The organism is Moorena sp. SIO3I8, assembly GCF_010692325.1.
GTDB lineage: Bacteria > Cyanobacteriota > Cyanobacteriia > Cyanobacteriales > Coleofasciculaceae > Moorena.
Window position 1 is genome coordinate 57672 of the sequence record NZ_JAAHHW010000003.1, and the last position, 115343, is coordinate 173014.

The 115343-nt window shown below is 43.7% G+C and carries 103 protein-coding genes and 3 pseudogenes (1 of these 106 only partly in view); 30 read left to right on the forward strand and 76 right to left on the reverse strand.

Translation table 11 applies throughout. The features are described 5' to 3' along the window. From F6K51_RS02105 to F6K51_RS02135, 7 genes are all read right to left on the reverse strand, one after another. A protein-coding gene (locus F6K51_RS02105) for an ABC-F family ATP-binding cassette domain-containing protein (RefSeq protein ID WP_293017657.1) crosses the window boundary here: on the reverse strand, nt 1-442 show its beginning. Its footprint begins 1277 nt before the window's first position; 442 of the gene's 1719 nt are visible here — the first part of the coding sequence; the start codon lies at nt 440-442; its stop codon lies off the left edge, out of view. Between the two features lie 432 nt (nt 443-874). Continuing rightward, on the reverse strand, nt 875-2806 hold the full coding sequence (locus tag F6K51_RS02110) for an ABC-F family ATP-binding cassette domain-containing protein (RefSeq protein ID WP_293017658.1): 1932 nt from the start codon (nt 2804-2806) through the stop codon (nt 875-877). Between the two features lie 399 nt (nt 2807-3205). Then, nucleotides 3206-4048: a prohibitin family protein gene (locus F6K51_RS02115; RefSeq protein ID WP_293017660.1), complete on the reverse strand. Its 843-nt coding sequence runs from the start codon at nt 4046-4048 to the stop codon at nt 3206-3208. Between the two features lie 135 nt (nt 4049-4183). Continuing rightward, entirely contained in the window at nt 4184-4330 is a 147-nt protein-coding gene (locus F6K51_RS02120; protein WP_293017662.1) for a hypothetical protein, read from the reverse strand. A 161-nt stretch (nt 4331-4491) separates the two neighbouring features. After that, complete coding sequence (locus tag F6K51_RS02125) at nt 4492-6201, reverse strand: ATP-binding protein (RefSeq protein WP_293017664.1); 1710 nt, start codon at nt 6199-6201, stop codon at nt 4492-4494. A 17-nt stretch (nt 6202-6218) separates the two neighbouring features. Beyond that, nucleotides 6219-6368 carry a hypothetical protein gene (locus F6K51_RS02130; RefSeq protein ID WP_293017666.1) on the reverse strand — a complete coding sequence of 50 codons (150 nt, stop codon included), beginning with the start codon at nt 6366-6368 and terminating at the stop codon, nt 6219-6221. A gap of 171 nt (nt 6369-6539) precedes the next feature. Further along, entirely contained in the window at nt 6540-7331 is a 792-nt protein-coding gene (locus F6K51_RS02135; RefSeq protein WP_075901234.1) for a glutathione S-transferase family protein, read from the reverse strand. A 1-nt stretch (nt 7332) separates the two neighbouring features. Between F6K51_RS02135 and F6K51_RS02140 the strand changes: the two genes are divergently transcribed. After that, nucleotides 7333-7482, forward strand: coding sequence for a hypothetical protein (locus tag F6K51_RS02140; protein WP_293017671.1), 150 nt, complete (start codon nt 7333-7335; stop codon nt 7480-7482). Here the strand turns inward: F6K51_RS02140 and F6K51_RS02145 are convergent. The 3 genes from F6K51_RS02145 to F6K51_RS02155 all read right to left on the reverse strand — a co-directional run bounded on the left by F6K51_RS02145 (nt 7477) and on the right by F6K51_RS02155 (nt 9679). Beyond that, a complete protein-coding gene (locus F6K51_RS02145) occupies nt 7477-8232 on the reverse strand; it encodes an MBL fold metallo-hydrolase (protein WP_075906796.1) in 756 nt (251 codons plus the stop codon). The two genes, F6K51_RS02140 and F6K51_RS02145, sit on opposite strands and share 6 nt — an antisense overlap. 174 nt (nt 8233-8406) lie before the next feature. Next, entirely contained in the window at nt 8407-9006 is a 600-nt protein-coding gene (locus tag F6K51_RS02150; protein WP_075906794.1) for a Uma2 family endonuclease, read from the reverse strand. Between the two features lie 481 nt (nt 9007-9487). Next, nucleotides 9488-9679 carry a hypothetical protein gene (locus tag F6K51_RS02155; RefSeq protein ID WP_293017675.1) on the reverse strand — a complete coding sequence of 64 codons (192 nt, stop codon included), beginning with the start codon at nt 9677-9679 and terminating at the stop codon, nt 9488-9490. A gap of 237 nt (nt 9680-9916) precedes the next feature. Here F6K51_RS02155 and F6K51_RS02160 point away from each other — a divergent pair, with 237 nt between their 5' ends. The 3 genes from F6K51_RS02160 to F6K51_RS02170 are packed head-to-tail and all read left to right on the forward strand — an operon-like array spanning nt 9917 to nt 10566. After that, complete coding sequence (locus F6K51_RS02160; protein ID WP_293017677.1) at nt 9917-10051, forward strand: hypothetical protein; 135 nt, start codon at nt 9917-9919, stop codon at nt 10049-10051. A gap of 34 nt (nt 10052-10085) precedes the next feature. Next, nucleotides 10086-10409: a DUF433 domain-containing protein gene (locus tag F6K51_RS02165; RefSeq protein WP_293017678.1), complete on the forward strand. Its 324-nt coding sequence runs from the start codon at nt 10086-10088 to the stop codon at nt 10407-10409. Next, nucleotides 10399-10566, forward strand: coding sequence for a hypothetical protein (locus F6K51_RS02170; protein ID WP_293017680.1), 168 nt, complete (start codon nt 10399-10401; stop codon nt 10564-10566). Before F6K51_RS02165 ends, F6K51_RS02170 begins: the two co-directional genes overlap by 11 nt. Here the strand turns inward: F6K51_RS02170 and F6K51_RS02175 are convergent. The 3 genes from F6K51_RS02175 to F6K51_RS02185 form a co-directional block, all read right to left on the reverse strand. Then, a complete protein-coding gene (locus tag F6K51_RS02175) occupies nt 10555-12768 on the reverse strand; it encodes an O-linked N-acetylglucosamine transferase, SPINDLY family protein (protein WP_293017682.1) in 2214 nt (737 codons plus the stop codon). The two genes, F6K51_RS02170 and F6K51_RS02175, sit on opposite strands and share 12 nt — an antisense overlap. 209 nt (nt 12769-12977) lie before the next feature. Then, nucleotides 12978-13571, reverse strand: coding sequence for a type IV pilin-like G/H family protein (locus F6K51_RS02180; protein ID WP_293017684.1), 594 nt, complete (start codon nt 13569-13571; stop codon nt 12978-12980). Between the two features lie 249 nt (nt 13572-13820). Beyond that, nucleotides 13821-13961, reverse strand: a complete 141-nt coding sequence (locus F6K51_RS02185; protein ID WP_293017686.1) for a hypothetical protein — start codon at nt 13959-13961, stop codon at nt 13821-13823. A gap of 1015 nt (nt 13962-14976) precedes the next feature. Between F6K51_RS02185 and F6K51_RS02190 the strand changes: the two genes are divergently transcribed. Next, nucleotides 14977-15783, forward strand: coding sequence for a Uma2 family endonuclease (locus tag F6K51_RS02190; RefSeq protein ID WP_293017688.1), 807 nt, complete (start codon nt 14977-14979; stop codon nt 15781-15783). On the opposite strand, the gene F6K51_RS02195 is transcribed toward F6K51_RS02190, so the two are convergent. Continuing rightward, entirely contained in the window at nt 15754-15942 is a 189-nt protein-coding gene (locus F6K51_RS02195) for a hypothetical protein (protein WP_293017689.1), read from the reverse strand. The genes F6K51_RS02190 and F6K51_RS02195 overlap by 30 nt on opposite strands. Nucleotides 15943-16028: 86 nt before the next feature. After that, complete coding sequence (locus F6K51_RS02200; protein ID WP_293017690.1) at nt 16029-17351, reverse strand: class I SAM-dependent methyltransferase; 1323 nt, start codon at nt 17349-17351, stop codon at nt 16029-16031. Nucleotides 17352-17620: 269 nt separating this feature from the next. Between F6K51_RS02200 and F6K51_RS02205 the strand changes: the two genes are divergently transcribed. Next, nucleotides 17621-18184 carry a PEP-CTERM sorting domain-containing protein gene (locus F6K51_RS02205; protein WP_293017692.1) on the forward strand — a complete coding sequence of 188 codons (564 nt, stop codon included), beginning with the start codon at nt 17621-17623 and terminating at the stop codon, nt 18182-18184. An 86-nt stretch (nt 18185-18270) separates the two neighbouring features. Beyond that, entirely contained in the window at nt 18271-18429 is a 159-nt protein-coding gene (locus F6K51_RS02210; RefSeq protein ID WP_293017694.1) for a hypothetical protein, read from the forward strand. Between the two features lie 2 nt (nt 18430-18431). Here F6K51_RS02210 and F6K51_RS02215 read toward each other — a convergent pair whose 3' ends face one another. The 12 genes and pseudogenes from F6K51_RS02215 to F6K51_RS02270 form a co-directional block, all read right to left on the reverse strand. Beyond that, complete coding sequence (locus tag F6K51_RS02215) at nt 18432-23804, reverse strand: CHAT domain-containing protein (protein ID WP_293017696.1); 5373 nt, start codon at nt 23802-23804, stop codon at nt 18432-18434. 1109 nt (nt 23805-24913) lie between these two features. Further along, a complete protein-coding gene (locus tag F6K51_RS02220; RefSeq protein WP_293017698.1) occupies nt 24914-26152 on the reverse strand; it encodes a glycosyltransferase family 4 protein in 1239 nt (412 codons plus the stop codon). Between the two features lie 122 nt (nt 26153-26274). After that, nucleotides 26275-26403 (reverse strand): annotated as a pseudogene (locus F6K51_RS02225) (DapH/DapD/GlmU-related protein); the annotation flags it as partial. A 344-nt stretch (nt 26404-26747) separates the two neighbouring features. Further along, on the reverse strand, nt 26748-27899 hold the full coding sequence (locus F6K51_RS02230; protein WP_293017700.1) for a glycosyltransferase: 1152 nt from the start codon (nt 27897-27899) through the stop codon (nt 26748-26750). Nucleotides 27900-27979: 80 nt separating this feature from the next. After that, nucleotides 27980-28714: a class I SAM-dependent methyltransferase gene (locus tag F6K51_RS02235; protein ID WP_293017702.1), complete on the reverse strand. Its 735-nt coding sequence runs from the start codon at nt 28712-28714 to the stop codon at nt 27980-27982. A gap of 217 nt (nt 28715-28931) precedes the next feature. Then, the gene (locus F6K51_RS02240) at nt 28932-29387 is read right to left on the reverse strand and encodes a hypothetical protein (protein WP_293017704.1); all 456 of its coding nucleotides are present in this window, start codon (nt 29385-29387) and stop codon (nt 28932-28934) included. Nucleotides 29388-29474: 87 nt separating this feature from the next. Beyond that, complete coding sequence (locus tag F6K51_RS02245) at nt 29475-29669, reverse strand: hypothetical protein (protein ID WP_293017705.1); 195 nt, start codon at nt 29667-29669, stop codon at nt 29475-29477. Nucleotides 29670-29713: 44 nt separating this feature from the next. Further along, nucleotides 29714-30634: a hypothetical protein gene (locus F6K51_RS02250; protein WP_293017706.1), complete on the reverse strand. Its 921-nt coding sequence runs from the start codon at nt 30632-30634 to the stop codon at nt 29714-29716. A 153-nt stretch (nt 30635-30787) separates the two neighbouring features. Beyond that, nucleotides 30788-31807 (reverse strand): glycosyltransferase, encoded by a 1020-nt coding sequence (locus F6K51_RS02255; protein ID WP_293017707.1) that lies wholly within the window; start codon nt 31805-31807, stop codon nt 30788-30790. After that, on the reverse strand, nt 31807-32949 hold the full coding sequence (locus tag F6K51_RS02260) for a hypothetical protein (protein WP_293017709.1): 1143 nt from the start codon (nt 32947-32949) through the stop codon (nt 31807-31809). The genes F6K51_RS02255 and F6K51_RS02260 overlap by 1 nt, the downstream gene beginning before the upstream one ends. Continuing rightward, a complete protein-coding gene (locus F6K51_RS02265; RefSeq protein ID WP_293017711.1) occupies nt 32946-33965 on the reverse strand; it encodes a glycosyltransferase family 2 protein in 1020 nt (339 codons plus the stop codon). The genes F6K51_RS02260 and F6K51_RS02265 overlap by 4 nt, the downstream gene beginning before the upstream one ends. A 25-nt stretch (nt 33966-33990) precedes the next feature. Then, a complete protein-coding gene (locus F6K51_RS02270; RefSeq protein ID WP_293017713.1) occupies nt 33991-35139 on the reverse strand; it encodes a glycosyltransferase in 1149 nt (382 codons plus the stop codon). Between the two features lie 6 nt (nt 35140-35145). Between F6K51_RS02270 and F6K51_RS02275 the strand changes: the two genes are divergently transcribed. Next, a complete protein-coding gene (locus tag F6K51_RS02275; RefSeq protein WP_293017715.1) occupies nt 35146-35379 on the forward strand; it encodes a DUF29 family protein in 234 nt (77 codons plus the stop codon). A gap of 2 nt (nt 35380-35381) precedes the next feature. On the opposite strand, the gene F6K51_RS02280 is transcribed toward F6K51_RS02275, so the two are convergent. The 7 genes and pseudogenes from F6K51_RS02280 to F6K51_RS02310 all read right to left on the reverse strand — a co-directional run bounded on the left by F6K51_RS02280 (nt 35382) and on the right by F6K51_RS02310 (nt 40764). After that, complete coding sequence (locus tag F6K51_RS02280) at nt 35382-36635, reverse strand: glycosyltransferase family 4 protein (RefSeq protein WP_293017717.1); 1254 nt, start codon at nt 36633-36635, stop codon at nt 35382-35384. 13 nt (nt 36636-36648) lie between these two features. Further along, a complete protein-coding gene (locus tag F6K51_RS02285; protein ID WP_293017719.1) occupies nt 36649-37182 on the reverse strand; it encodes a sulfotransferase domain-containing protein in 534 nt (177 codons plus the stop codon). Between the two features lie 210 nt (nt 37183-37392). Next, nucleotides 37393-37575, reverse strand: coding sequence for a hypothetical protein (locus F6K51_RS02290; RefSeq protein WP_293017721.1), 183 nt, complete (start codon nt 37573-37575; stop codon nt 37393-37395). A 36-nt stretch (nt 37576-37611) separates the two neighbouring features. Further along, nucleotides 37612-38817, reverse strand: a complete 1206-nt coding sequence (locus tag F6K51_RS02295) for a hypothetical protein (RefSeq protein ID WP_293017723.1) — start codon at nt 38815-38817, stop codon at nt 37612-37614. Between the two features lie 99 nt (nt 38818-38916). Next, nucleotides 38917-39369: pseudogene (locus F6K51_RS02300) on the reverse strand (polysaccharide pyruvyl transferase family protein); the annotation flags it as partial. A 448-nt stretch (nt 39370-39817) separates the two neighbouring features. After that, nucleotides 39818-40024 carry a hypothetical protein gene (locus F6K51_RS02305; RefSeq protein ID WP_293017725.1) on the reverse strand — a complete coding sequence of 69 codons (207 nt, stop codon included), beginning with the start codon at nt 40022-40024 and terminating at the stop codon, nt 39818-39820. Then, on the reverse strand, nt 40021-40764 hold the full coding sequence (locus F6K51_RS02310; RefSeq protein WP_293017727.1) for a phytanoyl-CoA dioxygenase family protein: 744 nt from the start codon (nt 40762-40764) through the stop codon (nt 40021-40023). The genes F6K51_RS02305 and F6K51_RS02310 overlap by 4 nt, the downstream gene beginning before the upstream one ends. Nucleotides 40765-41344: 580 nt before the next feature. On the opposite strand from F6K51_RS02310, the gene F6K51_RS02315 reads away from it, so the two are divergent. Next, nucleotides 41345-41491 (forward strand): hypothetical protein, encoded by a 147-nt coding sequence (locus F6K51_RS02315; RefSeq protein ID WP_293017729.1) that lies wholly within the window; start codon nt 41345-41347, stop codon nt 41489-41491. Between the two features lie 70 nt (nt 41492-41561). Here the strand turns inward: F6K51_RS02315 and F6K51_RS02320 are convergent, their stop codons facing one another. From F6K51_RS02320 to F6K51_RS02355, 8 genes are all read right to left on the reverse strand, one after another. Beyond that, on the reverse strand, nt 41562-43397 hold the full coding sequence (locus tag F6K51_RS02320; protein WP_293017731.1) for an ABC transporter ATP-binding protein: 1836 nt from the start codon (nt 43395-43397) through the stop codon (nt 41562-41564). A gap of 12 nt (nt 43398-43409) precedes the next feature. Further along, entirely contained in the window at nt 43410-43787 is a 378-nt protein-coding gene (locus F6K51_RS02325) for a hypothetical protein (protein ID WP_293017733.1), read from the reverse strand. A gap of 202 nt (nt 43788-43989) precedes the next feature. After that, complete coding sequence (locus F6K51_RS02330) at nt 43990-45060, reverse strand: NAD-dependent epimerase/dehydratase family protein (protein ID WP_293017735.1); 1071 nt, start codon at nt 45058-45060, stop codon at nt 43990-43992. A gap of 516 nt (nt 45061-45576) precedes the next feature. Then, the gene (locus F6K51_RS02335; RefSeq protein ID WP_293017737.1) at nt 45577-46020 is read right to left on the reverse strand and encodes a hypothetical protein; all 444 of its coding nucleotides are present in this window, start codon (nt 46018-46020) and stop codon (nt 45577-45579) included. Continuing rightward, complete coding sequence (locus F6K51_RS02340; protein ID WP_293017739.1) at nt 46017-46580, reverse strand: hypothetical protein; 564 nt, start codon at nt 46578-46580, stop codon at nt 46017-46019. Before F6K51_RS02340 ends, F6K51_RS02335 begins: the two co-directional genes overlap by 4 nt. A gap of 163 nt (nt 46581-46743) precedes the next feature. After that, complete coding sequence (locus F6K51_RS02345) at nt 46744-47430, reverse strand: Uma2 family endonuclease (RefSeq protein ID WP_293017741.1); 687 nt, start codon at nt 47428-47430, stop codon at nt 46744-46746. A 282-nt stretch (nt 47431-47712) separates the two neighbouring features. Then, complete coding sequence (locus F6K51_RS02350; RefSeq protein WP_293017742.1) at nt 47713-48447, reverse strand: Uma2 family endonuclease; 735 nt, start codon at nt 48445-48447, stop codon at nt 47713-47715. A 47-nt stretch (nt 48448-48494) separates the two neighbouring features. Beyond that, a complete protein-coding gene (locus F6K51_RS02355; protein ID WP_293017888.1) occupies nt 48495-49181 on the reverse strand; it encodes a Uma2 family endonuclease in 687 nt (228 codons plus the stop codon). A 204-nt stretch (nt 49182-49385) separates the two neighbouring features. Between F6K51_RS02355 and F6K51_RS02360 the strand changes: the two genes are divergently transcribed. Continuing rightward, nucleotides 49386-49517, forward strand: a complete 132-nt coding sequence (locus tag F6K51_RS02360; RefSeq protein ID WP_293017744.1) for a hypothetical protein — start codon at nt 49386-49388, stop codon at nt 49515-49517. 890 nt (nt 49518-50407) lie between these two features. Here the strand turns inward: F6K51_RS02360 and F6K51_RS02365 are convergent. Together F6K51_RS02365 and F6K51_RS02370 are read right to left on the reverse strand one after the other, a co-directional pair. Beyond that, nucleotides 50408-50581, reverse strand: a complete 174-nt coding sequence (locus F6K51_RS02365) for a hypothetical protein (protein ID WP_293017746.1) — start codon at nt 50579-50581, stop codon at nt 50408-50410. A 122-nt stretch (nt 50582-50703) separates the two neighbouring features. Further along, nucleotides 50704-52002: a glycosyltransferase family 4 protein gene (locus F6K51_RS02370; protein WP_293017748.1), complete on the reverse strand. Its 1299-nt coding sequence runs from the start codon at nt 52000-52002 to the stop codon at nt 50704-50706. A 407-nt stretch (nt 52003-52409) separates the two neighbouring features. Here F6K51_RS02370 and F6K51_RS02375 point away from each other — a divergent pair, with 407 nt between their 5' ends. Continuing rightward, on the forward strand, nt 52410-52658 hold the full coding sequence (locus F6K51_RS02375) for a hypothetical protein (RefSeq protein WP_293017750.1): 249 nt from the start codon (nt 52410-52412) through the stop codon (nt 52656-52658). On the opposite strand, the gene F6K51_RS02380 is transcribed toward F6K51_RS02375, so the two are convergent. Continuing rightward, entirely contained in the window at nt 52616-53692 is a 1077-nt protein-coding gene (locus tag F6K51_RS02380; protein WP_293017752.1) for an MraY family glycosyltransferase, read from the reverse strand. The two genes, F6K51_RS02375 and F6K51_RS02380, sit on opposite strands and share 43 nt — an antisense overlap. A gap of 1756 nt (nt 53693-55448) precedes the next feature. Here F6K51_RS02380 and F6K51_RS02385 point away from each other — a divergent pair. The 6 genes from F6K51_RS02385 (at nt 55449) to F6K51_RS02410 (ending at nt 63583) form a co-directional block, all read left to right on the forward strand. Continuing rightward, entirely contained in the window at nt 55449-58367 is a 2919-nt protein-coding gene (locus F6K51_RS02385) for an SLBB domain-containing protein (protein ID WP_293017753.1), read from the forward strand. Nucleotides 58368-58573: 206 nt separating this feature from the next. Further along, a complete protein-coding gene (locus tag F6K51_RS02390; RefSeq protein WP_293017755.1) occupies nt 58574-60826 on the forward strand; it encodes a polysaccharide biosynthesis tyrosine autokinase in 2253 nt (750 codons plus the stop codon). A gap of 33 nt (nt 60827-60859) precedes the next feature. Continuing rightward, entirely contained in the window at nt 60860-62233 is a 1374-nt protein-coding gene (locus tag F6K51_RS02395) for a metallophosphoesterase (RefSeq protein ID WP_293017756.1), read from the forward strand. 62 nt (nt 62234-62295) lie between these two features. Continuing rightward, nucleotides 62296-62808, forward strand: coding sequence for a hypothetical protein (locus F6K51_RS02400; protein ID WP_293017758.1), 513 nt, complete (start codon nt 62296-62298; stop codon nt 62806-62808). Between the two features lie 45 nt (nt 62809-62853). Then, nucleotides 62854-63036 (forward strand): hypothetical protein, encoded by a 183-nt coding sequence (locus tag F6K51_RS02405; protein ID WP_293017760.1) that lies wholly within the window; start codon nt 62854-62856, stop codon nt 63034-63036. Nucleotides 63037-63064: 28 nt separating this feature from the next. After that, nucleotides 63065-63583, forward strand: coding sequence for a DUF4365 domain-containing protein (locus F6K51_RS02410; RefSeq protein WP_293017762.1), 519 nt, complete (start codon nt 63065-63067; stop codon nt 63581-63583). A 216-nt stretch (nt 63584-63799) separates the two neighbouring features. On the opposite strand, the gene gcvP is transcribed toward F6K51_RS02410, so the two are convergent. The 14 genes from gcvP to F6K51_RS02480 all read right to left on the reverse strand — a co-directional run bounded on the left by gcvP (nt 63800) and on the right by F6K51_RS02480 (nt 84463). Next, nucleotides 63800-66769: an aminomethyl-transferring glycine dehydrogenase gene (gene gcvP / locus F6K51_RS02415; RefSeq protein WP_293017764.1), complete on the reverse strand. Its 2970-nt coding sequence runs from the start codon at nt 66767-66769 to the stop codon at nt 63800-63802. A gap of 321 nt (nt 66770-67090) precedes the next feature. After that, nucleotides 67091-67498: a glycine cleavage system protein GcvH gene (gcvH, locus tag F6K51_RS02420; protein WP_293017766.1), complete on the reverse strand. Its 408-nt coding sequence runs from the start codon at nt 67496-67498 to the stop codon at nt 67091-67093. 107 nt (nt 67499-67605) lie between these two features. Continuing rightward, nucleotides 67606-67809 carry a hypothetical protein gene (locus F6K51_RS02425; RefSeq protein ID WP_293017890.1) on the reverse strand — a complete coding sequence of 68 codons (204 nt, stop codon included), beginning with the start codon at nt 67807-67809 and terminating at the stop codon, nt 67606-67608. A 308-nt stretch (nt 67810-68117) separates the two neighbouring features. Beyond that, on the reverse strand, nt 68118-71432 hold the full coding sequence (infB, locus tag F6K51_RS02430) for a translation initiation factor IF-2 (protein WP_293017768.1): 3315 nt from the start codon (nt 71430-71432) through the stop codon (nt 68118-68120). Nucleotides 71433-71852: 420 nt separating this feature from the next. Next, nucleotides 71853-72128, reverse strand: coding sequence for a YlxR family protein (locus F6K51_RS02435; protein ID WP_293017770.1), 276 nt, complete (start codon nt 72126-72128; stop codon nt 71853-71855). A 482-nt stretch (nt 72129-72610) separates the two neighbouring features. Next, a complete protein-coding gene (nusA, locus tag F6K51_RS02440; protein ID WP_293017772.1) occupies nt 72611-73900 on the reverse strand; it encodes a transcription termination factor NusA in 1290 nt (429 codons plus the stop codon). 172 nt (nt 73901-74072) lie between these two features. Further along, nucleotides 74073-74534 (reverse strand): ribosome maturation factor RimP, encoded by a 462-nt coding sequence (gene rimP / locus F6K51_RS02445; protein WP_070395891.1) that lies wholly within the window; start codon nt 74532-74534, stop codon nt 74073-74075. Nucleotides 74535-75025: 491 nt separating this feature from the next. After that, nucleotides 75026-75220 (reverse strand): hypothetical protein, encoded by a 195-nt coding sequence (locus F6K51_RS02450; protein ID WP_293017777.1) that lies wholly within the window; start codon nt 75218-75220, stop codon nt 75026-75028. 364 nt (nt 75221-75584) lie between these two features. After that, the gene (locus tag F6K51_RS02455) at nt 75585-77102 is read right to left on the reverse strand and encodes a hypothetical protein (RefSeq protein WP_293017779.1); all 1518 of its coding nucleotides are present in this window, start codon (nt 77100-77102) and stop codon (nt 75585-75587) included. Nucleotides 77103-77408: 306 nt separating this feature from the next. Beyond that, the gene (gene gor, locus F6K51_RS02460) at nt 77409-78755 is read right to left on the reverse strand and encodes a glutathione-disulfide reductase (protein ID WP_293017781.1); all 1347 of its coding nucleotides are present in this window, start codon (nt 78753-78755) and stop codon (nt 77409-77411) included. Between the two features lie 229 nt (nt 78756-78984). Next, nucleotides 78985-79518, reverse strand: a complete 534-nt coding sequence (locus tag F6K51_RS02465; protein WP_293017783.1) for a peroxiredoxin — start codon at nt 79516-79518, stop codon at nt 78985-78987. Between the two features lie 129 nt (nt 79519-79647). Beyond that, the gene (locus F6K51_RS02470; RefSeq protein ID WP_293017785.1) at nt 79648-79977 is read right to left on the reverse strand and encodes a YbjQ family protein; all 330 of its coding nucleotides are present in this window, start codon (nt 79975-79977) and stop codon (nt 79648-79650) included. A gap of 88 nt (nt 79978-80065) precedes the next feature. Continuing rightward, nucleotides 80066-81457, reverse strand: coding sequence for an NAD-dependent malic enzyme (locus tag F6K51_RS02475; RefSeq protein WP_293017787.1), 1392 nt, complete (start codon nt 81455-81457; stop codon nt 80066-80068). Nucleotides 81458-81601: 144 nt separating this feature from the next. Next, nucleotides 81602-84463 carry a tetratricopeptide repeat protein gene (locus F6K51_RS02480; RefSeq protein WP_293017789.1) on the reverse strand — a complete coding sequence of 954 codons (2862 nt, stop codon included), beginning with the start codon at nt 84461-84463 and terminating at the stop codon, nt 81602-81604. 220 nt (nt 84464-84683) lie between these two features. On the opposite strand from F6K51_RS02480, the gene F6K51_RS02485 reads away from it, so the two are divergent. Further along, on the forward strand, nt 84684-84809 hold the full coding sequence (locus F6K51_RS02485) for a hypothetical protein (RefSeq protein ID WP_293017791.1): 126 nt from the start codon (nt 84684-84686) through the stop codon (nt 84807-84809). Nucleotides 84810-84927: 118 nt separating this feature from the next. Here the strand turns inward: F6K51_RS02485 and F6K51_RS02490 are convergent, their stop codons facing one another. The 3 genes from F6K51_RS02490 to ppsA form a co-directional block, all read right to left on the reverse strand. Next, on the reverse strand, nt 84928-85197 hold the full coding sequence (locus tag F6K51_RS02490) for a hypothetical protein (RefSeq protein WP_075904793.1): 270 nt from the start codon (nt 85195-85197) through the stop codon (nt 84928-84930). A gap of 81 nt (nt 85198-85278) precedes the next feature. Beyond that, nucleotides 85279-85536 carry a hypothetical protein gene (locus tag F6K51_RS02495; protein WP_293017794.1) on the reverse strand — a complete coding sequence of 86 codons (258 nt, stop codon included), beginning with the start codon at nt 85534-85536 and terminating at the stop codon, nt 85279-85281. A gap of 816 nt (nt 85537-86352) precedes the next feature. Beyond that, nucleotides 86353-88869: a phosphoenolpyruvate synthase gene (ppsA, locus tag F6K51_RS02500; protein WP_293017796.1), complete on the reverse strand. Its 2517-nt coding sequence runs from the start codon at nt 88867-88869 to the stop codon at nt 86353-86355. A gap of 40 nt (nt 88870-88909) precedes the next feature. Between ppsA and F6K51_RS02505 the strand changes: the two genes are divergently transcribed. Beyond that, nucleotides 88910-89041: a hypothetical protein gene (locus F6K51_RS02505; protein ID WP_293017798.1), complete on the forward strand. Its 132-nt coding sequence runs from the start codon at nt 88910-88912 to the stop codon at nt 89039-89041. A 480-nt stretch (nt 89042-89521) separates the two neighbouring features. Here F6K51_RS02505 and F6K51_RS02510 read toward each other — a convergent pair. After that, nucleotides 89522-89830, reverse strand: a pseudogene (locus F6K51_RS02510) (adenosine-specific kinase). Between the two features lie 183 nt (nt 89831-90013). Then, nucleotides 90014-90259: a hypothetical protein gene (locus F6K51_RS02515; protein WP_293017800.1), complete on the reverse strand. Its 246-nt coding sequence runs from the start codon at nt 90257-90259 to the stop codon at nt 90014-90016. 150 nt (nt 90260-90409) lie between these two features. On the opposite strand from F6K51_RS02515, the gene F6K51_RS02520 reads away from it, so the two are divergent. Next, complete coding sequence (locus F6K51_RS02520; protein ID WP_293017802.1) at nt 90410-90532, forward strand: hypothetical protein; 123 nt, start codon at nt 90410-90412, stop codon at nt 90530-90532. A gap of 191 nt (nt 90533-90723) precedes the next feature. Here the strand turns inward: F6K51_RS02520 and F6K51_RS02525 are convergent, their stop codons facing one another. After that, nucleotides 90724-91263: a universal stress protein gene (locus F6K51_RS02525; protein ID WP_293017804.1), complete on the reverse strand. Its 540-nt coding sequence runs from the start codon at nt 91261-91263 to the stop codon at nt 90724-90726. Between the two features lie 407 nt (nt 91264-91670). Further along, nucleotides 91671-92507: an S-layer family protein gene (locus F6K51_RS02530; RefSeq protein WP_293017806.1), complete on the reverse strand. Its 837-nt coding sequence runs from the start codon at nt 92505-92507 to the stop codon at nt 91671-91673. 698 nt (nt 92508-93205) lie between these two features. Between F6K51_RS02530 and F6K51_RS02535 the strand changes: the two genes are divergently transcribed. Further along, nucleotides 93206-93514, forward strand: coding sequence for a DUF3288 family protein (locus F6K51_RS02535; RefSeq protein WP_293017808.1), 309 nt, complete (start codon nt 93206-93208; stop codon nt 93512-93514). On the opposite strand, the gene F6K51_RS02540 is transcribed toward F6K51_RS02535, so the two are convergent. The 4 genes from F6K51_RS02540 to F6K51_RS02555 all read right to left on the reverse strand — a co-directional run bounded on the left by F6K51_RS02540 (nt 93454) and on the right by F6K51_RS02555 (nt 97868). Continuing rightward, nucleotides 93454-93606 (reverse strand): hypothetical protein, encoded by a 153-nt coding sequence (locus tag F6K51_RS02540; RefSeq protein WP_293017810.1) that lies wholly within the window; start codon nt 93604-93606, stop codon nt 93454-93456. The genes F6K51_RS02535 and F6K51_RS02540 overlap by 61 nt on opposite strands. A 247-nt stretch (nt 93607-93853) precedes the next feature. Next, nucleotides 93854-95251, reverse strand: a complete 1398-nt coding sequence (locus tag F6K51_RS02545; RefSeq protein ID WP_293017812.1) for an MlaD family protein — start codon at nt 95249-95251, stop codon at nt 93854-93856. 45 nt (nt 95252-95296) lie between these two features. Further along, complete coding sequence (bioD, locus tag F6K51_RS02550) at nt 95297-95968, reverse strand: dethiobiotin synthase (protein WP_293017814.1); 672 nt, start codon at nt 95966-95968, stop codon at nt 95297-95299. A 13-nt stretch (nt 95969-95981) separates the two neighbouring features. Further along, entirely contained in the window at nt 95982-97868 is a 1887-nt protein-coding gene (locus F6K51_RS02555) for a serine/threonine-protein kinase (protein ID WP_293017815.1), read from the reverse strand. A gap of 686 nt (nt 97869-98554) precedes the next feature. On the opposite strand from F6K51_RS02555, the gene F6K51_RS02560 reads away from it, so the two are divergent. Beyond that, nucleotides 98555-99547, forward strand: coding sequence for a ribose-phosphate pyrophosphokinase (locus F6K51_RS02560; RefSeq protein ID WP_293017817.1), 993 nt, complete (start codon nt 98555-98557; stop codon nt 99545-99547). 139 nt (nt 99548-99686) lie between these two features. Here the strand turns inward: F6K51_RS02560 and F6K51_RS02565 are convergent, their stop codons facing one another. Beyond that, on the reverse strand, nt 99687-101147 hold the full coding sequence (locus F6K51_RS02565) for a DUF4335 domain-containing protein (protein WP_293017819.1): 1461 nt from the start codon (nt 101145-101147) through the stop codon (nt 99687-99689). A gap of 443 nt (nt 101148-101590) precedes the next feature. Further along, nucleotides 101591-102196 (reverse strand): DUF3038 domain-containing protein, encoded by a 606-nt coding sequence (locus F6K51_RS02570; protein WP_293017821.1) that lies wholly within the window; start codon nt 102194-102196, stop codon nt 101591-101593. Between the two features lie 175 nt (nt 102197-102371). On the opposite strand from F6K51_RS02570, the gene F6K51_RS02575 reads away from it, so the two are divergent. The 4 genes from F6K51_RS02575 (at nt 102372) to fusA (ending at nt 107050) form a co-directional block, all read left to right on the forward strand. Next, complete coding sequence (locus tag F6K51_RS02575) at nt 102372-102890, forward strand: adenine phosphoribosyltransferase (RefSeq protein WP_293017823.1); 519 nt, start codon at nt 102372-102374, stop codon at nt 102888-102890. 173 nt (nt 102891-103063) lie between these two features. Next, a complete protein-coding gene (locus F6K51_RS02580) occupies nt 103064-104128 on the forward strand; it encodes an ABC transporter permease (protein ID WP_293017825.1) in 1065 nt (354 codons plus the stop codon). A gap of 222 nt (nt 104129-104350) precedes the next feature. Further along, on the forward strand, nt 104351-104644 hold the full coding sequence (locus F6K51_RS02585; protein WP_293017827.1) for a hypothetical protein: 294 nt from the start codon (nt 104351-104353) through the stop codon (nt 104642-104644). 318 nt (nt 104645-104962) lie between these two features. After that, nucleotides 104963-107050, forward strand: a complete 2088-nt coding sequence (gene fusA / locus F6K51_RS02590) for an elongation factor G (protein WP_293017829.1) — start codon at nt 104963-104965, stop codon at nt 107048-107050. A 65-nt stretch (nt 107051-107115) separates the two neighbouring features. Here fusA and F6K51_RS02595 read toward each other — a convergent pair whose 3' ends face one another. After that, nucleotides 107116-108852, reverse strand: a complete 1737-nt coding sequence (locus tag F6K51_RS02595) for a glycoside hydrolase family 9 protein (protein WP_293017831.1) — start codon at nt 108850-108852, stop codon at nt 107116-107118. A gap of 30 nt (nt 108853-108882) precedes the next feature. Further along, the gene (gene panB, locus F6K51_RS02600) at nt 108883-109665 is read right to left on the reverse strand and encodes a 3-methyl-2-oxobutanoate hydroxymethyltransferase (RefSeq protein ID WP_293017833.1); all 783 of its coding nucleotides are present in this window, start codon (nt 109663-109665) and stop codon (nt 108883-108885) included. A gap of 241 nt (nt 109666-109906) precedes the next feature. Here panB and F6K51_RS02605 point away from each other — a divergent pair, with 241 nt between their 5' ends. The 3 genes from F6K51_RS02605 (at nt 109907) to hpsU (ending at nt 113088) form a co-directional block, all read left to right on the forward strand. Continuing rightward, a complete protein-coding gene (locus F6K51_RS02605; RefSeq protein ID WP_293017835.1) occupies nt 109907-110860 on the forward strand; it encodes a glycosyltransferase family 2 protein in 954 nt (317 codons plus the stop codon). Between the two features lie 268 nt (nt 110861-111128). Next, nucleotides 111129-112082 (forward strand): glycosyltransferase family 2 protein, encoded by a 954-nt coding sequence (locus F6K51_RS02610; RefSeq protein WP_293017837.1) that lies wholly within the window; start codon nt 111129-111131, stop codon nt 112080-112082. 397 nt (nt 112083-112479) lie between these two features. Further along, complete coding sequence (gene hpsU / locus F6K51_RS02615) at nt 112480-113088, forward strand: hormogonium polysaccharide biosynthesis acetyltransferase HpsU (protein ID WP_293017839.1); 609 nt, start codon at nt 112480-112482, stop codon at nt 113086-113088. Here the strand turns inward: hpsU and F6K51_RS02620 are convergent. Beyond that, the gene (locus F6K51_RS02620) at nt 113049-113210 is read right to left on the reverse strand and encodes a hypothetical protein (protein ID WP_293017841.1); all 162 of its coding nucleotides are present in this window, start codon (nt 113208-113210) and stop codon (nt 113049-113051) included. The genes hpsU and F6K51_RS02620 overlap by 40 nt on opposite strands. 200 nt (nt 113211-113410) lie before the next feature. On the opposite strand from F6K51_RS02620, the gene F6K51_RS02625 reads away from it, so the two are divergent. Next, entirely contained in the window at nt 113411-114148 is a 738-nt protein-coding gene (locus F6K51_RS02625) for a hypothetical protein (RefSeq protein ID WP_293017843.1), read from the forward strand. 248 nt (nt 114149-114396) lie between these two features. Here the strand turns inward: F6K51_RS02625 and F6K51_RS02630 are convergent, their stop codons facing one another. Further along, nucleotides 114397-115338, reverse strand: coding sequence for a glutathione S-transferase family protein (locus F6K51_RS02630; RefSeq protein WP_293017844.1), 942 nt, complete (start codon nt 115336-115338; stop codon nt 114397-114399). Nucleotides 115339-115343: the final 5 nt, after the last annotated feature.

Here is a 115343-nt window from a genome sequence, read left to right on the forward strand (position 1 = left end):
CCATCTCTGGCAAGATCTTGTCAATTTTTGCTTGTAAGCCATAACCATCAAGGGCTTCAAATTGGCGCTGCCACCTATCTAGCTTTCTAATCAGTCCTTCTAATTCTGCTTCATCAGCCATTTCCATGGCGTTTTGCACTTGTAGCATTTCCTCGTGTACGTGGTTAGCTTCCTTAAATACCGTCCAGAATTCTGCTGAGACCGTGCGGGTTGGGTCTACTTCAAATTCTTGGGTGAGGTAAGCGATATGAAGACTGGCAGGACGGATAACAACGCCGCTGGTGGGTTCCATCTCTCCAGCAATAATTTTCAGTTGGGTAGATTTCCCGGCACCATTGACGCCAACTAAGCCAATGCGATCGCCTGGTTTAACTTCCCAGTTGACATCCTTTAGAACTTCGCCAGTGGGGTATACTTTACTAATGTGTTCGAGTCGCAGCATTAAGATGTCTCCAAGGAAAATTTTAGCTGGGGACTTTTAGTCCTGATCCCAAGTTGCTGTCGGGTTGACTACAGAAGTTTGGTTGACAGGTATTCCCCTGTTCCTTTGACCATTAGTCCTTCTCAGTTTTCCCGTCTACAGCAGATTATCCCTGGAAACCGCCACCTACAGTAGACCTCTTGCATCAATGGTGCCAAGCCCCGATTATCCCCTGCCCAGACTTGGGGAGCTAGGGGGGCAAAAGGATGATTGATGCAATAAGTCTAGTGATAGAGTTTACGATCCAGGATGTTTTCGGTTATCGTAACAAAAATTAATCATGTCTGGTAGTACCCGAAAGTCAAGGGAATAGGGAACTTCAGCTCGGGTAACCGGGAACATTAATCTACTCTGTCAGCAGAATCCCCGCGTCTAATGACCGGGGAGTATCAACTAAGATTCCCGTTCCGCCAACTCCATCCAACGCTCAGTTGCTGTATCAATTTCCTGAGTCAATGCCTCTAAGGTCTGATAAAGTTTCTGGACTTCACTGGTGTTTTTGGGAGGGGATTGATAAAGGGTTTTCTCCAACTCAGCTTTCTGAGCTTCCAGTTGGGGAATCTGACTTTCGAGTTGATCAAATTCCCGCCTTTCCCAATTAGACAGCCGACGGGGTTTGCTATTACTCGATGATTTTTTATTGGACGCCTCGACCTTAGAGGATTCAGGCTTTTTACTTTGAGTCTGAGCCATCTGTTGGGCTAGTTTTGCCTCTTCTTCTCGCTTTTTATCGATATAAAGGGAATAATTACCAGGATACTGACGTATGTTACCCTCAGATTCAAAGGCAAAGATTTTATCGACGGTGCGGTCTAGGAAATAGCGGTCGTGGGAGACTATAATCACACAACCATTAAACCCCTCTAGATACTCTTCCAGTACAGCTAGAGTTTGTACATCTAAATCATTAGTGGGCTCGTCAAGAATAAGTACATTGGGAGAACTCATCAGTACTTGCAACAGAAACAAGCGACGTTTCTCACCACCGGAAAGCTTATGAATTGGTGCATACTGTTGGGTGGGAGGAAATAAGAAACGCTCCAGCATCTGTGAGGCAGTAATCAATGTGCCATCAGCGGTTGTGACATACTCTGCTACGTCTTTTAGGTAATCAATTACTCGCTGATTTTGATTAAGAGCTTCGAGCAAATCCTCTGAATGCTGGTCAAAGTAACCGATATAAATGGTAGACCCAATTTCAACGTTACCAGAATCGGGCTGAATGCGTCCAGTAATAATATCCATTAGGGTAGATTTCCCTACCCCATTGCCACCAATGATGCCAACTCGGTCATCGGGACTAAATTCGTAGGTAAAATCTTTGACCATAATTCTACCGTCATAGCCTTTAGAAACATTGTCTAACTCAATGACTTTCTTGCCAATTCGACGACCAGGGGTAGAAATTTCCACTTTACCCTGAGCTTGTTTAAACTCCTTGGCTTGCATGTCGTGAATACGGTCAATTCGAGCTTTTTGCTTGGTACTGCGAGCCTTTGGCCCCCGTTTGAGCCATTCTAACTCTCGGCGCAATACCCCTTGATGTTTCCGTTGAGTACTGATGGCTGATTCTTCAGCTAAGGCTTTTTTCTCTAAATAGTAGGAATAGTTGCCAGAGTATGTATACAGGTCTCCCCGGTCAATTTCGATAATCCGGTTGGTGACCTGGTCTAGAAAATAGCGGTCGTGAGTAATCAGTAATATTGCTCCACGATAACTATTTAGGTAACTCTGTAACCACTCTACGGACATGGCATCGAGATGGTTTGTTGGCTCATCCATTAACAATACTTCTGGTTCCGCTAGCAAGGCGGCTGCTAATGCAATCCGTTTACGATAGCCACCAGACAACTGACCAATGGGAGCATCAAAATCAACTATTCCTAATTTACTTAGAATAATTTTTGCTTTTGTTTCCAGTTCCCAAGCTCCTGTGGCATCCATCTGCTGGGTTACACTTGAGAGCTGTGCTAGCAGTTGGTTATCCTCGGGATTGTGAGCCAATTTCTGGGAAAGTTCTTCATACTCACGAATCAGAGTCATCTGCTGACCACTATCAGCAAATACTTGCTCTAAAACGGTGTTATTGTCATCTAAGTCTGGTTGTTGGGGTAAGTAAACAATTTTAGTTTTGGGATTAATGGAGAGTTGACCAGCATCAATGGGCTCAAGACCAGCAATTATTTTTAATAGGGTGGATTTACCTGAACCATTAGTGCCAATTAGACCAACTTTATCCATAGGATCTAGACTAAAGCTAGCTTCTTTCAGGATTTCTTTAATCCCAAAGTCTTTGCGAACGGATTGTAGGGTGAAAATACTCATGGAAACTTTATAGGAAAGGGAATAGGGAGTAGAGAGTAGGAAGTAGGGAGTAGGGAATAGGGAGTAGGGAGTAGGGAACAGAAATATGTCTTATATCAAGTCTGGTTGAATACCATAATTAAGGGGCGGGGGCGCGGGGAGATGGGGAGATGGGGAGATGGGGAGATGGGGAGATGGGGAGATGGGCGAGGTTTTTATTAAGGGTAATTATCCTGACATGATATTAAGCTTTACTTCGATTGCTATCAATTGATTTTTAAAAAACCCGTTTTCTATCTAGAAAACGGGTTTTTGTAGTTGTAATTTAACTACTAATACTCAACTGCAAACTATCAAAGGTCTCACTAGTAACTAGCATTAAATTAAAGAGTTTTTGATAATTTTATTGACATTTTGATGCTATTGAGGTACGTTGTTTAGGTCAAAGATAAAGGGAACACTGCTATTCCTATCACCACCAATAACGAGAACTTTAGGCATCTGAGCCCCACCTTCTCGCCAAGCTGCGATCGCTTCTTTCTGGAGCACTAGTTCACCCCCTTGAGCTTTGAGGGTTTCGGCCAAAAGTCGTTGGGCTTCTGCTTTACCCTGAGCGCGATTAATTTCTGCTTGAGCTTCTTGCTCAGCCTGCTGTGCTATATAGACAGCTCGTTGGGCTTGTTGTTCAGCTACCTGTTTTTCTTCAACTGCCTTGGCAAATTCCCTAGAAAAATTCAGGTCAATCACACTAGTATCCAATACTTGGACATCATACTTGGCTAACCGTTCGCCCAAAGCCTTATCAAAATCTTCCTTTAACTGACTCCGTTGGGTAATCGATTCTTCAGCAGTACGAAGGGCGGCAGCAATTTTAAATGACTCTTGAGTCTGAGGGGCAATAATTGTCGCCACTAGATTCTGTAGAGTTCCTTGTTTTCGCCTGATGCTAACCACTTGACTGGGATCGAGGCGGAAGTTGATGGCAAATCGAGCGGTCAAATCCTGAAGATCCTTTGTGGAACTCTGGGCTGGGACTTCAAACTTCTGTACGGTGACATCATACACATCGACTATAGAGACGAAGGGCAGTTTGAAGTGGATACCTTCAAGCAGAGCGCCATCTCTAGCTTTACCCAAAATACTAAGGACTCCAGCCTGACCAGGATTGATGATTACAAAACAATTAAAGGTGAGGAGAATAACTAATGCTGCGATAATCCCCCCCACTAAAGATTGCCAATTTTGTGGATTTTGGTTCCTCAAGTTTTAATCTCCTTTTAAATTATCCCCCGGATGAATCACAGGGGAATTAAGCCCTGATGTTACCAGATAGGGCATTTGCTAGATATCGTAAGCCTTATGGCATCATATCTTCAGCATACTAGAAAAGTTCGTCTATCAGCTATCAGCTATAGCAAAGGGAACAGGGAACAGCGGATCTGGGAACAGGGAGTAGGGAGTAGGGAGTAGGGAGTAGGGAACAAAATTCTCAGCAATTCCTACACGGATTGCTATATTAGCTATCAGCTTATGGGCTACGCCCACGCTACACCGAACAGCTTATGGGTCACACAGGCTAGAAGCCTGTGCCACGCTAGTTGAGGTGCCACGCTAGTTGAGGTGCCAAAGGCCAACGGCTGACCACTGACCACTGACCACTGACCACTGATAGCTGACCGCTGACCGCTGACCACTGACGGCTGATCTCAAAACCCTATATCTTCCCTAGCTAATTGGGCGGCTAAAAATACCTCTTGATCGGACTTTTGTTGCCAATCTAGCTCCCCAATTTCCTGATAAAATTGTTGATCGTAAGCACGAGTCTTGACTACGACTGGCATTGGTACGGCATGTCCTAAAATCAAGGCTTGTTGCTTAGAATCGAGCTTGGCTAATACCGAACGCAAACTTTGGCCACCAGACACCCCAGTAAAAATTGCTTCAATATCTTTATCATCATTTAGCAAACAGGTAATCCGAGTTCCAATTTGAGACATGACTTCGTTATCAATTCCAGAAGGACGCTGGTCTACGACTAACAAGGTTACAAAATACTTGCGCATTTCACGGGCAATAATCCCAAAAATTGTTTGCCTTACTGTGGCTGGATCTAGGAAACGGTGGGCTTCTTCAATGGTAATCACTAGGGGACGGGGGCGATCGCTGGCATTTTTTGACTGCAAAAATATCTCGGCTTTTCTGACATAACTGCTATGAATACGACGGGTAATTAAATTAGTAGCTAACATATAGGAAAGCATGTTGGATTGGGAACCGAATTCTACGACAACATGCTTCCCAGCATCGAGAGATTCTAAAATTCGCTTGACATAATTATGGGGACAAGCACTACGGATATATTTTAATTCATCCAATCGGCTTAATTTGCGCTGTAATGCCATAATTGAGGACTTGTTGCCTCGTTTGACTTCGCAAAATTCCTGGATTTCTTCATTGGTCATGGATAGCAGTTGCACAATCCAGGATTTGCCAAATTCATTGCGTAAAATAATGGCATTTTCTAGACTAGCTTCAGAAAGATTTAACTCTCCTCGGACTAGGTTGATATCTTCTACTTCAATCTGGTCATAACTCAGATAAAGCTCTTGGGCATCCCGAATCCCTCGTCGTCTGGTGGATTCTGGGTCGAGGGTATAAACTTGTACCTGGGATGGAAAAAGCTGGCGCAATCCTTTGACTGTACTAAATTGTTTCCCTTCCGATACGGCTTCCCAGCCATATTCCGAGTGCATATCAAAAATTAAATTTACTGCTGCTTGCCTACGGATAATCCCAGATAGCAGTAGCCGAGTTAGAAAGGATTTACCGGTGCCAGATTTACCAAAAACCCCGTTACTGCGTTCTACAAACCGATCTAAGTCAATGCATATGGGGACTTCCATGTCAAGGGGTTGACCAATGGAAAAATTCCGGCGATGGGGGTCATCTTCTGAGCCAAAGACTGCCCGAAAATCCCGTTCACTGGCATCGTATACTTGAGAAAAATGGCTGGGAATTGTTTTTACTGGTAACAATTCCATCTCTTCGCTACTTTGAGCTTGAAAGGAGCCTAAGGGACTTTTTCCATTTAGTTCCACTGGCGGTTGTGACTGGGATTTTTGTGGCGTAAACATTAGCATCGGGGTTAAATTAATCGTACCGTAGGTGCCACTACCTGCGAGTACATCCCGTAGAAAGTCATCATTGGGATTAGGAGGATTAACCAGAATCCGCTGACTGGAGGTTCCCAAAGAGACATCGGTGAGCATACAGAAGAAACGCGATCGCATTCCCTGAACCACCAGAAATTTCCCCACTCGCATATCTTCTACGGAGACATCGGGGTGTAATCGCACTTCCAATCCAGCAGACAGAGAGCCTTGAATAACTGAACCTAAAGGTTGACTTAAATCCATTACCACAATTGCCAGGACTATTGCAATGCTAAATCATTTGGGTTATAGGGAGTAGGGAGTAGGGAGTAGGGAGTAGGGAGTAGGGAGTAGGGAGTAGGGAGTAGGGAGTAGGGAGTAGGGAGTAGGGAGTAGGGAGTAGGGTGCGTTAGGGGTGGGATTGCCATCATATTCAAGGTCCAGCGCCAGTAGCCCCGTAACGCACCACTTTTCTAGGCAATAGGCAAGCTAGCAAGCTAGTCCGCCCCGTAACGCACCATCGGGTCAAACTGACCACTGACCACTGACGGCTGACCGCTGACTGCTAACCGCTGACGGCTGACCGCTGACGGTAAATCTGATTAATCAATCTCAATTGATGTGGGTTGAGAATCACTGGGACTATCGGAAACTAAAGGTTTGCGATAATCAGCATAAATGCGATCGCGCCAAGCAAAAAAGGTTTCATAGAGGTTACTATCGGCAAAGCCAGGAATCCCTTGACCTTTATATTGCTGGGGGATATCGAGATAATTCCCATCGGGGAATTTCAGGAGCAGACTTAAACCGGCTACGGCAAAATCTGCTAAGCAAGGGGAGTTGCTGACTAGATAAGGACTATCCAGGAGCAATAGACTCAAGGCTTCTAGGTCTTGCTTGAGACCATCTTTGGCTTCCTTGACGGCATCAGTGCCACAACCGACACCAAACCCTAGAATATCTAAAAATTCCGAGGGTACGGAACCAACTACTGTTTTGAGCACATCCGGGGTTTGGTTCGGTAAGACCGATTTGCGGAAGTCGGGATTTTGACTCAATGCGCCATAGACCACTTTCCGGCTCTTGGTACCAATGGATTCATCTGCCCATTCTTCGATCAGTAAGCAGAGTCCTCGTTCTTTGGGATCGCTGGGGATGATGGGTTTGTCGGGATATTTGCGATCCAAATACATTGCGATCGCAGTGGAATCGCTAATCACGGTATCCCCATCTTTTAGCACTGGTACCTTACTTTGACCAGACAGTTGGAATAGTTCTAACTGTCCTACTCCTGGGGTTACCTCAATTTTCCGATAGTCCAGCTCTTTGTAATCCAGAATCAGTCGTACTTTCTCTGAGTATTGGGACAATTCAAATTGATACAACTCCAGCATTTTGGATCTCCTAGCTGTTGATGTGGGACACTATGATACTGTAGCGTTTTCACATTCCTCTTCCCACACTTCCCACACTTCCCACACTTCCCACACTCCCCCTTCTCTTCTCCCGATTCCCGATTCCCGATTCCCGATTCCCTTCCTATAACTCCAACGAAACCCCTACTTTGGGAGTGATGACTTTGGTAGGCAGGTTCTGCTGGAGGAGTTGCGATCGCAATTCTTCGAGACTCCCCACTTCCCGCAGCACAGAAGCCAAAACCCCTTGATACTCTACAATTTCATCGGCTGCTGTGGGCAGAAAGACTTGGGGTTGTAACCATTGCGCCAACTGCAGTGCTGTTTTATGGCCTTGAATGACTGGCCCTAGTAACGGTAATTCTAAGGTCACGGCTGGGCTAATCACGATATCAACTGGGGCATAATCCTTGACTTCAGCAGGGGGATAGCCATGAGGTTCGTAGTAAAGACTTTTACCACTATCCAACTGCTTGATCAGATAGGCATTTTCCTGCTGGAATGGACCAATGGGTGCTCCTGGCAAGGCTCGGATTTCTATGTGATCTCCTAACGGAACACTTTCACCAGCAGTAAGGGTGGTTACCTGGGTATAACCTAGCTGTTTGACTACCTTTGTTGCACTAGTAGAGGCAACCACTGGAATAGTTTTGTCTAATTTTTCCAAGGTTGGCGTATGGGCGTGGTCCTCTAAGCCTTGGGAGAGCAAAATTAGGTCAATTTTATCGGGAATGCTGTTAAGTGCTTCCGGTTTGTCCCCTTTAAAGAACCAAGGTTGGTTGCCAAAGACCAATGAACCCACTAACCAGGGGTCAATCAGAATTCGTTGCTCTGGGAGTTCCAGTAGCCAGCTGTTTGCGCCGAAATGGGTGAGATACATACCAGTCAGAGAAGCTTCTTTTGCCTTAACCAAAACTACGATAACGCTTTTTAGGGAATCGGGAATCGGGAATCGGGAATCGGGAATCGGGAACAGGGAACAGGGAACAGGGAATAGGGAACAGAAAAAGTTAAACCCTTAAACCTTCAACTTTCAACTTTCAACTTTTTAACCTTAAACTTGACAAGTTTCATCATCCTCTTCAAAATTAACCCCTTCGTAAATATCACTAAAGTTAAGTTTAAAGTCGATAGTACTTAATTCCAGAATTGCTGCTTCTGAAGTTTGCTCAGTAAGTAACCATTGTCCTTCACTGGTTTTGGTATGTTGAATCACATGATATCTGGCCTGATCTATCAATATATATTCCTTAAATTGGGGAATTGAGCGATAGTAGAGAAACTTCTCTCCTTGGTCATAGTTTCTAGTAGATTTGGATAATACTTCAACAATTAGCAAGGGATTCATGACAGTCGTCTTACCTTTGCCGGTATAGATGGGTTTCCCCTGAATTACCATAGTATCAGGATAGGTATACTGGCTATAATCAGGTATCCACAATCGTACATCACCGATATAGATATCGTATGCTTGTCCTTTTAAGGCAAACTTCAAGTGAGCTGCAAAATTCAGAGCAATTTTATTATGATTTGTAGTGCCTCCAGCCATCGGTAAAATTTCTCCATCCCGATATTCACTTTTATAATCAGCAGCTTCTTCTAGTTCTAAATACTCGTCTGCTGTGTAGTAGCGTTTTTTATCTTTTAATAGCATAGTGCTTTCCTTTGAGAATTTAGAATTTAGAATGAAGAATTTAGAATGGAGAATGAAGAATGAAGAATGTAGGGTGCGTTAGGGGCGGGCTTGCCCTCATTTTTAACTTCGAGGGCCAGTATTGGAATAGCCCGCCCCGTAACGCACCACCAAGTAGAATGGAGAATGAAGAATGAAGAATGAATGGTGAATTGGAAATTCTGCCTTCTGCCTTCTCCCTTCTGCCTTCTGCGTTCTTAGAGGAGATCTGAAAAGTTTTTTGATACTGAATTTTGCCCCCCTAGCCCCCCAATTCTGGGGGGAAAAAGAATCAATTTGCTGGTAAAAGCCCCCAAAATTGGGGGACCAACGGGGGCTTAGATGTAGCAAATGAGACTTCTCAGACAACCTCTTAATTCTCAATTCTTAATTCTACATTCTTAATTCTCAATTCTTAATTCTACATTCTTAATTCTTAATTCTCCATTCTTAATTCTACATTCTACATTTCCTCCCTAGGAAGATCGCCTAGATCAAAAACAATGATGAATTCAGCATCAGGCATTAATCGTTTCAGAGCCTTTAAATGCCCTTCCGCATCAGAACGATTGCGAAAGCGACCAACAACAACTCGCTGCATCTTTGGTAACAGGCGAACGATGGCCCACGGGTGTAGGCGGTGATAGTAAGTCATAATTGGGTTGTCTCCTTTTATGGGGCGATCTAGAGCCAGCCTAGAGATTTTGGACTGTCAGTAGGCTGGCTCTTCCCATGGACGTTTTTCATCCACTTTTATAGTATAACATAAAAAACGCTATATTAGAACATATTTTGAAAATTTTTGTAACAAATTCTTTAGGGAGTAGGGTGTGGGGTATGGGGTGTGGGGAGATGGGGAGATGGGGAGATGGGGAGGTGGGGAGGTGGGGAGATGGGGAGATGGGGAGATGGGGAGATGGGGAGATGGGGAGATGGGGAGATGGGAGTCAGATCAGTTTTGCTAGCATGCCTATTGCTAGCATGCCTATTGCCTTTTGCTAGCATGCCTATTGCCTTTTGCTTATAATTAATACGGTTATCTTTTAATCAAAATCAGACAAATGTCTATCCAACAAATAACTACCGAATATATTGCCATAGATCCTGACTATTGTTATGGTAAACCCCGCATCGCTGGGACAAGAATGCCTGTTGCTGCTATTGCTGAAATGTATTTGGAGATGAAAGAATCTTTAGAAGAAATTGCTCACAAGTATGATCTGTCCTTAGCCCAGGTTCATGGGGCAATGGCATACTATTTTGAGTATCAGGAAGAAATTGACCGTCACACCATTGAAACGGATCGACTTGTTGAACAAATAAAGGAAAATAATCCTACTTCAAAGTTTCAGGAACAATGGAGACAGATCACGGGTGAAAGGTAAACAGAAGACTCGTTCTCTTGGTGAGATGATCAAGGGCTTGATTTTGATACAGCAGATTTATACCCCAAAGGGTCTATCTCCCCGATTCCCGATTCCCGATTCCCTACTCCCTACTCCCTACTCCCTACTCCCTACTCCCTACTCCCTATCTCCCTAACATTTCCAAATAAGCCTTTTCCATTTCCCGAGTAAATTCCTTACCATTCCACAAGGGGGCAGTTTGTCGAGATTGTCGCAGTTTCCAGGAAATTTGTTGTCTCAGAGCAGGGTCTTTACCTAAGCGAATCCCCCACTCGATATACTCATCATCTGTCCAAGCAATGCCTTCCGTTATTCCCGCATTCATCATCATGGTGTAACTGTTGCGAGCAACAAACTGTTCTCCCACTCGGGTGACTAGGGGAATACCCATCCAGAGGGTTTCCAGGGTAGTGGTGGCTCCATTGTAGGGATAGGTATCTAGTACCACATCCGCAATGCCTAAGTTGGCACGATGAACCGCTTCCGTAGGCACTAATGGTAGAAACCTGAGGCGATCGCACTCTACCCCTTCTTCTTCCGCAATCTGGTTAAAGAACCGTTTGATCGAGTCTTGGTCAGATTTACCTTTAATCAAAAAGTAGCTATTGGGGACCGCTTTGATAATTTTCATTTGCAGCCTTGTGGTATCGGGATTGCGCTTGTATCCCTTCTGACTACTGAGATAAATGGTGGCATCGTTGGGAATATCCAGGTGGTCCCGACGTAAGCTAGGTACACCCACTTCAAACCCATCCACAGCAATATAGGTTTGGGGTAAGCGCCAGATTTTCTCGGAATAGTACTCCTGAGCGGAATCCGGTAATACGTAGGGGTCAGCAATCACGTAATCAATGGCAGGTAATCCTGAAGCATCCCACCCTAGCCAAGTGACTTGTACTGGTGCCAGTTTCAGAGCCATCACTGCACAGCTGATATCCAGGGTGATGCTATCCAGGTCGATTAAAATATCCAGTTGATCCTGATAAACCTGCTCAGCCACCTCTAGAACATGAATCCCTAATTTGCGAGGATGGTCTACTTGATTGACATACCACTCTTGGAGGTGATCGTTTACTAGCTTATAGTCTACGAAATAGCCATAAAGTTGAAAGCGATCGCGGTCATGATGCTCAAACAGCCAACGAGCTAGCCACCCCACGGAATGCCGTCTTAAACAATGACACAGGTATCCAACTTTTAAGGGTCTAGTAGTTTTTCCTCCCTGCTGAATTCCCCCCTTATTAAGGGGGGTTAGGGGGGATCCATACCACTCCGCTCTTTCCTGGGCATAACCCCGAATATTCCTCTGAAACACCTCAGCGATTTGATTCAAAATTGGTCTGAAATGGCTAGGCTCGTCCTGAAAATGAGCCAGAGAAAAGAATGGGGTAAGCAGACGCAGAGTCTCAACATCAGACAAGTTGGCTGGTTGTTGCTTAATTAAGGAAACCAGCAGTGATTCTAGGGTCTGGCAAGCCGCAGAAACCTCCTGCCAATAGCCCCCCGCATTCATTATCCCCCGCAGTACCAAGTTAATTCCGGAGATTTTGTCTGGTAAGGATTCCGATAAGGAATAGCACAACTTAGCGGTTTCTATGCCCTGGTCATAATTACGAGCATCTTGATAAAAGGTAGCGAGATGTCTTAATATTTCTATATTATGAGGATTCTGAAGATTTAAGGAGCGATAACGTTCCAGAAAACTAGCAGCAATGGTCGGTTGCTTTAAAGTATGACCAATTTTCATACAGGCTGACAGCAACGGCCAAAACCAAAACTCAGGATTAGGCAGGTAAGCTAAGCAAGCTTCGGTGAATGCTAGGGAGGCTGGATGCAATGGTTCGGCTTCTAGTATCTGCTCTAAAACCTCTTTTAATAACTGGTGATTGCATTCTACCGTTGGCTGGGTTTGTAGCAGTTCAATCACCCCCAACTCCGTCAAGTCATCACCGCTAAAGGTTTCTAGCTTGATGCTGAGGGCAATAATTTCCAAGAGATTAGTCAGATCCGTGGGGCTAATTTCCCGCATATGCTGGCGGATTGCCCAGGCTACCGCATAATCCCCTAACCCCTGCCTGCGCTCAGCTTCGGTTTGCAACACCTGGAGCAGTTCCTCAGTCCAAGTCTCCACTTGCTCTGACTCCGCCTCCGCCATCACCAGCAGCCAAGTGGTTTGGGCTTCTGTTTCTTGACCCTGCAAGAGGAACAGTAAGCCTAAATGCCAGTAGTAGCTGATGACATCGGGTTCCGCTTCAATAGCCTGTTCGTATAAACTTGCGGCTTTACTGTAGTTTCCCTGAATTAGATAGTGCTCCGCTTGTTGCTGCCAGTTAGTCATACTTTTGTGGTATTTAAATTAAAGATATCACCCCATTTTCTAATACCATTCAAAACGTGATGAGCGTAATTGTCCACTTACTTAAAGTATTTCCATAAACTTAAAGTATTTCCATAAAAAAAGTGGGTAGACGGTTCTACCCACTATCACTAAATATCTTATTTTAGGTGATTCAAACTTTAGTCAGCAAGGCTTTACCCTAAGTATTATCAGTTACCACCTGATAAATTCCTCCAGTTATCTTTGTCCTTGCATTGGGGCTGATCATTGGTAATCGTAACCCCTACACCCTTAGCACTTATACCCGTAATTGCCACAGCTTTTTTAGTTTCACACAATACAGCCAACGTGGTTGCCTCACTGGTCTCTTCTATCTGACCTAAGGCTGTAACGCCCTGATATGCCTTAAGGGAAGATTCAGTATCAACGTTCCCGTCATCTGTAGCTGGGTCTCCATAGTTAGAGACGCTTGCTTTGGTGGTACCTCCGTCTTGTACTCCGTAAATATAGTTCTTAGTCTGTGTGGCAACGCCAAGACCTAACTCACCAAAATCAGTCTCCACAGTTACAAATTTATCATTTTCCAAGTAGTAGGCTTGCTGAGCGCGATTCATGGAACCGACATAAGTTTTAGCTTCTGACTGCTTGGCTTTATTAGCTTGGTTCAAGAAAGAAGGCAGAGCAATGGCGGATAGAATTCCAATAATGATGATTACAACCAGTAGTTCAATTAGGGTAAAACCTTCGTCTTGCTTTTTCTGGGTCAGGTGCTGAAGTAGTTTAACTTTTAGATCAGTTTTCATAAGTCTTTCTGGAGGTGCGGGATGCTGATTTATTGTAAGTATTCAGCGGTCAGTGGTCAGTGGTCAGTGGTCAGCTTATTTTATTCAAAAGTCAAGTAATGTGGCACAGGCTTCCAGCCTGTGATCACCCATAAGCTGAAAGCTGTTCGCGTAGCGTGCGCGTAGCGCTAATCGCTGACCGCTGATAGCTGAATGCTTATGAATTGTTTTCTTCTAGACTTAACTTACCCACTTGTTTCAATTTTCATATCATCTAGGGGAAAAAATTTTTTGAGGTGTGGGGAGTCGGGAGTCGGGAGTCGGGAATCGGGAGTCGGGTGTGGGGTGTGGGGTGTGGGGTGTGGGGAATCGGGAGTAGATGTAGGAGTAGATGTAGGGTGGGCAGTGCATCAGCAATATAATATCAGCAAGCCATAGTTAAAGTAAGCACTGCCCACCACTGCTGCCCACGAAAAGATGAATGGGATTGACCTTGGCCAAAAGGCCACGCTTTGGCCTACGGCCTCCGCTGCGCGAACGCGAACGCATATCTGACATCAAACGGTAATGGTGGGCAAAATTTCGATGATCTAGATTTCTCCAGAGCACCAAAGTGTTTTTGCCCACCCTACAAGCTAGATTAATCCGATTGACCGATACTTTTTAGCTACCAAAGTCTACCAATATAAACTTTAGCCCGCCAATGCAAGCTGATTCCTCAGCCAGGGGGTATCTCCCAAAGCACAAAGAAATATTCCTCGTGCGCCATTAAATTTCTAGAACCAGATCCAATGTCACTACAAAACCCTTGGTTTTCGGGAAATTTTAATTAAGACAAGGTCGTGGCACTAATATTATAGTTAAAGTATAGCAAATTACTTGAGGCTTTGGCAACCTTTGTGATACTTTTGCCTACTGTCCACTAACCTTTGGTTACGCTTCACGATCGCAAATCTCAAATAAACCAGGTTGATGAAAGATAGCGCTATAATTAAGCCGTCAACCTGCTAACCTTCAGTTGTGGGGATCCCCCTCCCGTCCCCCGCGCGGAAGGGGGAAGCTAGAGATGATCAAGAGGAGCGATGGTTCCCGATACTTTTTAGCTACCAAAATCTACAAAACGAAGAGCTTGGCTCACTAATGCAAGCTGCCAAAGCAGCCAGGGGGTATCTCCCAAGGCTAAACCCAGACTACGCCCGGCTTAGCGCATAAATGAAACTCCACTCTGGACAATTAACGTAACTACCAAAACCTTGGTTATCGGCTTTAATTTAAGTTACAAAGTATCTTTAATGGAATTAAATCTATGCTTAAAGTCTAACTCATCTTTGTAGATATTGCAATGTTTTTGTAGAAAATAACCAACAGCAGCTAGCCCCCTTGTTAAGGGGGGTTAGGGGGGATCCTCTCTCAACACCTTCGAGCTATGGTTCAGTCCAACACCACCATTGACGAACAACTGCGCCCTTTTCCAGACCATACCCAATTGCCAGAATCTGATGGAACTTTTGTCAACAACTTTCAGAAACATCCCCAAAGCATTCTTCTGACTGACTCCATAGAGCCAGTCTTGCAAGAGCTTCACCCAGACAATCGCTATGCCATCGGTCAAGATTGTGGGATTTACTGGCGGGAGACTAACCCCCCCGAAAAAGGTGCAGAAGCCCCGGATTGGTTTTATGTGCCTGACGTGCCGCCCCGACTGGATGGCCAGATTAGACGCTCTTATGTACTGTGGCGGGAATATATAACACCTTTGATTGCCCTAGAGTTTGCATCGGGTACAGGAACCGAAGAACGGGATCAAACACCGTTGCAAGCAGTAGATGGCAAGGTTCAAAAACCAGGTAAATTCTGGGTATACGAGAAAATTATTCGCATTCCCTATTACGGTATATTTATGATCAATACCGGGGAGTTGGAAGTGTACCACTGGGAAGATGGCACCTACGAGCGCCTGAGTCCCAACGAGCGTAACCACTATCCCATTAATCGAATGAATGTAGAAGTAGGAGTGTGGCGAGGCACGTATCTCGGTCTAGCGGAACAACCTTGGTTGCGATGGTGGGATCGAGAGGGAAATCTACTATTGACTGGCAAAGAGCGAGCAGCCTACGCTGAGGCTCAAGTCCAGCAGGAGCAACAAAAGCGGCAACAGTTGGTAGCCCAATTGAAGGCTCTTAGTCCGGAACAACTTGAGGCACTAGGTATTGATGCGGGACTTTTGGAGTAGGGAGTAGGGAGTAGGGAGTAGGGAATAGGGAATCGGGAGTCGGGAATCGGGAATCGGGAATCGGGAATCGGGAATCGGGAATCGGGAATCGGGAATAGGCAATAGGCAAGAGGCAAGAGGCAAGAGGCAAGAGGCAATAGGCAACTTGACAACCTTCAACCAACTAACCTTCAACCTACCAACCTACCAACCTGCCAACCTTCAACCTACAACCTTCAACCTACCAACCTTCAACCTTCAACAAACTAACCTTCAACCAATACGTATCCATAATTCTCCAATCCCATCAATGCCTCTTTCACCGTATCAAACGCCTTCTGATCAGATATGGACTCCAGTGTTACCGGATCCACTGGGCGCAATCTCTGCCATCGTTCTACTAAAGATGGCATCGACTGAGGGGAATCGAATAGGGGTAATAGACAAGAGGCAACGGCACTGTCTACCAGAGATTGAACTCCACTCACTGGCAGATACCTACTGATTTCAAAAGGCTGTAATTCAGTAATAGCTTTGAGCATGTCTTGTTTAACGTCTAGTATATTCAGCTGAGGATGGAGATGTACTTTAGCCTTCTGCCAATCGGACATTGTCCACTCGGAAATTGGGGTAAAGGATTGGCCTTGGTCCGGGTGTCCACACCAGAAATCCAGGAGCCGATGAACAGGATGTAATAGCTCAAACAAATGCAGTCGGTCTTCCACAGAAATATCTGGCAAGCTCATCGCTAAAAACACTGGCAAATTATCTGGTTCTTTGAATAGACTCATTAAATCCCATTGTCGCCAATGAACCATACTGATAAATTCTAGATTAGCCTCTCTTAAGCCAGCGAATAAATCAGGAATAGTGTAGCCTTTATCCCCTTGGAAAAGATAGTTCATTAAAACTCTCTCTTTTCCGTCTTCTCCCTCATATTTATGATTCCAGGTTTGAGCTTTTAGATCAACATTATTTTTTAACGCTTTCATCGTATCTAAAGCAATTTCAATTTCCATATCTTCAGGATTGTCATCAAATAATCCCATCAGATGGAAGACTTCTTGGGCTCTAAAATACAGGTGACGTTGATGCTTACTGTGTAGATTGCTGCGAATAATTCCCTCAGGCTTCAAAACCGCTTTCATGGCTTTCATGGCAACGGCTGGATCAGGAAATAAATACAGTAGCTCGTCGCAATTAATATAATCAAATTCCCAACCATTGCTAGGTAAGTCATAAATAGAAAGCTGATGAAATTCTGCCTCTTCAAATCCATAATGGCTTAAGCGTTTACGGGCTAAATCCAGAGACTGATCCGAGATATCAATCCCAATAATTTTGGCTCCGGGATTAGCTTCTGCTAAGGTTAATGTGCCGTATACCGTGCCACAGCCAGCATCTAATATAACTTTCTGGTCTGGATTAATGACTTGGTGATTTCTTAAATAATAGGGAGTAATTAAATTATGGAAATAAAGTAAGCTTAGCTGCTTTTTTGGGGAGCGGTCGATGGGAATTCTGGGATAGGGGCCAAAATCAAATTGTTGGCGAATTTTTTCTTGTAATTCAGCGGCGTTTGTATCCATAAGTAGGGAGTAGGGAGTAGAGAGTAGGGAATCGGGAGTCGGGAGTCGGGAGTCGGGGCGAGATTAATGGGATTGACCTTGGCCTTTGGGCCACGCTACGCGAATGGTCACGCGGGGTGCGTTCGCTTCTGAGCTGAATTCCTACAAGCTCAATTATTAAAAGCCTTCACAATCTTGAAGATAAGCTTCATGATAAGTTTATCAAAAATTTATAAAAAATGTCCAGATTGTTTGGTAGTATGACATAGGAAAATTAATCAGGGATTTAGATGGCTGAATTATCATCATCATTAGCTGTCACCAAAGGGATGGCTCAAAAATTAGCTATGACTACAGCATCAGCAGCATTGATGACTGTGGCAATGTCTAGTGCAGCCCAGGCAATTACACTAGTTAAAAATGTAGTTGTTAAGCCCCCCGTTGGTGAGGAACCTACTGCCCAACTTTGTCTTCCTTTTTGTGAAACTGGGGATTCCATTACCACAGATGTTGGGCGTAGAGTAGTAATTGAAAATAACATCGACAAGACCTTAACCAGTATCCTCTACACAATTCCTGCCGAAGAAGATGCAGCCTGGAGTAAGGAAAGTATTTCTGATATTTTCAGCGAACTCATCTTCTCTAAGGATATGAAAAAACTGTTGCTAACCTCAGGAAGTGTTGCTCCTGGTGAGGCAGTTCTTGCTTTTCGAGAAGCTGATCAAAATGTGACCTTTGACATTACCGTGTTTTATGACGGAGCCTCGGCTACCGTTCCTGAACCAACAACTGTATTAGGTCTATTAGCTGTAGGTGCCTTAACTGCTACGTCAGCTGTGAAGAAGAAGCTTTAGGTCTGATTTGGGGGAGTGTGGGGAGATGGGGAGATGGGGAGATAGGGAGATGGGGAGATAGGGAGATAGGGAGATAGGGAGGATAAATGCGATTGACCTTGGCCAAAAGGCCACGCTACGCGAATGGTCACGCGGGGCGCGATCGCTTCTTCAACTATTCTCCACTCCCTACTCCCGATTCCCGATTCCCGATTCCCTACTCCCTACTCCCTACTCCCTACTCCCTACTCCCTACTCCCTTCTAAAACTACCAAGGATTCCCCACAATAGTAAACCATGCCCAATAGTAAGGATGGGATAGTTTCTTATTACTGTTATCCTTAAGCATCTCGACTTGAGCTAGTCTTAAGGCTTCTGCTTTTCTAGGAACTATATTTAAATGGTCATAAAATGACTTCAGGAGTTTAAACGTTCCATTTTGAGGCACGGCTAACAAACTAGCTAAAACCGATTGCACTTTGGCTTGATAGGCAAATCCAGCAAATCCTAATTCATACTGTTCATTGCCAAGGGCGGTATCACAAGCACTTAAAACCAATAAATTTACCGGTGGTTGCTCTAATCCCAGGGTCTCAAATTTTCCTAATCCTAACCGTTTTTTTCCGAACTGAATGTAGGAATCACTAGCATTAGACCGAAATTTACCATGGGTTCCTAAATGAAGGATATTAAAAGATTTATGATTAATTTCATCCTGAAGATTAGCCACGGTAAAGTTGTCGTTTTCTAGGGCTTTAGCTGACCAAGTATCCACAAGATGCTGGATTAGTTTGGGCACATAGGGTAAGTCTCGATGCTGGTCAAATTTTGCTGTACCCATCGCCAGCACTGGCGCATTTCTGACATCGGTATAGTGGGTATCGGTCAAGCTCAAACTAGGGACTAAACCAACACTGTATTTTTCCACAATAAAGCTTTTGCCATCATGGAGTGCTGCTAAGGGGAGAGACTGCAAGCTTTTATCCATCACAAACACCAAGTTATTGATGTTTTGTTCATCTAATGTCTTCTGGAGGGGTTTAATCAGTAATTGATAGAGTTGTTGAGATTTAGCTAAGTCTTCTGGTCGAAACACCCCTGCTCTGGGAGATGCTACACTATCCCGGAATGATTCAGCTAAGGCTAACACTTGCTCCCGGCTGGTATTAGCAATCCGTTTGTAGATCATGTTGCCTTGGCTAGTTACCAATACCAGTTCCAACGGAGCATTAGGCTTTGGCTCTACAATTACATTGGGATTGATGTTGAGGAATTCGGTTTTCAAGACAACGTCTCGTCCTGGTAAATTTCCATAATTCCGAAAAAAGACATAGATCAGTGCCGGTCTAGCATCGGTAACTTGTTCAATTTCCTTGAGTTCTGTTTGAATGTCTTTTGCTGTTTTAATTTCAGGAACAGATGACTCCCCTTGACCGGTGGCTTCGGTGGCTTGACTGGTGGCTTGACCGGTGACTTGACTGGTAAAATAATCCTCTAGTTGATAGACTAGCATTTCTTTGGACAATGCTTCAGTTTCTTCTATCATCACTGTTGGGAGTATTTCCTGTGGTAACTCAGGTAAATCTGGCTCACTATTGGTTACTTCAGTATTACTAGTATTATTACTAGTATTAGGAGATGACTGAGTAATTAGCTGAGTAATCAGTTGAATCTGACTGGTAAAATTCCCCTGAGTATAGGACTCCAGAAACCGTTGCGTTGGCAAAATAGCATTGTCGATGCCAGTGGTAATGGCTCCAGCAGTACCATTGAGGGTAGCATCCCCTACGGTAAAGGGTATGGAACTAGCTCCGCCATTATGTCGGATGATGACCGACCCTCCTGCCACTCCGCCGCTAGTGGAAATACTAGCTGTGCTCTGATTGCGATCGCTAAAAGTATCGGTAGCTCGGAAAAATCGACCAGCGGTAATATCAACATTACCACCACTACCGTTTTCTCCCCCTTGAGCATTAATCGCCCTGACTTCCACATCCCCAATCGGGTCGATTAGCACATTTCCGCCATCCCCAAAACTACCGCTAGTATTAATTACGCCAGTCTTGATGGTAGTAAAGGCATTGATAACCAGATCACCCCCACTAATACCAAAAGTGTTTAGGTTGTCGGTGAATACCTCTCCATTGCTAGCGGTAAGCTTAATATCGGAGCCATTGGTGATAATGTTCCCAACTGCAATGCTTTGATTGGCCTCTAGAGTAATGGAAGCATTGTCTATGCCTTGAATTGTGCCATTGCCAATGATGGCACCTGACCCGGCTGGGGCTTGAATGGTTACTGGGTCTTGGAAAGTGACCCCAGTTTCAGCAATGGTGATGTTAGCGCTACTGTTAGGATTACCGATAGTGATAGCAGTAAAGCCATCTTGCAGGAGGTTGATTTCTTGGGAAGTTAGTGCTAAGGTTGATGAATTGCCGGTATCACTGCCACCAATTGCGATCGCTTGATCAGCGCTGAATGGTTCTAACGTAATGGTGGCATTCCCTTGGACTGTACCGTTAAGGTTAATTTCATCAGCAGTTAGGGTAATATCTCCTAGGGGAATAGTGCTGCCCACTGCCTGATTCAACTCAATGGTGCCAGTGCCAGCATTAACACTCAGGTCTTGATTACCGTCAACAGTGCCATCAAAAGTGATGTTACCGCTAGTGCTGCTGATGATAGCGCTAATATTAGCACTAGTATTACCAAGATTAAGGGGTTTGAGGAAACTAATGTTACCACTGCCAGATGTCACACTGCTATTGAGATTGATTTGATTAGTGTTGAATTCCCCAATTGAGATATTGCCTGAGCCCTGAGCACGGATGGGTTGATCAATAGTGATAGCACCAGGTATATCTTGTCCGAGACTAATGTTGCCATTATTAGCAGCGCTAATCCCATTCACACCAGCCACGGTAGTAATCACAGCATTGGGGTGTTGGAGGTTAAGGATAATATCGCCACTGTTGCGGGTAATAGCAGCAATATTTTTGACTTGAACATCTATACCATTAGCATCGGCGTAGCTAAATCCATTTTCAGCATCGAATAAAACTGCCCCTTGTTCCCCATCAATGGTTACTTCAGTCCCCAGATTATCAAAGATGGTACCAGCAGAGATAAATTGAGCTGTCTGATTATTAGCGAGTTGGACAGCAGGATTGGTGTCAGTGCTGAGAAAGTGAATATCCCCGCCTCTGACAATAACATTGAGATTGGCCTGACTCAGGTCAAAGTTGCGGATTCTTACATCACCGGTAAATTCAGGATTGCCAATGGTTAAGGTACCGGAAGTGCCTAGAGCGAGATTATTGAGCAAATTCGCTGTGGTGATTTGGAAGGTGCCACCAGCATCTTTCCCTATGCCCAAAGTAGTATTAGGGTCTTTTGGTTGGATAGTGATGCTTTCAGCCATCAACTGGGAAATCACTTCAATCCCGCCAGCGGTAATCAAAACATCTTTAATTTTACTGACTTGTAAGGGTTGGTCGGGATTGCCGAGACTGACTTGACCATCGGTATCAATAACTAGAGTGCTGGGGCTGTTGATGGGATTTTTGATAGTAATGTTACCGTTAGTAGCTGTGATTGCGATCGCTCCCCCATTGCCCGATGCGGAATCAGCATTGATACCGCTACCCCCACTATTGATGAAGGTATCACCACCTCTGGTAATTAAAGTAACATTACCAGCACTCTCCCCACCCAATGAATCGATGCTAGGAATTTGAATAGTAGGTTGATTTGTAGGTAATTTACTATTGCCATCAGCAATCAGGGTAATATCCCCTCCGCTACCAGTATTATTGCTGGAAGTATCCAAGCGATTATTCTTAGTGACTTCGATAGTGCTGCGAGAGTCAATCAGGATTTGTGGGGAATTAGGATTATCATTACTATTACTTAAACCACCGGTCTTAATGGTGTCAACTTGAATTGCACCAGTGGTTAATGCAGTATTAGGCAGATACTGATTGGTTAACCTGACCAATCCATCCCGAGCTACGGTAATATCGCTAACTTTGATATCTGCACTGGTGAAATTACTGATAACAGTATTACTAAAATCAGGAACAAGATTACCTGAGGTGTTTCCTGGAATTCCTCCTAGTTGTGTCCAATCAATCCCAGCTCTAATATCTAAGGTGGGCTGATTAGCACCATCAATCACCAAATTGCTTTGGTCAGAGACAGTGACATTAGCGAGATTAGCCAGAAAAGGATCGGAGTTGGTGGGACTAATCTTAGGATTAGGGTCATCACTAGGATTAATCGCAATCTCGCCTAAGGTAACACTACCCCCTGCTAAAATATGTAAGGAAGCGCCTTGGTAGTTGCCTAGACTGACATCACCATTTGCTAGAATGATGGAATCATCAGGACTAATCCAATTCCCTGGACTACCATCTAATTGCTCGATCCGAAAACTAGCCCCTGTTTGATAGCGAGTACTTCCTTGTATGGGATTAGCGGAACGCAGTACCATGTTTCCACCAGAGAAGAAACCGCTAGCCTGATTATTGAAGGTTGAAATCTCGATGGCTTGATTCCCCTGGATGGATAAATTGCCGAGGGCTTCAGCAATAAAGGGGCGCGCTAGAGTATCATGCGATCGCACTGTATTGCCAGCCAACAGATTCAAATCCCCAGTAGTAAATAGCTGGCTTTCGACTAAAGTCAGATTATTAGCAGCTGAGAGTGTAGCAGTCTCAGCGTTTACCTCCCGAGCCACCACATCACCCCTTTCTATTGGTAAACCAGAATCCGCAAGCTCTACTTTCCCATCTGGCTTCACCACAATCGGTGTCTGTAACCCTTCAACTCCCGCGGTCAACAAGGTTGGTAAATCCTGAGGTGTAAATGGTAGCTGCTCCCCATCAGCATCCGTTGGTAATTCAATTTCTATACTTAATAGGTGTCCTGGTTGGCTAATCCTAACTAAATTAGCACCATCTACAGCAGCCAGAGTAACCGTTCCGTTGGGAGCACTTACGTTTCCAGTAGTAATCACACTACCGCCGATTACGGTTAAATTATTCCCCTCTAGTACTTCCAGCTTACCAGCATTAATAATACTCCCTGGTTGATTCGAGTCAAAGGCCAAAGTCTTCGGATTACCGATTAAAGTTTGATAGTCATTTGACCCAAAGCTAGTGAACCAATTGTCTTCACCAAACCCAATCCGATTCGCTGTTGTTACGGTCAAATCACCTGGGACATTCAACCGAGCATTAGCACCAAACACCCATCCCGCTGGATTCATTAAAACTAAATTTGAGTTACCGCCAACAACCCGAATTAACCCGTCAACAATTGACGCTTCACCTCCAATCACCCGAGCGAAAATATTACGAATTTGGGGATTAGACAGAAACGTAACTGTCTGTTCTGCATTCAGACCAAGTTTTTCAAAACTATGGAATAAATTTGATCCATCTCCGGAAAATGTACCGCCGTCAACCGTCAAATCATTACCATCAATTGTAATACTAGTGACCGTTCCATCTGCGGCTGGTATAATAGAATCAGCCTTAGCAACATGGACAGGATATAGTATTGCTATACCTAAATAAATTTCTCCAACTAGAGAAAAAATTTTCCACAACCAGTTACTATGCCACCCAACAGCTTTCACGATTATATGCTCCCACTCAACCAATAACCTACACCAATCACCTCAAGTAATCATAACTTAGTTAATCCCTACTTAATCGCTATTTAATTGCTAATTAATACCACCACCTTAGGACAGTTAACTTGATAAATTTGAATTTATCAAGCAAGATAGTCACAGGTCATAATTATTAGTCAGTTACTAAATTTAGCGAAGTGCCGAAATTGTCATATTACTTACTTGTAATATTAATTGGTTAAAACAATCCGCCTCCCTTGTTTACTTCCTTTATTGGCGTGCTTGGCATTTTCGCGATTGATCAAACACCCCCCTTGCTCAAATCTTACCATCATCAGACTGGTGCGAATACTATCCAACCTATCACTACATCAACCAAACTCGTAATCAGGGAAGGGATATAACTTATGGGTAACTTATGGGTAACTTATGGGTTGATCAGGGGAAGGATTGATTGGTTTTGGTTAATACAATCAATAGGTAATTGACATCTGCATTATATTAATAAAATACCAACAATCAACTTTGTATCCCACTTTCCGCAGGTAGGGATCACATGCAGATAATTTTCCTACCCCCTTTGAGCACGAAATCAAGCCAAGAGGTAATATTTACGGCAAGGAGCACCCAAGAACTGAAGAATCCACAATCGTTCAGANAGGGAATAGGGAGTAGGGAGCAAGGGGTAGGGAGTAGGGAGTGGGGAGTAGGGAGGAGGGAGTAGGGAGTAGGGAGTAGGGAGTAGGGAGTAGGGAGTAGGGAGTAGGGAGTAGGGAGTAGGGAGTCGGGAGTAGGGAGTCGGGAGTAGGGAGTCGGGAGTAGGGAGTAGGGAGTAGGGAGTAGGGAGTAGGGAGTAGGCAAGAGGCAATAGGCAAGAGGCAAGAGGCAATAGGCAATAGGCAATAGGCAATAGGCAATAGGCAATAGGCAATAGGCAAGAGGCAATAGGCAAGAGGGAAAAAAGAATGTGTACCTCATAGCTATGATAAACGCTATATAAATAGGTTATGAACAATCTTGCTGATTTCTCATAACACCAAAAAATCCTCCAAGCTCTTTCATACTGCTCCCTGCTCCCTGCTCCCTGCTCCCTTTTGCCATCAATCCTATGTTCACAACCCAGATACAAACCCTATATGTTGCAGATTTTGTTGGAGTTGAGGCAAACTAAATTGAGAGAGATTTATTTGATGGTGGGAAAAGCGCTGCAATTTTTCGGGGTGATTAAGACACCATTGCAAGGTTTGAGAAATCGCTTCTCCTGAAACCTCTGGTAAGATCGACCCATTCTCTTGATCTTTCACCACTTCTCCACAATATCGGGACACTATCAGGGGTAATTTCCAAGCTTGAGCTTCTAGTTGAGTTAAACCAAAGCCATCGGAAAGGGTAGGGAAGAGAAATACATCTGCTTGTTGATAATACTGGCTGGTGGCACTGCGGGGAACGGAACCAATCCAGCGCACATTTGGCAAGTTTTGTTGGGCTGGGGTGAGGGTAATCCCTACGGATCCTACAATCTGAAATTCAATGGGTTCGTTTTGTAATAATCTAGCTGCTTCCAGCAGGGGAAAGATACCTTTACGTAGGATAACTTGTCCGAGGAATAGCACTCTGAGGGGACGCTGAGGGGAAAAGTGTTCTGGATAGGTGCGCACAAACCCTTGAGATTGGGTAGGTGCTTGGTAAGCTAAGGGAATTACGGCAATTTTCTCTGAGGGTACCCCAACTTGTTGTAGGGCTTGGCTAGACCAGGTGGAGTTAACTAAAATCCGGTCTGCCAAATGACATTCTTTTTGCCAGTTAGTCCAATAGTCTGGGGGTGCTGGTTGCCAGGTTGATTGATAATGGGGATATTGGCGGTGGGCTTGGGCAACAATTTTTTCTTCGACAATTCCTGGATCTATTTGTCCGAGGACAGTGCGCCACCCTTGAGCTTTGGCAAATTGTAATAGATCTAAGGCTGCGTAGCTGTAAGTAAAGAGGATGGGAGGTTTATTAAATTTTGGAGCAATTTTTGCCAGATAGTTGACAGCGTTTTGTTGAAACCAGTGATTACGGGCAATAATTTGTTCCCAACCACGCACTTTTTGCAGACGTTGCTGGATTTCTAGCTGAATCAAGGAATTGGTAAAGGCGTGAGTGGATGCTTGAGCAAGATCTGGGTGGAAGCGATCGCGTAAACTGGTGAGTAGGTTTTTGGGTAGATAGTTGAGGGGAGATTGGGGGGTAATCCAAGCGTCTGTGATTAGGTGAGATAGATTACCTTGCTGATGTAGGGATCTGGGGATTGCGTAATGTTCTCTTGCTCCGATTTGACAGCAGATCCACTGATGAGATTGTTTAAACACAATTTTAATTATTATCTAATTGGTATTTTTTACAGGATCCATGGGTGGTAATGTAAGTGATAGTCTAACTCTGGATTTCTCTTCTTGATAAATCTAGCGGGATTACCTGCCACAACGGTTTAGGGTTCCACATCTTTAGTGACTACTGACCCTGCACCAATTACCGCACCTTCTCCTATTTTTACTGAAGGTAAAATAATAGCTCGATAGGCAATCCAAACGCGATCGCCAATAATGACATCTCCACCTCGATCGGCAAAACTAGGGGATTGGGGATTATGTCCTAAGGTTAAAATTGTTGCCTCTGAACCAATAGAAACATCGTTACCAGTGTGAATTTGATAATGGCGACCATCCAATAAACAACCAAAGTTAATTACGTTGCGATCGCCTAAATAGACTTTACGCCCGTTAAGAAAGCGACAGCCCATTTGAACCGATGTTTCCTTTCCTAGCCTGGCTAAATATGCCTTGAGGTAAGCAATGCGGATTTTACGGGAGGGACAGTTACTAAGCCAATGGTTGTAGTGATAGTTGAGCAAACTACCTGCAATAATTTTAGGATTCACTGATTAGGACTTATAGGCAGATTTGTTTAAGTTTTTAAAACACTAAGAACAATCTGGGCATTTTCCTGCCAAGAATTGTCCCGAAAATACTCTTCCCAGCAAGGTTTAACTGGCGTTTCCAGCCATGACTTTAAGCCCTCGACAATTGCTGTTACACTATTAGGTTCAACCCACAACCCCAGTTGATATTTTTGCACTACCTCTTTCAAAGGTCCTTCTCCACTAGAAGCCAAGCAAAGTTTATGATGGTGAGTTGCCAAGCTTAACACACCACTAGCAGAGCGAAATGTCTGATCATAAGTCAATAAAACTAAATCACTCATGTCAAACAAATTAGGTATTTTACCTTCAGGAATAAAGCCAATCTGCCAGCGACAGCGATCCGCTACACCTAATTCCTCAGCTAATTCTTGATAACGACGAGCAAGTTGTTGACTAGAAGACTGTTCTTTTCCTGCAACTACTAAATATACATCAGGGACACGAGCCATTGCCTCAATTACCAGGTCAAGGTTTTTGTTCGGACGAATATGCCCAAAGGACAACATCACCTTAGCCTCTGGAGGTAGATCAAGTGAGTTGCATGTTTTTTCCCTAGATTGATTTGCTGGGGGCAATTCATAAATACCGTGGGGAATTACGGTTGTGCGCAATTGAGGCATAGGGCGAACCGTATCCAAATCAATTGCTTCATGAACAAATGCCTCCCGCAGAAACGAATAGCCTGCTGCAATAGAGCAACGATGCCACCATTGAGGCCCCAGGACAAAATCTCGCACGGGATCGTGAACTACTGCACCGAATATTACTCCCCGATTGGCTAATTGCCTCAGGCGATGGGCCCACAAGGGCGCAAGGTATTCCAGGTAAGAACCCATTAAGACGTGACAAAACCGATTTTCTTCAATAAAACGGGTTAATCTAGCAATATTGGTGAGCAGATTATAGGAAAGATAGCCTGCTTTAAGAACCTTGGGCATTCGTTTATGCACCCCAGGACTTGCCGTGGTATCATCCAAAATAGGTACAATCTCATAGGCTTCTCCCCTACCTACAGGATAGTTGGGCGTAGTCAGTAACGTTACCTCTGCACCAGCAGATACAAGGGCATTAGCTTGGTAATGGGCATAGTCAGCTAGTCCTCCATAGCTGGCAGGAGAATAGTATAAAATCCTCATGAAATTAGTTAGCTTTGAGCAAGTTATGTTAGATAATTCAAGAGCAATATAATTAACAAATATCCATGCGAAACATAAAATCAGAGCTTTTTTAAAATGTACGTATACTCATCATAATAAAGATCTCTCGTTTGAAAACGATAGTCTTTCCATAGACTGAATAAAAGCTTCCTTAGGCTTCTGAATTTACTTCCTAGCGGCTTAGGATAGATTGATTTTTCAAATTCAAAATCATATCTTCTGCAAAGCTCATTGATACAGGATGGTGTTATCCAGTTAACGTGCTCCATATTGACTGGCACTAATTTATACTTTGTTCGCCATTGATTAAAGCTTTTGCCAAAGGGATTAGGTGTTGATATTAGTAGCTTTCCACCTGGTTTTAAAGAACCATGGCAGAACTTAAAAAATAATCCTAAATCTGAAACATGCTCAATTACATGGCCTGCATAAATTATATCGAAATAATTTTCTTTGATTGGTTTTCCACAGGCATCTGCAGCGATAAGGTTATCAAATCCGAACTTAACTTTACACTCTTCTACTAATTCGGAATTTAAATCTAGTCCCCATACTTCTTTTCCAGCAGCTTTTTTTCTTAATTTTCCATGAAACCAGGTATCTTTGTTAATATAGTCAAGTGTATGTTCAACAAAACCAATATCTAAAATATTTTCAAACTGACTGATGTAAGAATATAGAAAATCATTTCTATACTGAAATACAAATTTAGATATATTATCGTAAAATTTTTTCCACTCTTGATGTGTATAACCTTGATTGGGATCGAGTGAATATTGAGTCCAATTGAACATATCTAATGATCGCTTTTTATAGTACGATAGGGTGGTAGTGGTAATTTATTTATTGAAATCAAAAATTAAAAGGTTCAAAAGATTCGGAATCATAAGCTGGTTGTATCAAAGCTGCTAAGTTAGATATCGCTTGTCTTAAAACAGATTTTGCAGGTCGGTATATTAAGCGTTTTAGTGGAAACATTTTAGAAACCTCAATTGTATTTTTAGCTTTATATTAAGATAAATCACCACTCCAGGTAAGGGTATAAAAACTCTGCTGAGGAACTTCAGAATCAATGGTATTAATTGAACTAATTTTTTTAGCTAAAACCATTAAAAAAGTAGGTTGATTATTTCTGAAAACGGCCTGTTTTCTTACTTTATCTGGATCTACAACAGAAAACCAAGTGACATTATTCTTGTGCCAGTCATCTTCTACAATGAATACTTTCTCTATTTGAAAGCCATTGTTTTTAGAAAAACATCTGAATAAAATTTCTGGACTAAATTGATAAAAACCATGTCCTGGAAAATTATTACAAGGTGTTATTGACATGAAATTTCCACCCACATTAACCATATCCATACAGTTTTTTAATGCAATAGAAAAATTAAATATATGTTCTAAAGATCCGCCATATAAAACAACTGAATATTTATTTTTATAGCAATCTGGTAGCGGTAAATTCATGTCATGAACATAAGTGCAATTTTCATAATCTGAGTAATCAAAAGAATCAATAATACTCGCACCAATGTGCAGAAAAAAACCATCGGCCTATCCTCCATGTTTTTGAAATATTTCCTGTAAGTACTTTTCAAATACTTCTTGACCAAACAAGGAGAAATTATTCTTAAGCTCACAGGAATCTAAATGTAACCCCTGCCTACCTATAGTAGCTGTATGATCGAAATCAACTCCTTGTGATTTAGCATATAGTAAAAACTTAGTACCGTGTCTATCTAGTCCCATCTTACTTACCTCAATATGTAAATTAAATAAATTATAAATTTAAGCTATATTCTTTTGAAGAATCGTTGTAACTTATTATAAGTATTTGTCTTTAATAAGATAATATTATTAATGGCTTTTTTTATATAAAAAATGTAATTTATTATAGATACAAAACTTACCATTATTTGTTTATTTCTTCCTTGAAAATGAAGTGTAAAAAATTTAATAATTTTTCCCGATAATTTATGTTTTCCATATGGAATATATTGCTGCCAATTAATCAACTTTAAACCATCTGATTTGAGTTGATAACCACCTGCATCTGAATCAATACGCTCATCAAATGTGCAGAGCTTTGAATTAATTAACATCGGTTTAAAAAGGGTCGCAATCTTATCAGGATTACTGAGGGTAAATTTATGGAAAAACGTCATATCGGAAATGCCACCGCATCCCGCTTCAGCGATAAAATTTTCATGATGACACCGTAACCATTGCCTCAAATCTTCCTCATCATAGTGTCGGCGAATAAAACTACAGAATTCACCTAACAAATTCGGCTGATTTATAAAATTTGTATGGGCTGAATAAAACACCATCGTCATGCCAAATTTAGACAAGTTCTGGGCTGGCTCATCTAATGAATCGTACACTAAAATATCGGAATCCAGATAGACACACCGACCAATATCTGAATTCTGTGTTAAAAATTCATGGAGAATGAACCATCGAGCAATGCAAAATCTCTCAAATTCTTCACCGTTTGTACTCAGATGGATATAGTTCTTCAAAGATAACTGAGCGCTTTGGGTATAGTTCTTTGTGTAGTAGTGCTCAATGCCTAGTAACCAGATGAAATGGGCATTTGCCTTATCACCTAATAGTATAATTCGAGAGTTTGGATTGGTCTGTTTGGCATGCCAAACTGCATAAAAAAGACAGTCAGCATTACCATGGTGGATAAAAATGATTGGAATGCTCATTATAGCGGTTTTTAAGCTAGTAAGGTACAAGTTTTTTGGTTTTAGGGAGCAGGGAACAGGGAGCAGGGAGGAAGGAGAAGGTAGCAGTAAAGTCAGAAGAGGGAAGAGGTAAAAAATTCTGTGTACTTCATTAGGCTAAAAACCGCTATAGTCTCAAAGCAAAGCCTCTAAAGGTTTATGCAAACGACGACGACAGTCTTGACAGTGTTTAGCACCATGTAAATACCCTTTGACATAGCCCCATAATGCCCACAGTTTTGCAAGATAATGGAAAGCTATCAGATGAAATAGTGCAAATGAGACTCCTAACTGAGCCAGTTGTTGAGCCTTGGGGCTAAATTTTAATATGCGATGGCTAATGGATATTAGGCTAAAAAGCAGCCCTACAAGAGTTAGATAGGATAAAGGCGTGTCAAGGAGGAGCAGACTTACGCTGGCTACACCTAGAACTTCAAGCAATAATCTGCCCCCCACTAAGACAAAGTAGTTATTGCGGGTCATGGCTTCTCCATCACCGAAGAAGTTGCGCTTCTCTTCTTTGAGATATTGCTGTAAGCGCTCAAATCTGTGCCAATAGCAGCGCACGATAGGTGCTGCAGCTGACTTAATGCAATGCTTTTTAATTAAGTAGTCAAAAACTGTGTCGTCAGCTGCCAGCGTCAGATCTTCTGGGTAACCTCCAACGTTTTCCCATGCCTGTTTGCGATATGCAACTGAGCGCGATGTTGCATTTGCTTCAGGCGTTGCAATAAAAACATGCCCTCGCAGCACTAACTCAGTTTTAGCCCAGGGTGTATGAACTGAGTCGGGCTTAACAGACCAGCTACCAACTACATAATCAACACTAGAGTCAGCTTCTAGCGGAGCAACGAGTTCTTGAAGCCATTCCGGATCCCACTCACAGCCAATATCAGTGGAAATGATAAGGTCATGTTTTGCATATTGAATGGCTAAATTGCGTCCTCTAGCCACATTGCAACCTACATCTTGATAGCATCGCAAAGGGATAGTTCCTTGCTCAGCATAGGTTTGCATTAACTCCCACGAACCATCGGAAGAACCACCATCAACAATAACAATTTCCTTAGGGTAGCGTGTTTGTTTTTCCATTTGTTGAAAAAACAACTTGAGACCCTCACGATCGTTTAAGACAGTTGAAACAAGAGAAGTCATTATGAATCTAATTCTCGACAAACAGATACCCAAAGTTCAATATTACGAGCAACATTTGAGAAATATTGCTCAAGTGCTGCGTCCCATAAAAAGCCTTTCTGTCTATGGCTCCACTCCATGATCCATGAAGCTAAACATACGGCAGCTTCGCTATAGGTTGTGGCTGTAGGTAACGGTTTCTCTAATAGTGGTAACATATCGTCAATTACCACCATGCCTGCTAGTTCATTCCAGAGATCTTTGTAGAGATTGTGAAATGAACGACGATGCTCTACTACAGGACTACCTATGCGTACTCGATGGCCGACAGCTTGGGCACATTTCTGAACAAAGAAACCACTAAAAATATCACCAAAGCGGTCGAGCTTCATTCCTCCAACTGGATGCCCCATCTTCACATAATAGTAAGCTGGAATTGCATCTCGAATTAACGCAGTATTTTGGGTATTTATAGGCATTAGTGTTTCTGGAGCTAGAAGCACACTTTGGCTAAATTGGGCTTCTGCCGCACATCCAGTGACTAAGCGGGTAGCTGCATCCACATCAGGATCTCCAGACCATAGACCAGCATTAATGCTAACTAGACCAGTACTAGAGGTCGTATCAATGTTGCTACAGCGAGGATCACGTCGCTTGTAGGGAAAACCACGGGCATACACAGTGCCGCTGACACCTTGGCGTTCACAGTTAACATCCATCATGGTGCAGAGGTTGAACCACTGTTGATAGCCAGTCGCTGTCGGTAAGGTAGTCTGTTTGCCAACATGTTGATGACCTTCTAAAAATGGCCAATCAGCCCGAGGATAGTTGTCATCATCAATGGCAATAATGGCATCACAGCGATCGCGGTAGGCCATTAGAAACCCTACATTCCGACGGTTATCAGTTTTCCAAGGAATCTCAGCTGCTAGTTCTGGAAATGGAGCTAAAAATTTATTCTGTTCTTCTTGGCCGAGATAAAACCAAGGCAACCCCTCCCCCTGATACTTTTCGACTCGCTGACGACACTCAGGAGGTGTAGATAGATCGCCAACAATATAAAAGCGAACCTGATCAAGCTGGTTTCTTGCTTTGAAATGCTCGAAATATTCGTCGAGAAAGTTACCACTGTAGATAGTTGTTACTACAATTCCAAATATCATAAATAATTCACCTTAACTGTTGTGACTAAATTTTGTTGCCAATACATGATAGAAAGGAATCGATGCAATCCTAGTACTTCCCTTACCCTGAGTGAAAAAGACCTACAACCTTTTCGATTTGAGCATTCTTTGAGCCATTCCTTAGCGATTTTCATTGCTTCATGAGCAGTTGTGGCGTCATTTTGTAGTCGTGCCTTCAGATAAATATCTGAGTAGAGACGCATGAGACTTTCACAATGTTTTGCGGTTAGCGATCGCTGTTGTTGACTAAGAAACTCTATGTTAGCGGTAGTAATTGCCTTCATAGATTGAAACCATAAAGCCAGAACATCTGGCTGATTTCGGTTGTCTTCAATTTCTTGGCGATAGAGTGCACCAGCGCTAGCAGTATATGCTACCGAGAATGTAGAAGTAAGGCGAAACCAAAAGGCTGTGTCTTCACTCATATAACGGTCAAGCGCTTCAACCCAAATAAATGGTGTATGCAAAATATCTCGCCTAACTATTGCTGAATGCACTGCCCAGGAAGCAAAGGCAATTGCTCCATCAGGAAAGCCAGAAGCTGTTGAACCATAGCCAGCAGGTGCTTTCAAGGTGCGCTGTTGTGGATTTGAATTAGTATATTCTTGCCAATGTCCGGCAATGATAGCTGCGTCAGGATGATCCTCAACAGGCGACAATAAATTTTCTAAATGAGTCGATTCTATCGTGTCGTCAGCATCTAGAAATAAGACCCAGGTTCCTGTTGCATGCCTTAACCCCACGTTGCGAGGTGCTCCAGGCCCACCTGTACGTTTAGGACATGAAATAAGATGGATTCTCGGGTCACAATATTTTTGGACGATTTCTAAGCCGTTATCTGTAGAGTTATTATCTACGACCCACAGTTCCCAATCAGTAATGGTTTGTGCAAGGACAGAATTGATCGCTGCACCTATATAAGGGGCTTTATTGTAAAGAGGGACAATAATACTAACATCAGGCATAGTTTCAAAAACTGAATTAGTTTCATTCACCAGTTTTGTTATAATTTTGGCATCTTTAAATAAAAACCAAATCGCTAATTGCCTTACAAAAAGCTTCTTGAATTACTAATGGATTAAACTGTTTTTGAGCAGCCAGGCAAGTCTGCTTAGCATAATGCTTGCGGAACTCAGCAGTTCTCTGGAGTTTTTCAAGGGCTGAAACTAATTCAGCTGGATTTTCCCTAGTCACACAGATGGCCTTATTACCTTCCTTAGCCCAACGCACCGCCGAAGCATACTCTGGTCCCCAAATCACAATCGGTTTACAAAATTGAGCATATTCAGGCAATTTAGAAGGAAAACTCGTTTCCATGCGCCGCCTCATAGCAGGATCAAAACTCATGGTCACCAAACAAGCATCGGCTGAACTTAGCCACTGGTTCAACTCAGATCTGGGTGCAAAGTCTAGCCACAAACCGCGCTCTCGCATTTCCTTTTGAACATCTGCCGACCAATTAGGGTTTTTTCCCCGAAGCTGTACCTGTAAACTAGGATGATCTTTAACTCCCTGCAACAACTCCCCTAACATTGGGCCATATTCATAGAGATTTCCAGAATACACAACTCGCAAGGGACGAGATTTATCGACTATGGAATTATTAGATCTTGGTTCAGATGGTAGAGAAGCTGGAATGGGATAAAGAATTTGACTATTGGGATGCGAACCTAAAGCGTTTTGCATGCCTTCACTGACGCAAAGTACCAAGTCTGAGCTATCATGAAGCTGCTGGAAACGCCGTGCGATTAGTTGCCGAAAAGGGGCATGAACAATAGGTAAATCTGGCCACCAGTCATGGAAAATAGTTACTAGGGGCAAGCCATGTTTTTTGGCAAAGCGCAAAGCCGCCCAGCAGCCATCACCATGAGCAACAGTGAGCACAATTGCTTTTTGGCTTGATAGTTGGTGAGAATGGCACAGGGGATCCCAACTGCGACCATGAGTGAGAACATTTAAATTGTTGCCCCAGGTATGAAATCGAGTGCGATTCAGCCTTTTTACTAATCTTGTTGGTAAGTCTTGGGGATTGGGCACCACTGAAACCTTCCACCCATCTAGCTGACTTAGATGGCGGTGCAGTAGGATTTCTCCTGCACTAGTTGGCGCAGGTTGTACGGAAGAGATGACAATAATCTCCGGCTTAATAAGGGATTTACAAGTTACCATACTGGTATGTTGGTTTTGAGTATTAGAGAGCAACGTCGGGCTATTAAACGGCATTTGCAGCAAAATCCGAGCTTAAAGTCTCGGTTGGAAGAAGCAATGATAAATGGCTATGAAGCATGTGTTGATTTGGCTTTACGAGAAAGCGATTTACAATTGCGAAGGTTTCCAGAACGTTGTCTTTACTCGTTTGAAGAGATTATTAAGGATAGTTTTTTTTACGATACTAGCCAAGATTGGTAAAATTAGCTTGTTGGTTTACTTAGCCGATCCTTGCTTTCCTCTAAGATTGAACGGTATAGATTTATGTGTCTCTCAGTTTGAAGTTTTGAAGAATACTCTGCAACCGCCACTTTTCGGCACTGTTGACTCATGTACTCACGCAAATTGTGATCTGTTAGGAGTTGAATAATACCGTTACAGAAATCTTCAACATTCTCAGGTTCTGCTAAATACCCGGTGGTTCCTGGTCGTACCAAATCAGGAACACCACCTACTTTAAAACTAACTGTAGGAGTACCACAAGCCATAGCTTCTAGGGCTACTAACCCAAAAGCATCAGCACGAGTGGGAAATAAAAATAGATCAGCAGCAGAATAAGCTATTGCTTTAAGGTGATCACTACTAACAAAACCTAAGTTTTGTGTTTGTATACCAACTGATTCACTGATTACTTCACCTCCATCTCCTAAAGTCAGCAGTACTATTTCCCCTTTGAGAGATTGAGGTAAACTTGAAAGTGCTTTAAGTAGAAGGTCTCCTCCTTTACGAGAGTTGGTTAGATTTTGCGCCCCAAACATCAAAACCTTCTTGTTAGTAGGTAATCCCAATAAGGAGCGACATTGTTTAGTATCAAAGGGCTGATAAGCTTCTATATCTACACCAAGAGGAATATAGTGAACTGGTATATGACTAAGTATGCTTTGTTTTGCTTGTGCAGCGTTCCATTGGCTAGTAGCAATAATTGCAGCTAAATTAGATCGCCGATAGCTCCACTGTTTAAGTTTCCACTCAATCGCAGTAGCGTCCCTTGTTATAGCAGGATCTGTGTCTAGATAAGGACATGAACCACATCCGCTCTGCCAACGTTTACAATCAAAACTATAGGCACAGTGTCCTGTAAAACTCCACATGTCATGCAGTGTTAACACGGCTGGCTTGTTACGAGTAATACTAGGCAAAGCCAGATAGTTGAGATAACCAGTATGCAGATTATGAAAGTGGAGGACATCGGCATTTTCATAAAATGGATGTTGGCAAATTTCTGCACTGTTAGTTATATAAATATTATTTAAACCAAAAGCTGTCGTGAGTTTACGAAGCTGATCATCTATCTTACCCCGAGGAGGAACTTTAGCTACGCGACTGCTATTAGTGATTGCAGAATCAACCAAAAATCTAGAGTCGATTTCATTTCTCAGTAGCCCTTGATGAATACGATAGGCTGCGATCGCAGCTCCACCTATTTTATCAGTTTGGTTAATATGAAGAATAGTCATTTAAATATCAAGGCTACCAATCGCCTTCACCATAAAACTCTGAAGCTATTGGTTCAGTTATATGTCTAATAGCTAAAATTTGTTCTTGCTCAAGAAATTGCTTCCAATCATAGACATGTTTATCACTGCGAAACCGTTTCACATGAGAGTTTAAATCTTGCTCTTCTGGTAATTCATTAATAGCGTGATGTTTAATTATCTGCTCTACATTGTCCGTAAATTCAAGATTCAAATCTTGGCACAAACTACGAAATCCCTCTAAAGGAGCAAGAGCTAAGTCTTCATAACGATAGAACAGCCAATTTGGATATTGCTTACGGTAACTAACTACCATTGCATAAATTGCTTTCCAAAAAACAGCTGCCCGTTGCCAAAGTGGCATTGTTTCATCTATTGCAGCAACAATTTCAGTTTCTAAATCAGATAATTTTTCGAGTAGTTTTGGCTGCTCAATAAAAACTGATTGAAACGAATGCATATGAGTTGGATCTTTTAATACACTCCAAACATAGGCAGCATAATGACGGATAATTACCACAACATCCATATCAAATTGTGTCGCTAACCACTCAGTAGAAAAAATTGCAATGGGGTCTTTTACTAAGGGACGAACTCCTAAAAAGCCAGGAAAATAATAACGAACTATTTTTGACGCTGTAGGACGTATTTTTACTTGATTAAGTGCAACCGATAGCTCTTGAATTAAGTTATTATCAATATTTATAAATTGCTTTAAATAATGATGAAAAAACTCTTGTTATTGTGGTGTGACGTAGTGAAACAAACGTGGTATTTTTTTACTATAAGTACCCTCGGCAATTGCCACATTAAATGGTTCGTGAATGTAGCGAACATAGGGAGAATAGGAAATTGTTTTGCCAATCCACGTAGAGCCTGAGCGGTTGCTACCTGTTACTAAAATAGGGCGATTTGAACGCATTATGGTAAACTAGAAAACTGTTTGATTTTTTGGTGTTCAACCTAATTGCATCAAGATTTTTTTGATAGTTGCTTTAGTCTTAAAAACTAAGTAAAAAAATCTTCCTTCAAAGGTCAGCCCATGCTGTCCGCAGAAGTGAAGAAAATCAATTCGTTCTTTTCTAGTTAATTGATTCTTTTTGAATAGGAATTTATAGCGTTGCTTATACTCTTTAAATGACTTTTGAAAGCATTCCAAGTTTTGAGATGAAAAATCATATTCTCGTGCTGCGTGAGTCCAACCGACTTCTTTTTCCTGCACTTCTAATATAAGCTGAGCGTGTGCTTTTGCCAGTAGGGTTGCTGGTTCTAACTCGGGTATAGCCTGCTCTAAGCAATCCATATACAAGTTAAATGGAATACGAAAAAGGAAAGGCGTATGTGTGGAGCGGGTAGCGCGATTGCCATCACTACCACTGTAGGTAAGCATCCGTAGCATTGCACCAAAATCTATGGCGCAGATGCCCAATTCTTGTGACAGTTCATAACAGAGAATTTTGGCACCGCCACCTAGCGCCAGAAACAATGTGTCAATTTTATTTTTTTGTACAAACTCCCATAGATCTTCTTTTATAAGATCGAGATTATCATTTAAATTATGACCATTCTTTCTAACCTGATGAAAAAATACGGTAGCAGATGGAGACCAATAATTTTGGGCGATTTTTCGATACTCCTGCTTTTCAAATATAATTTTTAGTAAACTTGCCTCTGCTCCTGCAATTCCTACACGGCGATGCTCACAATAGTTCTTGAATTCTGTTTCTATCCATGTCGGTAGAATGTATGATGTCTCTTTTGTGGGATTACACAATAGTTCATTATCTCGGTTTAACTTCAGTTGGGGTAAAAGTTGTTCATTAATCCAAAGAAGTTGATGGAAGTCTACATAATCCGCATTTTGGAAAGCCTGCAAAAATCTTGCTGAATAGCGAAGTCCGATACCCGGATTTCCGTATGGTTTTGTACCGCCGACTACTCCATCAGTAGTGTCCGCTTCGCCAGAGAAGCCATCTTGAGCGGCTAGGAGTAAGGTAAGATCCATGTCACCAAGACGAAGGAAAGAAAACGGACGGCTGTTCATCGCCTCGGTTATTCTTCGAGCTTCCTGCTTTCGTTGCTCCATCCATTGTAAGGGTTTGGAACAAAGAGGTTGGTGTTGCTTGAGGTTGAGGTTTTTAATATAGGTTTGGTGAAGGGACATTTAAGCACTCTTAAGTTCTCATATTTTATGATTTCAATAACTTTTTTTAAAAAAAAGTTATATTTTTGTGTCTATTTTAGATATAGTCATTGAAAGTTTTTAATCTAGCTTTTGTTTACAATAATGATATCTATAAATAAAATTATTATGCATCATATATTGATGTTTTTCTAGTAAATAATTTAAGTTGTGAAACATCAAGTCCAACTCTTCTTTGATCCTGTAGATTTTTGATGAGCGTTTTCTAGTATTCTGCTTCACCTGTTTAATCGAGATAATTTCATTTCCTGTTAGACAGTTGGGAGTTTCTCCAAAAACTGAATAGTAGTCTTTAAACTTAAATCCCTTTCCTGAAACTTTATTACTCAGTTGCATCCATATAGATGGAATACCAAATGCGTCTGCAATTATAAGTCCGTGGAGAGACGATGAAGCTATAGCTTCGCATCGAGTAATATCTGCAATGACTTCTTTTGGGTTACGTGTTACGTCAATCAATAATACATTTTTAGATTCTGCTTTGCTTAATGAAATAATTCTTTCATCTAATGCATCAACATAATGTGGTACTAAACCTAAATCGTACTGTTTTTAAGATTCTGCATAACAATTAGGTGCTAGCAGTCCAGGATCTCCTAAGGTAATTGTCTGAGAAGCAAAAACCCGCTTTCTAGTTAAATGACCTCTGACACCAATAATAGATGCACTAGTAAAACAGTTACTAGAAGATGAAAACATGAATCCAGAACCTAAAATTAGACCACTAAAGTTATACGATAACTTCTATAATATGCTGCCAATAGCAGTTGCATGATCTTCATTTGGTAAAGTATGTTCAACATCATATCCATAGTGTGAGAATATATCTCTGTTTAACTGATCGCCAAAATTTTTGATATTACAGTAATATAGCTTAATTGGAGGCATTTTTTTCGTTTAAGTGTTTTACATCCACTCAAAATAATTAGGATAGGGACATTTGAAAGATTTGTTTGCTGATTTAAGCTGCCACCTGACTACTTTGCAATTTCCAATAGCGTGCATAGCGCTCACCTTGATGCAGAAGCGACTTATGAGTACCGTGCTCCACAACCTCTCCCCGCTCTAGCACTAAGATTTGATCAGCCTCAGCAATGGTCGAAAGTCTATGGGCCACAACAATCACTGTTCGTTCTTTCTGGAACTGTTCCAATGCCTGCTGAATCAACTCTTTCTGCTGTTTGAACTTGGCAATTTAAGATGCCATAGTTTACGTTTTAAACTCACCTCCCATTCTCCAGTTAGCAGCCCTTTGGCTAGGTTATTAGAGATTGCCTTAAGCGTCAGGAGCAAAAGCTGCTTATATAACTTCATTAGTTCTGGAATAGCCATAGTTGCGATTGAACTATTCGGAAAGACTGGATAGTTTCGCTGAATGCCAAATCCTAAGTAGTTGAAAAGGTCTGGACTAGGGTTATCGATAAACCCAGCATTGACCAGATTTTGCTCTCCATGGCCAAGATATTCATCTTTAATTTGCTCGACCTGGAACTGAAAACTATTTCGAACATGATGTCTGTCTTTAAACGGGCGTGCTCGATGAATACCATGCAAATCAAAGATGATGAGGTCGCCCTTCTTTATTTCAAAGGTTCTGATATTCTGCTGATAGTGCGTCTGAACCCAGCGATCGCTGATATAAATCTCATCGTCATACTTTGATGACCAAAGGTGGGAACCCTCAATATACTGAAACGGGCTTAAATTTGGCTCGGAAAGATATATAAGAAATACCAGACATTGCATCTCGTGCTTACGCAAAAACTGACTACCTTGCAGCAGATTATTGTCTGTGTGCCACGGCATATGAAACCCTCGACGGGTCTGACAGAACCTGTGATTTATCAGCTGATATCCTGCTTGGAAATAGGCATTACAAACATCTAAAACCTGTTGAGACGTAATCAAATCTTAGGCTCGCTTCGACTTGGCCAGGCAATGGCTCAAAAACTTCTGATTTCCTGAACAAACCACACCTAGGTCATTTTTATTGATCAGAATCTCATCAAAGTCGATTTCTTCTAAGAGCCGGTCAGCCTCTATCTTATCTAATGCACTTTCTGCGAAGTAATAGCCCTTTTCTCTAAGAGAGCTGACAATTTCAGCAGTGGCAGTAATATTGAGAGTATTCCAAGAAATAACAATACACCAGAAATGTTGAATCTATTTCACGTCTGTACCTACATTTAGATACCTGACTGGGTGATCAGTAACCTGGTGAACTTGGTAGGGTGTGGGGTGTGGGCGAACGGGTGATTATAAAAATGATTATAAAAATCAAGGAGCTGAGGCGTTGCTTAATAATGGAATGATTTTAAGAGTTTTGTGGAATGGGCATCTTGCCTGTTCCTGGAGGTGCGCGAACGGGTCGCACCTTGAGCGAATTTAATTCTTAATGAGTCAAGCGCACCGAATATTTTCGGGCGGGCAGGATGCCCCTTACAAGGGTAGGTTTTTTACAAAGGGGCGAGTACGTACTTTTATTGTCTTGATGATTTTTAACGACAATAATGGTACATTTTCTTATACCCCACACCCCACACCTGATGTCAAAGTTAAAAACCTACCCTTATCAGCAACTCCCAACTCCCGATTCCCGACTGCCGACCCAAATGTAAAAAACCTAGCCTTGTAAGCTCCCCACTCCCCACTCCCTGATCAATTTTAGGGTCAAGAATCAAACAGCCCTGCTTCAAGCTACTGCCTTAAACTGCCACCTGGCTACTCTGCAACTTCCAATAGCCTGCATAGCGCTCACCTTGATGCAGAAGCGACTTATGAGTACCGTGCTCTACAAGCTCTCCCCGCTCTAGCACTAAAATCTGATCAGCCTCAGCAATGGTTGAAAGTCGGTGTGCCACAACAATCACTGTGCGTTCCTTCTGGAACTGTTCCAATGCCTGCTGAATCAACTTCTCGGATTCACTATCTAAGGCACTGGTTGCCTCATCCAAGATTAAAATCTCTGGCTGTTTAATTAATGCCCGTGCCAGAGCCAATCGTTGCCGCTGTCCACCCGAGAGTCGATAGCCCCGCTCACCCACCACGGTTTCGTATCCATCAGGCAAGGCCAAAATAAACTTGTGGGCTTGAGCTGCTTTAGCTGCTTCCACCACCTCATCCAAGCTTGCTGACGGACGACCGTAACGCAAATTTTCTAAAATACTGTCATTAAAAATAAACGTATCTTGACTGACCACCCCGATCTGTTGCCGCCAGTTTTCCAAGCAATAGTCTGCTAGAGGACGACCATTGACTAGAATATGTCCTGCCGTGGGTTGATACAGCCCAAGGAACAAATCTATAATCGAAGACTTACCTGCCCCCGACCCCCCTACTAAAGCAGTTACTTTGTTTCGAGGCAGAGTAAAGGTGAGATTCTTGAGGGCAAACGTATCATCGTTAGTATAGGAAAGGCTTATAGACTTAAACTCAATATCTTCCCTTAGCCGTGTAAACGGCTCCGTGCCCGAGTGCTCAAATACCTTATCCCGCTGGTCTAAAATCATCTCTAACCGTACCATCCGGGCGCTGTTATCCACAAAAAGTGTAATTGTGTTTGAAGTTGCTCTCAAGCGCCCCGATAACCTTTGCAAGGCCAGCAAAAAGGTCAACAACAGGGGTAGGATTGTCGCCTTACCCCCTTCAAATAGTACTGCTGAAGCCGCCAAAATTCCCAGGGCTACCATGGGCAAAGTCTCTAAAATTGGCTCCGGCAGGAAAAAGACCAATGCCCGCTTTTTTAGTTGTTTCTCGATTTTACCTAATATCTGATTTGCCCCCGTTAGTGTCTGTGGCTGGGTACCAAAGGTATGCAACAACCTCAATGCCTGGATGCTCTGAGTAATATACTTAGCCGACTCCACCTGGCTTGCGGTCACCCGCTTTACCACTCGTCGTAATCGGGGAATCAGCTTGTACTGCACATAAGCCACCGCCAGAATCAGCACCGTTGCCGCCCCTGCCAAGATTGGGGATAGACGCACGATAATAACCAGGTACACCAAGGAGAATGACACACTCACCACCAGATTGTTGAATTGTGTGATATTTTGATCGACTGCGAAAGCCGCATCATTGGTAAAAAGTACTAGGTCACCGACCTTATAGCGGCTCACACAGCCATAGCTAAAGGTCATAATCCGTTCAAACACTTTCCCCGTCACATAGGGCTGTGCTTTGGCCGATAGGTAAGCTGTCGATACCTTATTGAGATAGTTACTCAGACTTAAGCCGATTTGCAGCACCACTGCCCCAAAGATTAATACTAAAAACATTTGCTCTGGTGGCAAAGGCAGAATCTTAGCAAGGGTTTTAGCTATGGTTGGATTGGTTGGTGTATCTGTTCCAGGGTCATCAGTCCCCGTTAGGTAACCCACGGCCAGATAAATAACACCTAGGGTGCTGCCCTCTAGGACGGCACTGACGAGATTGGTAACCAGGTTCATCCCAATCAGCCACCAGTTTTTCCGGGCTGTCTCCCCGACCAGACGATAGGCTGGCGATCGCAAATTGGGAATGAGTTTTTTCAGTTTTGTCACAATTACTATTAATTAGTCAGCAAATATATAGCGTTTTAAAATCAGATGTGAAACTAGAATTGAAGGGAACAGGGAACAGGGAACAGGGAATAGGGAACAGGTAAAGAGAGGGGGCGTTGCGTCAGTCAAGTAATGAATCGGAGTAGAGTGGGCATCTTGCCCGCTCGAAAATATATTGAAACTGGCAAGATGCCAGTTCCACGCAAGATGCCCATTCCACGGCAAGATGCCCATTCTACAGGTGCGACCCAAGGGCGCGAGGGATTGCTCGCGCCCTTGGAGGCGCGCACCTACTCTTAAAATCATTCCATTATTCAGCAACGCCGAACAGGGAACAGGGAAAGAGAGGGAGGTGTAGGGAAAGGCTTCCATGCAAAAGGCAACAGACAAGAGATAATCAGGATTTTTTCCCTCTTCCGACTTCTCTGTTCCCTACTCCCTACTCCCTACTCCCTACTCCCTACTCCCTACTCCCTACTCCCTACTCCCTACTCCCTACTCCCTACTCCCTACTCCCTACTCCCTACTCCCTACTCCCTGCTCCCTACTCCCCAGAACTATGTACTTAACAAAATCCCAAACTGCTATATACTCAAACGGTTACTGCTGATTTAGCCAAACGAGCTTGCCAAGATTCCACAATTTGCTGAATTGTTTCTTCCAACGACACCGAAATATCCCAACTGGGGTAATGCTCACGCATCTTACTCAAATCGGAGTAATAACAGATATGATCGCCAATCCGATTATCTTGTACATAGGTATAGCGCATCGCTTTACTACTATACTTCTCTGCCAGCTTAAATGCTTCCAGAATTGAACAGCTATTGCCTTTTCCGCCACCGATGTTATAAACTTCTGCTATTCGAGGTGCTTCGATAAAAGCGTGAATAAACCGCGACACATCCAGAGAGTGGATATTATCCCGTACTTGCTTACCCTTGTAGCCAAAAATCTTGTATTCCCGACCTTCGAGATTACACTTGACCAGATAACTTAGGAAACCGTGGAGTTCCACACCGGAATGATTTGGTCCGGTCAGACAACCACCCCGTAAACAAGCTGTGGGCATGTTAAAGTAGCGACCATATTCCTGCACTATCACATCAGCAGCAACTTTGGATGCGCCAAACAAAGAGTGCTTTGATTGATCGATGCTAAAGGTTTCGGGAATGCCGTTGGTGTAAGCCGGGTCGTCATAATCCCAACGAGTGTCTAGTTCCTTAAGCTGAATAGTATTGGGGCGATCGCCATACACTTTATTGGTAGACATGTGTACAAAGGGCGACTCTGGACAAGATTGCTTCGCAGCTTCTAGCAAGTTCAAAGTTCCCACTGCGTTGGTATCAAAGTCAGCGAAAGGAATTGCTGCGGCGCGGTCGTGGGAAGGCTGGGCTGCTGTATGTACAATCGCGTCTGGCTTGAGCTGCGCCATTAGGTCTAAAATACCTTTGCGATCGCGTATATCGAATTCATGATGAACAAAATCTTGAATTGTCTCTTGCAACCGCTGCTGATTCCAGCGTGTATCCCCTTGGGAACCGAAGAAAACAGCCCGTTGATTATTATCAATACCGTGAATTTGCCAACCTTGTTGAGCAAAGTAACCACAAACTTCAGACCCAATCAATCCTGAGGAGCCTGTTACCAGTAATTTTTTCATAGAAAAGCTTAATTTTTTATGTAAATAATCTATAGTGAAACTAATAAGCTCAAAAAGCGATTCATCGTTAACGCTTCTCTAACTGATATAGCAGAAGTCAGAAGTCAGAAGTCAGAAGTCAGAAGTCAAACTCTTGCGCTTATTTAGGTTTGAGACTTTTGTCATGTCCTAACTGCCCTGGCGACTGCTATATCTTGCACCTTGAATTAAAAGCTCTAAAATTTAGGAGTCACTAGTCAGTAGTTATTATGCATCAAAAATTAATTCCCATTTAACTGGAAATTAATCAGCGTTTGATCAGCAATAATATTCTCATAAGTGTTTAAAATTAAAACGTTAAACACTTCTGGGCAAGAGGCAAAATGCCAAAGTTTGTTTTAGAAACTATTAAAGAATAAACTCAACTGATTGCCTCTGTTATTAATCAACTCTACTAGTTGACGACTCTTACCTCTTGCCCTTGGCATTTTGCCTATACTTTAGCTAGTAATTTATCATAACTACTCATCTAAAAAACTAAATCGCCCCAAAATCCTTAATCCCATGAAAACCAATTCGTTTAGACTGGCGACGGGTAAACTCTCCCACTGAAGAGTTGCCATTCGGATCAATCACCCCTGTTACCTGCTGCCATAACTCAGCAGGAGCCAACGATACCTTATAAATGCGATCGCCACTCTTGCACACGTGATACCACTTGGTTTCCTGGCACTCACTACACCAAAAAGCCTCTAGCCATTCTCCTTCGATAGCTACCGTGGTTTTACTGGCTATCAGCATCAAGGCATATTTTTGTTTAACACCACGCGCCTGAAGTTGTCCTGGCCGGTCAGCAAACAACCGATACTTCTGACTAACGCTATCAAGGTAGGAACCATGAATCGGACATAAAATAGTTCTTCGTTTAGAACGCTTCCGGTTCCGTTGACATCGTTTGGTTTGAGGTGTTGATTGACTCATTTTATAGGGGTTCTAAATTCGGTGATCAACTTTTGGGATTTTAGGGAACAGGGAACAGGGAACAGGGAATAGGGAGCAGGGAGCAGGGAGCAGGGAGCAGGGAGCAGGGAATTTAGAATTTGGAATTTAGAATGCGCGAATTTAGAATCGGAAACAGGGAGTATGGTGAGTAGGGATAAGAGTATGGGAAATGTGGTAAGGCAATGGTAGAACAGGCATCTTGCCTGTGCCCCAAAAGTAGAACAGGCATCTTGCCTGTGCCCCAAGAGTAGAACAGGCATCTTGCCTGTGCCCCAAAAGTAGAACAGGCATCTTGCCTGTGTCCCAACAGTAGAACAGGCATCTTGCCTGTGCCCCAAAAGTAGAACAGGCATCTTGCCTGTGCCCCAAAAGTAGAACAGGCATCTTGCCTGTGCCCCAAGAGTAGAACAGGCATCTTGCCTGTGCCCCAAGAGTAGAACAGGCATCTTGCCTGTGCCCCAAGAGTAGAACAGGCATCTTGCCTGTGCCCCAAAAGTAGAACAGGCATCTTGCCTGTGCCCCAAAAGTAGAACAGGCATCTTGCCTGTGCCCCAAGAGTAGAACAGGCATCTTGCCTGTGCCCCAAGAGTAGAATAGGCATCTTGCCTCTTGCCTTGCGCGTAGCGCTATAGCTTACCCTGAAACTTTTCTCCCGACTCCCGACTCCCGACTCCCTACTCCCTATTCCCTATTCCCTACTCCCTACTCCCTACTCCCTTCTTCTCCAAGAAGTCCAACAAATTCTCGCAGAGCCACACTAGAACCAAACTGCCATGCCCTATTAATGTATTGGGGAATGGTTTCTTTCACCGGGAAATTTGGAAAAATTTGGCTAGTTTGAACCTCTAAATAGCGATCGCTTTCAAATCGATAGATATGAATTGTGTCAGCTTTGTAAATCCAAACTTCTGGAACAGCTAGGGGAATGTAGTCATTAATATCAGTAATTGAAGTCAGGTCAATTTCTAGGGCGAGATCCGGTGGTGGATCTTGGCTCAGGTCTAGTCGTCGCTTTCCTAAAATTGCTTGATAATTTTGGATGTAGAAACAAGCATCTGGCTCCACTCCAGGCATCCCCGCTTTCCGAAGGGTAATCGGATCAAAGCTCTGCCAATCTCTTCCTTGATACCGTAGCAGTGCTTTAACTAAGTCAGTCAGTATATTCATATCGCAAAGGGAGTAGGGAGTAGGGAGTAGGGAGCAGGGAATGCGCGAATTTAGAATCGGGAATCGGGAATCGGGAATCGGGAATCGGGAATCGGGAATCGGGAATTGGGAATCGGGAATCGGGAATCGGGAATCGGGAATCGGGAATTGGGAATCGGGAGCAGGGGGGAGAAGAGTGTAGAACAGGCATCTTGCCTGTTGCCTCAAGTGTAGAACCGGCATCTTGCCTGTGTCCCCAGTGTAGAACAGGCATCTTGCCTGTTGCCTCAAGTGTAGAACCGGCATCTTGCCTGTGTCCCCAGTGTAGAACAGGCATCTTGCCTGTTGCCTCAAGTGTAGAACCGGCATCTTGCCTGTTGCCTCAAGTGTAGAACAGGCATCTTGCCTGTTTCATTTTATTCAAAAGCTGATAGCTGATAGCTGATAGCTGATAGCTAAAACTCTTCCCCCTACTCCCTACTCCCTACTCCCTACTCCCTACTCCCTACTCCCTACTCCCTATAATTACAAATCATCAGGATTAACCCCAAGGCTACGCAATCGTTCTGCCAATCGTTCAGCCCGTTGGTGTTCCTGTTCTGCCCGTTCTGCTGAAGTTGGAATCCAATTACCTGCGCCATCATACCAACGCAGCCACAACCCTTCTGTTTCTTGATATTTCCCTTGCCAAACTCCTAACCCTAATTCCAGTCTTGGAAACCAAAATTTCGGTTCAGAAAGTTCTACCGCCTGATACTGTATGGGCATTAATTGAAACACCCGCAACTGGTTATCGTAACGGTCAAAAACCACATAGTAAGGAATCCGCATATATTGCTCATAAGCTTGCCATTTAGTAGGTGGCTTGTTCGCAGACCTTAGGGTTTGTCCTAAATCTTCCGCTTCCGTACCTGGTGATAGGAGTTCCACTACCAAAAATGGTGCTTTTCCTTCCTGCCAAACCACATAACTCCAGCGCAGGTCTTGTTGTTGTTGAGCGGGAGTCACACCCAATACCAGAAACCAATCCGGTCGCTTGTGCCATAAGGAATTACGGCTATCGTAATATAAATTCAGGTCTGTACCAATGAACATTTCCTCCCTAGGGTAGTTGGGAGGTTGGCAAGTTTCCCGTAATAGCTGGGGTTGGAAGTCATGAAATTCGTCAGGCAAACCAGGCTCCTCTGGGTCTTCACTAGGTAGATCATACATAGTGGGCATAGTTTCCCTGGGAGGACGGGGTGGGTCAGTTTGGTACATGATCCTCTGTTGAACCTGATAGTTTGAGCATAGCATTTTGATTTAACTTAAACAGAAGCTAATCGCGCTACAAACTCTTGATGCATCTCGGAATCTATCCCTTCTTGCAATACCGCCAACACCTGCTGCATCTTTCCAGCTAATAAAGCCTCCACCCCTAAGCGCAATCCAGGAAACACCTGGCTACTCAATATACCTGCATCTGGCTGCTGTTGCACATATTCCCCTTCGCGCAACACATACCAGCGAAACTTCCGCTCCTGGGTTAGCCAAACTAAATACTCTTTCACTCCATTCCGACGATAGGCTCGCAGCTTATCATAGAGGTCATAGGAAGCACTACTAGCGGCAACCTCCACAATCAACTCCGGCGCACCTTCAATGTAATCATCCTCACTAATTCGCGACTGTCCACCTTTGTCTTGTTCAATGCGCAACAAAGCATCTGGTTGGGGTTCATTATCAAAATCTAGCCGCACTGTAGAATTGTCACACAGCATAATGCCAGGGGTTGCGGCTTCATATGTCCCTAGCCAGGTAATAATCCTACCATGAGGTTGACCATGCTTATTGACCCTAACTGGTGATGCCACATAAACTACCCCCTCAATTAACTCCGCCTTCCTAATTTCAGGCGTTTGATGATAGCGTCGTTCAAATTCTACTCTACTTAAGCGATCGCCATTTTCCAGAATAGGTAGTTGAGTTATTACGGGAGTAGGGGATTTCACCACAAGACTTGCTCCATAAAATTTATACCAACATCTACTTTTATAGCAATTATACAACTTGTGAGCTACAAAGTTATAGGTTTTTAGGGAGCAGGGAGTAGGGAGCAGGGAGTAGGTAAGAGGCAAAAGGCAAAAGGCAAGAGGCAAGAGGCAAGAGGTTAAAAATATTGTGTACCTCATAGCTATGAGAAACGCTATAAATTACATTTGGGTAGTGTTAAATACGGCAGTTTGTATAACTATCAAGTACACAAGATTATTTTCACTTTTCCCTCTTACCTACTCCCTACTCCCTGCTCCCTACTCCCTACTCCCTACTCCCTACTCCCTACTCCCTAAAATAAAATAATAGACATACTCTCCCCCTTAATCACTTTCCTGCTGTTGACATCACAACTAATGAAAAGTGGTGTGGGGAGAGACTGAGATCAACAGGACCATCGAAGCCCACTCCTAAACGTAAGGATCTAGATAGTAATAACTAGCTAGTATTTAATTTTAGCGGTCAGTGGTCAGTGGTCAGTGGTCAGCGGTCAGCGGTCAGCCTATGGGCTACGCGCATGAGCTGATAGTTAATAGCTGAGAGCTGTTCGCGTAGCGTGCGCGTAGCGCTAATCGCTGATAGTTAATAGCTGATAGCTGATAGCTGATAGTTAATAGCTGATAGCTGATAGCTGATAGTTAATAGCTGATAGCTGATAGCTGATAGTTAATAGCTGATAGCTGATAGCTGATATTTTACGATTATTTCCTAAACAAATCAGTCAATCAAACCTTAGTAGTTAACCCCCAATTAGTTATTCTTAATAATCTATATTTATCAGGACAATTGAGTAATTTTTTTTCAAAAAGTTCTGGAATAATTGATGTCATAACTTGGTTAAATTATCCGATAATTTCCTTAAAAAAACATAAAAATAAATCGTTGAATAAGTGCTGATTATTTAGGCACTAATTCTGTATTCTTAGTAACCTAGAGCTTTCAGGACAATTTACTAAATTGCTGGAATATAGCATTGATTATACCTATGAGGTAAAGTCTTTACTGGCGCTGATTGCCTTTAAGACCTTATTAATTCTGACCTTTGGCTTAAAAGGATCAGCCAAATACCTAATTATAAAGATAATTAATATAATTATTGAGATAAAATTGTTTAATCTTTAATTGAATTTTATTAAACCATAATCCCTGTAAATAATACTATCAAAAAACAGCCCATAAGTCAATGTCATAGGCAGTAGGGAACAGGGAGTAGGGAGCAGGGAGTAGGGAGCAGGGAGTAGGGAGCAGGGAATAGGGAGCGTTGCGTCAGTCTTCGCGCTGAATAGGAGTAGAGTGGGCATCCTGCCCGCCCGAAAATTGTAACGGGCAAGATGCCCATTCCACAAGATGCCCATTCCACCTCACTCTTAAAATCATTCCATTATTAAGCAACGCCCCCTACTTCCTACTCCCGACTCCCGACTCCCGACTCCCGACTCCCGACTCCCTGCTCCCTACTCCCTACTCCCTACTCCCTACTCCCTATTCCCCACTCAACGCTTCACAAAGAACCTGATCATACTGTTTAGCAATGACTTCAGGAGTAAAATTCTCTAATAAATACTCACGACCAGCCTGACCTAGGGACTTGACTAACTCCTGATTAGCCGCCAGAGAGCGGATATAGTCAGCCAGACCTTGGCTGTCTTCATTCACGAAGCTGGCACCGCACTTAGCTTTGGCGATCAGCTCAGTTAAGTAGGCTTCCCGAGAGCAAATTACCGCCACGGGAACCCCAGCAGCTAACGCAGAGTAGAGTTTGCTAGGAGCCACTAAGGTTTCCATACCAGGAATCACACTGACTAACGAGAGATCGCAAGCGGTTAAGGAGTAGGGCAGCACCTCTTTGTCTTGGTAGGGCAAAAACAGAAAGTTAGTTAAGCCTAAGCGCTTCACGTCCTCGATTAACGTCTCTCGCTTCGCGCCACTACCAATACAGACAAACTGAATCGGTTCGTCTTTTAGTAATTTAGCAGTCTCAAGAATGGTGTCGATATCATGGCAGCGCCCCATATTACCAGAGTAAAGCACCGTGAATTTATTAACTAAGTTGTGCTTTTGGGCAAACCAGTTATCTGGCTTGGGCAGTGGCACAATCACATCTGGGTTAGCCCAACTGTGAATCACTGCAACCTTATTAGCCAATTTAGGACAGGTATCTATTACTCGTTGCTTCATGGCTGAACTGAGGACAATAATTGCCTCCGCTTTACGCCAAACCCGACGATTAAGACCTCTCCAAAATCGAGCTAAGGGATGATTGTGACCAATCACTCCTAATTCTACAGCAATGTCTGGATAAAAATCGTAAATTAGGCAAACATAGCGCATCCCAAAAATCTTACGAGCCAGGTAGGCAACCACAGGAAAAAACGGTGGCGCAGTCGTTAATAACACCAAATTACGACGACGATAGTTTTTAACTAAGTGCAAGAACGCTCGCACAGCAAAAATTAAGCCATTCATAGCCTTGCCACGAATGCGCTGAGGCCAAAGTTGAGACGCACGCGATCGCTTAATTTGTACTTTTCCCAACTTTTCATACATTGGTGCAGTGGCCGTCCCAAAAGCATAGCCTGGTTGCCCAGTAAACACCTTAATATCTATGCCTTGTTTGCCCAATTGCATCACCAACTCTTGGATTAACTGGCCAGTAGCAGCATAGTCAGGAGGAAAAAACTGAGTTAGTACAGACAGCCGCAGAGACTGCTCACTAACTGTTGTTGTTGGTAAGCAGCCTTTCATATGTTTCGATGTTTTTGGTTGTTTAATTAGAACCATAAGTCCACCTATAGTCTTTTGAGTTGGTTGAAGTACTTTTGTTTTAGGGAGCAGGGAATCGGGAGTAGGGAATCGGGAATCGGGAATCGGGAATTGGGAATCGGGAGCGGTGCGACCCGTGGCGAATTTAATTACGGGTCAAACGCACCGTAGGGAATTGGGAACAGGCAAGAGTTGCTAGTGGTGCTTCAGGGACGGGCGAGCCCTGATTTTCTGGGTAGCTTAGGATAATCCGTCCCTGAAGCACCACCAGGTCAAACAGCTTTTAGCAGATGCAGCCAGAGGCAAGAGGAGGGTGGGGAGTGTGGGAGGTGTGGGAAGTGTGGGGAGAGAGGGAGGAAGGAGGGGAGTAAGAAGCGAGTGGGAAAGGAGTGAGCGCGCGGAGATGGCGCGCGGAGTATGGGGAGATGGCCAGATGGCCATCTCCCCAGCCATGCTTAAAATTCAGATGTAATAAGATTTGTAGCAATTCTTGTACTGATCAGGTACAAAGAATTTTTTCCCGACTCCCAGGGAGTGCGCGTTCACGCTTAGCTTTGAAAAAGCGCGGGGTCGCACTGCTCCCTACTCCCGACTCCCGACTCCCGACTCCCGACTCCCGATTCCCCACTCCCTACTCAGGACTTCCTACTTCCTCATCAGTTAAAGAGCCATGAACAGACTCCCATGCTCTCCAAGTGACACATCCCAGTAAAATAGTTGTGCTACCTATAATTAGCGGACTGCGAGGAACCTCAACACACACTAGAGCTAAACTGCCAACCCATAACGTTAGGGCGTAAATCAGTAACACCGTTACTCGATGAGACAAACCTGCCTTTAACAAACGATGATGGAGATGGCGTTGATCGGCCTGGAAAGGTGAGCTGCCGTGACATAATCTCAGGGTAATCACAGCAGACATGTCTAAAAGGGGTACTGCCAAGACCAGAAAAGGTAAGAGGACTGTGGTAGCTACGGCACCCTTAACCAATCCCATCACACTCAGGCTAGCGATAGTGAAACCGATGAAGTAGGAGCCACCATCTCCCATAAAAATTTGAGCTGGATTGAAGTTGTAGTACAAAAATCCTAATAAACTCCCTACTAATGCCGCGCTAATCAGTGCTGCCTCAGTTTCCCCCATGAACAAACTGAGGAGGAAAATCATCACCCCAGCAATACCAGCCACTCCTGAAGCCAAGCCATCCAGTCCATCAATCCAATTTATGGCGTTGACAACCCCTGTCAGCCAGAGCACCGTCAGGGGTAAGCTGAGCCATCCTAAATGTACTATTTCCACTCCTGGAAGACTGACAACGCTAATCCGCAACCCCATTTCCCAAGCGACACTAGCAACTCCTGCTTGCAGTAACAAGCGCATTAAGGGCGATAAACTCACCAAGTCGTCGGTGACGCCAATCAAGAAAAAGCAGAAACTGCCGAGAACAACTGCCCAAACCTCTGAAGAAACGCCAGGGGGAAAATCAGCCAACCCTCCTAGACTCCATACTAAAAATAGAGCAAGTAAGGTGCTAGCACAAATAGAAATTCCCCCTAAACGCACCATTGGTTGTCGATGCACTTTACGCTCGGCTGGTAAATCCGTGTACTGATACTTGATGGCAGCCGCTTTAACTACAGGAATAGTATTGAAAACAATTAAAGCCGCGATAATGAAAGCAAGTACATAATATCCAGGGGAAACCATGGTGTAATAGCATAAGAATTACTACATCTGAGAACTAGGATTACCTCTAGACGCTCGTATTCGAGAAGCCTCTAATTTTTTTGCAAGCTGATTTGCTTGCTCTAATAAACTTGGTAAATTTCCACAATTAGAAGCCATACAAGCATCTAGATTTTCCATAAGCTGTTGAATCGTCTGGATCTACTAAGATCCAAAACAAAACCAGATCCGTCACCTGCACCAGCAATATTTATTACGGCGGTCGTAATTACCAGAGTGTAGTGCACTCCCAGGCAAAAGATTCAGTAATTAAGGTAAGATGCAATCAAAACATTTTAATTACTCTGATCCGATTATTTAGTGACTGTAGGGATAGATTTTATTCTCTTAGCTTATGAATAATATGCTATATTTTTTTAGCCACTTATTCCTACTAAATTCAAGAACTTTTTCAGGATTATTTAAAATAAAAATATATTATTTTACTTAAAATTACATTAATTATATTATTAATACACAAGTGTTGGTGCTACCAAATAAAAAATGATTAATTAAGATAAGATGAACTCAAAACTTGTTAATTACTCGGAGCCTATTATTTAGTAACTGTAGGAATATATTTTATTCTCTTAGCTGATGAATAATATGCTCCCTTGGGTTATCCTATCCTTTATACTAAGCTTAGGGATAATCTCAGGATTAATTTAAATTATTCCATCACTAAAAATATTAATAATCAGAGGTTAAAGATAGGTATAATAGAATGAAAAGCCACTTTGACAGCACTCGATATCCATTCGTGGTTAAAACAGACTTAATTTTTTCAATCCGTAATCATCCTTAAAAATCAGGTAAATATGAAGTATTAAATTCACGATTACCTTCACTTTTGTACCGAATTATCAGCCTAAAATTAATGATACGTTTAAATTTTACCGATCACTTCCCTGGAAATTATACCAATTCTTCAAAGGTGGACTACAGATGGAGATGGCCAGAGCTCGAGATGGCCAGAGCTCGAGATGGCCAGAGCTCGAGATGGCCAGATGGGGAGATGGCCAGATGAAATTGATGTGTAGCGTTGTGAGCGCGAAGAATTGGATTATATTTCTTGGCCAAGATTTAGAGACTATTTTAGAAATATAGCGTTTATCATAGTAATCAGGTACACAGAATTTTTTCCCTATTCCCTAATCCCTGTTCCCTAATCCCTGTTCCCTAATCCCTGTTCCCTAATCCCTGTTCCCTACTCCCTAATCCCTGTTCCCTAATCCCATTAACCCAGGACGAGGTAACTTACCCAAGGTCAAACTGCTATAATCAAGTATAATTACTTATTAACAAAAGAACCGTCACTTTAACGTCTTAGCAATGCTATCATCGGGGCAGGGTCATCAATGATTGCAGGAAAAGAATCCTGTAGGGAATAATCCTGATAACTACACTAAGACCAGTATTAAGGATAGAGGTGCATTAACTTAGGTCCGTGACAGTTACCCTCAGCCTCTCCCCGTAGTGACTCTTTAACTATATGTAGTAACTATAAGTCCTGTTGAACTTTCAAAAGCTATTGGTAACAGCTCTACATTACTACCCAGACAAAACTAACCAAAGTTAGGTTAACGTTGTTAACCTAACCGAAGCTCTAACTGGTTTTAGATAACTTACTTTACTGTCTAATCAGCAAATTTTCTGTTGCTCGATAAACCTTACTGATAGAATTACCGAGGTGCTTAGTCCAAAAATTGGAGTTTGTTGAAGTCCATAAAATAATCTTATGCTTAGAGCCTTAGTACTGATTCCCATGTCAGCCGCCGTTAGCTATTCTTTAGGGTTTGGGCTGAGTAACAATTGGAATTATAAAGATAGTCCTATTGTCAAACTACTTTGTGCTGATCAATCAATAAATGTCAGTTCCTACCATCAAGTAAAAAAGGATACCAATCCCCAAGATTCAAAAGCCAATACTTTCCCAAAAACCTTTGCTAATCCCAAGTTTTCCCTTGATAGTCCTATTGTCCAACTGCTTTGTACTGATCAATCAAGAAAGGTCAGTTCCTTCCATCAAGGAAAAAAGGATACCAATCCCCAAGATTCAAAAGCCAATACTTTCCCACAAACGTTTGCTAAGCCAAAGTTTTCCCTTACCCAATCTCAGTTAAACCAAAGTAATTCACAGCCAACCCTACCAGGGCTCAGCCGACAAACCGTTAGCCCAAAAAACTTTGCAAAGATTCAACCATCCCTTCCTGCTGCAACCGTTATTCCGCCAGAGATAGTTAAAACACTACCGATTGATCGAATTGTTGCTCGCTCCGTTGGCGGTGATTTGCTCACAATGCGATTTGAAACAGTCGATGCAGCTCCAGTGAAGGTACCGAAAACACCGCGAGCTGAGATGATTTCCCCAATAGCTAAGGTCGAGAAACAAAAGAAATCGGAGTTAGGAGCAAATGCCAACAATACCAATAGACCTCTGGGGAAATTAACCTTTAGCTCAGAGGTGACTTGGGTTAATGGCTCGTTTTACCAGATGTCTAATCAAGCAGAGGATCATCCCGAAATTGTCTTTACAGTCGATGCAGCTCCAGTGAAGGTACCGAAAAAACCCCGAGCTCAGATGATTTCCACGTTTACCCCAGTTAGCCAAAGTTCCTTCCCCTTGCCAGGTGCTCCCACTCCAGAATTAGTGACAGCACAATCTGAAATACCAGCTCCAGGGATAGCTAAGGTGGACAAACAAACGAAATCGGAGGTGGTAGCAAATGCCAACAATACCAATAGATCTCCGGGGAAATTAACCTTTAGCTCAGAGGTAACTTGGGTTAAAGGTTCATTAGACTTCTTTCAGAAGAGGGAACAGCGGATCTCGGAACAGGCAACAGTGAACAAGAATTCACGAAAAGCGATGCAGTCGGCCAAAGAGGGTTCCCAAGGGGTTTACAAGGTGCGGGCGCAGGTGACCAACACAGCTCCTCCCCACTCGCTATTCCATCAAGAACAGTATCAGAAAAATACTTTTGCAAAAGGTCTATTGTTCCAGAGGTCTAATCAAGTAGAGGATCATCCTGAGATTATCCTTGCCCATGCCAACTTAGCTGCTTCTGGGAACTTAGCTATGGTTACATTCAGGGAATTACTGCCTAATGGTGAACAGCTGAGGGAGATTCTACCTGCTCCGACTATTGCTCAATCGACTATGGCTCAATCGACTATTGCTCAATCTACACCAACACCGTCCCAAGGTCAGTCGTCCCAAGGTCAGTCCACAGAAACCCTACCTGTGCCCACCTTTGAGCAACCTACCCAGACACTACCATCGTCCCAAGGTCAGTCCACAGAAATCGTACCTCTGCCGACCTTTGGTAAACCTACCCAGACACTACCATCCCCCTATCCAACTGATGTTACCACTCCTGTACCTGCTGTAGAGCCCGTTAGCCCTGTTATAGACCAGACCTATACCCTTGGTGCAGGTGATTTGATTCTAATTACTATTTTCAAGATGCCAGAATTTAGTGGCGAACAACAGGTTGGTGTAGATGGCTCTATCAAGTTGCCCTTAGTCGGGAAACTGAGCGTTGACGGCATGACCTTAGAAGAAGCCGAAATCGCGATCGCAGCTAAATATCAATCGGAATTGCGCTCTCCTGCCATCACGGTAAGTTTAGTAAAACCCCGCCCCTTAAAAATAGCTATTTCTGGGGAAATTAAACAACCAGGCTCCTACATTTTACCTTTCGTCAATGATGGCCAGTTTCCCAGTCTCGCTCAAGCGGTCCAGCTTGCTGGCGGGATAACCCAAGCGGCGGACTTAGAGGGAGTCAAAATTCGGCGTTCTCAACCTTCTGGTATCACCCAGACTATTACCCTCAATCTTTGGGCACTGCTGCAAACTGGTGACTTAAGTCAAGACCTGATTTTGCGGGATGGGGATGTAATTATGATTCCAGCCACACTTTCGGTTGACTTAACCAAAACCGCTCAACTAGCAGCGTCTAATCTGGCTAGCACTGAGGAAATATCTGATGTTGCCGTGGTAGGGGAAGTCTTTCGACCAGGGGCTTACCGCCTAGAAGGAGGACAAAACGGTACTAGTCGCCCGACAGTTAGTCAAGCGATTCAAACCGCCGGAGGCATTAAACCCTCAGCTAACGTGCGGGAAATTCAAGTGCGTCGCCCCACTCGCGATGGCACTGAACAACTGATTAACATTAACCTCTGGAAATTATTACAAGATGGCGACCTTAGTCAAGATTTGGCCTTGCAAAAGGGAGACACAGTAATTATTCCTACTGCCAGAGAAATTACTGCCACAGAAGCTGCTCAAATTGCCTCGACTAACCTTTCTCCAGATGTAATTCGGGTCAATGTTGCTGGAGAAGTGAAACAACCAGGAACAGTCGAAATGCCATCTAATACCACTCTTAATGAAGCGTTGCTTTCTGTGGGTGGATTTAATGAGCGAGCAGAAAAAATTGTGGAGCTAATTCGTTTTAATCCTGATGGTAGCCTAACGCGAAGGGAAATCGAAGTCAATTTTAAACAAGGAATTGATCCCCAAACTAACCCTCTGCTATCCCAGAACGATATTATCATTGCTGGTCGCTCCAGTTATACCAAAATAACTGATACTATCTCTAATATTTTAGAACCAATTTTAAAAATATTGAATCCTTTACGTTCCTTGTTTTAAATTATATTTATCTATATATAAATTTAAATGACTTGATAATAAAACAATTAAAAATAATTTATTATTAATCCTGAATAATGACTGCTGAATTATAAATTTTAGAGCTTTTAATTGAAGGTGCCATATCTCTGTATAACCGGTACCAACCAACTCTTGTGTAGTCAACTGTTCTAGGATCCCCCTGATTAAATTGGAAGCGAAACTCAATGGTTCATAACTTTTCTCCCTCTCCTCCCCCAGTTCCAAGTAGTAACGGTAGCTTTCCCCCTTTACCTCAAGGGTCACAGTCGTTAGAACCAGAAGACAGTGAGTGGGATTTAGGGCGTTGGTTTGCGCTAGCGCGACGGCGAGGAGTAGTCATTGTAGGGGTAACAGTGACAGGGATATCCTTCGTCATCCCGAGAACTTTAAATGAAGAGCCAAGTTACGAAAGCAAATTTCGGATTTTAGTAGAGCCTGTTAATGCTGAAAATGACTTAGGCAGTTTAACGCCTGGTTTAGGGAACCAAAACATTCAATCTAGTTTAGACTACCAAACCCAAATTCAAGTCCTGCGTAGTCCTGAGCTCATGGAAGTAGTGCTCGCAGAAATCAAAAAAAACTATCCTGAAATTAGTTATGATTCCTTAATTGGCAATTTAAAAATTACTCGCTTAGGGAAAACTAAGATCTTGGAAATCAGCTACCAGGGAAACGATCCGGATCTTATCCTCACGATTTTAGACCAATTAGCCAAAGTCTACCTGAACTACTCCCTGAACGAGCGCCAGACTAACTTACGCCAAGGGATTCAATTCATTGAAAACCAGTTACCATCTTTACAAGCCAGGGTAAATGAACTGCAAAACCAATTACAAGCCTTTCGACAGCGATATCAGTTCACTGACCCAGAGATGAAAGCTGCACAAATCACGTCTCAAATGACCGCCTTGAAGGAGGAAAACTTAGCCCTTGAACAACAATTAGCTAAAAGCCGCTTCAATCTTAGTTCTCTACAAGAAGAAACTGGGGCTGTGGCCGCTCTTAGTGAAGCTACACTATATCAGGAAATTATTGGTCAGTTAAGAGAGGTGGAAACGCAAATTGCTGAAGAATTAACTCGCTTCCAACCACAAAGCACAGCGATTCGACTTCTGCAAAATCAACGGCAAAACCTCCTGCCGATCCTAGAGCAAGAAGCAGAGCGAATTTTAGGAGCCAAGTTAGCAGAAGCTGTAACTGAAGTGCAAAGGCTTGAAACCCAACGTCAAACCTTATTAGTTGCCGAACAACAGCTAAAACAACAGGATCAACAAATACCTGCTTTAACCAGACAATATAGCGACTTACAGCTAGAAATACAACTTGCTACTGAAGGGTTAAACCGTTTTCGGGCTACCTGGGAAACGTTGCAAATCGAAGCCGCCCAAACCGAGATTCCTTGGGAAGTAATTGAAGCCCCAGTTCGGCCAGTGGCTCCCATCTCTCCTAATATTCAACGTAGTATAACCTTGGGAGCTGTAGCTAGTCTTGCTGTAGGCATTGGTGTGGCTTTGATTTTGGAAAAATTAGATAACGTTTATCACACTGCCCTGGAACTAAAACAGCAAACCAAACTCCATTTGTTAGGGAATATCCCCATTAATAAACAAATAGCAGCAACGCCAAGTAATAACTCCCTAGCCAAAGTAGGAGGTTTATTGTCTAAACCTTTTACGTGGCTAATACCAGCTTTGAAGCAAAAATCAACGCCTTACATCTATTATGGGGACTCCCAATCCTCACACTTTTTGGAAGCTCTACGAATACTCAATACCAATATTCAATTACTGAGTTCAGACCGCCCAATCCGTTCTATGGCAATCAGTTCAGCTCTGCCTAGAGATGGGAAGTCAACCATTGCGGTTTTCCTGGCTCAAACAGCCGCAGCGATGGGAAAAAAGGTGTTATTAGTGGATGCAGATATGCGTAAACCCCAAGTTCATCCAAGATTGGAGTTACCCAACCAGTGTGGATTAAGCAATTTAATTTTACAAACCCTATCCCCTTCAGACGTAATTGAGGACAATTTACCTGTAGCTGGCTTATCAGTCCTAACCGCAGGTCAACTTCCCTCAGATCCTACCAAGCTGATCTCTTCCCAGAAAATGGCACAATTGATGGCAGGTTTCCACGAAACGTTTGACCTGGTGATTTATGATACTCCCTCAGTTTTGGGATTAGCGGACACTAGCTTGCTTACTCCTCGTACTGATGGGTTGATTCTGGTAACTCGCGTTGGGAAAACAGATCGTTCTGCTCTGACCCAAGCTCTTGAGAATCTGAAACTGTCTCAAATTAAAGTTTTAGGGATTGTTGCTAATGGTGTTAAAGATGAATATCTTGGCCTTTACGAGTACTACAAATCTGGTTACAAAGGCAATCCTCAACAACAGGATATGGATGAGGAGGAGAACCTTACCCCGACATTGTTCAATTAACTCCCCAAACTCTCTGTCAGCCTAAAAAAACTTATGAAGTTCATCTATGACCCGCCCATTGCTACTAAAATCGCTACAATCAACCAGTGCTTATGCTGGGGTAATCCTGGGATTATCAATCAGGGAATTGACCAAACTCAGTTAGTCCTTGATGATGGTCACAATGAACGTCCAGACTTTTCGTTTCTAGTTCTTGGGGATACGGATTCAGACACGGAATACGGACGGAAGCTGCAAGCACAAATAGCTCAACAATTACTTGACCACATCGATACTTGTCGCTTCACCTTACACACAGGGGATCTGGTTTATCCATTTGGGTCGGGTGAGTTTTATTTGGAGAAATTTATTCAATTCTACCAAGAGGTTTTTGGTGTTAGGAGTCCTGTCAATAAAACTGACACTACTCGACTAGTCTTTAATCACCCGATTTTACCTGTACCAGGAAATCATGATTACTATGACCTGACGTTTCTGCCCAGATTATTTGCTCAGTTAAGTTTACCTCTACGCCGTTGGTTAAAATCTCAGTTAGGGTTGACCCTAGGTTGGGAGAGTTCTTACCAAGGCAAAGCCTATGCTCACGCTTTTCTTGATTGCTTGAGTCAGCATCACAAGCGGAGTAATTTAGCTGAGTATCTCAACCAACACTATACGGCCAAGACCGAAACCGGAAGATGCCTGCGCTACCAACCTGGTCACTTTACCCGCCTACCCAATCGCTACTATACCTTTAGATATGGCGGGCTTGACTTTTTTGGCCTTGATTCCAATACCTTTTGTAGTTCTGACTCTTCTTCTAAACCTAAGGCTGCTCCTGACCGAGAGCAACTAGATTGGTTACAGCAACGGTTAATTGATTCTTGGCATGATCCTCAGGTAAGGGGACGAGTGATCTATCTTCATCACTCTCCCTATTCAACGGAAACAAGCCGATGGGAGCAGCCAGATGCGATCGCAGTTCGTGGCCATTTACGCCAAGTATTCGATCAGGTGGCTGCTGCTATTGGTTCCCTACCGGAAAAACGCCCACTGGTAGATTTAATCTTAAGTGGACACGCCCATTGCTTTGAGCATTTGCGTACCCTTGATACTAAACATGCTGACTCCAATTTAAATTGGCTGGTCTGTGGGGGAAGTGGTGCTAGTTTGCGGGGTCAGCGCAAAGATGAGGTTGAAGTGATGGAAATTAGTCAGGGCGGTTATGTTCAAATGGTGGCGCGATCGCTTTTATTTATCGGACGCAAAGGTAAAGGCAGAACAGCCCGCTCTCCTCATACGTTCCTACGGATTGATGTACATAACGGTGTGCCCCCTAAGTTTGTAATTCGGCCATTTATAGTTGAGAAACTCAAGAATAAGTGGAGTAGTAGTGCTATCAAACCCTTTGTGATCCAGAATCTGTAAACACTATGGAATTGAGAACTGCTATAGTATAATTCGTTGATAGTCATAGGCCATAACAACAAATGAGTAAACTGCGCAACATACTAATGGGTGCTGGTATAGCAGCAGTCGGTGCGGTCGGAACTAAAGTGGCTGTGGATTATTTCCGCAACCGTGATAAAGAAGAGGAGAGGGACGAAAGTGAAGGTGACGCAGAAGTTACCTCTCCCGAAGAAGTTGCCTACGCTATCGTACAAGACAGTTCTGTGCAAAACTTCCTCGATGCTAGCTTTGGTGATGCTGGTCGTTATGTGCCCACTCGTGCGCCTAAGATGTTCGACTATCAGGACCAACAATATATGGTCATTTGGGCTTACGACAATCAGAAAGAAAAAAACCAAATGTTGGCATTCATCTATACCGATGAGGGTCGTAAGATGGTAGCTAGTGTGGGATACACTGCTGACGCAACGGATTACAATATCAATTTAGACAGCACACCCTTCGCTGTTGAAGTGAATGGGGAACAAATTACCTCTGGTCAAGATCAAACTGACGGAGCTGATGAAGTGGATTTTGTCCTAGCTGGTAGTTAAATCGGATTTTTCATTGGATAATCTCTGAATAATAAAAGCGATCGCTTGTCTACGGGGATAAGCGATCGCTTTTATTTAGCGATGCAGGTACACAGTACACAGGTACACAGGATTTTTTCCTACTCCCTACTCCCTACTCCCTACTCCCTACTCGGTGCTCCCTACTCCCTGCTCCCTAAAACCCAGAACGAAAGTACTGACCCAATTGAAAACTGCTGTAAGCTATAGAGTAAACCATTTCTATAGCTTCCGGTCAATGACGTCAAAAAAACGACCGAGAGAACAAATTATTGCTGATATCAGTATCAATTATGTGGAACGATATGTATTCTTATGTGGTTACTCAGTAGAACGAGTTGAGCTTGAGTACACTTATGGGTTTGACCTAATTATCTTTACCTATGATGCCAATTGTGAACTTGAAAATGGTAAAATTTACGTCAAGCTAAAGGCAACCGATTTTCTGAGCATGCTAGCCGCTGATCAAGAAACAATCGGCTTTCCCCTAGGACGCTCAGACATAGAGCCATGGTTAAAAGAACCAATGCCATGTATTCTGATTGTATACGATGCTCAGCTCGATCTAGCCTATTGGCTGTACTTGCAAGCCTACTTTGAAAACTGGGAAAACTTTGATCCATGGCAAATGGAAGAAACGATTACTGTTAATCTTCCTAAAAAGAATATTGTCAATCAAGATGCCATTAAAAAATTCGCTCGATATAAAAATGATGTGCTGCGCCAGTTACCGGGAGTGATTCGTCATCGTGCTTAGAAACGTTATTTTTGAAGAGTGTGAGCATTTAGCGGTTAGCGGTCAGCTCTCAGCAGTCAGCCATCAGTGCTCAGCTCTCAACAAATCAACAAAATGATTACCTGTTGTCTTGATGCAAAGCGCGAGTGGGGGGAACCACAGCAAAGCGCGAGTGGGGGAAAGCTCCAATACCCCGCTGCCTCACCATCTCCCCACACTCGACCATTGACTCTGGACTTAGATATACGCCTCCATTCCCTCACAAGAACAAACCAAATTCCTATCCCCAAAGGCATTATCTATGCGCCCTGCCACAGGCCAAAACTTGTGTTCCCTTAACCAAGATGCAGGATATGCAGCTTCTTCACGGGTATAGGGATGAGTCCATTCACTGACTATCAAGGCTTCTGCAGTATGGGGAGCATTCTTCAGCTGATTGTCCCTTTGGTCTACCTGACCCGATTCAATCGCTTTAATTTCCTGGCGGATGGCAATCATGGCATCACAGAAACGGTCGAGTTCCTCCTTCGACTCGCTTTCAGTAGGTTCCACCATCATTGTCCCCGCTACAGGCCAGGATACTGTTGGAGCATGGAAACCATAATCCATCAGGCGTTTGGCAATATCATCCACTTCGATGCCCGCAGACTTTTTAAGCGATCGCAAATCCACAATACACTCATGAGCTACTAATCCATTGTTCCCCTTGTACAGAACAGGATAGTAAGGGTCTAACCGCTTAGCCATGTAATTAGCATTAAGAATAGCCACCTTAGTCGCCTCAGTTAACCCCGCACTCCCCATCATGGCAATATACATCCAGGAAATCGGTAGAATGCTGGCACTTCCCCAGGGTGCAGCAGAAATTGCACCAATAGATAAAGTGGAAGGTTGAGACTGTAAGGTTTTGGGCAGGAATGGTACTAAGTGAGGCATCACCCCAATTGGTCCCATGCCAGGTCCACCCCCACCGTGGGGAATACAGAAGGTTTTGTGCAGGTTCAGGTGACACACATCCGCCCCAAAGTCCCCCGGACGGCACAGTCCCACTTGGGCATTCATATTCGCCCCATCCATATAAACCTGCCCCCCATGGTTGTGGACAATGGCACAGATATCTTTAATCTCTTCTTCAAACACACCATGGGTAGAGGGATAAGTCACCATCAGAGCAGCTAGGTTTTGGCTATGGTGCTCGGCCTTCTTCCTCAAATCATCTAAATCAATGTTGCCCATCTCATCACAAGCAACAGCCACCACCTTTAAGCCAGCCATCACCGCACTGGCGGGATTGGTGCCATGGGCAGAAGTAGGAATTAGACAGATATTGCGATCGCTTTCTCCCCGGTTTTGATGGTACTTACAAATAGTGAGTAATCCTGCATATTCCCCTTGGGAACCAGCATTAGGTTGAAGAGAAATGCCAGCAAAGCCAGTAATTTCTGCTAACCATTCTTCCAGCTGCTGGAATATAATTTGATATCCGTGAGTTTGGGACAGGGGAGCAAACGGATGAATCTTGCCAAATTCCGGCCATGTCACTGGCATCATCTCAGCAGTGGCATTCAGCTTCATGGTACACGAACCCAGAGGAATCATGGAGGTGTTTAGAGCCAAATCCTTACTTTCCAGGCGGTGCAAATAGCGCAGTAACTCTGTTTCTGAGTGATAGCGGTTGAATACTGGGTTGGTTAAGTAGGTACTACGGCGAGCAAATGGTTCATTAAAATCAGCTGTCACCTTAGTTGTTACCTCAGCCGCCAACTCTTCCACAGTAAAGAGTAGGGATGCACTGCTGGGTTCCCCTAAACTTGCAAAAATTTCCCACAAGTCTACTAAATCCCCAGCCGTCGTTGTCTCATCCAGGGAAATCCCGATAGTAGTTGAATCAATAATACGTAGGTTAATTTGACGTGCTTCAGCTGCTTCGATAATTCCGGACACAGAGCGATCGCTTAATTCTACGCGCAAGGTATCAAAAAACGGTTCTGAGCTAATACTGTAACCTAAGCGTTTCAGTCCCTCCGCCAGGATAACCGTTAATTGATGAATTCTCTCGGCAATACGTTTGATTCCCTCTCGCCCATGATAAACTGCATACATTGAAGCTATCACCGCCAACAGCACTTGGGCAGTACAAATATTGCTCGTAGCTTTGTCACGACGGATATGTTGTTCACGGGTTTGCAGTGCCAAGCGCAGTGCTGGTTTACCATTAGCATCTTTTGATACACCAACGATACGTCCTGGTACTTGCCGTTTATAAGCTGCCCGAGTAGCAAAATAAGCTGCATGAGGTCCCCCATATCCTAAGGGAACACCGAAGCGCTGGGTACAACCTATGGCAATATCAGCTCCGAATTCTCCAGGGGGTGTAAGTAGGGTAAGGCTTAGAATGTCAGCTGCCACAGTTACTAAGGCTTTAGCACCATGAGCCTTATCAATAAATTCCCGATAATCGTATATCGTGCCATCCGTTGCTGGGTACTGAAGCAGAGCTCCAAAAATATCTTGGTCAAATTCAAAAGTGCGGTGGTCACCAACAATCACCTCAATTCCCAAAGGTCTAGCCCTGGTTTGTACCACTGCGATAGTTTGGGGATGACAGGTTTGGGAAACAAAGAAGTGTTTGGCTTTCGTCTTACACAGACCATAGCTCATGCTCATAGCTTCCGCTGCTGCTGTTCCTTCATCCAACAAGGAAGCATTAGCAATTTCCAGACCAGTCAAGTCTATAATCATTGTCTGGAAATTGAGTAGTGCTTCGAGTCGCCCCTGAGCAATTTCTGCTTGGTAAGGGGTGTAAGCCGTGTACCAACCAGGATTTTCTAGGATATTCCGTTGAATTACAGGTGGGGTAATGCAGTCGTAATATCCCATGCCAATGACAGACCGGAATACTTGATTCTTAGAGGCAATTTCTTTTAGCTGAGCCAGGGCAGCATACTCGCTTTGGGCTGGTGGTAACTGCAGGGGTTGATTAAGCCAAATAGCGGCGGGTACAGTTTGCTCAATCAGGCTATCTATAGTGGATATACCCAGGACCTTGAGCATTTGCTCTATTGCATCTGGATTTAGACCTATGTGTCGATTGACAAAAGCATCGGTAGATGGTAGTGTTTGTGATGCGGAAAGATTGGGGTCAGATTTCAGCAACGACTGAGTATTTGCTCTATTTTTTTGATCCTGGATATCCAAATTCTGCATAGTAAATCAATTTGTGAATTAAGCAGCGAAGGCGGGGGTCACTTTTGATGGCTGTGACCCCCTAAGTTGGTAAATCTGTAAATCTATAGATACACAAAGCCCGGATGTATAACTAAAGCGATTTAGAACTAAAGCAATTTAGTTCTAAATATACAATATGAAAACCTAGCATTTGACAAGCTAGGGGTGTTGCTAGATTGATTCTAGATACACAACTTTACACAGCTGGGTGTAGTGATGACAACCCTATTTATCAGCTTTTTACAGAACCTTCGCTATAGCTGTATCTTAAGTTACTTGCTGTTAAACCCAATTTATAATCTACTCTGCCTCGACTTTGGCACGGTACTCCTCAGCAGAAAGGACACCCTCCAGTGGGTTATCAGGGTCATTCAGCCGCACTTTAATTAACCAGCCTTCACCATAGGGGTCTTCTGCAATCTGTTCAGGAGCCTCGATCATCTCCTCATTTCTTTCTACCACCGTACCCGATACCGGGGAATATAGATCCGAAACTGCCTTGACCGATTCAATGGTACCAAAGCTTTTGTCATTTTCTTTGTTACCCTTCTCGATAGTGTCGTCAATTTCTGGGAGTTCCAGAAGAACTAAGTCACCCAGTTGGTCAATGGCAAAGGCGGTAATACCAATAGTGGCAATTTCTCCATCAAGCCGTACATATTCGTGGCTATCAAGGTATTTCAGGTCATCAGGATATTCAAAGGCCATGTCAAGTCCAAAATCAGCAGCAATGCTAATTATCCTTCCTCATTTGTCTTTCGTCCAGCAGCCTTTGACAGTTGACCGTTGACCGTTGACAGGAAACCCTAAGGATTTCAGTAGGCAAGCATTTCTAGAGTTTCACGTAAGTAACGACGCACTCGGCTATCAAGACTGTAATCCTGAAATTGTTCACCCAAGGGATGTTCCATTTGCCAGCGTTGGAATCCTGAACTAGCGGCTATGGCTTGTTTAAGACTGTCCCAAACTTGAGTGTCGTGATCTAATGGTCCGGATTCGGATTTAACGAAGCTTGCCATATGCACCTTACCAAAATTTAATACAGATGAATCTAGTTGGGTCATGCTTAAGTGGTAAACTATTAAGCTTACCTGTACACTATCCTATCTGCTTTTTTAGGATTGTGCTTTTAGCAACACTTAATACTTACAATTTGGCAGGGTTAGGGTTGGAGGTTATCGGTTAACAGGTTAAAAGTTGCTTTGGATGGAACCTTGACAATTGCAAGCTTGCCACAGAGCAACTCGTCTCAATAACCTTTAACCTTCAACCTTAAACAAAACAACCTACCCGGCAATGGATGCCTGGGTAAGAACACCCCTCAGCCCTACTTCAGGGAGAGAGTCCGTCGCTTGGTTACCATCTGATAGGTTTCAATGATATCTTTTTCCGCCCAGTCGTTGAATTTATCAACACCCATACCACATTCGTAGCCAGCATTGACTTCCTTGACATCATCCTTAACACGCTTGAGGGAATCCAAAACTCCTTCGTAGATAACTTTGCTACCACGCCGCACTCGTAAACGGCAATTGCGCACGGCTTTGCCTGAGAGTACATAGCAACCCGCAACGGCACCACGACCCACTGGGAAGACAGCTCGAACTTCTACTTCACCCAATGGTTCTTCTACCTCTTCTGGCTCTAACAGACCTTCCATAGCACCTTGAACATCATCCAGGAGTTTGTAGATAATGTTGTATTCCCGCACATCTACCCCTTCCTGTTCAGCTGCTGGTCGAGCACCAGGAGCTAAGGTAGTGTTAAAGCCAACAATAACTGCACCACTAGCAGCCGCTAAGTCCACATCCGTTTCGGTGACTTCCCCAGGGGCAGCCAGTAGAACTCGAATTTGCACTTCATTTTGGGGCAGCTGTTCGAGGGATCCCAGAATAGCTTCCACCGAGCCTTGAACGTCTGCCTTCAAAATCAAGTTGAGTTCCTTGAGTTCACCTTCTTGAGCCTGGGCTGATAATTCAGTGAGGGTAACTCGCCGTGATTTCATGCGAGTTTGCAGGCGAGATTGACGTTGCTGTTGAGCTCTTTCTCCAGCAACTGCCCGGGCTTCTTTTTCGCTCTCAAAGACTTCAAACTCATCACCAGCAGCTGGAACATCACTCAAGCCAAGGACTTCCACAGCAAACGAGGGACTGGCTTGTTCGACTCGCTGTCCTCGGTCATCAAGCATGGCTCTGACCTTACCGAAAACTGAACCAACAACCAGGCTATCACCCACCCGCAGCGTACCGTTTTGCACTAAGAAGGTAGCAACAGGCCCTCTAGCTTTATCGAGGTGAGCTTCAATCACCGTACCTTTGGCTGGTCGATCCGGATTAGCAGAGAGTTCTTCTAGCTCTGAGACCAATAGAATCATCTCCAGCAGTGAATCCAAGTTTTCCCTTTGGATAGCACTCACTGGTACCATGATCGTTTCACCACCCCATTCTTCTGGAACCAAGCCCCGTTCTGATAATTCTTGCTTAACCCGATCAGGTTGAGCTCCGGCTTTATCAATTTTGTTAATAGCAACGACCATGGGAACTTCAGCAGCTCTAGCATGACTAATGGCTTCAAGGGTCTGAGGTTGCACCCCATCATCAGCCGCTACTACTAGCACAGCAATATCGGTTACTTTTGTTCCCCTTGCCCGCATGGCTGTAAAGGCTTCGTGACCGGGGGTGTCTAAGAAGACAACCTGTTGAATTTTCTCCTCATGCTCAACATCTACGTGGTATGCACCAATATGCTGGGTAATTCCACCGGCTTCTCCTTGAGCCACTTTTGCTTCACGAATGGCATCGAGTAGAGTCGTTTTACCGTGGTCAACATGACCCATAATTGTCACCACAGGTGGACGCCGCTCGAGGTTTTCCAGGTCTTGGACATCCAGCATTTCCACCTTAGTCGCAGCAGAGGCTTCTTCTTCCATCTCGACCTTGACTCCCACTTCCTCAGCTACCATTGTGGCAGTAGGAACATCCAAAGTCTGGGTAACACTCACAGCTATGCCTTTGAAGAAGAGCATTTTAACAATGTCAGTTTCTGCAATAGCAAGTTGATTAGCCAGGTCTCTAATGGTGAGTGAGTCTCTCAAAACAATTTGTTCTGGGCGTTTGGGCTGACTTTTCTGTGTACGACGGCGATCGCGCTGATCCGACTTGTTGCTACTACTGGCTTTAGCAGGCTTCTTCTTTTGGTTAACACTGGCAGTATGTGCTTGGCTTTGCTGTTTTTGTAGTGACTTTGGTTTGGGAGGACGAGCCAGAGAAAGACTAACTGAAAATGAACCATCGATTTTGTTATCGATTTGATCTGATTCTGTTTCAATATCATCTTCATCATCCAGAATCATTTTAGGTCGCCGCTTGAGTTTGGCGGATTTACCCTTCTGGGCTTTGTCTTCGTCTTCTCCATTTTCTGCCTCCCACTCTTTTTTCTTAGCAGGTCGGGGGACAGATGGTCGCCGGAGCTTGACCTCCTTGAGCAGTTCCTCAGATTCATTGACTAAGGTGTTGGTCTCTTGATCAGAGCCATCATCTGTCAGACCCGTTGAGTCAGCATCGATTGCTGCTACTTGAGAATTGTCTTTATCAAGACCTGGTTTGGTTCTTTTTGGAGGTCGCTGGAGTTCAGGAACGGTTGGTCTTGGTGAACTAGAACGCTTTGGTGGTGATGTTTCCGAGGGCGTTGACTGTTTATTAATAACAGGGGATTTGTTAGGGGATTTGTTAGGAGTTGGACTCTTTACTGACTTTGAACCGGAAGAACCTTTTTGGTTTGACTTTATCGGTCGTTCAACCTTAGCCGGCTGACTTTTTGATTGTGATACTCTGACAGGAGGTCCAGTTAATTTTGGTTTTTCTGTAATCTTAGCTGAGGCAGTACTCTGCTGTGAAATCTTCTGGACTGGTTTAGCGGCTAGTTCTGGTTTAGCGGCTGGTTCTGGTTTAGCGGCTAGTTCTGGTTTAGCGGCTAGTTCTGGTTTAGCGGCTAGTTCTGGTTTAGCGGCTAGTTCTGGTTTAGCTGCTGGTTCTGGTTTAGCTGCTGGTTCTGGTTTAGCTGCTGGTTCTGGTTTAGCTGCTGGTTCTGGTTTAGCTGCTGGTTCTGGTTTAGCGGCTAGTTCTGGTTTAGCGGCTGGTTCTGGTTTAGCGGCTAGTTCTGGTTTAGCAGCTAGTTCTGGTTTAGTATCCTGCTTAATCTTGGTGTCCTGTTCAATGACCTGCTTAGGTCGATTGAGAGTGCTAGGTTGACGAGGGGGTATAGCAGTCGGCTTAATGGGAGGTTGGGGTGGGATTGCCATTTGATTACTTCTCTGGCTAGAAGTATTCCCAGAACTGCGTTTGTGCTTACGAAGCTCCACAATTTGCTGCTTCCGCTCCCCTTTGGGACGTCGAACTAATTTACCAGAGCTTAACTTAGAACCTTTATTTGCCGATGACTCACCTTCGCTATTGCTTACAGCTGCTAGTTGGTCAGAATATTTTTCGGCTGTCGTGCGAATCCGTTGGGCATCCGATTCTGTAATCGTGCTACTGTGACTTTTAACTGCAATATTGAGTCCTTCACAGATGCTCAAAATTTCCTTGTTGTCCAAATTCAATTCCCGTGATAATTCGTAAATTCTGACTTTGCCGCTGTTCATGCACTATTCCCCTGTCGTACCTACGTGTTGTTAAACCATACTCAACTACTCGAATGACTTTTTACTTTATCAAGCTTTATTGGAAAGCTTAAACGATAAGATAAGCGATGCTCAACAGATAATCAACCATCCATGCTTTTTCGTTGGTGTGTTCACCTCAACGGTAGTTTGATAAGTTTATCTATTATCGCGTGCTTCTTTCCTGTGAAAAAAGCCAAGCAGCATTTTAAATTGACGGTTCGGTTAAACCGCCTAATCACCGCGTATGCCTTTAAAGGTAGCTAGCGTATAATCGAAGTAAATTCACCTCCCTGTTGAAACCAGAGCATCAATAGAACTAATGACTTCCTTAGTATCCTAACGATTACTTATGTTCCCCGGACGAACATACATGGAAGAAATTGCTGCTAGATTCACCCTTTAATTACCTAAATTGGGTTGGCTTGGCATGGTAGCTAAACGCTGCCATAAAGTTTCGTACAGATTTTTTGGCACCGATGCACGCAGTGATCGCCCCAGTCGGTTTTTCTTTTGAGCCGCCGCTAGGCAACTCAGTTGAGGACATAAGTAAGCTGAACGACCCATACCCTGATCTAATTGTACCTTTCGTGACGGATAGACTCGGACAATACGCCAAAACTCCTGTTTTGGTGCTACTTTCCGGCAGCTAAGACAACGTCGATAGTTTGGTTTCATAAGGGTTTTCGGTTTGGAAAATCTCAAAAGTCCTCCTTCTTTAAAGGGTACGGTAGATGGAGGCTTGTAGGGCGTTTGCGATTGGGCAAACGCCCTGTTTTACCTGATTGAGTTACCCAATGAAACCAAAAATCAATGCCAGAAGGCGGTACGGATGTGGGCTAACCGGTGGTGTGAGCAGAAGATGAAAAACTATAGTAGAGATCCTCACACCCTTGAGACTGGGATGACTAACACAAGAATAAAATCACCACACCAACCGGCAGTAGGGGGTAGGGGGAGTAGACTAACCCAGCAATAAGTGGAAGTATTCAATAACTCATTGGCTTGGAAGAAAACTGTAAAAGAATTCTTGACCAAAGCCGAAACCCCACACTCCACTACCATTCTAAACCAACAAGCTTAGGGGTATCATTGTATACCATTACCATTCTCAACCTTGGCAAAACTTTCCTCACCTCAGGGTTAACCCCTAAAATTCCTCATTCTTCTTCTTGAGTATTCAAATCAAGCACTGGCTCAGCATCCAGCACATTTTCTGGTGTTTCTACTCCTTCTTGGTAATCTTCCTGTAACTCATTGCTATCGACATCTTCTTCTTCTAGGGTATCCTGTTTAGACATGTCGGTAGTGTCTTTTTTGTATTGCGCAGCATCTTTAATGTCAATCTTCCAACCCGTAAGGCGGGCGGCAAGGCGAACATTTTGTCCTTCTTTGCCTATAGCTAAACTCAGCTGGTCTTCTGCTACTAAAACATGAGCTTGACGTTCTTCTGGATTGACTAGTAGCACCTGATCCACTTGGGCTGGGCTAAGAGCGTTGGCAATATAGGTAGATGGATCAGGAGACCAACGAATTACGTCGATTTTTTCACCTCGTAATTCATTCACCACAACTTGAATGCGGGAACCTCTAGCACCAATGCAAGCTCCCACCGGATCCACATCTCGCTCCAGGGTATCTACAGCAATTTTAGTCCTTGGTCCAACATGACGAGAAGGAGGATTAGCTTCCCGTGCCACTGCGACAATCCTGACCACCTCATCTTCTATTTCTGGGACTTCGTTGGCAAACAGATAGACCACTAAACCAGCCGCCGCTCTGGATACCACCAGCTGAGGACCACGGTGAGGGCCTTCCCGGACTTTTTTGAGATAAACCTTAAAGGTGGAGTTAATGCGATAGTTATCATTGGGTAGCTGTTCCCGTTTGGGCAGTTCGGCTTCTACCTCTGGCCGACCAAAACCACTGCTGAGCGCCATAATCACAGACTGCTGCTCAAATCGTAGTGATCGAGATTGCAGAACGGTTCCTTCTAGGTCTTGAAACTCTTCTTTAATCAGCTTACGCTGCTGGTCTCGGAGTTTTTGAGAGAGCACCTGCTTGGTTTGAATCGCTGCCATGCGACCAAACTCTCCTTGGTCTGGAGTCACATCCAAAACCACTGAGTCTCCCAATTGTGCTTCAGAGGCAACTTCCTGGACTTCTTTGAGAGAAATTTGATGGTCACTATTTTGTACCTCTTCGACAATGGTTTTGGTAGACAAAACCCGGAAGCCTTCTTCTTCAATATCAAGATCCACTTCAAAGTTGTCAAAATATTCTTCGTCAAAATGAAATCGTTGGTCTAGCCGTTGAGAACGGCGATAGCGCTCATAGCCTTTTAGCAGTGCTTCTCTTAATGCCTGTTGAACTGCAGACCTAGGTAAATTGTGGCTTTGACTAATTTCTTCTATCATTGCCTTAAGTCCAGGCAAACTAACTATCGACATCAGCAAATCTCCGTCTTAAATCTATCCATGGCAATTGTCTTGGGATTTAAAGTAAATCAAGTTCAACTTCAATCCTCAGCCTTGAAGCTTGTAGGGGAGAAGCACTTGTAGATCTATAGTCGAGCCATTGTCTTTAACAAGTGCTGCACCCCTAGCAACCTTCAAGAAAAATTTAACCCCCATCATCCAGTTTTACTCTGGACACGAGCTGACGGGGAATGGCAAACGCACGACCCTTGAGATTGAGATAAACTCCGCTCTCATCCCGGCGAATTAACTGCCCGCGCCACTCTTGCTGCCCCTGATAGGGTTCAGATGTCTGAACAATCACACCAAACCCTTTGAAAGAAATGAATTCTCGGTCTGTGCTTAAGTCCTGTGTGATCCCAGGACTGGAAATTTCCAAAACGTAGGTGTCTAAAATGATGTCCTTAGCATCTAACTGAGCTTCTAAAGCACGACTCATGCGTTCACAGTCATCCAAGCTAGTGTCACGGATGGGGTTGCGGATATAGACACGCAGCACCGGTGGGCGTCTGTTGGTCTGGAAGAGAGCCTCTACAATCTCTAATCCTAAATCTTGAGCCAATGGCGTTGCCAAATCGATTAGTTGTGGAATCAGGGGATGAGTCATGGCACCAATCCAATAAAAAAAGTGGGGTCAACCCACTTCATGGCAAAATCTTCTCCAAGAAGTCTAACCGCCCAAAAGCTTCTGCACATCTAGTTAGCACAAGCCCAATCTCTAGTTACTGGTCCTGAGCTATTGTTGACAAGGTCATGGGCTCGAAGACTCTAAACCCTAGGACAAACCGGAAACTTCCCGCAGAATCATTGATTAGGAGTTACCAGCTTGCCGTTGCTATGTTTGAGTGTGACAGCTCCCACACTGACTCGTTGAGTTCAGTGTAGGCTTCCCAGCCAATCCAGCTATTGCTTAGGAGGCGCTGGGCTTTAAGAACGGACTGCCCTGCCGCTCTGTTTTCTTGAGGCGCGACCCCGTAATTTAATTCGCCATAGGAAAGCGCGCCTCCATGTCTTTTTTTTAAAACTGTTGTGCTGACAAACCAGCATTTAAGGCCGTAGGCCACGCTACGCGAACGGCTTTGTTTATCAGTACGCATATTATAGCAATTCCATGCATACCCTGTGCAAAATTAATCCCACACTCATGGCATAGCATTGAGATGTGGGGCTTCTTTTGCCGGAAGCTAACGCAATTAGCAGCTCAAATGCTTGCCTGATCAAAACTTGAACATGGGTAGTTTTGAGGTCTAATCCCTGCTTGGTGTCTGGTGCGTCGGCACTTTCCCACTTCACAGCCCTTTTCCTCAGAGCAAGCTGACCCTAGAAGTCAACTTGGTTTTTGTTGACCCATAAGTATTTTAGCTTATGGGCATTATTCGGTCAAACTGTATGATGATCTCTGACTATTTACAATAATTTAAAAAAATGTTTATTTTTTTTTATTTCTATATTTTTTTAATTTCATACTAAGTTGCGATCAAAGGTACAACTTTATCTGCCCCCAATCTCCCCATCTCCCCATCTACTATCTTTGAATGCAACTCGGTATCAATCATCAATTGAATGGTTTTACTGTCAATTAACCTAGTTTATAGATCCGCTAATAAAAAAACAATCAATTAATTATTGGAATAATCTTAAATTTATTTAACTACTGTTATTCCTGAAATCTTTGACGAATTGCTCTGGTTTCATCTAAGATTTTATCTAAGTCTTCTTCAGATAAGCGCCGGACATAATTTATTTTGAATTCCTCTAACCAAGCTGTGATCAAATACTGAATCTCCTGTAATCTATCCTTGGTCTTAATTTCTGCCCCTAAGACTTCCCTTAAATTTTTGAGTAGGTGTTCCAGGAGTTCGTCGGCAACTGGGTCTTCTTGTATCAGAGTATTAATCCCATCATAGAGTGCCTCAAAAATGTTTTTCACTAATTCCTCTGTGAGCTGCTTCTGGAATTGTCCCAGTCCTGGTACATTCTGAAGTCCCTGATAAAGTGTGGACTGTTTAATCCCCATGTCCACATAGTGTTTCATGAGAGCCTCTAGATCAGGACGGATTTTGGGTAAGACTTGATCAACTGTCATCTTTACCATGATGGTGGTGAGCTCTGACACTTCATCAGTGTCATTAAGGTCAATGTAGGGGCGGACTTCCTGTTGAGACAACCATTTGGTAATTTCACCCCGGCTAATGGAGCCCTGAACTTCGTTAATAATTTGAATGACGACCACTTCCGTCATCTCTTGAGCAATACTGGCAACAAATCCCGAGCGGATTTCTCTGGTAATGACACTCAGGTCTATTAATTTAGCTTGACCTAAACGAATGGTAACGGGAATAATTCGTAACCACCGCCATAAGGGTATTAGCAAAAATATGTCATACCAGCGCCACAGCATGGCATTTTGCCACTTGAGTCCAGAATGACGGCGACTGATTAACCAGGTACGAGCCAAAAACTCTGTACCAAATAAGATAAAATATGGGAAGTCAATCAGTCCGAATAGGTCTACGAATTCGCCATTTTCTCCAATTGGACGGTAATAGTTAGTTTCTATTAAGGGTTTAATCTCGGTGTTAAAAAATCCCAAACCTTCCTCTTCACTATGGCTTGCTAAGTACTTTTGAGTCCAGAACTCCTCAAATGACTCTTTTGCTGACTTATCAGGATTTTGTATATGCTTACGCATCTTATTTTTCAGCTTTTCCAAGTTTCCAGTTTTATTGGCTACTTGAAAAGGATTAGTATCAATCATTTCTAAGCTAAGTTTGCGCAGCTCCTTAAGTTTTTTTTCTACTTCTATAGACTCTTCTATAGAAGATAATCCTATCTTGTTAATCTGCTTTTCCAGTTGATCAACTTTGTCCAAATATTTTTGAGTATCTCGGTTGTCTTCAATCCCTTTAAATTGGTCGTATAATGGAGTGATATCAGGAATGGGAATCGATAGGGGAAAGCCTTTGGATTTGATCGGACCAATGGTAAAGCTAAATACCTGAATTTTCTGATGTAGCCAGAAATCCCTTAAGGGGATATAGCTGAGGTCAAAGAATACTAAAAGCAGATTAATCAAGGCGATGATCGCCATTAATCGTTCAAACCAAAGAATGCGGCGGGTTTTAACTTTATTAGGTATTTTGACGAATTTTTCTAATTTTTGTAAAGATGACATGGGGAAACTTGGGCTTTCTACCACTAGATGCTGATGTTTAACTCAGATGTATTGAGTTAAACATCAGCCATTCCTTCCTGATAATACAGTTCTAGCCGCTTTTTTAGGATTTATTTCGATTCAGTAGTGTTGATATTGAGAATTGAAAGTATTTAAGCACTTAGTAACAATACCTGGTTTACAGCATTAATCAATTGAATTGCTATAAATTTTCACATCTGATTTTAAAGCGCTATAGTACGAAACTAGGGCGTGTGCTCACGCCCTAGTTACAACTAACTGTATTTCGAAACCTTTTTCAGTCCCTTAGCGCATTGTGACAAACTCTTCTGCAGAACTGGGATGAATTCCAACAGTAGCATCAAAGTTAGCTTTGGTAGCTCCAGTTTTCAATGCGATCGCAATTCCTTGAATAATCTCTGCTGCATGGTCTCCTACCATATGAGCACCCAAGACTTTGTCAGTGTTTTGGTCAACCACTAACTTCATCAGGGTTTTTTCATCCCGACCAGGTAGAGTATAGTACATCGCTCTGAACCGAGAACGATAGACTTTTACCGCATCCCCATATTTCTCCCGTGCTTCGGCCTCACTTAGACCAACAGTAGCTGCTTCGGGTGTGGTAAAAATTGCGGTTGGGACATTCTCGTAGCTCATGATCCGGGATTTGCCACCAAATACGGTATCGGCAAAGGCACGACCTTCATTAATCGCAACGGGAGTTAAGTTCATGCGGTTAGTACAATCTCCTACCGCAAAGATATGGTCTTCTGTGGTAAGACTGTACTTATCGACTGCGATCGCACCGTTTTCAATTGCTACTCCAGTATTCTCTAAACCTAGATTCTGGATATTGGGTATACGACCTGTGGCAGCTAAACTGACTGCATCAGCAATTATAGTTGTTTGTGATTGTCCTTGTACCGTTACATTCAGACCGGCTGATGTGTTTTCAATAGCGATGATCTTACTGTTATTTAGCACGCGAATCCCATGGTTCTCCATGGCTTGTTGAATCTCGGAACCGATTTCCGCATCAAATCCCCGTAAAATCTGATCACGACGAATAACCACCGTGACTTCAGAGCCTAAGCCATTGAGAATACAGGCAAACTCGACACCAATATAGCCACCCCCAAGAATCACGATCCGTTTCGGTTGTTCCTTGAGGTGGAAGATATCATCAGAGGTAATCGCGTGTTCAATTCCAGGAATATCGGGCTTGACTGGATGTCCTCCTACTGCAATCAAGATTTTCTGGGCAGTTACTTTGCGTCCGCCAATGTCTATGGTGTGGGAATCCACGAACTTAGCATAACCCTGAAACAGTTCCACCTTGGAGTTATCCAACATACGTTGGTAAATGCCATTGAGGCGTTCTGTTTCCTGATTGACTGCTGTGATCATGGTTGTCCAATCCAGGGTACTGTGTACCTTACTCCAGCCATATCCCTGTGCCTCTTCAAATTGATCAGGAAAATGGGAGGCATAAACCATGAGCTTCTTAGGAACGCAGCCACGATTTACGCAAGTTCCACCTAAACGGTCAAATTCTGCAATGCCTACTTTTGCCCCATATTCGGCGGCTCGTCTAGCTGTAGCAATTCCTCCGGAACCTGCACCAATAACGAATAAATCAAAATCGTAGCTCATGACTCCCCCAAACTTCTGAATTACTATTCGGTTGAAAGATTACTTATTTTTGGTAGATAGGCGCAATAGGCGTCGGAGGTAAAATTTTACTGATCGTCCAAGGTAATGATTGTTGTATCACTCTCAAGTCAATCCACGATTATCAGGACTTACGCACCAAACTGAAAACAGTAGAGGCGTTGCAGGTAACGCCTCTACTGATAAAGCCTTAACTAAGCTGGGAAGTATCTCAACTTTTAGCTGACTTCAAGTATGCCAACATGGTATCTGCATCTGAGACCTCGAAGGGATCGGTAGGGCAGTTATCTTCATAGCCTGGTTCTACAAACATTTTTTCAATCTTGCCGTTATCTACCACCATAGAGTAGCGCCAAGAACGCATACCAAAACCGAGATTATCTTTTTCTACCAACATCCCCATTTTGCGGGTGAATTCCCCATTACCATCGGGTAGCAAGAAGATATTCTGAACCCCTTGCTGTTTGCCCCACTGGAACATCACGAAGGCATCGTTGACAGATAAGCAGATCACTTGATCAACCCCTTGTGCTTTGATCTCGTCATAGAGTTCTTCATAGCGGGGTAAGTGGGTTGATGAACAGGTGGGTGTGAAGGCACCAGGAAGGGAAAATAGCACGATACGCTTACCGCCAAAAATTTCCTGTGTAGTGCGGTCTTGCCAGCGGAAGGGATTGGGTCCAGCAACTGACTCATCTCTGACTCTGGTCTTAAATACTACGTCGGGTACTTGATTGATAACCATCTTGTCTTACTCATTCCTTTATGATTGTTACTATTTAATCGTAGTCGTAACGAGTATGAGTTGTCAAGGAAATTTAGCGGATTTAGTTAAACAACAGTTGACGGGTACCCGTCAACTGTCAAGCAACCCTTAATTCTTGATTTTGATGGCTGTGCCAGTCGCGGTAATCAGTAGCAGCACCCCCTTTTCATCAACGTTAATTGTGCCAGTATCCATAGCAATGCCAATCACAGCATCTGCTCCTAGTTCTGAGGCACGTTGCTTCAATTCTTTGAGGGCTTCTTGGTGTCCTTTTTCAAAGACTTTTTCATAACTGCCAGTACGTCCTCCGATTAAATCTCGAATACCAGCAAAGAAATCCCGCAGTGCATTGGTGCCGTAAACCACCTCAGCAGTGACAACGCCCAAATACTCTTCAACAATCGCACCTTGAATAACATCAGTAGTAGTTACAATCATCAGTCCTGCCTCAAAAAATGAATCAAATGCCACCAGAATAGCTAATTGCTATGGCTTAATCATGAAATTATCGAAATACAACTACTTATTAATGGCATGCTACACCATCCTGACGTGCTGCCCTTTGCACCGCAGCAGCAACCGCAGGAGCGACTCGCTCATCAAAGACAGAGGGAATGATATGTTCTCGATCTAAATCACTGGGATTAATCAGGGATGCGATCGCAAAAGCTGCTTCGAGACACATATTCACGGTAATGGTTGACGCCCGACAATCTATAGCGCCACGAAAAACCCCTGGAAAAGCCAGAACATTATTAATCTGATTGGGATAGTCACTACGACCTGTAGCCATTACTGCTACATCATCTACTACCAATTCTGGCTGAATTTCCGGGATAGGATTAGCCATAGCCATGACAATGGGCTTCTTGGCCATGGACCTGACCATGTCTGGGGTTAGAACCCCAGGTACACTCACCCCAATAAACACATCGGCATTACCAATGGCACCAGCGAGAGTACCCGAAGCATCCACAGCAAATTCTTGCTTTTGCTCAGTCAAGTTAGGGCGTTTAGTAGAAATAATGCCTTGGGAGTCGCATATCCAAATTACACCTGCACCAGCTTTACGGAGTAACCGGGCAACTGCCATACCGGCAGCGCCAGCTCCATTAATAACAATTCTTACCTCTTCTAGGGATTTCTTGACTAGCTTCAGGGCATTGGTCAAGGCAGCAAGGGTGACAATAGCCGTACCGTTCTGGTCATCGTGAAAGACTGGAATATCTAACTCCTGCCGGAGTCTGGCTTCAATATCAAAGCAACGGGGAGCACTGATATCTTCTAAATTAATACCACCAAAAACCGGCGCGATAGTTTTAACGGTTTCCACGATCTGATCCGTATCTTGGGTAGCTAGGCAGATAGGAAAAGCATCAATACCAGCAAACTCTTTGAACAGCATTGCTTTACCTTCCATCACTGGCAAAGCGGCTTCTGGCCCTAAGTTACCCAACCCCAACACTGCACTGCCATCGGTGACCACAGCAACCATGTTGCTTTTAATGGTAAAGGAGTAGACCTGTTCTGGGTCAGATGCGATCGCTTTACAAATCCGACCTACACCAGGAGTGTAAGCCATAGCCAATTCAGATTGATGCTTGAGGGGGATTTTGCTGTTGACACTGATTTTGCCACCGCGATGGAGGTTGAAGGTGCGGTCATAGACATTTAGGATTTGGACATCGGGAACTTCTGACACCGCTTGTACAATCTGTTCAGCGTGTTCAGTGCTAGCTGCATCTACGGTAATCTCGCGAGTAGCAATTTTCCGAGTTTTCTCCACCACCATAATTTCTCCCAATTGACCGCCAACAGATGCGATCGCTTGAGTTACGCTGGCTAACATCCCGGCACGGTTGGGGTATGTTAAGCAAATAGTCAAACTGAAACTAGGATTTGGGGTCAGGTCTACCATGCTGTCTGATCTGGGATTATAGAAATATGTTGGCGCAAGCTCATTTCCTGCTATATCAATCTAGACTAAACTAGACTTTAGTTCATAGTTGATCGCAAGCATGGAATAGGAATTATTTGCCGGACCCAGGAGATCAAGAGGATTCTAGCCTCCAATCAACTGCCAGAACCGATCATCTTCTGAAATAGCCTCAAAATCCGGGTCATTACTCGCCTCTTCCCGATACCTTGGATTTAGCTCAATCGCCTGCTCTAGGTTTTCCACAGCTAAGGTGACTTGACCCTGGGAAGAATAAACGATTGCTTTGTTATAATAACCAGCAGCATACTCAGGTTGAATCTCCAAAGCCCGATTAATGCTTTCCAATGCCTGATCATTCTGTTCTAGCTTGACTAAGGTAGAACCTCTGTAATTCCAGGCTTTGTGGGAGTCGGGATTTAATTCAATAGCCTTGTCAAAAGAAGCAACAGCTTCTTGGTATCTTTCTAATACATCCAGAGCCATGCCTCGATTCAACCAGGCTACTGTATTATCTGGCTGAACTTGGACAGCTTGGTCGAAGGATTCAAACGCCTCTTCATGCTTTTGTAGCATTCCCAGTGCTACTCCTCGGTCAACCCAAGCTTGATGATAGTTTGGCTGAATTTCTAGGGCCTTGTCATAGGAAGCGATCGCATCTTCGTAGCGTCTCAACCGTCTTAGGGTCATGCCCCGGTTTAACCAGGCTTTGTAGTGGTCTTGCTTGAGTTTAACCACCTTATTAAAAGCAACCACTGCTCCTTCATACCGCCGGAGTTCCATCAAAGCCAGACCTCTTTGATACCAGCTATCTGGGTCATCTGGCTTAAGCTCAATTACTTTGTCATAGGACGCGATCGCATCTTGATACTGCTGTAATTCCCATAATGCCATACCTCGCTGATACCAAATATCAGGGTTATTCGGTTGAAGGTCAAGAGCTTGATCATAGGAAGCGATCGCATCTTGATACTGCCCTTGAGAGAATAGAGTATTGCCCTGATTCACATAGTCATCTGGATTCAAGAACAACTTAGGATGGTTCGATTTGAGGCGTTCTAATTGTTCCGTCAGAGTTTGAGTGTTTTGCAGCACTTCAGACAGAGCAGCTTCTGCAATGGATGTTGGGGAAATCTCTGCTAGTTGTTGTATAATTTTATCCTTCTCGGTTTGAGCATCAGATTCAACCTCAGACAGCTGAGCTGCCAAGGTTGTTTCCAATTTGTCCAGATTTTGAATGATTATATCTTTTCGCTTTTGAATGTCCGACTGTAAATCAGAAAGTTGAGTTTTAGCCTCTGTTTCTAATTTTTCCAGACTCTGAATGGTCTGAGCCTTCTGGGTTTGAATTCCTGACTGAGAGTCAGAAACCTGAGTTGTTAAATTAGCCTCTAGCTCTTTCAGATGCTGGAGAGTCTTATCGATTTGCACTTCAATCTTCGACTGGGATTTTGAAAGTTGTTCAGTAATGTCAGTTCCTAATTGCTCTAGCTTCTGAAGAGCTAAATCGATTTTATGTTGAGCTTTTTGTTCAGCCTCCACCTTAATGTCAGATAGCTGAGGAGTAAACTCTGTCTCTACCTGTTTTATATTTTCTAGTATTAAATCCCGTTGCTGTTGAGCCTTGGCTTCAAGTTCAGACAATTTTGAGGCAAACTCTGTCTCTGATTGGTTCAGTTTCTCCAATACTTTATCTTGATGCCCTTGGACATTGGCTTTGAGTAAAGATAGTTGAGGAGCAAAATCAGAGGTGAGTTTTTCTAGATTCTTGAGGTAACTGTTCCTTTCTTTATCAGCCTTTGCCTTAAGCTCAGACAGTTCAACAGCAAAATCAGACTCTGATTGATTTAGTTGCTGCAGGACTTTATCCTTATGTTCTTGTACATTACCCTGAAGTTCAGATAGTTGAGGAGCAAAGTCAGCACTTGATTTTTCTAGGGTTTGCAGGTAATCTTCGCTTTGTTTTTGAGCCTTGGCTTTCAAGTCAGACAGTTCGGAGCCAAACTCAGTCTCTGATTGGTTCAGTTTCTTCAGTATTATCTCTTTCTGGGCTTGTACATCCGCCTGGATTTTCGATAATTCTGGAGTAAATTCAGCCCCTAATTTTTCGAAATCTTTTAAAGTTAAGTCCTTTTGGTTTGCCGCAGTTTCTTTCAGGTCAGACAGTTCGGAGCCAAACTCTGTCTCTAATTGCTTCAGTTTCTTCAGTATTGTCTCTTTCTGGGCTTGCACATCCCCCTTGAGTTCAGATAATTGGGGGGCAAACTCAGCGCTTAAGTTTTCTAGATACTTCAGAAAACTATCCCGTTGCTTTTTAGCGTCTTGCTCGAGTTTAGACAGTCTTGAGGCAAAGTCAGTCTCTAATTGTTCTAGCTCTTGTTGAGTATCGGTTTTTTGCGTCTTGATTGTCGTTAATGCCTGTTGCTGGGACTGAGACAATTTGGATAGCAGCTTAGATAGATTTTCTCGTTTAACACTTAGGTCTTGTTTAAACTCTGCCGCCTGCTGATCTAGCTCCAAGGCAATGTCTTCAGTTTTTTCTAGGATACTTTGAACATTTTTATTGGCACTGACAATCCTATCTTCCAAGTCAGTCAGTTCATTGAGGTGAGCTCTCACGATTTGGGCAACCTCACGAATCACAGACCTTCTTAGCAGCCACAACGCTGCGATCGCAGCCACCAGTAGCAGTACCAGAGTGACCAACACAACCAGCAAAACATTAGACAGGAGCGTCACCCGCTGAAAGCTAAGATTCGCATCAGTTTGAACTTGCTTTTGACTTGAGCTCTGAGCGACTATCTGTTTTGGAGGGTCAGGTTCGATGGATTGGGCACTGCCAAGGCCAACAGGCAACAGGAAGAATGACAAAACAATAGTGCTTCGCCACACCAGTGCTAACATTTGTTGATTTTTACGCTTCATCAGAACGTCCTTTCTCTGTTGGTCATCTTGTACTGCCCATAGAGGCTCTATCTTACGTGCCAAGATCAACTCCCCTACTTAAATCCATTTCTTCTAGTTTGCCACCTCCATGACTGAAAGGGTGAATGCCCTTTGATCCCAGTTGGCCAATCAGTAGACCAATCAGTAGACCACAGTTAACACACTTTTGGTTACACCAACAGCTCCTTCTCAGCTTACCCCCTAATCAGCTATGGGGCTATCCAAGCTATAGCAAGTCTTCAAAGTAGCACTACAGATGCAGATGGCCAGAGGTCGGGATGACCAGATCGGGAGATGGCCAGATGAAATTGATGTGCAATTAATCCAGGAATTAACGAGAATCCCTACCTTCAGAAGGCAGGGATTCTCGTTAATTGGTATAATGTAGTATACTGTCAAGGAAACTTAGTACTAGTGCAGGGGAAACCGAAATAAGTGAAATGACCAGCTCCGACCTCTGTAGATGAAAGTGGTGACTTATTTCTGCGAGCCTGGACTAGGTGGAATCAGTAAAGTTTACGTTCTTCCCACAAGAAGCAGTAGTACGGTACACTGCCCAAGCCAGCATTAGTCAAAATTGATACCTTTATGACTGGGTTGGGTTCACAATTGTCTTCCTCAGATATCAAATCTAGGTTGGCCTGGTTAAAGAAGATGCCTGAAACCCGGCTTTTGATAGCTTGGAAATTATGGGCAATCCCAAGGAGCACAGATGACAGCTTTTGCCAGACTACAGCAAAGGTTGGTTTGATGGTTTCGTTAATTGTTGTTAGCATGTCAACACCCTTTATAGTATGGATTGAAAAAAAATTGTCTTAAAATGCACCCTTTTATACCCATGGCCTACTTGCACTGCTTCAACCTTTCCAAAAGAAGCAGTAGTACGGCACAGTGCCCAAGCCAGCATTAGTCAACATTGACACCTTTATGACTGGGTTGGGTTCACAATTGTCTTCCTCAGATATCAAATCTAGGTTGACCTCGTTAAAGAAGATTCCTGAAAACCGGGTTTTTATAGCTTGGAAATTATGGGCAATCCCAAGCAGCACAGATGATAGCGTTTGCCAGACTACGGCAAAGGTTGGTTTGATGGTTTCGTTAATTTTTGTTAACATGTCAACACCCTTTATAGTATGGATTGAAAAAAAATTGTTTTAAAATGCACCCTTTTATAGGCTTGTCAAGCTTTCACTTGTTCCACTGCTGTCTGTGGATCCTGTTTACCCGTGAGCTGTGCCATTGAAGACACCCTCATTAGCGATACCACAAGCCTGAAGACATCTAGCTAGTAGCTATTACGGGTGGTTTCACCCATAGTTATGGCTACCATGGTTTTTTACTTGAGCTGACAGCAAGAGAACTAGTGATTTCAGCTCATCTACATTTGATAGAGTTGGGAAAATCAAAAATGGTAGAATTTGTTCTATTTAATTACCCATTCTTGATTTATTTTATAATCTTTAGATTTTATTTATATTTCTCTGGAGCTATCATCCCCAATTCCTCCTATTTTATATTTCTTAAAAAACGTCAAGTTTATGGTTAGCCAAGGTTTTTCTATGGTTTGGGGCAAGTTAATCCCTAGGCCCTTGGCGTATCTTAAAGTTTTGTAATGTAATTTTTGATTTTGAATTACATGAGAATTTTTGGCTATTAACTCATCCTTCCTCCCAGGTCATCTGCGATTGTTGATCAAGAACTCGGCGACATCAATCACCAAACTTGGCATCTTTGCGGTGCGACCCGTGGCGAATTTAATTCTTAATGGGTCAAGGGCACCGGAGACGTTTTGAAGCTAGAAGCTACTTGCAACTTGCTCCTAAATGCGACGAGATTCAAGTCATCTCCATGGGGGAAAACCTTGAGGTGTTTGGTTAGGTGTAATGTAAATTTATTAACACATAACCCTCTTAACACCTAACACCGGGACACTAATTTACTCCTTCTACCTTGGCGATATCCAGAAGTGTCTTGAGTACCGAGTCAGGGTTCAAGCTGATGGAATCAATTCCCAACTCCACTAAGAAGCAGGCAAATTCCGGATAGTCACTTGGTGCTTGACCACAAATACCAATCTTGCGGCCATTTTTCTTGGCTTTTTCTATCACCATCCGCACCATTTGTTTAACTGCTTCGTTACGTTCATCAAAGATATGGGCAACTAAAGCAGAGTCACGGTCTAATCCTAAGGTTAATTGAGTGAGGTCATTAGAACCGATGGAGAAGCCGTCAAAGATTTGGCTATACTCGTCGGCTAGGATGACGTTACTTGGGATTTCACACATCACATAGACTTCTAACCCATTCTCCCCCCGCTTCAAGCCATGTTTTTCCATTTCCGCCAGCACCCGGCGACCTTCATCAGGAGTGCGACAGAAGGGAATCATGGGGATAACGTTTGTGAGTCCCATCTCATCCCGTACCCGTTTGAGTGCCTTACATTCCAAACCATAGGCTTCCCGGTAGATTTCATCACAGTAACGAGACGCCCCTCGCCATCCTAGCATCGGGTTCTCTTCTTTGGGTTCAAACTGTTTACCCCCTAAGAGATTGGCGTATTCGTTACTCTTGAAATCTGACATCCTGACGATAACTGGTTTGGGATAGAAAGCAGCAGCGATGATGCTAATCCCGTTGGCTAGTTTATCCACAAAGAAGTCAGGTTTATGGTCATACAATGCTGTCAGCTGAGCAATTTCTTCCTTGACCGATGGATCTTCGAGTTTATCGAAGTGAATCAACGCCATCGGGTGTGCCTTAATGTGATTGGCAATGATGAACTCAAACCGGGCTAACCCCACCCCATCGCAGGGAAGAAAAGACAGACTAAAGGCTTTCTCTGGGTTACCCACATTCATCATGATTTTGGTGCGGGTGCGCGGTAGGTTGTCAAGGGGTGTTTCTTGCACCTCAAAGGGCACTAACCCTTGATAAACCTTGCCTTCATCTCCTTCTGCACAGGAAACCGTCACTGGTTGGCCTGTCTTCAACTGGTTAGTGGCATTGCCACAACCCACAATCGCGGGGATACCCATCTCACGGGCAATGATGGCAGCGTGACAAGTGCGGCCTCCTTGGTTAGTGACGATAGCACTCGCTCTCTTCATGATAGGTTCCCAATCCGGATCTGTCTTGTCCGTGACCAATACCTCTTTGGCTTGGAAACGGTCAATCTTGTTGACATCCAGAATTACCCTTGCTTTGCCTTGACCAATCATTTCACCGACGGCGCGACCGGTGACTAGCACAGACGTTGCCTGCAATGTCTCTACATCGCCTTTGAGTTGATAATGACAAATAACATTGGCAGATTTCTGGGATTGTACAGTTTCCGGACGGGCTTGAACAATAAAGAGTTCACCGGTTTTCCCGTCTTTCGCCCACTCAATGTCCATGGGGGTGTAGCTACCCCGCACCTGGGAATAGTGCTCTTCAATGATGCTAGCCCACTTGGCTAGGGTGAAAATTTCCTCATCATTGATCGCGTATTTTCCCCGTTCTGATGGCGGCACTGATATATTTTTCGTCAGTTTTACGCCGTCATCATAGACCATTTTGACTTCTTTGCTACCTAGACGTTTGTCTAGGATAGGGCTATACCCCTCTTGGAGAGTCGGCTTGAACACCAGGTATTCATCAGGGTTGACTGCTCCTTGGACAACGTTTTCACCCAAACCGTAAGCTGCTGTTACTAAAGCGGCATTTTTAAATCCGGTTTCGGTGTCGATGGAGAACATCACACCAGACGACGCTAGGTCTGAGCGCACCATTTTCTGGACACCGACAGACAGAGCAACATCAAAATGGTCAAAGCCTTTAACAGTTCGATAGGAGATGGCGCGGTTGGTAAAAAGGGAGGCAAAGCATTTGTGACAGGCTTCTAAAACCCCTTTTACTCCGTGGACGTTGAGATAGGTTTCCTGTTGACCAGCAAAGCTAGCATCAGGTAAGTCCTCAGCGGTGGCACTGGAACGAACTGCTACATCTGTATTGTAATTTGACTGTAGGCAAGTGTCCCGATATTCTGGCTCAAACTGCTCACAGAATTCCTGGGGATCATTCCCATAGCGTTGGCATAGTTGTTGGTATGCCAACGCGATCGCATTGGCTAGTTCTTTTGGGAATGGGGTATTGAGAATTAAGCTTCTCGCTTGCATCCCCCGTTGTCGCAAGTTATTGACATCTTCCACATCCAGGTCAGAAAATGCCTGGCGCAGCTTGGCTTCTAACCCAGCTTTGTCTATAAAGTATCGATAGGCATAGGCTGTAGTAGCGAAGCCAGTCGGTACTCTCACTCCTACTGGTGTAAGTTGTCGGATCATTTCCCCCAAAGAGGCATTCTTTCCCCCCACTAGGGGGATATCGGCAATCCCAACTTCCTCAAACCAGAGGACGAAGGCTTTGTCTTTGGCAGATGGTTGGGCTTTTTCTGGAGCAGTGATGACCATATGATGCTTCTCCTAAGCTTGACTTCCAAGGGGAGTACAGATGGTTTTCTGCCTCAATGGGATTGTTCAATGGGATTGTGAAAAGTCCGATGAAGCACCTGAAGTTGTGGCAGTTGCTGAACTAGCATTAACTCAAGGCTTAGCCTGTTCGGCAGACAACGTCACCTTATGACAACGTCACCTTATGACAACGTCCACGAATATGCCATTGTCTTAACTCTAGCCTAGCAATTCGTTTCTCCCCTTCATTGAGCTATCAACTCTATCGGGGCTGATACTACTAGTTTAGAAAATTTTCCTCAAAGGAGGTCATCTTTCTTTACTTTATTTTATATACAACACAGATGTTGTTTAACTAGAAATCATAAATGATTAAGTATAAGTCAGAAATGATTTAAATTTTTTATAGATATAAACAAGGGGATGAGTTTTAGTTAATTTCCAGGCTTTGGCTTATCTCACCAGATTTTTGTAGTTTATTTTACATAAATTTCCTGGCATTTGTAGTTTATTTTACATAAATTTCCTGGCATTTGCTATATGGTAAAAAACCTGAGGAAAATAGTAATAAATTTCTCAATACCATTATTTTTCGTCTCTGGTGCAACAGGCACGGAAATACCTGACCGCTAAAAATTACCCCCTTACCCCCTTAGCCCTTCATCTGTTGCATTTCAGCTACAATCTCCTGTACTGGATTGGCGGTTGAGCAATGGATAGGGCAGACTTCTGGGCACTGCTGGATGGCATTCAAGAAGTTGAATGGGTATGCTTCTTTGAGTACAATCACGAAGCTATGTCCAGATGCGCTCCCACAGCGTGAGCAAAGCTGAATCCCTTGAGGATTCTGAGTTGGATTAGATTTAAGCGTTGGATCATTTCCTGTAGCTCGGATCAATTATGATCCAGATGCTTCACAGAAGACGATGCCGGATTTTAGCTGGGTCGAAGTTCCGATCATGACCTGATATAAGTCAACGACCGTTTTAATAAAGTGGGCGTTACCAATAATAATGATGTTACTCCCCCTGACGAAATTTCCATCCTAAGCACTTTGAGTTCGATTGTCACCGACCTCTGAGCCTCAGTGAAATAGTAAAAACACTAAATTTAAACAGTAAAAACACTAAACTAAACCTAAAATCTATATACTATCTCCAGCCGAAGTAAAATGACTGCCAAAATGCCAAATATCTACCGGCATCATAGATACTTCTTCTGATGGCAGGTGGTAACCTGTAGATCTAATTATCACCTCAGCATTGACAAAAATGCCTAAGTATGAATATAGCAAAGGGAACAGGGAACAGCGGATCACCGGAACAGGGAATATGGGATCAAAATTTTCACAATTCCTACAGGGATTGCTATACAAGCAAACTAACATCAACAAGCCACGGTTGTTGAGAAATTACCGAAGAAATACCTCCCACAACTTACACAAAACTGGACTCCAAAACCTATAATATCAAGTTAGGTTGAATACCCATAATTAGAGGGAGGGTGGGACCCACCCCTAACCCCTCCCAGGAGGGGAAGTGTGGGGAGGGTGGGACCCACCCCTAACCCCTCCCAGGAGGGGAAGTGTGGGGAGATGGGGAGATGGCCAGATGGCCAGATGGGGGAGATTTTTATTAAGGGTAATTATCCCGACATGATATAAGTAGTAGGGTGCGTTAATAACGCACCCTACAAGTAGAGTTGTTGCGGAATTCCTGTTCTCAAAAACAGACTAGACTTCTGGTGGAAGTAAGAAGGATTAGTGAAATGATTAGTGATGACTCTGTCTATTCTATCCTTCTATGTAATAAATGCATAATCCCTCAAGCCTTAGAATGTCAAGGGTATCTATCTCTACTTTGTATCTCTAGTTACTGGAGTGCCTGTAGTGGTTAACTCAAGGCTTGGGGTTGCTACCCCTTGAACTACCAACACTGAGCAAGGAGCATGGTGAACAACATAGTTACTGACACTCCCGAGTACTATTTCTTTTAAACCCCCAAGCCCTCGACGACCTAGAACAATTAAATCCGCACTCCACTTTTGGGCGAGATCACAAATTCCTACACTCGGATCTGCCAATTCACAAGATACTTCGGCAGCGATACCATGATCATTGGCCTGTTGAGCATAACTCCTAAGCCACTCTTTGTTTTCCTCAACGTGTTTTTGCAGATTTTCTTGCTGAACCTTTCGGATACTACCATACACGTCTACATCGGCTATGGTGCCAAGACCTACGTAAGGAGTCATCATTTCCTGAGGTTCCCAGTTAAGGCAGTGTACTAGCATCAGAGTACTCTGTTCTTTTGCGGCTAGGTCTAAGGCCTGTTCAAACACTGCTTCTGCTTGGGATGAGCGGTCGATTGCTACCAGAATCTTTTTGTAAGCCATAATTAGTTTTTCCTCGTCTCTTCAAATTATTCAAATGGGGGCTCGAAGACATGGAATTTAAGTACTTGCAGAAAATAAATTAAGGGTTTCCTTTGTCTAGTAAAGATAGGGAAGATGGGTAAGATACTGAGGTTCGCGCTTGAGCTATAATCCCTGACATTGAAGACGTTGAGTGAATAGTTGATTGTAGTCAGTGCTGTAGTCAGTGCTGTAGTCAGATGCTACTCAATGTGATAGGGTTCTATAATTTAATTCTAGAAAAACTACTGACAGATATTAAGTACTGTTAACTATTTGTAACACTTATCGGCCTAGTCAAAAAAAATAGCAATGGGATGATAATTAGTAGGGTGAATGATTAAGAAAGCCTAAAAGTCCAGAAACGTACAGTTATTGACCCATTTCTGTTACCGTAGGCAATAATAAGGGGAAAACCAGGAAATGAAGGGACTCGACTGAGGTGAATCAGCCACTAACTCTACCACTCCGTCCTTATTAATAATCCATCGATTAGCTTCAACAATTCTAGACCGACGTGAGTTAGCTGCATTAGAAGCACTAGAAGCTAAGATAGGATTTTTCCGGCGGCGAGTTCTGTGGCGAGGTAATGGACGTAAATCCATCCACAGGGTTTCACCCAAAAGAGGTTTAGTGGGGTCTGTGGGTAAGCCACCCCGCCCAAATTGGGTAAATTGATTCCCCTCATCGGTACCGCAACCAGTGGCAACTAGGAGTTTGGGATTCACAAAATTTTCTGGTAGCTCGAATAATCCCGCGCTAGGGTCGAAGTATGGTGCATTAATTTCGACGGTACCGCTAAAGGAAGCTCCCAGTTGGGAAGAGGCGGTAATATCACTTTCTGCAGTTTTTTCTTCCCGAAATTCAGTACCAAAAATGATAATCACTTGTCCTCCAAAGCTATCTTCAGCATTGGCAGTGATATCGCTATTGTCTAGGGCAACTAGCAAGTCAGTATCGATAGTAATGTTACTGCCAGTGACAGAACCTGTAGCATTAGTAGTGATGTTACTGCGATCGCGCATCAAGATTAGCTGAGAATCCAGAATAATATTGCCCTTATCGCCAGCACTGACTTCAGCAGAAAGGGTAGCGCTTTTGTCTAATACAATCGACTCAGCAGTAATGTCGAGATTACCAGCCTGGGCTAACTCCCCTGAACCACGAGCACTGACCGAGATTTCGGCACCATCGCGAACGGTCAAGTTGTTGCTGGTAATGGTCACCGAACCCGCAGCCCAATTGGATTAGACTTCGCGGCAGTTGTCGGGAACAGGGAACAGCGGATCACCGGAACAGTGGACAAAAATTGACGCAAACACTATCAGAATAATACTTTTGCAAGAGGTCTATTGACCATTGCAAAGCGTGAAATGGGGTCTGTTGGTAGGCTTTGTCTGAGGGGATTGGTGCTGTAGTGGCAGCTAGATAAGGCATTAGCTTTGTGGGCTTGGGGGAAGCTTACGCATTTCATAGATAGGTCTGGCCGATTAATCTCAGTCTTAGAGTTCCCCCCACTGTTGGTCAGAGGAACATCTGTTTAGCACTGAGAGATTGCACCTTTAGCAAAGGGAACTTCGGATCACCGGAACAAGGAAAAAATCCTGTATACTTGATTAGGTTATCAACCGCTATATCAACAAAAATACAAGTATATTTAAAGCTAAAAACCTAACTAAAAATTATTAGTTATAATCAGAATTATTTGACTAGTATTACTACTCTTATTAAGGAGTTGGTTACTCTGGCAAAATCTCATATGATCTCCGGATAATTACCCTTTATAACAATCTGCCCCATCTCCTCATCTCCCCATCTCCCCACACTCCCGTCTCTCCCCACCCTCCCCACATTCTTACTCCGATTCCCGATTCCCGATTACCTGTTCCCTTTGCTATAACTAATTATTGATCTTCAAGCAAGCATGGAAGCCTTGACTGAGATGGAAGGAAATCAAGACCAGCAACATCCTCAGGAAAAACGCGATCGCGAAATAGTTAACCGTCTTTTACAACAACAACCCAATGAATACAACTTGGCCGAATTAGCCCGACTGCGGATTCGTTATGATAACTTCCCCGGTGCTAGAGCCATTCAAAGGGACTTGGATTTACTACTCCAGCGATGGCAACTGACAGAACCACAGCTTTTTGAGAAAACCCTTCAGATTCATCAAGCCGGTCTTGCGTATAGACGAGACAACAGTTCTGGAAGCCAGGATGACTGGACGTGACTCTCTTTGCTGAAGTCGGGAACAGGGAATAGGGAACAGGGAATAGGGAGTAGGGAGTAGGGAGTAGGGAGTAGGGAGTGGGAAAAAATCATGTTGGTTTTTCAGTACCTTTTATGATAAATTTCCAGTTAAAAAACTCAGAAAGCTTACTGTAAAAGCGATGCAGTCGGCCAAAGGGGGTTTCCCCCACTCGCGCTTTGCATCAAGACAGAAAAATTAGGCTCTTCAACTAACAAAATTTACTGAATACGGCCTCTTACCACTGTTCCCTGCTCCCAGCTCCGAACGCGCCCCGCGTGGCCCACGGCCTCAGTCCCTGCTCCCTTTACTAGATTAATTTCATTTAACCGATTTCCTAGGGGCTGGGGGTAAAAGCTTAAACATCTGTTTTTCTTGATTCGGTTTAACGTTCTGATCAGCGGGAGCTATTGGATCGATCTTAGGTAGATCGATCTTAGAGGGAGACTTAGGGATGGGAACGGTTTTAGCCAGCTCATTAGACGAAGCTGTGTCTATAGCAGTATTCAGAGCTTCCAGTTGTTGAGATATCAAAGCCTGCTGTTGCAGCTGCTCGGTAGAAGACACTAAGCCGCTGAGTCCATTAACTAAATCCTTGACATTGCGGCGAAACGCTGGATCCCCAGTCAGATCATCTAGGTCAGCGGTAATCTTTTGAGCATTTTCAAAGGTAACTCGTGCTGAGTCTAGGGTTTGTTGCAATACTAGTAAATTAGTGGGACTGTTGAGAGTATTGGAAACATTACGTAAGTTAGCAGAAGCTTGGGCAGCATTAGCTGATAGGTTTTCTAAGTTCCGCAGCATTTGTGACACATCCGTTTGATAAACCGCTGAGTTAACCCGATTCGCGGTAACGGTTAAGTTGCTGGTCAGTACACGCAGATCTTGACTGGCTTGAGAGATGCTATCCAAGGTGGTGACCAAATTTCCCCGATTGCTTACCAATAGTTGATTGGCAGAGGTAATCAGTTGATTGAGTTCCCTTGCCGTTTGGCTGTATTGCTGGGAGGTACTAGAAATGCTACTGGTTGCCAACCCGATTAGACTAGATGTTTGATTGGCCGCACTGGTCACAGCATTCGTTGCGTTGGACAAGCCTGCTACCTCTTGCCGCACGATGCGGGACAACTGGGTCATCTCTTTGCTAAGTTCTGAGACGTCTCTGGCGGCATTGGAGGCATTTTCCGCAAGACTATTGATTTTGTCAAAAAACGCTGGATCAGCATAGAGTTCAGCAATGCGATTTCCGTTCCGTAGGAGGTCAGCAAAGGTGGAACCCACATCACCATTAATCTGATCTTCTTCACAAATAACTAGGGAAGAATTGCATTGTGCTCCGAAGGGTGTAAGACTTTGAGCAGTTGCAGGTAATTGTCCTAGAGGCATGATATCAACATTGGTAGCACCAATTAAACCCGATTGATTAGCTTCAACCTGGACTTTGCGGGGGATTAACAATCCAGGGTCATCAATTTCAACGGTGACATTGACCCCATTAGTACCGGGTTCAATCTTAGTGATTCTCCCAACTTGGACACCGCGATAGCTGACCGATGCCCCCACTTGCATCCCAGCAGCGTTCCCAAAATTGACAATGAATTTATAGCTCTTTCGACCTAAGCTAATCCCACTAATCCATACAACAAGTCCACCGAAAACAGCAAGTCCTGCTACTATTAATAAGCCAACGGAGCCTTCTCGAATCGTCCGCGATCGCATAGTTTAACCTTTTTTAGCCTTTCCCCTCACATTTACCATCATGCCTCACCAACCACTGACATCCAAACTGGAACCGACTTGAGCAAGTTTCGAGTAGTCCATTGGGTCAGATAGATGAGGTAAAATCCCCAAAACCTTAACATTGGTTAGAGTCTCGATTAAGCTAATCGGAGCCAACTGATTAATTTCTTCGGAGGTACGAGGTTGGACGCAATTGAGGACAATGCCTTTGATGTCAACTCGTGATGAGCGTGCCAGGGCAACATTAGCAACCACTTGTGCGATCGCTCCTAATTCTATCGGCGCAACCAATACACAAGGCAATCGCCAATCCCTTGCCAAATCTGCCACAATCAGTTCATGAGTCACCGGTGAACCTAGTCCTCCCAAAGCTTCCACCAACACCACATCCCGCTGACTGCGCAGACTAACGAAGCCTTGCCAGACCTTTTCGAGGTCAACCTGTCGTCCTTCTAGATCTGCGGCAACTGGTGGTGCTGCAGGGGTTTTAAACTCCACGGGTGTGATCTCCTCCAGGGTTTGAGCCAAGTCAAATAGTTGGTGGTAAATTTCGCGATCGCCAATTCCCGTTTGAATCGGTTTGAATATCCCCAGACTCTCTTGAGGACGGTAAGTCTGCCAATAAGCAGCGATCACACAAGTCAAAACCGTTTTGCCGATGCCTGTATTGGTGCCAGTAATTAGTAATACGTTCAAGATTGACTCACTCTCAGTCCGTAAGGCTAATATCTACAGCAAAGTTTCTTTCCTGTTGAGCAATTACATCTACTATATACTCACCAGAACTAGGCAGCTGACCTTGCCACTTTTGCACCCCTGAAGCCTTTTCCACTAACTTGCCATTGGGATAGCGGATAGTTAAAGCCACATCACTTTCAATCACCTCTAGCTTCAATTGCTGACCCTGTTTAGCCTTCACCAAGTAGCGCTGAATCTTTTGGGGGCTAGTGCGACCCAGTAGCCGCAAAGGCTTGTTTTTCTCCAACAAATTGACCAGTTTTATCTTATACTCAGCAGTCGGTTTGGATTTTGGTTTCGGCTTCGGTGCTTCTGTTAACCTTAATCGTAGCTGATAATCGCTATCCGGTAGACCCTTAACTGGACTCAGTTGAATCGTGTAGTTGCCAGTGAAAAGAAATTTACCTTCCCATTGCCGCACCCGCTTAGCTCGATTGTCCACTGGTTTTCCGTCCGGGCCAAGCACTGTCATCAAGACCCCTTCGTCACTGAGATCTGCCTTCAGGGTTTGGTCTTGTTTACCCTGGATAATGTAGTTAATAGTGTGATTAGCCTTTAAATTGCTGGATTTAGAAAGGGTTTTACCTGCAGAAAGCTCTAGAAGCTGACTGTAGATTTGAGGCTTACTCGGGGTGGGACTAGGGCTAGGGCTAGGGCTAGGACTAGGACTAGGACTCACTGACACCTTAGGACTAGGGGATTTCCCAGTGTCCTGCTGATTAACATTGCTCACCCATACCCAAGAGCCTATTCCTGCCAGCGCTGCTAGTCCTGTAGCTATCCCAAGCAACGGCCAAGGACTATTCCAGATAGAGTTACCCGTGGCTTGAGACATCACCGGGTAACTCGGTTCTGCAGCTCTGGCCTCCCTGGGTGTCCCACCTTCAGCTGATGCCACCGTTGTGCCGGGTATTGGCTTGGGCTTTGGCAGTTGGGGAGTTAACCCAGAAGCTTGAAAGGCATACAAGACTTCCCTAGCGGATTGGTAGCGATCGCTTGGTTGATAACTAAGCATCCGATTTAATATCTCAGCTAACTCATCGCTAACCCTAGCCCAGGGACGCCAGTTCCAAGTCAGATTAGTATTATCCACCAGTTCTCCTGGTTCTTTCCCAGTTAGTAGCACTATCGCAGTCACTGCTAGGGAATAGAGGTCACTACTCGGATACACCTGACCTGTCTGAATTTGCTCCCTGGGAGCGTAGCCGCTTTTGCCAATACTAGTTGTTGGTGTGGGAGTATCGGGCAATTGAAGACGAGTTGCCAGTTCCTGTACCACACCCAAATTAATCAAAACGGGTATACTGTCCGTCTCCCGCATGATAATGTTATCGGGTGTGATATCTCGGTGAATAATCCCTTGGCTGTGGATGTAGTCCAAAACTGGCAAAGATTGCTGCAATAGCTGACGCACTTCCGTTTCTGATAAGACTCCCAAGTTGGTCGGGCTAGCAGCTATTGGGGGTGATTGGACTTCCCCATCCAGATTAGAAGATAGAGGTTGGCTTTGATTCTGAAGGGCTTTGCGTTGTTCTAGTAGGTCACCATAGGTTTTTCCCTCTACGTAGTCTCGCACCAGAAACAGTCGTCCGTCCTCTTCAAAGGTAGCTCTGAACTGAGGAATTTGCGGGTGTTCAATTTTATACAGGATACCTGCTTCTTGTTGAAACAGTTGCCTTGACTTATCTAGATTATTAGTTTCTGTCTGAGGGGGAATAAATTCTTTGAGGACACAAGGTTCATTGAAACGCCCTTGATCCTCTACCAGGTAAGTCCGATTGAATTCCCCTTGGTCAAGGACACGGAGCAGATGGTAGCGATTTTGCAGAATAGTTCCAGAGGCAATCGGTGGTTCCATCGGTGGTAGATCAGTTGTTACGCACAATGAGGCAGGAGGAGTATTCTTGAAGTTTAGACTTATTTCGGTTGCTTTGGAACTTCACCGGTGGATTCCAACTGTTCTGTTGAGCCACAGAGTTGAGCCACAGATAAGTTGATCACCATATACATCAGGGCTTACCCAAAACTGGACTCAAAACACCCTTATGGTGTAGGATCCGGAACCAGACCCTACAAGTATAGTTATTGCGTAAATCCTGTAGGGAATAGGGAATAGGAAATCAGGAATAGGGAATAGGAAATAGGGAATAGGGAAAAAATACTGTGTACCTAATGAATATGAGAACCGCTATATATGTTGTTCGGGTTTCTTAGAACATCACTACCTGTTCATTGCTATCTTATTGTGGTGTTGAATTATCTCAAATAACTACCTTACTTGACTAGATGTACAGTTGTTCGAATTAAGTACAATAGTTAATTTTCAGATTTGAGTAAGAAACTTAAAAAACCTGCTTGAGTTATCAGGTTCCTGTGATGGCAATACACTATATATAGTGTCTTTATTCAACACCTCTGTTAGGTCAACGCTATAAAAATTAATAAAATATTAATCAAATTTAAATAAATAATTATAAAAATTATTATAAAAGGGATATTCCTAGAATGTTAAGATCGCGTTGAAATAAGCTTCGAGGGTTTGCTGTGAGCAGTTCAGTTACTTTAGAGCTTCAACCTATTCTGCCCCAGATAGCCGATAACAATCGTTTAAGACTATTTTCTGGTTCGGCAAATGTTTCCCTTTCTCAGGAAGTGGCACGCTATCTAGGACTCGACTTGGGACCGATGGTACGGAAACGATTTGCTGATGGGGAGCTCTATGTCCAAATTCAAGAATCCATCAGGGGGTGTGATGTTTACCTGATTCAACCGACTTGCTATCCGGTGAATGATTACCTGATGGAGTTACTGATTATGATCGATGCTTGCCGTCGAGCCTCAGCGCGGCAAGTTACTGCTGTGATTCCTTACTATGGTTATGCTCGAGCAGACCGTAAAACCGCTGGCCGTGAGTCCATTACAGCGAAACTGGTGGCTAACCTGATTACTGGAGCTGGTGCTAATCGGATTTTGGCAATGGATTTGCACTCCGCTCAAATTCAAGGTTATTTCGATATTCCCTGTGACCATGTCTACGGTTCACCAGTATTGCTACAATATCTGGCTTCTAAAGACCTAACCGATCTGGTAGTAGTTTCCCCCGACGTTGGTGGTGTGGCTAGAGCCAGAGCGTTTGCTAAAAAGCTATATGATGCTCCTCTTGCGATTATCGACAAGCGCAGGCAAGCTCACAATATCGCTCAAGTCATGAATGTGATTGGGGATGTCAAGGGTAAAACTGCGGTGTTAGTCGATGATATGATTGACACCGCTGGCACGATTTGTGAAGCTGCCAAAGTACTGCGTCAAGAGGGGGCTCGCCAAGTCTATGCTTGTGCAACCCATGCCGTGTTTTCCCCACCAGCTGTAGAGCGCCTCTCTAGTGGGGTGTTTGAAGAAGTAATTGTTACCAATACTATTCCACTACCGGACGCCAAACGGTTTCCACAGCTGACAGTGCTTTCAGTGGCTAACTTATTGGGTGAAACCATCTGGCGTATTCATGAAGACTCTTCTGTCAGCAGTATGTTTCGTTAAAAATCCCCCCTGGAGCAGGGGGGATTTTAATTTTAAACAGTTGTGTTGAGTGTTAAGTGTTGACTCGAAACAAGCAATGGTTAACGGTCAACCAAGAACGCAACTGGGTATCAGCCAAAATTCCATTTTCCACAGTAAATTATTCGTTGCTCCTGTAGGGACTAACATCTAACTCACCATTAGTCTTAAACACTACTCGGAAATGACCAAGGGGCTTCTGGGGTACTAACCCAGTCCCTTCGCCACCAATTCCAGCTGCTGCTGGCTTGATTAGGCGTTCTAGAGGAGTTTCTTGGGAGTAATCCCAAGACTCTTTATCAATTGCTTCATAATCAGCAATGATAGCCTCTTCAGTCACACCTACCCGATAAGTTAAATCTTGAGGATAGCTAGAGGTTTTATTCCAACTGTCACGAATTGTCTGAGACACTTTGTCTTTCAAATCATTAATGACAGCGATGTCAGTGATTTCTGGACCTAGGGTAATCTTACCAAGATAACCATCCCAAGGACTGATTTCCAGTATCCCTTCGTCTTCCCCTTGTTTAAATAACACCTGGAACTGAGCAATAGGTTCTTGGGTAGCAATATTGTCTGAAGTTTTGGTGTATAGCAACTCAGGCAGGGGGGTTTGCTCTGACCCATCCAAGGGTGTGCCATTAACAGGTTTGTAGCCTAAAATCGCGCCATCTCTGCCAACACTAACCTGGTATTTTAAATTCCCAGCAAACTGTTTCCGGTTCCCCCAAGCTCGAAAAATTCGCTTTTGCAAGCTTCTTTGTATATAGCGCAACTCTGTGGGATCAGTAATTTCTGGTGCAGTTGTCAGGACTTTTTCTAGCTCCTCAATCGAGAGTGGTGTTCCCTTTGGTGTTGGTGTTGGTGTTGCCTGAGGGTCACTCTCCCCAGTTGGGGTAGTGGTTTCATTGGCATTTTCCCGTGTTAGGGAAGGTTCGGGTTCCCGTACTTCTGGAATCGGTACAAAGAAAAATGCGATCGCAGCTAGAGCCAAACTTGCCATTCCCAGTGCAGCGGGGGCAGTACGCTCGGTTACTGGTTTTTCAGCTTGGCGATAGTGCTTAGAAACAGGCTGTAACGAAACACTAATATCTGGTAGGGTTCGTCCATCAGCCAAAAACTGGTCAATCGCCTCCACCAAGTCAAACAACTGCACTGTGTTCAAATCTACATGGAGAGGTTTGCCTGAGTTAGTCATTGATCCTGACTCAGGAGTATCTAGCAGTGTCAGTCGATGCAATTTCTTGTCCTCGACTTTCTGCAGATGCACCTTAGCTGGTTTCTCAGCATGGGGTTGGGGGTGAGGCACTTTAGACAAAAATTCCTGAGCATAGCGGCTTACACTATGTACCAAGTCCTCAAAAAAATCCCGGCCACCACTTAGGGGTTGGTTCATAGCCCCTAAATGGCATTCCGCATTAGTTAGAGTTGTCAGCAATGGTCGGGCATCTGGCTGTAACCCATCCCCTTTGGTACTATTACTCCAACCCTCCAGGATTAGGGTACAGTTGGGAAGACTGTACTGGCGTCGAATTGTCATCGGCTGTTCCTGCTGAAAAATCCCTATGAATGCTTCCCCCACCTGCGTTCTCGTGGTGTGGGTATCCGTCTTGATTACAAGGGTTTATCCCTCGCGACAGGCGGCATCCTCGCCGAACATCCAGGACTTTTGCTGGACTGTTCCCCCAAGTCGTTTCCGCTATGGGGCTTATTCAATGAAGCTTTTACCTGAGAGTCTGACGTTTATGAACCGACTACAAAGGATTTATAGGTTAATTTTCCCAATCGTAGAGAGGTCGTGCCTCAGGGTTGCTCAGAATCTCGTCTGTCCTTCGCCGTACCGCTCAAGATGATGTCATTATATCATATTTTTGCGCTCCTAACCCCCACCTGAAGGAAGTGGGGGAATGGGTCGCTCATTTTTGTTCAACCTCTTAGAATAGCATTGAGGGTAATGGATAATTGGTAATGGTTAATTAATCTGGCTATACTTGATGGCATGGCGATAATCAGCAACGGCAACATTCAAGACAATTCCCCATCAAACAAACTAGTCCATAATCTTTGTCTTCCAGAAGTGCCTGTACAGAACAGAAGCTGACTCAATAGAGAAATTGCCAGTTCATTCAACTTTTCTTGAGAGTTATAGGCAGCAACTTTAGAGCGACGGGGGTTCATCCGGCTGCGAAAATGAGCCTGGAACCTTTCCAAATACTTATATAGGCGAAAATGTTGTTCTAGAGGCACCTGCTTTTCCAGCAGTTGTTGATAAGCGGTCAACAACTGCCTAATCAGAACAGTCATTCGGCGTGCCATATGACTAGCAATCACCACTAGAGCCTTAGCTTCTTCTGGAGTTAAAGGACGTCGTGTGTAAGAGCGCCGCCAGGGATTGGTAGAGCGCATACGCCACAGGACAACACGATTTTTAATAATGTCCTGAAGTTCCAGCTCTCTAGCCGCCAATAGCATCGCCTCAGAACCTCCCAGTTCCAGAGCTTCAATGGCTAGTAAAATTAGGTCAATATGCAACCGAGTTCGTGGTGGACAGCCCTGAGCTGGAATCCTGAAATCAGGTAGGCTATCTAAAATTATTGGCTTTGACTGGGAAGCAGGACTATTGGTCAGCATTACGGTCCGTCGAAAGATTCACTCTAATAGCGCTTATCCTACAGCGAAAACCTTTTGAATAGATTTGTTCCAAGGAATCACACAAGGTTCAGCTTTCTAGTGTACGCTTTTACAGAAAGGGAATGGCAAGCTATAGTTTGATTCAAACCCGATTGATAACTAACTTCACCTACCGATGGATTTAAAATCTCTGATTCGCGATATCCCTGACTTTCCCAAACCAGGGATTGTATTTCGGGATATCACTACCCTCCTGAGAAATCCAGAAGGACTGCGCTACACTATCGATACCTTAGCTCAAAAATTTCAGGAAGCAGGAGTAAGGGCTGATTATGTCGTGGGTATGGAGTCTCGTGGTTTTATATTTGGACCACCTATAGCTTACCAACTCGGGGCTGGGTTTGTCCCAGTGCGCAAACCGGGTAAGCTACCAGCACCGGTATACTCGGCTGAGTATGACCTAGAATACGGCACAGACAAGTTGGAAGTCCATCAAGATGCTTTCACACCTAACTCCCAGGTTGTGATTATTGATGATTTAATAGCTACTGGAGGAACGGCAGCAGCTACAGTCAAGCTGGTAGAACAAGCAGGCGGTCAAGTGGTAGGTCTTGGCTTTATCATCGAATTACGGGCTTTAGGTGGACGTCAGCAACTGCCTGATGTACCCCTGATCACCCTGGTTGACTATTAGTTAACCATTATACTTAACCATTACTTATTAGTCATTGCTCAAAAGATAAGTTGATAAGAATTAAGAATTAAGAATTAAGAATTAAGAATTAAGAATTAAGAATTAAGAATTAAGAATTAAGAATTAAAGGACTTTAAAGCAATGACGAATGACTAACAACTAACGACTATTATATGACTTCTTCTACTAGAGATTCTAGCATTATCAATCGGTTTGATGGGGCTTGGCATAGACTAAAACTTCTGGTCACGAGTGAGACCTTTCTGTACGTGGTCAAGCGACTGTTGCAGGGTCTTTTGACCTTGCTGTTGGCATCTGCTCTAAGTTTTGTCATTATTCAGATTGCACCAGGAGATTTTCTGGATACTCTCAGGCAAAATCCCAAAATTTCCCCAGAACGAATCGAGGAACTCAAGGAGCAATTTGGTTTAGATCAGCCAGCGATTGTTCAGTATTGGCGTTGGCTAGTACGAGTTGTGACCAAATTTGACTTTGGTACCAGTTTCGCTTACTTCCGTCCTGTGTCATCTCTGTTATTGGAGCGGATACCAGCCACCTTACGCTTAGCAGTAGCCTCAATCTTTATTACTTGGACGATCGCAATTCCTCTCGGTATCCTGGCTGCTGTTAATCAGAATCGAACCACTGACCGATTCCTACAAGTCATTAGCTACACAGGTCAGGGTTTCCCTAGCCTAATCACTGCTCTGTTGCTGCTCATACTCGCCCAGAATCTTTCCCCCTTATTTCCTGTCGGTAGTATGACCAGTATCAATCATGATGATTTATCAGCCATTGGAAAGGTTTTGGATATTGGCTGGCATATGATTTTGCCAACTATTGCTCTATCCATTACTAGTTTTGCAGGTCTACAGCGAATTACTAGGGGTGAATTGCTGGATGTGCTACGGCAAGACTATATTCAGACCGCTCGTGCTAAGGGACTGCCAGAAAATCGAGTTATCTATGTCCATGCCTTGCGCAATGCTATCAATCCTCTGATTACCATCCTTGGCTTTGAGTTTGCGTCTCTACTCAGTGGCTCATTTATTGCTGAATTTTTCTTCAACTGGCCAGGTTTAGGTCGTTTGATTTTACAGGCGGTAAATGCTCAAGACCTCTATCTGGTAATGGGAAGCTTGATGATGGCGGCTACAATGCTGATTTTGGGTAATTTGTTAGCAGACTTGCTTCTAAAAGTAGTTGATCCCCGCATTCGTCTGGAAGATTTGAAATAGAGAATGGCTAATAAAGTTTGAAGTTGAAAGGATTAAGGATGAACTCTTTGTTGCTTTGTCCGAAGTTACCTTTTTAGGTCAATTTTTGTTGACAACCAAAATAGAATAAAACCTTTGATAAAATTAGGAAAAAAAACTGAAACGATTGTCCATCCTGCCTTCTGCCTTCTGCCTTCTGCCTTCTGCCTTGCTGTAAGGACGTGCCTCAGGACTATTTTCAAGATGTTTACCCAAATTCATTATCTGATTCTTTCTAGAAGGAACGGTCGTTATCTGGTTGCCCAACCGAAAGCTGGTAGCCCAGAGGCTGGCGCTGGATATCTGTTGATGTTTCGCGAACACTTTGATGCCCTGAGTTATATCAATACCCACGGTGCTGATTTAGCTGACCAATTTTCTGTAGAGTCGGTTTCTGGGAGTCAGTTGAAGAATTTGCTGGAACGGTGGGGGTTTGTTGGTGTGGGTGTTGTTCAAGACCCATTGGTACCTCAAATTGAGTTTTTTTCTTACGGATAAGGGCTATTAGGTGACACAAGCAGACTATTCAAGTAGTCCCAAAAATAGCGATCGCATTTGCCCAAGCTCTCTGGCTTGACTGGGGATAATTCATAGCCCTAACCTCAAAGCAGCTGCTGAATCACCGATAGAGCAATATAACCGTCGTTCCGTGATTAATTTTTTTGAACAGGCAATGATTGGGAGGGCTGGTTATTCTCTGATTGATATTTCCTCTTGCTTGTTGATCACGACAACCATCACACCGCTGCTGGGCATATTGTTAATATGCATAGATTTTGTTTAAATTTTATTAAGGAGTAAATATAAGGAGTAACTATGAAAGACCTCACTGCTTATCGAAATATCGGTATCTTTGCTCACGTGGACGCAGGCAAGACAACTACAACAGAGAGGATACTAAAACTTACCGGGAAAATCCACAAAATTGGTGAGGTTCACGAAGGTGCAGCTACAACGGACTTTATGGAACAGGAACAAGAGCGCGGTATTACTATTCAGTCTGCCGCCACCAGTTGTTTCTGGAAAGACCACCAACTCAACATTATTGATACTCCAGGTCACGTAGACTTTACCATTGAGGTTTATCGTTCTCTGAAGGTTCTTGACGGTGGCGTTGGTGTTTTCTGTGGCTCAGGTGGTGTAGAACCCCAGTCAGAAACTAACTGGCGCTACGCCAATGATTCAAAAGTTGCTCGGATTATCTACGTAAACAAACTTGACCGTCTCGGGGCTGATTTCTACCGAGTGGTTAAGCAGGTAGAAGATGTCCTTGGTGCTAAGCCTCTGGTAATGGTACTGCCGATCGGAACTGAGAACGATTTTGTGGGTTTAGTGGATTTGCTAACCCGTAAGGCATGGGTATGGGATGAGTCTGGGGATCCCATGAACTATGAGATTCAAGATGTTCCCGCCGACATGGTTGATGATGTGGAAACCTACCGCGAGCAGTTAATTGAAATGGCTGTGGAGCAGGATGACGAGGTGATGGAACAGTATCTAGAAGGGGAAGAACCAGATATCGAAAGCCTTAAGCGTTGCATTCGCAAGGGAACTCGTGAGCTGGCTTTCTTCCCTACCTACTGCGGTTCATCCTTCAAGAATAAGGGAGTGCAGTTGGTACTTGATGCTGTAGTTGACTACCTGCCGAATCCAACTGAAGTCAAACCCCAGCCAGAAATCGATTTAGAAGGTAACGAAACCGGTACACTTGCCTATGTTGACCCAGAAAAACCTTTGCGTGCCTTGGCGTTTAAGATCATGGATGACCGCTTTGGTGCTCTGACCTTTACCCGTATTTACTCAGGAACCTTATCCAAGGGTGACACAGTACTTAATACCTTCACCGGTAAAACTGAGCGTATTGGTCGTTTGGTAGAAATGCATGCGGATTCCAGGGAAGAAATTAACTCTGCCCAGGCAGGTGATATTGTTGCCATCGTTGGGATGAAAAATGTCCAGACTGGGCATACCCTCTGTGACCCGAAAAATCCTGCTACTCTTGAGCCGATGGTCTTCCCAGACCCCGTGATTTCCATTGCGATCGCACCTAAGAAAAAAGGTTCGTCTGAGAAAATGGGCATTGCCCTAAGCAAGATGGTTCAGGAAGACCCATCTTTCCACGTTGAAACTGACCAGGAAAGTGGCGAAACGATCATTAAGGGCATGGGTGAGCTGCACCTAGACATTAAGGTTGATATCCTGAAACGGACTCATGGCGTTGAGGTGGAGGTAGGTAAGCCCCAGGTGGCATACCGTGAATCCATTACTAAGCGCATCGAAGACAGCTATACCCACAAGAAGCAGTCTGGTGGTTCTGGTCAATATGGTAAAATCGATTACGTTATTGAACCTGGTGAAACCGGTACTGGCTTCCAGTTTGAGTCCAAGGTCACTGGTGGTAATGTCCCCAGAGAATTTTGGCCTGCTGTGCAAAAGGGCTTTGAAAGCAGTATTCAAAAGGGTCTGTTGGCTGGATTCCCTTGTGTGGACTTCAAGGTTACCTTGACTGATGGTGCTTACCACCCCGTAGACTCATCGGCTATAGCCTTTGAAATTGCGGCCAGGGCTGCTTATCGGCAATCCTTTGGCAAGGCTTCACCTCAATTGTTAGAGCCAATTATGAAAGTGGATGTATTCACACCAGAAGATTACATGGGGGATGTAATTGGTGACCTCAATCGCCGCCGTGGGATGATTAAGTCTCAGGAGAAAACTCTTACTGGTGCTCGCATTAAGGCAGATGCACCCTTGAGTGAGATGTTTGGCTATATTGGTGACCTGCGTACTATGACATCCGGTCGTGGTCAGTTCTCAATGGAGTTCTCCCACTACGCCCCTTGCCCAAATAATGTGGCAGAAGAGGTGATTAAAGAAGTGAAGGAACGCGAGGAAGCCGCTAAATAATCTTTTGATTTAACCAGAGTTCCTGGCTGGTTTTGGACTGGCCAGGAACATCATGTTATCAATGATTAAGTCTGTGCCATCACCATGCCCATCAAGGCAATCACCGAAGCATTGTTATCAATAGCATATTCATTAGTAGCCCAAGACCGCTCATCATCCACATAACTCAACATTCCCAACCCTTTAGGCGCAATCCCATCCTGGGCATCAGTATTAGGACCCCCTACCATCAGACCAGGGATGACAATTTTTTTAGCTCGGGAAATCCGGTGATGAACATTACGCACCGAGTTGCTACCAACACCGGTAATAAAGCAAAGATTAAAATGATTCCGCCCCAGCAAATAATCTAACTGCTCAACAGCTGCCTTATAGTAGCCTCGATTCCCAGTGATGCGGTAGGCATAGAGTAGGGTAATTCCTTCTTCAGCTACCTTGTGATTAGATGCCCAATGGAATTTATCAATAGCTAAACGGTAGCCACTACGGTTAATCTTTTCCATCAGACTATCCGCCCTTCTCATCAGCCTAGCTGTGATTTCTAATTTCAGTTTGTCTGACCCCTTCCTTTGTTTCTGCACCAAATAGTTAACCATTGCTAGAGGAGAGGGATCTTTCCAACCAAACTCACCATAGTCGAAGGCGGTGATAGTTTTAGCTAAGTATTTCTCGTAGCTAGTCTTCCCTGTAGTAATATACAGTTCTACGGCTGCCCAGAAGCGGTCATCTTGATCTGTTTTTAAGGATTCTTGCTGATCCCACTCTCCAAAAAGATACTTACCTGAACCGGTGTCATCTCCTTCTTGCCAATCCACCTTCATAGATCGCTGTTTTCGGAGAAACCCCCAGGCTTTCTGTGCCGCTTGTAAGTAGGTTTGAGCCTGTTGCTTGTCAAAGGGAGTATAAACTCTAGCAGCCATTGCCATTACTGCTGCAAACTTGCCAGTCTCAGGTGTCGAAATCCCAAAAATGTACCGTGCTTGAGTATCTTGATTGGGTAGAATTTCCCCTGGCCAATTCTTTCCTGACAACTTGCGGTAGACAGCACCATCCTCCCGCTGCATCTTCAACAGCCAATCTAATCCTACTTTGACCTCATCGAGTAGATCAGGTCTACCATTGCCGCTTTCTGGTATAGTTAATTGGTTGTCCCTAAATAATTTAGGATATTGCTCGTACAAGTTTAACAACCGTCCGATGGTGACTGTCATTGGCGCAACATATTTAGCAAAATCCCCAGAATTATGCCAGCCACCTTGGGCAGATTTGAAGTCACCAGCTTTATGAAACTCATCGTTGTGGGCAATAATCCCATCTTTGAGATGGCAGGGGGGATGTTTTACTCCAGATACTGAATCATTTACAGCAACACCGCACCGTTGCAAATAGTATGACCGGAGTAGCTTTGTAAAGGTATCCTTATAGATTTGCTTACCAATGCCAAACGGATAAGACTGACTATAGCCGTATTTGAGGTAATAGCTACCTGATTTATCGAATTTAGTAAAATCAATAACTCTAATTTTATCATTACTGGCTTTATCGCTTACAGAATTTCCCAGGTTGGTCACAAAAACCGTTTTGTGAGTGATTAAATCAACCAGTTCAACCTGCTTCTTTTCCGAATTGGGGGCATTGATTAAGAAAGCCAACTTAGGCCCAGTTGGGTAATAGCCTATTTGATTGATAACAATTTTTCCTCTAGCTGCTGGATTATAGGGTTGAGCATTAAGCTTGGAAAAAAATCCATAAGCGATCGCACTAATCCAGCCAATAATAAAAAATCTTCTATCTATGTTCATCGTGAAGCTTTTACTTCAATGATATCTTGATTATTGGTCTTTTGGAAATTTTCCAGAACGAACCTCAGTACTAAACTCCTGCACGGCTTGGGTAATTACCTGGCGCAAATTAACATAAGACTTAGCAAAGGGTGGCTGGCGCTCGGAAAGTCCTAGTAAATCCGCTGTAACTAACACCTGCCCATCACAGTGGGGTCCGGCTCCAATGCCAATGGTGGAAATAGTTAATTTTTGTGTAATTGACCTTGCCAAATCGGGGGGAATATGCTCTAAAACGATAGCAAAGGCACCAGCTTGCTCCAATGCGATCGCATCCTGCAAAATCCGCTCCCCAGTTTCCGCTGTTTTTCCTTGTTGCCGTAAACCCAGTAGATGAATAGACTGCGGTGTTAAACCTACATGACCCATCACCGGAATTCCCACAGCGGTAAGTCTGGCCACAGTTTCAGCCATGGCAGGGTATCCTCCCTCCAACTTCACTGCCACTGCCCCAGTTTCCTTCAAAACTCGACCGGCAGAGTGGATTGCCTGCTGAGGACTTTCCTGATAACTCAAAAACGGCAAATCACAAACCACTAATGCCCGTTTAACACCGCGACACACCGCTTTGGCATGGTGAATCATGTCATCAAGGGTCACTGGCAGCGTTGTGGAGTAACCCAGCGTAACCATTGCTAGAGAATCCCCGACCATGATTATGTCTACTCCCGCTTCATCCAACAGCTGAGCGATCGCATAATCCGCAGCAGTCAGCACCACAATCTGGCGCTCCTGTTGTTTCCATTGATTCAACTGCTTGATAGTAACTGCCATAACCAATAAGAGTTTCAGTCAATCCAATTAATAATTCTGAAAGATGCTGATGAAAAAAACTAAACCGAACTATGGAAATCTTTGTAAAGAAGCTTGAACTACTGACTTCAGTGTAATGTCTCTGTGCAACTGATTTATAACCCATTAACACTATATGGGTTAATCATGGTAATAAAAAAGGTTGAACAATCCTGCTTGAGTAGGGAATACTAAGAATGAAGCTTCTTCGATCAGGTTCCCTATGTCAGAGCCTCTAATTTCTGCCATCATCTGCACCCACAATCGCGAACAATATTTGGGTGCCGCCATTGATAGCTTGCTACAGCAGGATTTTGCCGATTATGAAGTAATTGTGGTCGATAATGCCTCAAGCGATCGCACCCGTAACATAGTTGACCAACGCTTGGACAACTCTCGACTAAACTATGTTTATGAACCCGTACTTGGTTTATCCGTGGCTCGTAACACCGGGGCGGCCACTGCCCGTGCTGCTATTTTAGCTTATCTGGATGATGATGCGGTTGCCAGTGCCCGTTGGCTTAAGACAATTTACGAAGCTTATCAAAGCAACGAGAAACTAGCAATTGCTGGTGGTAAAGTTACCCTATTGTGGCCAGATGGCATTACCTCTCCCTCCTGGTTGTCACCAGACCTAGCCGGAAATTTGGGAGCTTATGACCTAGGCGAAACCGTAATTGAGATCCAAAATCCTGGTTTGACTCCCAGAGGTTTAAATTACTCGATCAGGCGGACTTTCCTGGATAAAATCGGTGGTTTTGATGTCAATTTAGGTCGTGTGGGGAAAAATTTGTTATCTAATGAAGAGTTACATATGACAGAATTAGCTCTCCAGGATGGTTGGCATGTTGCTTATCTACCTGATGCTCTAGTGGCTCACAATGTTGCCCCAGAACGAATCAATAAACGTTGGTTTTTGAATCGTGGTTGGTGGCAAGGTATTAGCGAGTGTTACCGGGAACAATTGGTTGGTCGTGCTGGTACTGCCCAATTGTTACGGGGAGGTGAACGAATGATGCGAGGAATCTACAAATCCTTGAAGCACTTCCGCAATCCAGCTCTGCGCTTTGATAATTTGGTTTATGCCTATGGTCAAATCGGTTATCTGAGTGCAGTAATTAAAGGAATGCTACAAAGGAGCAACTCCTCTGTATCCCACAACCAGTCCAGTAATTAATGAGACTGGATAAGAGGTAATCTTATATTATATAGCAATCCGTGTAGGAATTGAGAGAATGTTTGTTCCCTGTTCCCTACTCCCTGCTCCCTGCTCCCTGTTCCCTGTTCCCTGTTCCCTGTTCCCTTTGCTATAGCACAGATACTTTTGGTTGATTGTTGACTGTTCAATGTTTACTGATAAGCCTTAATTTTAGTTAAGGTTTGCTGTTAGTTATTATTGGCCAATAGACTTTTAATAAAACTTCCACAATTGCAGGTGTTTAATTATGAAATCCCCTAACACTAAACTTCCGGTATCAGTTATAATTCCAGCCAAAAATGAAGAGGCTAATTTACCAGCTTGTCTTGAGAGTGTTAATAGAGCAGATGAAGTTTTTGTTGTCGATTCCCAAAGCAGCGATCGCTCCATTGAAATTGTCGAAGAATACGGTGCCAACATAGTTCAATTCTATTTTGATGGGTTTTGGCCCAAAAAGAAAAACTGGAGCTTAGAAAATATTGAATTCCGTAATGAATGGGTATTAATTGTTGATTGTGACGAACGCATTACTCCAGAACTTTGGGATGAGATTGCTGTGGCAATCGAAAATCATGATTATAACGGCTACTATATCAATCGTAAAGTATTCTTCCTAGGACAATGGATTCGTTTTGGTGGCAAATATCCAGACTGGAATCTACGGTTGTTTAAACACGAAAAAGGTCGCTACGAAAACCTGAAAACGGAAGGAATTCCCAATACTGGAGACAACGAAGTGCATGAACACGTTGTCTTAGAAGGCAAAGCTGGCTATCTTCAAAATGATATGCTGCACATCGACTTTAAGGACATTTACCATTGGCTAGAACGGCACAATCGCTACTCTAATTGGGAAGCTCGTGTCTATCTGAATATACTAACAGGTAAAGATGACTCTGGCACCATCGGGGGAAATTTGTTTGGAGACGCAGTGCAGCGTAAGCGGTTTCTGAAAAAAATCTGGGTTCGACTACCGTTTAAACCAATACTGCGGTTTATTTTGTTTTACTTTATACAGCTGGGCTTTTTAGATGGAAAAGCTGGGTACATTTATGGACGCCTGTTGAGTCAGTATGAGTATCAAATTGGTGTCAAACTCTATGAGTTACAAAAGTTTAGCGGTAAGCTGAATGTAGAAAAAACTGAACCAGTACAGACACCAGTAACGCCAAAGCCATCAGTTGTCTCTACAAATACCTGAGACTCCATTTTGAATTAAGAATGTAGAATTAAGAATTAAGAATTCAGAATTAAGAATGTAGAATTGAGAATTAAGAATTGAGAATGTAGAATTGAGAATTGAGAATGTAGAATTAAGAATGTAGAATTGAGAATTATACATTCTGCATTCTAAGCACCTACACAGAATTAATTACCGAATCGCCATCTCTGTAACCTTTACATTGTAAGGCTTTGAGTTTTATGAAATGTGTAATTAATTTTGTGTACCTCCTTACATTCGGCCTTATAAATTCTGCCTGCCTTCTAAATTCTGGCTACCTTATAAATTCTGCCTGCCTTCTAAATTCTAAATTCTAAATTCTAAATTCTAAATTCTAAATTCTAAATTCTAAATTCTTCATTCTTAATTCTTCATTATGACTAATGACTTAAGTAAACTACCAGCGTTAGATTTAGAACCCTTAGTGGATTTACGCCAGTACGACCAATCTTGGTTTGACCGAGGACGTCCGGGCTGGTTCATCTTACTCTGGTGGTTAGTGCAAGCGATCGCATTTCCCTTAAGTCCTCATAACTTCAATGGCTTCCGCCGATGGCTGCTACAACTATTTGGAGCCAAGATTGGTACTAATGTCATCATTCGACCCACTGCTCGTTTTACTTACCCGTGGAAAGTAGAAGTTGGTGAGTACAGTTGGATTGGGGATGATGTGGTTTTCTACAGCTTGGATAGGATTCGCATTGGTAGTCATTGCGTGATTTCTCAAAAATGTTACCTCTGTACTGGTAGCCACGATATGAAAGACCCAGCCTTTGGTTTAATCACATCTGAGATTAATATTGGTAACGGAGCCTGGATTGCCGCCGATTGCTTTGTTGCTCCCGGTGTCCACATTGGAGCTAATGCCGTAATTGGTGCTCGCAGCACTGTTTTTAGTAATATCCCAGAGCAGCAAGTATGCTGGGGAATACCAGCACGTCCCCGCTATCGACGGGAAATCCAGGAAATAGGGAATAGGGAGTAGGGAGTAGGGAGTAGGGAGTAGGGAGTAGGGAGTAGGGAGTAGCTTACAAGGGTAGGTTTTTTACGGCGAGTAGGTACTTTAATTACGTATAAATTATCAAAAATATGTATTATATTATACAATTAGTTCCGTGATAATTCTGTCCATCTCCCCATCTCCCCATCTCCCCATCTCCCCACACTCTTAATCATGGGTATTCAACCGGAGTTGATAATACAAGGGTAAGTTAACCAGATCCGGAAAAATTGTCGATAAGTTTCCGGATTTTCATTTTGCCAAAAGAAAAAGATAGTGGACCACTTTAAGTCAGGATTCGATAGTCATGGTTCACAAATTCATTTTCCAAGGTTCAGCTTACCTGTTGTCAGCGTCCGTGATGTGGCAAATGCTTCCCGCAAAAGCCGGAATAGTACCTCGGAAGCATGACAATAGCAATGTTAGCACCTTCGAGATTGCTGGATTATTCGATGAGCTCCGCCAAATCCGTCGAGATGTTCAAGAGGTAACCAATACCATTCGTGAAGGCAGACGTATAATCCAAGGCACACGCGGAGTGGTTGATGAGTTTGATCAACTTGGGGACGACCTGAACTCTGGACGAGTGGTAAAGTCTTCTAACAATAATCCCTGTCGCAAAAATGGGTCTCAGAAATCCGTTGCTATCAATGAGCAGGTGATTTGTACCAAAGACGGAGCCTATGAGTTAAGTCAGGAATTGCGTAAGGTACTGATGATGACACAAACTCGAAACCTCTATATTGATGAGTTTTACGGCACGTTTTTGGACAAAGTCTTTAATCGTCCTGTTGAGTTTATGTTCGAGAATAAGGAGGAGATGACTTTAGAGAATCTTACGAAGGTGCTTGCTCTCTATGATCAGAAACGGTGGGATTATAGCAAAATCACACAGATTCTTTTCTCTCCCTCTACTAGTAAGGCTACCTTGATGTTTGGAAAACGCACCGAACCGGAAATTGTATCTGTCCCTGATTCCCTTGGTGAGTTTTCAGATTCCGTATTTAAAATCAAATCTAAGTCTCCTTTCTTGAATCAAGAATAACTTGACACGTAAGCTATCAGCGGTCAGCAGTCAGCCGTCAGCGGTCAGCTTATTTTATTTCGGACTTACGAAATTTAGTGGGTTTTGCCCCCCTAGCCCCCCAATTTTGGGGGGTAATGATGTCAAAGTCCCCCAGAATTGGGGGATTTAGGGGGCACTTGCCTAAGTCCTGTTATTCAAAAGCTGATAGCTGATAGCTGATAGCTGATAGCTGATAGCTGATCGCTGATAGCTGATCGCTGATAGCGTTAATCACTAAAACTAATTTGTGGTCCTTTTGGTACAATTCCAGAGGGATTAATAAAGGGATGACTCCTATAATAATGCTGCTTAATGTGGTCAATATTACAAGTTTCTTCTACCCCTGGCTGATGATAAAGGTCTTTGAGATAATTCCACAAATTGGGATAATCCAGAATTCGTTGCCAATTACATTTGAAATGGAAATAGTAAACTGAGTCAAAGCGTAGCAGAGTGGTAAACATACACCAATCGGCTTCTGTAATGCGATCGCCACAGAGATAACGCTGTTTACCTAACACCCCTTCCCAATAGTCAAGGGCATTAAAGAGGTCAGTTACTCCTTCTTCATAAGCTTGCTGAGTCGTAGCGAATCCAGCTCGATAAACACCATTATTAATAGGTTGGTAAATGGCATCAATGGTTTTATCAATCTCTTCTCGTAAATTCTCCGGATAAAAGCTGATATCCGACTGAGCAATCCCGTCGAACTCTAGGTCAAACATCCGAATAATTTCACGGGATTCATTGTTAACAATCGTGCCAGTTTCCTTATCCCAAAGTACTGGAACTGTCACCCGTCCGGTACAGTTAGGGTCACCTTTGATATAAACTTCCCGCAGATAGCGAGCACCATTGACTGTATCAGGGATACAACCAGGCCCATCGGAAAATTCCCATCCATCTTTATCCATCAATGGGTCAACAATGGACAGGGTAATTGCTTGCTCCAATCCCTTTAAGGCTCGCATAATCAGAGTGCGGTGCGCCCAGGGACAAGCATAGGAAACATAGAGATGGTAGCGTCCAGAGGCTGGTTTATAGTCTGTGGAGCCATCAGCACGAATCCAATTACGGAACTTGGTGGGATTACGCATGAATCGTCCTTGGGGGTCTTGCTGATAGACTTCGTTAGTCCATTGTCCGTTAACGAGCATCCCTGTTGCCATAGTTT

Coding starts and splice junctions, on each gene's coding strand:
- F6K51_RS02130 (WP_293017666.1), bottom strand. CDS start 6,368: ATGATGGCAATCCCACCCCTAACGCACCCTACTCCCTACTCCCTACTC.
- panB (WP_293017833.1), bottom strand. CDS start 109,665: ATGGCAGTTACTATCAAGCAGTTGAATCAATGGAAACAACAGGAGCGC.
- F6K51_RS02465 (WP_293017783.1), bottom strand. CDS start 79,518: ATGGTTATCAATCAAGTACCCGACGTAGTATTTAAGACCAGAGTCAGA.
- infB (WP_293017768.1), bottom strand. CDS start 71,432: ATGAACAGCGGCAAAGTCAGAATTTACGAATTATCACGGGAATTGAAT.
- F6K51_RS02485 (WP_293017791.1), top strand. CDS start 84,684: ATGGCCAGAGGTCGGGATGACCAGATCGGGAGATGGCCAGATGAAATT.
- F6K51_RS02395 (WP_293017756.1), top strand. CDS start 60,860: ATGAAGTTCATCTATGACCCGCCCATTGCTACTAAAATCGCTACAATC.
- F6K51_RS02190 (WP_293017688.1), top strand. CDS start 14,977: ATGGTTCAGTCCAACACCACCATTGACGAACAACTGCGCCCTTTTCCA.
- F6K51_RS02245 (WP_293017705.1), bottom strand. CDS start 29,669: ATGGGACTAGATAGACACGGTACTAAGTTTTTACTATATGCTAAATCA.
- F6K51_RS02260 (WP_293017709.1), bottom strand. CDS start 32,949: ATGATATTTGGAATTGTAGTAACAACTATCTACAGTGGTAACTTTCTC.
- F6K51_RS02110 (WP_293017658.1), bottom strand. CDS start 2,806: ATGAGTATTTTCACCCTACAATCCGTTCGCAAAGACTTTGGGATTAAA.
- gcvH (WP_293017766.1), bottom strand. CDS start 67,498: ATGGCCTTTGAATATCCTGATGACCTGAAATACCTTGATAGCCACGAA.
- F6K51_RS02210 (WP_293017694.1), top strand. CDS start 18,271: ATGCGATTGACCTTGGCCAAAAGGCCACGCTACGCGAATGGTCACGCG.
- F6K51_RS02490 (WP_075904793.1), bottom strand. CDS start 85,197: ATGCTAACAACAATTAACGAAACCATCAAACCAACCTTTGCTGTAGTC.
- F6K51_RS02470 (WP_293017785.1), bottom strand. CDS start 79,977: ATGATTGTAACTACTACTGATGTTATTCAAGGTGCGATTGTTGAAGAG.
- F6K51_RS02345 (WP_293017741.1), bottom strand. CDS start 47,430: ATGCCGGTTCTACACTTGAGGCAACAGGCAAGATGCCTGTTCTACACT.
- F6K51_RS02435 (WP_293017770.1), bottom strand. CDS start 72,128: ATGAAACCAAACTATCGACGTTGTCTTAGCTGCCGGAAAGTAGCACCA.
- F6K51_RS02200 (WP_293017690.1), bottom strand. CDS start 17,351: ATGGATACAAACGCCGCTGAATTACAAGAAAAAATTCGCCAACAATTT.
- F6K51_RS02375 (WP_293017750.1), top strand. CDS start 52,410: ATGGCCAGATGGCCATCTCCCCAGCCATGCTTAAAATTCAGATGTAAT.
- F6K51_RS02400 (WP_293017758.1), top strand. CDS start 62,296: ATGAGTAAACTGCGCAACATACTAATGGGTGCTGGTATAGCAGCAGTC.
- F6K51_RS02495 (WP_293017794.1), bottom strand. CDS start 85,536: ATGTTAACAAAAATTAACGAAACCATCAAACCAACCTTTGCCGTAGTC.
- F6K51_RS02455 (WP_293017779.1), bottom strand. CDS start 77,102: ATGTCATCTTTACAAAAATTAGAAAAATTCGTCAAAATACCTAATAAA.
- gor (WP_293017781.1), bottom strand. CDS start 78,755: ATGAGCTACGATTTTGATTTATTCGTTATTGGTGCAGGTTCCGGAGGA.
- F6K51_RS02150 (WP_075906794.1), bottom strand. CDS start 9,006: ATGCTATTAAAAGATAAAAAACGCTACTACACAGCAGACGAGTATTTA.
- F6K51_RS02230 (WP_293017700.1), bottom strand. CDS start 27,899: ATGAGGATTTTATACTATTCTCCTGCCAGCTATGGAGGACTAGCTGAC.
- F6K51_RS02280 (WP_293017717.1), bottom strand. CDS start 36,635: ATGACTATTCTTCATATTAACCAAACTGATAAAATAGGTGGAGCTGCG.
- F6K51_RS02475 (WP_293017787.1), bottom strand. CDS start 81,457: ATGGTAGACCTGACCCCAAATCCTAGTTTCAGTTTGACTATTTGCTTA.
- F6K51_RS02540 (WP_293017810.1), bottom strand. CDS start 93,606: ATGATTTTTTCCCACTCCCTACTCCCTACTCCCTACTCCCTACTCCCT.
- F6K51_RS02240 (WP_293017704.1), bottom strand. CDS start 29,387: ATGAATTTACCGCTACCAGATTGCTATAAAAATAAATATTCAGTTGTT.
- F6K51_RS02595 (WP_293017831.1), bottom strand. CDS start 108,852: ATGAACATAGATAGAAGATTTTTTATTATTGGCTGGATTAGTGCGATC.
- hpsU (WP_293017839.1), top strand. CDS start 112,480: ATGACTAATGACTTAAGTAAACTACCAGCGTTAGATTTAGAACCCTTA.
- F6K51_RS02135 (WP_075901234.1), bottom strand. CDS start 7,331: ATGCTGGAGTTGTATCAATTTGAATTGTCCCAATACTCAGAGAAAGTA.
- F6K51_RS02155 (WP_293017675.1), bottom strand. CDS start 9,679: ATGACTTACTATCACCGCCTACACCCGTGGGCCATCGTTCGCCTGTTA.
- F6K51_RS02290 (WP_293017721.1), bottom strand. CDS start 37,575: ATGCGTTCAAATCGCCCTATTTTAGTAACAGGTAGCAACCGCTCAGGC.
- F6K51_RS02180 (WP_293017684.1), bottom strand. CDS start 13,571: ATGAAAACTGATCTAAAAGTTAAACTACTTCAGCACCTGACCCAGAAA.
- F6K51_RS02390 (WP_293017755.1), top strand. CDS start 58,574: ATGGTTCATAACTTTTCTCCCTCTCCTCCCCCAGTTCCAAGTAGTAAC.
- F6K51_RS02125 (WP_293017664.1), bottom strand. CDS start 6,201: ATGGATTTAAGTCAACCTTTAGGTTCAGTTATTCAAGGCTCTCTGTCT.
- F6K51_RS02295 (WP_293017723.1), bottom strand. CDS start 38,817: ATGTCCCTTCACCAAACCTATATTAAAAACCTCAACCTCAAGCAACAC.
- gcvP (WP_293017764.1), bottom strand. CDS start 66,769: ATGCAGAATTTGGATATCCAGGATCAAAAAAATAGAGCAAATACTCAG.
- F6K51_RS02545 (WP_293017812.1), bottom strand. CDS start 95,251: ATGCGATCGCGGACGATTCGAGAAGGCTCCGTTGGCTTATTAATAGTA.
- ppsA (WP_293017796.1), bottom strand. CDS start 88,869: ATGGTCATCACTGCTCCAGAAAAAGCCCAACCATCTGCCAAAGACAAA.
- F6K51_RS02610 (WP_293017837.1), top strand. CDS start 111,129: ATGAAATCCCCTAACACTAAACTTCCGGTATCAGTTATAATTCCAGCC.
- F6K51_RS02585 (WP_293017827.1), top strand. CDS start 104,351: ATGTTTACCCAAATTCATTATCTGATTCTTTCTAGAAGGAACGGTCGT.
- F6K51_RS02160 (WP_293017677.1), top strand. CDS start 9,917: ATGGGGAGATGGGGAGATGGGGAGATGGGGAGATGGGGAGATGGGGAG.
- F6K51_RS02270 (WP_293017713.1), bottom strand. CDS start 35,139: ATGGTAACTTGTAAATCCCTTATTAAGCCGGAGATTATTGTCATCTCT.
- F6K51_RS02275 (WP_293017715.1), top strand. CDS start 35,146: ATGTTGGTTTTGAGTATTAGAGAGCAACGTCGGGCTATTAAACGGCAT.
- F6K51_RS02255 (WP_293017707.1), bottom strand. CDS start 31,807: ATGACTTCTCTTGTTTCAACTGTCTTAAACGATCGTGAGGGTCTCAAG.
- F6K51_RS02580 (WP_293017825.1), top strand. CDS start 103,064: ATGACTTCTTCTACTAGAGATTCTAGCATTATCAATCGGTTTGATGGG.
- F6K51_RS02330 (WP_293017735.1), bottom strand. CDS start 45,060: ATGAAAAAATTACTGGTAACAGGCTCCTCAGGATTGATTGGGTCTGAA.
- F6K51_RS02385 (WP_293017753.1), top strand. CDS start 55,449: ATGCTTAGAGCCTTAGTACTGATTCCCATGTCAGCCGCCGTTAGCTAT.
- nusA (WP_293017772.1), bottom strand. CDS start 73,900: ATGTCGATAGTTAGTTTGCCTGGACTTAAGGCAATGATAGAAGAAATT.
- F6K51_RS02410 (WP_293017762.1), top strand. CDS start 63,065: ATGACGTCAAAAAAACGACCGAGAGAACAAATTATTGCTGATATCAGT.
- fusA (WP_293017829.1), top strand. CDS start 104,963: ATGAAAGACCTCACTGCTTATCGAAATATCGGTATCTTTGCTCACGTG.
- F6K51_RS02205 (WP_293017692.1), top strand. CDS start 17,621: ATGGCTGAATTATCATCATCATTAGCTGTCACCAAAGGGATGGCTCAA.
- F6K51_RS02625 (WP_293017843.1), top strand. CDS start 113,411: ATGGTTCACAAATTCATTTTCCAAGGTTCAGCTTACCTGTTGTCAGCG.
- F6K51_RS02370 (WP_293017748.1), bottom strand. CDS start 52,002: ATGGTTCTAATTAAACAACCAAAAACATCGAAACATATGAAAGGCTGC.
- F6K51_RS02250 (WP_293017706.1), bottom strand. CDS start 30,634: ATGAGCATTCCAATCATTTTTATCCACCATGGTAATGCTGACTGTCTT.
- F6K51_RS02335 (WP_293017737.1), bottom strand. CDS start 46,020: ATGAGTCAATCAACACCTCAAACCAAACGATGTCAACGGAACCGGAAG.
- F6K51_RS02555 (WP_293017815.1), bottom strand. CDS start 97,868: ATGGAACCACCGATTGCCTCTGGAACTATTCTGCAAAATCGCTACCAT.
- F6K51_RS02340 (WP_293017739.1), bottom strand. CDS start 46,580: ATGCCTGTTCTACTTTTGGGGCACAGGCAAGATGCCTGTTCTACTTTT.
- F6K51_RS02235 (WP_293017702.1), bottom strand. CDS start 28,714: ATGTTCAATTGGACTCAATATTCACTCGATCCCAATCAAGGTTATACA.
- F6K51_RS02425 (WP_293017890.1), bottom strand. CDS start 67,809: ATGGCAAGCTTCGTTAAATCCGAATCCGGACCATTAGATCACGACACT.
- F6K51_RS02165 (WP_293017678.1), top strand. CDS start 10,086: ATGTCTATCCAACAAATAACTACCGAATATATTGCCATAGATCCTGAC.
- F6K51_RS02570 (WP_293017821.1), bottom strand. CDS start 102,196: ATGCTGACCAATAGTCCTGCTTCCCAGTCAAAGCCAATAATTTTAGAT.
- F6K51_RS02525 (WP_293017804.1), bottom strand. CDS start 91,263: ATGGCTTACAAAAAGATTCTGGTAGCAATCGACCGCTCATCCCAAGCA.
- F6K51_RS02605 (WP_293017835.1), top strand. CDS start 109,907: ATGTCAGAGCCTCTAATTTCTGCCATCATCTGCACCCACAATCGCGAA.
- F6K51_RS02630 (WP_293017844.1), bottom strand. CDS start 115,338: ATGGCAACAGGGATGCTCGTTAACGGACAATGGACTAACGAAGTCTAT.
- F6K51_RS02285 (WP_293017719.1), bottom strand. CDS start 37,182: ATGGATGTTGTGGTAATTATCCGTCATTATGCTGCCTATGTTTGGAGT.
- F6K51_RS02350 (WP_293017742.1), bottom strand. CDS start 48,447: ATGTACCAAACTGACCCACCCCGTCCTCCCAGGGAAACTATGCCCACT.
- F6K51_RS02185 (WP_293017686.1), bottom strand. CDS start 13,961: ATGCACTGCCCACCCTACATCTACTCCTACATCTACTCCCGATTCCCC.
- F6K51_RS02145 (WP_075906796.1), bottom strand. CDS start 8,232: ATGTATCTCACCCATTTCGGCGCAAACAGCTGGCTACTGGAACTCCCA.
- F6K51_RS02505 (WP_293017798.1), top strand. CDS start 88,910: ATGGTTTTCTGCCTCAATGGGATTGTTCAATGGGATTGTGAAAAGTCC.
- F6K51_RS02175 (WP_293017682.1), bottom strand. CDS start 12,768: ATGACTAACTGGCAGCAACAAGCGGAGCACTATCTAATTCAGGGAAAC.
- rimP (WP_070395891.1), bottom strand. CDS start 74,534: ATGACTCATCCCCTGATTCCACAACTAATCGATTTGGCAACGCCATTG.
- F6K51_RS02575 (WP_293017823.1), top strand. CDS start 102,372: ATGGATTTAAAATCTCTGATTCGCGATATCCCTGACTTTCCCAAACCA.
- F6K51_RS02380 (WP_293017752.1), bottom strand. CDS start 53,692: ATGGTTTCCCCTGGATATTATGTACTTGCTTTCATTATCGCGGCTTTA.
- F6K51_RS02535 (WP_293017808.1), top strand. CDS start 93,206: ATGGAAGCCTTGACTGAGATGGAAGGAAATCAAGACCAGCAACATCCT.